The organism is Okeania sp. SIO2F5, assembly GCF_010692685.1.
Lineage (GTDB): Bacteria > Cyanobacteriota > Cyanobacteriia > Cyanobacteriales > Microcoleaceae > Okeania > Okeania hirsuta.
Window position 1 is genome coordinate 1 of sequence record NZ_JAAHGU010000016.1, and the last position, 88,176, is coordinate 88,176.

An 88,176-nucleotide genomic window follows, 5' to 3' on the forward strand; every position below is an offset into this window, starting at 1 on the left:
CTATAACACTGAGTTTACCGTGAAAATTAACTATCTTAAGCATTTGCGATCACCTCCGGTTAAGCGTACGCTATCGCTTCCTAAAAGATAGTTATAGTAAGTGTTCGACTATTTCCGGAGATGTCTAATATAGTTTCGCTCTCGTTGCTGACCCCTGATGTGCTTCTTTAAACTTTTTCTCCATAGTCCTACACCTCAAAAACTCTTGACAGAGCAAAGTATTTGCTGATCGCTGAGTGCTTTATTTAAAGAAAACAGGTTAAAATAGAGGTCTTAATTCTTTATTGTAGTTTGAGTTTCATGGGCAACACATTTGGACATCTATTTCGGGTAACAACATTTGGTGAATCCCACGGAGGAGGAGTAGGAGTTATAATTGATGGTTGCCCTCCTCAACTAGAAATAGATGTTGCAGAAATTCAATATGAGTTAGACCGTAGGCGTCCAGGACAAAGCAAAATTACTACACCTCGCAAAGAAACAGATATTTGTGAAATACTGTCTGGAGTATTTGAAGGTCAAACTTTGGGTACGCCAATGATGATTTTGGTGAGAAATAAGGATGCTCGTCCACAAGATTATCAGGAGATGGCTAGTAAATACCGTCCATCTCATGCTGATGCAACTTATGATGCTAAGTATGGTATTAGAAACTGGCAAGGTGGGGGACGGTCTTCAGCTAGAGAAACTATTGGACGCGTTGCTGCTGGGGCGATCGCTAAAAAAATTCTCAAACAATATTCTGGTGTGGAAATTGTTGGCTATGTGAAGCGCATCAAAAATTTAGAGGCCATTGTCGATCTAGAAACGGTGACTATAGAACAAGTGGAAAGTAATATTGTCCGTTGTCCAGATACTGAATGTGCAGACAGGATGATTGAATTAGTAGAACAAATACGGGATGTGGGAGATTCTCTGGGAGGTGTGGTTGAATGTGTGGCCAGGAATGTCCCGAAAGGTCTTGGTTCTCCTGTATTTGATAAATTAGAAGCAGATTTAGCTAAGGGTGTAATGTCCTTGCCAGCGAGCAAAGGATTTGAAATTGGTTCTGGTTTTGCAGGTACTACTCTCACAGGTAGCGAGCATAATGATGAATTTTATACAGATGAGCAAGGGGAAATTCGGACTGTGACTAATCGTTCTGGAGGGGTACAGGGAGGAATTTCTAATGGAGAAAATATTGTGTTGCGGGCAGCATTTAAACCAACTGCTACAATTCGTAAAGAGCAGCGTACTGTTAGTCGTGTAGGTGAAGAGACATTGTTAGCAGCGAAAGGAAGACATGACCCTTGCGTTTTACCTAGAGCTGTACCTATGGTAGAAGCAATGGTAGCCATTGTGCTATGTGATCATTTATTGCGCCATTATGGACAATGTGAGAGTTTGAAATATATGGCGCTACGCGCTAGGGAATAGGGAATAGGGAATAGCTAACTGTAAAAGGGTTTTTCCCTGTGGAATCCATCAGGAAACAGGATTGAAAAATGTCTTAACCAATTCGGTGTTGCTGATTTGAGGTATGAAATTCAACTTTGGGTAAATTTTAAGCTAAAACAATATTGCAAATTATACCTATTTAGTCACCGAACAACTCTTTTCTACCTACTGACTCCTGACTCCTAGCTCCTAACTCCTGTGAAATCATACATTTATTCAGCAACGCCACCAATTCTTGTAATGCTATAAATAGTGCTTTGCAGATTGGTTAATTATTAAAATTGGACAATTTTTTGAATTGGCAATAATTAACAACTTATAGAAAAGCAAGCTGCTATATTTTCTCTCTCTAGTTCAATTTCCTAAAAATCCAGAAATCTTTAAATTCATAAAGTGGAAACTGCTAAAAGAAAATTCATATGGAAACTAAACTTTCTTCTGAAGTGCTAACTCAAGATAATGTTGATTTCTCCAAGATGTCTGAACAAATGGGAGATTTTTTAGTGAAGTTTTGGGGTGTACGAGGTAGTGTTCCTACCCCAGGAAAAGATACTATTAGATATGGTGGAAATACTTCTTGCATAGAAATGCAAATAGCTGGTAAGCGCCTGATTTTTGATGGTGGAACTGGTCTACGAGAATTAGGCGAGGAAATGATGCAGGAAATGCCAGTAGAAGCTTATATGTTTTTTACTCATTATCACTGGGATCATATTCAAGGTTTCCCTTTATTTACTCCTGCTTTTACCCCAGGAAATAGTTTTCATATCTACGGAGCTATACCTCCAGAAGGGGAGTCCATGAGAAAGCATTTTATACAAAGGGTTCTACATTATAATTCTCCTATTCCTTTAAATGGTATCCAGGCTGACTTACGTTTTTATGAGCTTCAGCATGGGGAAAAAATGATGCTGGATGATATTGAGATTGAGACTGGTTCTCTGAATCATCCTAATACAGCAATGGGATATAGAGTGACATGGAATGGACGGACGGTAGTTTATTGTTCTGATACGGAACATTTTCCCGATCGCTTGGATGAAAGTGTGGTAGATTTAGCCCGCAATGCTGATGTATTAATCTATGATGCTATGTACACTGATGATGAGTATCATAATCCTAAGTCTTCTAAGGTGGGTTGGGGACATTCGACTTGGCAGGAAGCAATCAAAGTAGCTAAAGCAGCAGGAGTAAAGCGGGTGGTAATTTTTCACCATGAACCTACTCACAGTGATGATTTTCTCGATGAAATAGCAAAAAAAGTCAAAGCAGCTTTTCCCCAGGCAGTTATGGCCCGCGAAGGTTTAGTCCTGCCAATGGGAGTTTAAAAAGCGTTTTCTGGCGGAATGCTGCGCAAACAGCAATTCAGCAGTTCAGCGGTCAGCTCTGCAAACAGATACCTAATTAGGGTTTGCTGAAAAAGTCTTTTAGTAGGAGACAGGAGACAGGAGACAGGAAACAGGAGACAACCCACCCCTCGCCCCTCCCAGGAGGGGAGAAATGGGAATGAGCGAGGAGGTAGGAGTAAGAATTGTAAGAGTGATTTTTCTACCATAGTCAGCCCAAAATACTAGCTTTTTGCAGCTGTTGGCACCGAAAAGCTGGCACTTTTTTGAACCCCAAAAAGGCTAATACCTTTATTTATCAATACTTTGAGAATTAATCAGCAGAGCAATAATTAGGGTTTGCTGAAAAAAGCAGAGTGTGGGGACCCACCCCTCGCCCCTCCCCCTCCCAGGAGGGGAATGTGGGGAGGGTGGGGAGAGCTGAGAAAGTAGGAGGAATAATTGTACCTGTATCTTTCTGTGCTTATCTGCCTTTTATCCTGACTTTTTGGTCACTCAAGCTGAAAAGTTGGCACTTTTTTTCGCTCCAAAAAGGCACTTACTTTTATATGTCAGTGTTTTTAGATTTAATCAGCAAACCCTAATTATATGCACAAATTTTTAGGCTAATAGCTGAAGCGCTAATAGCTGATAGCTAGTTAAAATAACTACTTTTAGTACAGGTTTAATAATAGTTGCTTTCGATATTCTTTACTGGTAGAGTTATCATCTCCTAAGATATTAAATATTGCCAGCATTGCTTTGCGTGCGCCGTCATTTTTATATTTACGATTTCTGGTGACTATATCTAAAAATAATTTTAGTGCTTCTTCATAGTTAGCTGATAGTGTTAAGCTACAAGCTTGAGCATACATTTTATCTAGTTCACTATCACCAGGATTTTCTGCTTCTTGTTTAAAGTGAATTAGTCCTTTTACTGCTTGTATTTGGGGATAAAACTCTCGGTTATTTTCTCCAATAGTTTCTATTAGTTTTTGAGCTTCTTCTAATCGATTTAAGCTGACTAAAAATTTTGCAGCTTCTATGATTAAGCTAATATTACGAGGATATTTTTGAAAAAGCTGGTCTAAAAGATTTTTTGCTTGTTTTAATTCACCAGATTTTGTCAAGTTCCGCAGTGTTTCTAATTCTGTTTCTAGTTCTGATTTAAGATTAAGTTCGCCTAGAAAATTTCGTAGTTTTGGCTCTGATAGAACTCCTACAAAACCTGGTTTAACTTCTCCTTGAGTTACAATTTTAACATCTGGTACTCCCTCTACACCATAAGTTTGAGCTAATTCGGGATTATGATCGACATCCACTTTAGCTAAGATAAAGTCATATTCTTGAACCAACTTTTCTAAGATTGGTTTAAGCATTTTACACGGACCACACCAAGTAGCGTAAAAGTCTACTAGAACAGGTTTTTTGTGGGAATTTTTTAAGACTTCGGTGGCAAAGGTTGTGTTGTCAACTTCTATAGATATACCCATTGAATTCCTAGAATATTTTGTGTTATTAACTATTATGTCATTATGTCGGAATTGAGCAAATTTTTGACTATATAATATGAAATAGGTGAATGTTTGCTACAGGCAATTGATCGGGAGATAGAGAGATGTGGAAATGGGGGAATGGTAAAATAGCATAATTACTTGTATTTCAGATAAAATTTATCTTTTATTCTCTCGCTCAACTTGCTCAACTTATTTATTGAGGTTTGGTGAAATAATTGTATTATTATTTTTTGTATTTCATATAAGGTTAAAATTTTCAATTATTTTAACCTTGCTACCCTAGAATTTGTATCAAGTTTGAATAAGTGCGTTATCAATAAAAAAAATCTTGTTTATAGTTATGAGAAAGAGAGATTATACAAAGTCTGGTTTATCAAAAAGATTGATGATTTTTCCCTATTTCCTGTTCTCTCCTTTAAAAAATATCATATTCGTATAATCAGTTATGATTTAGATTGCTTTAGTCAGGGTTTTGTTGGAATATATGTAGAAAGTTACCATTTCTTAAATTACTGTAAATTGCAAGTATATGAAGTACAAATATTTAAGACCTCGCCCTTAAGGACGGAGTTTGAATTTTTGTGGTGTGGGCATTTTGTCCACGACTTATGTACCTCACATATATCATCTGCGCTTGAATACTTATAAATTAAGAGAGTAGGGAGTAGGGATAATAGGGATATTTGCCCTGTGTAAAAAGATAGGTTTTTTTCATCACTAATTATCCGGACTTGATATTAGATGAAATCTGCTGTAGGTATTAGGTAAGGCGGTAAACTTTTCTCATCTAGAATATTACCTATAATCTACAAACCTTGTTTGATATAGCAGAAGGAAGAAGGCGTTTAGTTATCTAGGAGAGAAGGAAAAATATTGCGTTGTCTGAGTTTTAAGCTTTTGATATGTCTTATACCAAGGGTGTTAACGAAGTCAGAAGTCAGAAGTCAACCCACCCCAAACCCCTCCCAGGAGGGGAAGTCAGAAGTTATTTTTGTAACGGGGATGCGTGAGCAACCCTCCAAAAATATTTCGCCTTAAAAGGCGGGGTTTTAGACCCATATTATTTTGATAAATATTTGCTACAAGTAACTAGGTTATTTCTTAGGCAGTAAGTGGTAGAGGCAAACCGCCGTTTGCCCGTACAGGTAGGGGAGCTGTCGGATTGGCGACGTACAGAATGAATAGCTTTAATACCATTTATGAGGTCATAATTTATCTTTTTCATCCAATGGACATTTCCTATAAAGTCTTTATAATTGCCCTTATTATTAGTAACATTATTTTTCCAAATTGGTATTAACCTTCCTTCGACTGCTATAGCACTACGCAAATAGGTTAGGACATTCCTCTATTTCCTATTCTTTACTGCCTACTCCCTACTCCCTTTTCACTCAAATTTATTGTCCTAACCAAAGAACTGGAGTTTAGACTAAATTTTGGAATCTTCAAATAATCTACCCAGAAGCAATGAAGACTTGGAACTCACTACCCTTGGGTAATATCAGGGATGTGAATTTTCTCGATGCTTTTTATGATTTGTATTTTTGAGGGAGTTTGGGTGAGGAGTAGGTTATTCAAACTCTTCAAAAAGTCTTGCCATGGGACAATTAACCCATAGCAAAAGCTCTGGATAATTAACTTAAAAGTTGTTGCAATGCTGATAAAGAATCCGTTATCCTGTGGTGAAAAAACGAAAAAGTCCCACAAAAAAAGCTCAAAATCTGAAAATTTAGACTCAATTTCTGGTTAATTTGCCTTCTTTTTTCACCCAAAACAATCTTGGGAAATTTTGTCGTAGTCTAAACTCCAGTAGGTTCAACTATCTCACTATTCTCCCTCGGCAAGTGTTCGGCCCGCTGTAATTAGTCTAAACTCCAGAAAGAAGGTACTGCTATATAAATGTGCCAATTACCTATTACCAACTTTTATGTCATCAAGCACTAATTTAAATCCGAATATACCTGAAGAGTATGCCAAACTTGCGACTATATATGCTAAACAGAAAAAATGGGAGTTAGCAATTGAAAACTACCGTCAAGCTATTGCACTAAAGCCTAATTTTTCTTGGTATTACTATCATTTAGCACAGGTTTTACATCAACAAGAAAACTGGGATGAAGCTATAAAACTTTACTATAGCGCTATAGAATTAAACCATAATTTTTCTTGGTATCATTATAATTTGGGAGATGCTTTAAGCAAATTAAAAAGATGGGAAGATGCTGTTAATGCTTACAAAAATGCAATTAAAATAGATCGAATTTTTCCTTGGTCTTACTATAATTTAGGCAATGCTTTAGTAGAGTTAAAAAAATGGGATGAAGCGATATATAACTATATTTATGTGGTTAAGTTACAGCCAGGAGCGCCAGGAATTTACAGGAAATTAGGAGATGCTCTAGAACAAAAATATAATTCAGATATAGATGCAGCAATTCAGGATTATCATCAAGCTATTCAGCATCAAGGGCAACATCTTATTTACGATAAATTACTGGAATTTTTACAGGATAATCCAAATTTATTTGTCGAAATAGCAAATAATTTAGCTAAAGCAGATAAGAATAATGGGGCGATTATTTTTTATAAAATAGCTTTAGAGATTAATCAAGATGACTTAGAAATTTGCCACAAACTACAGCAAGTTTTAGATAAAAAATACCAGTTATCCCAAGAAATTTTAGAACTCCGAAGAAAAATAGAATTAAATCCAAATAGTAAGTCTTATTATAATTTAGGTATTGCCTTAACTCGACAACAAAAATGGGAGGAAGCAGTTGTAGCTTATCGTCAAGCTATTGAAATTAATCCAGACCTATCTTGGTGGTTTTTTTACAATATATGGGAAGCTTTTGCGAGAGAGGATCAACTATCAGAAATACTAACTTTTTTCCAGAAATTTCACAAGTCTAATCCTGATTCTTATTGGTCTTACTTAAATATAGGAGAGGCTTTAACTCGTTTGAATAAAATTGAAGAAGCTATACCTTATTATCAAACTACTTGTTATCAGCAAACTCAGAAGTTATACCCTGAATTAGTATCTCAACCATGGAATTTAGAAGAAGTACAAGGACCGAATTTTATCATTATTGGAGTTCACAAAGGAGGTACTACTTCCCTTTATAGTTATCTGACTCAACATCCACAAATTGTTCCTCCGATTAAAAAAGAAATGGATTTTTGGTCTTGGAAATTTAATGAGTCTATAAATTGGTATTTAGCTCATTTTCCAGCAATTTCAGAAAAGAAAAATTTTCTCACAGGGGAAGCTAGTCCTAGTTATTTTGATTATCCGAATGCTGCGAGAAGAATTTTTCAAGTGTTTCCTAAAGTTAAGCTAATTATACTTTTAAGAAATCCTGTGGATAGAGCCATATCTCAATATTATCAGTGGCTACGATTAAATTGGGAAAATCGCTCTTTTGAGGAGGCTATTCAATTAGATTTAGAGAAGCTAACGAAAGCTCCTGAAAAAGTTAATTACTGGATGAAGGAATTAAATTATTTAGCACGAGGAGTATATGTTGAGTTTTTTAAGGAATGGATGAGTTTATTTCCACGGGAACAATTCCTAATCTTGAAAAGTGAAGATTTTTATGTTTACCCAGAAGTTACTATGGGGAAGGTTTTGAATTTTTTAGATTTGCCAGAATATAAACTCTCAGAGTACAAAAATTATAATATGGGAAATTATTCTCCTATTGATGAATCAATCCGTAGAAGTTTAAATGATTATTTCCAAATTCATAACCAAAGATTAGAAGAGTATTTAGGAATGAAATTTCACTGGGATTAGGGGTAAATTCAGTGATCAGTTAACAGTTATCAGTACTTCCTGGAATAGGCAGGCAAGAAAATACTGAAAATTCTTTGTTATACCCTGAAAAAGGAAGGCTTGAGACCCGATATTTTTGTCAAAAAAAGAGAGATTGAAATTTGAGTGAGTGACAATCAGGTTATGAGATTATTTCAAATATTTATTGATTAATTGGTAGTCCTGCATAGTAATTGTATACAAGGAACAAGAGATGTTTGGCACAGGAGCAAGATGCTTCCACTGCCGTACTTCGTAACAAAAATAATGCAATGCACGACCATTACAATGCACCACCACGGATTAATTAATCCTTAGAAGTTTAAATGATTATTTCCAAATTCATAACCAAAGATTAGAAGAGTATTTAGGAATGAAATTTCACTGGGATTAGGGGTAAATTCAGTGATCAGTTAACAGTTATCAGTACTTCCTGGAATAGGCAGGCAAGAAAATACTGAAAATTCTTTGTTATACCCTGAAAAAGGAAGGCTTGAGACACGAAATTTTTGTCAAAAAAAGAGAGATTGAAATTTGGGTGAGCTACAATCAGGTTATGAGATTATTTCAAACATTTATTTATTCATAAATCTGTAGGAGTTTCAATGATTATTTTCAAATTCATAACCAAAGACTAGAAGAGTATTTAAGAATGAAGTTTAACTGGAATTAGGAGTCAATTCAGTTATCAGTTACAACCTATTCCATGTAAGTGTGGTACAGTAATTCTAGTAGATTGTCTCAAAAAGAATGAAAACTTAATTCCATACTTCAACAACTATTTAAAAAACTAATCCTACTGTACCTCATCAACCTGGAATACCCTTGATCGGTACTTCCTGCAATAGGGATACGAGAAGATTCATAACTTGATTTATTATACCCTGAAAAAGGAAGGATTGAGACCCGATATTTTTGTTAAAAAAAGAGAGATTGAAATTTGGGTGAGCTACAATCAGGTTATGAGATTATTTCAAACATTTATTTATTCATAAATCTGTAGGAGTTTCAATGATTATTTCCAAATTCATAACCAAAGACTAGAAGAGTATTTAGGAATGAAGTTTAACTGGAATTAGGAGTCAATTCAGTTAGCCTCCTACCGGATAAACTGCAGACTTCAGTTAGCCTCTTTACAAAAGAGTTACCCTATCAGTACTTCCTGGAATAGGCAGGCAAAAAAATACTGAATTTTATTTTTTATATCTTGAAAAATGAAGGCTTGAGACCCGATATTTTTGTCAAAAAAAGAAAGATTGAAATCTGGGTAGCCTACAATCAAGTTATGATATTATTTTCAAAAGTTTAAAATATCAATATGTATTCAAATTTAACTCCAGAAATGTCAGCTTTTAGTTTATATCAAGAAGCAGAATCTTATTTAGAAGCTGGAAAACTAGATGAGGCTTATTTATACTGTGAAAAATCTCTAGAAATATTACCAGTTTATCCTTTGACTTGTAAAACATTAGGAAATGTATTACAGGCAATGGGAAACTTAGAAGAAGCGATAATTTGGTATACAAAAGCTATAATGCAGCAGCCAAATTGGGCGGAAATTTACATAAATATTGGGAGTTTATATGCTAAACAAAATGAATGGCAGCCAGCTATAGCTTGCTATGAAACAGCTATTGAAATACAACCAAATTTGCCTGGTGCTTATCGAAATTTATCTAGGGTTTGCCAAAAATTAGGTAACTTAAGTTTGGCAGAAAAATATTGGGATAAAGCTCAAAAAATAGAATTAGAAAAGACGGCTTTAGAAAAAGTGAATCATGGGGAGATTTTATTAAATGAAGGTAAAACGGAAGAGGCAATAACTGATTATCGTGAGGCGATAGAATTAAATCCTAATTTATCGGAAGCTTACTCTAAATTAGGAGAAATTTTTGTAGAGCGAGGAGAATTAGATGCAGCTATCAATTGTTATCAACATTTGATTAAAATTTTACCTGAAAACTGGATATTCTCTTACAAACTAGGCACAATTTTTCAAGATATAGGCAAGTTAAATGATGCAGTTGAGGCATTTCAACGAGCTATAGAACTTAATCCAAATTTTCCTTTGTATCACAAACATTTAGCAGATATTTTGTATGAACAGGGTAAATTAAATCAAGCTATTACTTGTTATCATCAAGTAATTAAAATTAACCCGAAAAATTGGGATGCTTACTGTAAAGTAGGGGAAATATTGCTCAAGCAAGGAAAAATAAATCAAGCACTTGTCATTTATCAAAATGGTCTCAAGCTTAATCCTAATTTAGCTAGACTTCACTATAAAATGGGCGAAGCGCTAAGTAAACAAAAAAAATTGCAGTTAGCAATTCCAGCTTATCGTCGAGCTATAGAATTAAAAGTAGATAACTATTTATTTTATCGCAAGTTAGCAGATGCTTTACAACAACTAGGACAACTAGATGAGGCAATTATTAATTATCAAACAGCTATTGAACTTAATCCTAATTCTTGCTGGTTATATACATCATTAGGAAAAACATATATCCAACAAGAAAATTGGTCTGATGCTATTGAATGTTTGAAAAAAGCAATACAAATTAAACCAGACTACCATAAAGCTTACGAAAAAATAGCCTATATTTTTGAACAGTTAGGCGATCGCTCTGCAGCAGAAAAATGTAGATATCAATATCAATTACCATCTGAAGTAGGGTAGTAGGGGAGTATTCAACAATTAATAATTAATTATTAATTATTAATTATTAACAATTACCTCTCCTTTCCTTGAAAAGAAGAGGATTGACTTAAAGGAAAATTTTTGCTTCTCTTGGTCGATTGGATATGGCGAGGTCTCCTCACCATCCCACCCTTCGGAAAGCTGCGCTAACAACCGCTTGTTTCTCCTTTAAAGGAGAGGCTTTAAACCTTAATTATTCGGTAAATATAATAATAATTAGGGTTTGCTGAAAAAGTCTTATGGGTGAGGGACCGAGTCAGGAGGACTGAGTCAGGAGGACCGAGTCAGGAGAAATAGGAATTACAGAGGATGTAGTTGGAAGAATTGTCCCTTAATTTTTCTGTCCTTGTCTGCACAAAATGCTAACTTTTTGAGCTTTCTTGGCCGAAAAGCTGGCACTTTTTTCAACCTAAAAAGGCTGAAACTTTTATATGTCAATGCTTTGATAGTTAATCAGCAAGCCCTAATTAATGCTAACCAGCGTGCTAATAATTAAAAAAGTGATTTGGTTCACGTTAATTATTTAATAATTGAAGTGGTATCTAAGTGAAGCATTAATACATAGTAATTGGTATTATTGAAAAGGGAGTAGGGAGTAAGCGGTAGGGAATGGTGGGAAATTTCAGACATTCTCAAAACAATCAAGAAAAGTATTTTTATTATGTCTAATTTAATGAGACCTGATATAACTTATTGAAATACAGCAAATTTTAGGAAGTGTGAGGTACAGTTTGAGACTAATCTATAATTTTTATTCATTCCCTGTTGCCTGTTGCCTGTTGCCTGTTGCCTATTCCCTATTCCCTATTCCCTATTCCCTATTCCCTATTCCCTATTCCCTAAAGCATAAAACTTTGTACCTTATCAACTGGAAAACTGCTGTATGTCTAATAATGAAAAGACAAAAAAACTAATAATTAATTTTAATCAAATAGCAGCATCTCATTTGGCCGAAGGAAAGTTAAATGAGGCTTATGCAGCTTGTGTTAAAGCATTAAATAGCCAACCAGAATTTGCACCAGCTTGTAAAACTATGGGAGATATTTTTCAAGCACAAGGTGAGATAGAAGCAGCCAAAAATTACTACAATAAGGCTATTCAAATACTACCTAATTTTGCTGAAGCTCATGCAAACCTGGGTAGTATGTATGCCAAACAACAGCAATGGGAACCAGCAATTTCAGCTTACGAAAAAGCCCTCAAAATTCAACCAAATTTAGCAGGAGTTTATCGAAATTTAGCTAAAGTCTGGCATAGCATTGGTCAAGAAAAATTAGTCACAGAATGTAATTATCAAGCAGTTATTCTAGAACCAGAATCATTGACAGCCACAGAACATATAAATTTAGGAAATAAACTTTTAGAGTTAGACAAAATAGAGGCAGCAATTAACTGTTACCGTCATGCTATTAAAATCAACCCCAATTTATCCGCAGCATATCAAAATTTAGGAGAAATTCTGAGTCAAAAGGGCGAGTTAGAAGATGCCTTAATAACTTTAAACCAAGGAATAAAATTAGCTCCTAAAAATCCTAGACTTTACTACTTACTAGGGAAAGTTTTCCAAGAAAAAAAAGAATATGATTTAGCTCACTCTGCCTATATTAGTGCGATAAAACTCAAACCAGAAAATCATTTATTCCACAAAAAATTAGGAGATGTATTTCAAGAAAAAGGAGAGCTAGAGCAAGCGATCGCCTGTTACCAAAAATCTCTAGAAATCAACCCTAATTTTTTTTTGCTTACTACAGTTTAGGTAATATATATATTAAGCAACAACGATGGGATGAAGCAATTTTTGCTTACCGTAAATCAACTATTATCAACCCAAAATTTTCTGGTGCATACTATAACTTAGCTGATGCTTTTCTGCACAATTATCAAAAAAAAGAAGCTATTAACGCTCACTTAGAAGCTGTGAGACTTAGACCAGAACATTCTTGGTTTTCTCATCATTCAGTCTTATGGAATAATTTATTAGAAAATAGGCTTGAGGAAGTATTAAATTTATATCAAAATGCCACCAAAATTGAGCCAAATAGTTTTTTTTGTCATCTCAATTTAGGGGAAATTTTCACAAAAATCGGAAATATTGAAGCAGCCATTAGAAGTTATAAAAAAGCCTGTTACAACCAAACAAAAAAAATCCATCCTACTTTTGTAGAAAAACATTGGAATTTTCATAACGCATCAAGTCCTAATTTCATTATTATCGGTTCTCAAAAAAGTGGTACAACCTCTTTAGCAAATTACATTAATCAACATCCTCAAGTTTTACCAGCTATTAAGAAAGAAACACATTTTTGGTCAGGAGAATTTCATCGAGGAATTGATTGGTATTTGGCTCATTTTCCTTCCATTCCTAAGTCACAAAATTTTATTACTGGAGAAGCTACTCCTAACTATTTAGTCAATTATAAAGTGGCAGAAAGAATCTATAGTTTACTACCCGGTCTTCAACTATTAGTCATTTTAAGAAATCCTGTAGATAGAGCCTTTTCTCAATACCATCATTGGCAAAGATTAAACTGGGAAGACCGCTCCTTTGAAGTAGCTATTAATCAAGAATTAGAAATACTCAAAACTACTCCGAAAAAACCTCAAGGAGATAAAAAATATTGGCAACTTCCGGGAAATTATATAGGGAGAGGTGTTTATATAGAATTTATGCAGAAATGGATAGAAGTATTTCCCAGAGAACAATTTTTAATTTTGAGAGGAGAAGACCTTTATCAAGGGACAAATGATACCATGAAGCAAGTTTTTGATTTTTTAGGTTTGCCAGAACATAAACTGCAAAAATATAAAAAGTTGAATTCTGGTTCTTATGCACCAATTTCCGATTTGCTCCGTCAACAATTATCTGAATATTTCCAACCTCATAATCAGAGATTAGAGGAATATTTAGGGATGAAGTTTAATTGGTAATTATTGAAGAAGGAAGAAGGAAAGAGCGAAGTTGGAAAAAGGAAAAAGTGGATGAGGACTCACAGCCCAACCAATTTTCATTAATTGATAATGGATAATGAATAATGAATAATGGATAATTACCTCTGGTTAAAACTGTTACGGAATTGAATATCAGAAAATCTGATTTCTTTTGTCTCCTTAAAAGGAGAGATTTTAAACCTTTGGGGATTAATTATCAATTATCAATTATCAATTATCAATTATCCATTGGTAAATATCCTATAGAAGCCATTTGGTATCTTTGCCTGGGTAAAAATTGATGTAGTCAAAAAATATATCCAAAGTTGATAAAACTACGTTCCGCTACGCGAACGCACTTCCACTCACTAATTCTCTTTTTCATCTTAATAAGCACCTACGCAGAGCGAATTACTTACCTCAAAAATACACGAAAATTTCTTCACAAGCAACCACCCTATATTTCTTACATATCAACACTTTTAACAAATGGCCAAGCAAAGCGCGTTCGCACTCAAATTATCCCCATTTTTCCCCCTAAATAGCTCATTTGAACTTTTTTGGGGAAATTTAGTTTAAATTCCAAATATATTTGACAATATTTTATAAGCTTAATTTATACAAATGTTTTTTTAACCAATTATTAAACCTTAAAAAGCTTACAGATAAGGCTTTTCAGAAGATAAAACAGGAATTCTATTTTCTATAGAACCCCTGAGTGGTATATATGTGATCGTCAACCTCTTCAGCATCAGTCGAATAAAGCACAAATTAATCTTAGCTGTAGCATTGTTAAGAGTCCTTTTCCTGCGGAATGCTGCGCAAACAAAGTTTTTGGTCAAGCTTTTACATCTTTCCATCCATGAGTTGGTTCTTTCTATGACCCCGGAATGCTTTAACTGGCACAAATCCTTTTTTTCCAAGATTCTCTTTCTCTAACTTTGATGGCTTTGGTGATAGCTTAAGCCGAATCTTGGTCATACATAATTGCCGGATAAATTTTCTTTAACTCCTCTATTATCTTTTCGGGGTGGTATCCATTATCAAGTAATATAGTAGTTTTAGGAATGTTGACTGGTTTGGATTTAAAGTAGTCGATGTTGTCTGATCACATTTCTATTCATCCCACATCATCAGAAACTGATGATGCATGTACAATGGGTAAAAAAGGGAAAGTCCAGACTATCAACCGCTAAATGGCTCTTATTTCCGTTAGTGCCCTTGTCAAAACAGAATCCTTTGAACTCTACACTAGCATTGCAAGTATTTTTCACCGCTTGTGAATCAATGATGATTAAAGTTGTCCATTTGGCTTTTTTTTTACTTGTTGACGTACTTGAGGCTGTAAAACATCTCTAATCTTCTCAATTACTCCTTGAGAGCGCCACTGAATGTAGCTGCCAAAAAACTATGGAATAAAGAGGTAAATCTTTGAGTAAATCAGACCAATTACAACCATTTTTAAGTTGATAGAATACACCATCCAATATTTGTCTTTTGCTCCCCGATCATGGGACAAGTTTTCTTTTTTTTTTGGCAACAATGGTTCAATAAGAACCCATTCTTGATCTGTGAAACTACTTGAAGACTGGCATTTACTCAGCTGTTGGTTATGATAATTGGCCATCGCTACTCATGATCACCAATTCCTAAAAAGATACCACTCAGGGGTTCTATAGAACCCATTTATCTTTGATTCTCACCACTGCAAGTAAAGCCAAAATACTGTTGAATAAGGGGGTCATTTCAGGCACGCCTCCTCCGGAGGAACTGCGTTAACAGTTATCAGGCACGTCTCCTCCGGAGGAGCTACTCTAAGAGTATCTCTGCAATAAGGAGGCTTGACATCAGGAATATTCTCTTTTCTCTTGGTCGATGGTCGGCCAGCGAGCAGACCCGTTCTTGCAGACCCGCTCCGAAGATCGCCATCCCACCCTACGGGAAGCTCCGCTTTTTCCTACGGAATGCTGCGCAAACATGTCGGCGACAGCCGTTAACGAAGTTGTGCGCCAGCAAAACGACCGCTTTTTATCCCCTTAAAAGGGGAGGTTTTAGACCACAATTTTTCGGTAAGGACTGAAGCTCGGAAAAAGTCAAAAGTGGATGGGAACTCACACCCCAAGCAATTGTAAATATCCTATAGAAGGCAGATATTCAACCCAAAATCAAAAGATAATTGCTGGTTTGTTATTAGTCATTAACTATTTGTTTTTAGGAGTTATTGAAGATATGTTGGATGTAAATAATCAAAAAATATCCGTATTTCATTTAAAGCAAAAAGCTGAAATATATTTATCTCAAGGAAAGTTAGATCGAGCTTATGATACTTGTTCCCAAGCTTTAGAAATTTTGCCAAATTGTGGGGAAGTTTATAAAACTCAGGGCAATATATTGCAAAGAATGGGGAAGTTGGAATTAGCTAAAAATTTTTACAGAAAAGCGATTAAATATAATCCAAATTTAGCAGAAGCTCATGCAAATATGGGTAGTATCTTTGCTAGGGAACAGCAATGGGAAAAAGCGATTATGATAAAGCTATTAGTCTTCAACCACATTTTGCCGGATTTTATCGAAATTTAGCTAAAATATGGCAAAGCTTAGGTAAGCATGAATTAACAAAAGAATGCACTCATAAAGCACTTGATTTAGAAGCTAAATATGAGCAGAAGATAAGTAAGATAGAAATATTTTCAGCTACTGAAGTAAATATGCTAGCTTCTCAAACAATTGAAAAACAAACTCATCACATTTTTAGAAGTAGAAAAGTATATTCACAATCAGCATTTGTCACAGTAGTACCTGGAGGAAAAGGTTATATTAACACGGGAGTTACCGCAGTAATAACCTCTGAAAATAAGCTAGTATCAGAAGTTTCTACAAGAAATGCTGAATTAATTATCTATTCATCAGAACTACCATCTATCTATAATATAGAAGGAACAGTTGCTTTATTATCAATAAAATGGGGTAAAAATAATTATTTTCATTGGATGTTTGATATAGTAACTCGAATTCATTTACTACTTCTTAGTAGCTTGAAAATAGATAAATTCGTAGTTAATCAATGCCAGAAAAAATTTCAAAGAGAAACTATAGAATCTTTGGGTATATCCCAAGACAAAATTATAGAAAGCGAAATTTATCCCTATATACAAGCTGAAAGATTATTAGTTCCTTCTTTCTCTTATTCCGATGGAAAATATCTGAGAATCCCTAAGTGGGGATGTGATTTTTTAAGAAATTCATTTTTGTCAGAGGAAGCTAAAAAAACAAGATATTATCAAACAGAAAGGATATATATTAGTCGGAAAGAATCATCACGACGACGAGTAGTTAATGAGGAAGAAGTAATCAGTTTTTTAGATAAATTTGGTTTTGAAAGTATTACTTTAGAATCAATGTCTGTTGCAGAGCAGGCAGCACTGTTGGCTAGTGTTAAAGTTGTAGTAGCACCTCATGGTGCAGGATTAACTAACCTTGTATTTTGTAGTTCTGGCACTAAAGTTATAGAATTTTTTGCTCCTGAATATATAGTTAAATACTATTGGATAGTTAGCAATGTATGTGGCTTGGAATATTACTACTTATTAGGTGATGAATTTGATAAATACTTTTCTGGTCAACCATTCCATAAAGATATTCTTGTTAATTTGCAGAAACTATTAGACTTAATGAAACTTGCAAAAATTATTTAACTCACTGCGCTCTAAGGTTAATAATACTAATAGAGATTTCCAATAATAAAAAATAAAATCAATTATCGCACTCTTATTTATCAATTATTTACCCCTACTCCCTACTCCCTACTCTTTCTTTTCTGAAGATGTCTAATGATATAATCATTAATGAAGTAAGTATGGCTAACATTAACTGAATGGAAAACCCAGAAGCAGCAGCATTAAAATTTAACGAAGAAGCAGAACATTATCTAACTCAAGGAAATTTTGAAAAAGCTTATGCTACTTGCTTAAAAGCTTTAGAATTAGTTCCATATTTTGCACCTGCTAGTAATACAATAGGGCAAATAATGGAAAAAATAGATGCCTTAGATTCAGCTATTGATTGGTATGACAAAGCTTTGGAAAAACAACCAAACCTAGCTGAACTTCATGCAAATTTAGGTAAAATTTATGTCAAACAACAACAGTTTCATAAAGCTATTACTTGCTACGAAATAGCCACTAAACTACAACCAAATTTTGCCGATGCTTATCGTGCCCTAGCACAAATATGGCATCAAATAGATAAGCCAGAATTAGCTGCCTCTTGTTGGTATAAAGCACTGAATTTAAAACCAGAATGGGCAACAGATTTAGAATATCTGAAATTGGCAAAAACTCTATTAAAATACCAGCTAAAGAAAGAAGCGATCGCTTGTTATGAACAAGCACTTAAATTAAATCCAAATCTATCCCAAGCACATCATAATTTAGGAGAAATTTATAGTGGTGAAGAAAATTGGCAAGAAGCTATATTAAACTACCAAAAAGCTATTCAAGTTAATCCCAAATTTTCCTGGTCTCATCACAGCTTAGGCAAAGCTTTCGCCAATATTCAGCAGTGGGAAAAAGCAATTTCCTCTTATGAACAAGCACTTCAACTAAACCCTGAAACTGCTGTTACTTATCATTGTCTTGGAGATGCTTTAGTCAATCAAAAAAATTTAGATGCAGCAATTACTGCTTATCAAAAAGCCATAGAATTACAGCCTGAAATTTGGGTGGTTCATCATAAATTAGCAAATATTTTTCAAGAAAAAGAAGAATTAGAGCCAGCCATCCTTGCTTACCATCAAGCTATTCAATTAAATCCAGATTTTCTCTGGTCTTACTACAGTTTAGGAGAAACATTAATCAAGTTACAAAGGTGGAATGAAGCAGTAGTAGCTTTTCTTTATGCCTTTAAAATTAATCAAGATTTATCAAATATCCATGAAAAATTAGGATATGCCCTCGAACAACAATCTCAATCAAATTTACCAGAAACTATTAACTATTATTCCCAGATTATTCAAAACCCTCAACCACAAAAATCTAGCACCATTAAAGAATTATCAATTCAGCCAGAAGCACCAAAATTTTACTTAAAATTAGGAAATGTACTAAGACAGAAAAATTTATTTAATGCAGCAATAATAATTTATAACCTGGGTTTGCAAGTCCAGCAAAATCATCCAGAAATTACTAACAAACTGGCTCAACTAGAAAACAAAAAAAATCAACTAGACCAGGAACTTACTAACTGCCAAAATACCGTCAACAAAAATCCCAAAAATTTCCGTCATCACTATCAACTAGGCAACATATTCTTCAAACTTCAGAGATTCGACAAAGCCATAACAACTTACATAAATGCCATTCAACTAAAACCTGAATATCCCTGGTTTTTCTTCTACTCAAACTTATTAAATTTTATAATTAAACAAGGAAAGCTCCAACAAGTATTAGAATTATTTCAAAACATTACTCAAGAAAATCAAGACAGTATTTGGTCTTACATTAACCTCGGAGAAATTCTCACAGCAACAGGAAACTTAGATGCAGCAATCAAAAATTATCAAACCGCCTCCTACAACAAAACCCGTCAACTTAATCCTTCCTTTGTTAAAAATCATTGGAATTTACAAAATGCCAGAGGTCCTAACTTTATTATTATTGGTGCTCAAAAAAGTGGTACAACTTCACTAGAAAATTACATAGCTCAAAACCCCCATGTTATACCAGCAATAAAAAAAGAAACTCATTTTTGGTATCGAGACTTCAACAAAGGAATTAATTGGTATCTTGCCCACTTTCCTCCAATTCCTAAATCAGAAAATTTTATCACCGGAGAAGCAACCCCTAACTATTTAGAAAATCATCAAGCTGCCGAGCGAATATACAATGTATTTCCAGAAGTAAAACTATTAGTAATATTGAGAAATCCTATAGATAGAGCCTTCTCTCAATACCATCATTGGATTAGACTAAATTGGGAAGACCGCTCCTTTGAAACAGCGATAAATTCCGAGTTAGAAATACTCAGAAAAAATCCCGAAAAACCAGAGGGAGGCAAAAATTATTGGCAGCAACCAGGTAACTATATAGGGCGTGGTATTTATATAGAATTTATCAATAAATGGTTAGCAATATTTCCCAGAGAACAACTACTGATTTTAAAAGGAGAAGACCTTTATGAGAAACCTGTAGAAACAATGAAACAAGTTTTTGAATTTTTAGGGTTGCCAGAACATCAACTGTCAGAATATAGAAAGTTAAACCCTGGTTCTTATTCATCAATAAGTAATGAGATGCGCCAGAGGTTGAGTGAATATTTTCAACCTCATAATCAGAGGTTAGAGGAATATTTAGAAACGCAGTTTAACTGGGAATAAAATTTAACTTGCTTCAGTTTTGTACAATAGTTAAAATCAAAATAAATTACATTGAACAGTATCGTCATTTTTAATATAAGGAGTAGTTTATGGCAAGAAAAATCTTAAAAGGTAAAGATGCAAAAATGCTCGAAAAGCCTCTAAAAAAAGATATTAAATGGACTCCAAAAAAATTAACTCTTGCCGGAATAGGTTTATTAATCCCTTATACTGCAATTGTCGTCTATGTCATATCTTTTGGAGTACCTTTAGGTTTAGTGATTGTGATGATAGCAATTCCTGTAATATTTTTCGGGGGATTTTCTCTACTATATTATTTAACAAGAAATTTATGAAATAGCTTTGTTGCACGAATATATCTAACCCTCTATGAATCAGTGTTATAGATCGACGATTTATTATATCCTTAGCAATACCATCTTCCAAACCACCCCGATGTATCCATAGTTTATCCCCAATAATTTCTATATGAACTAAACATCCATGAACTTGTATATCGTCCTCCCATTCTTGAGTAATTAATCAAAAATTATTCAATCAACCCTCCATCATTCCCTTTGTAGAATCAAATTATTTTGGCAAGAAAATTTGAAAAATATGCTCAATCAACCTAGTTTTAATCCTGCTTACTTAATTGAAACTCTCGAACCAGATACGGTATTTTTCATATCTGAAAGAGAATCTGTCTGTTTACAAGACCCACTTTATTATCGTTTAGTTCAGTTAATTGATGGTAAACGTAATGTTGATGAAATTATTGATATTCTGCAATTAGAAATTCTACAATACCAAGAATTAACACCAGAAAATCCTAATTTTTTCCAAGATATTCTGAATCTCAGTATTAAAATTCAACAAGCTTTGTTTCAATTAAACAAACAAGGGTATCTATTAGAAAATCATGAATTATTACCGTCTAATTTAGCTATTTTTTGTCATCATCTTCAGATTTCTCAGTCTCAAGCTTATAATCAATTACAATCGACTAAAGTTACTGTCAAAACATTAGGCTCAGTAACAGATAAAGATTTTATTTCCCTGTTAAAATCTTTTCAGATTCAAGTGGCTGATTCAGGAGATTTAACTATTATTTTGACTGACGATTATCTCCATCCTAACTTAGATGAATTTAACAAACAGACTTTAGCTTCTCAAACTCCTTGGATGTTAATCAAACCATTAGGAACTATTGCTTGGATCGGACCTTTATTTCAACCCTATCAAACAGGATGTTGGGATTGTTTTGCACAGCGTTGGCGAGATAATCGACCGATTGAAGACTTTATTAATAGAAAGAAAGAGGGAGCAAAACTTTTAACTTCCCCCCTGGGTTTTTCTCAGGCAACAATCCAAACAACTTTAACCATAGCTGCAACAGAAATTTTTAAATGGATTATCCAAAAAGGCAATCCTAGATTAGCAGGAAATCTGATTACTTATGACCATCTAACTCTACAAACTCAAAACCACATTTTAGTTAAACGCCCTCAATGTTTTAGTTGCGGAAAAGTTTTTAATAAACAACCTTTACCTGTAGTTTTAGGGCATCGAAAAAAAAGCTTCACTGCCGATGGAGGACATCGTTTTTGTTCTCCTGAAGAAACTTTGAGAAAGTATCAATATCATATTAGTCCCATCACGGGTGTGGTGCGAGAATTAGCTAAAATTCCCACTCAAGGATTACTTCATACTTATGTTGCTAGACATCATTTTCGTAATGTTTTTGACGATTTAGATGGCTTGCGTAAAAATATGGGAGGAAAAAGTTCGGGGAAAGGAAGAACTGATATTCAAGCAAGAGCAAGTGGCTTTTGTGAGGCGATAGAACGTTATTCTGGGGTATTTCAAGGAGATGAAATTAGGGAGCAAGGGAGTTATGAAAAGTTGGTAGAAAAAGCTATTCATCCAAATCAGTGCATGATTTTTAGTGAGGAACAATACCAAAATCGAAAAGAGTGGAATTTTGAGTGTAAAGGGTGGTTTCAAAAAGTACCAGAACCCTTTGATGAAACTAGAGTAATTGATTGGACTCCTGTATGGTCTTTAACTGCTCAAGAGTTTAAATATTTACCTACTTCTTACTGTTACTATGGATATCCTGAATCTGATTCTTCTGATTTCTTAGATTGTTGGGCTGATTCTAATGGTTGTGCGGCGGGAAATACGATAGAGGAAGCAATTTTACAAGGGTTTATGGAGTTAGTAGAACGGGATTGTGTGGCTTTATGGTGGTACAATCGTTTATCCAAACCTCAAGTAGATTTAGACAGTTTTAAACAACCTTATTTTCAGCAGTTAAAACAATATTATCAAAGTCTGAATCGGGATTTATGGGTGTTAGATATTACGAGCGATTTGAATATTCCTTGTTTTGCTGCTATTAGTTCTAGAAATGATAGAGAAGTAGAAGATATTGTATTAGGATATGGGGCGCATTTTGACCCAGAAATAGCTATTAGTCGGGCGTTAACTGAGGCGAATCAAATATTACCTAATGTACTATCTTTTAGGGATGATGGAACAACGAATTATCCCCCTTCTGCTGATATATTAGCACTTAAATGGTGGCAAACTGCAACTTTAATCAATCAACCTTATCTAGTTCCTAATAATCAAATTATTTCGAAAAAAAGTAACGATTATTTTCAATTAGCTAGTGACGATCTATTAGAAGATGTTAAATTGTGTCAGCAAATTGTTGAGAAAAATGACATGGAACTGTTAGTATTAGACCAGACTCGTAGTGATATTGGGTTGAGGGTAGCTAAGGTAATTGTTCCAGGGATGCGTCATATGTGGAAGCGATTAGGGTTAGGAAGATTGTATGATGTTCCTGTAAAAATGGGATGTTTGAAAGAGTCTTTAACGGAAGAACAATTAAATCCTTTTCCCATGTGGATGTAAATTTTTAGTAATATCATGTCCCATTGAATACTTATCAATAATCAGGGAAGAGTCAGGAGTTATATCATGTCCAGTTGAATACTTATCAATAACGACGGAGGAATCAAGAGTTAGGAATTAGGAGTCACGAGAGAAGAATAAGAAGAAGGAAGTTTTTTATCACTAATTGAACGGACATGATATAAGTTACTCTCATTAAGTTTTAGTAGAGTTAATGATCAAGAAAAATAATTAACAATTCTCTCTTTTTAAGGGAATGAAAATTAAAATATTCCTGATTTAAAGCTACTGATTTCACGGGATAGTCACTGATAACTGAAGTCTGCAGTTCTTCCGGAGGAAGCTAACTGATACCGTAGCTCCTCTATAAAGAGGCTAACTGATAACTGAATTGACTGCTGGGCTTAAAGATGGCCATAGGGGAACTGAACTGAACTCTATTCTATCACCTATTCATGCAACAAATCCCTAGAAGCTTTAGAAAATAGACAAACTAAAATGACCGAAAACCTTAATATAATAAATATGTTAAAAACTATTCTGATAATACCTATAATGATAAGTTACATAATAGTATTTAAAATACCTGGAATAGGATTAATAATAATAAAGAATCTAATAAATTAGACTGAGTTTCTCAAGTTAATGAATCCAGGTAAGAACCAGGAATCAAACTGAAAATTTTCACCTAAAGATTTAGCCAAATCAATTTCACCAGATTTTTTTATATTTTCCTTTCCATTCAACCCAATCATTTTCAATATTCAATAATCTTGGCAACTTTTTCACAAAATTCAAAAAAGTTGCTGGGAAATTACTCAAATTTTTCCAGTAAAATTTAAACCTGTTATAGCAAATTGATAAATGTTTGCTACAAATAGCTAGGGTATTTTTTAGGAGTCAACCCACCCCTAACCCAACACACCCCCGCCCCTCCCAGGAGGGGACCCAGCAGGGTAACTCAGTCGGACTGAGTCAGAATGAATTGCTTCAATACCAATTTTTAGGTCATAAATTATCTTTTTCTCTTGGTGCACTACCAGGTGCGACTGGTGTCGTCGCGGGGTCGCACCGCTCTCTTGGTCGATTGGATATGGCGCAGGTTTCCTGGCCATCCCACCCTACGGGAAGCTGCGCTAACGACCGCTTTGTCAAAGAGACATTTCCTGTACTTGTATTTTAGTCACACTTATATTACTTATTACTGTGCATGACTACCATTCCACTCTATGATTATCTATAAGAAATTACTTGGTAAAAAGGAATCAAAATGACAGAAAAAATCCCAGAAGTTACTATCTATACTGATGGTGCTTGTAGTGGCAATCCTGGTCCTGGTGGGTATGGTATAGTTATTATTACTGATAAACAGCGCCAAGAACTATCTGGTGGTTATAAGTTAACTACTAATAACCGCATGGAATTAATGGCAGCAATACTAGGACTTCAAACCCTAGAATCTGCCTGTGATGTTACTCTTTATACTGACTCTAAATATATAGTTGATGCCATTACTAAAGGTTGGGCAAAACGCTGGCGAGCTAATGATTGGAAACGGAATAAAAAAGATAAAGCAATGAATCCCGATCTATGGGAAAAATTATTAGATTTATGTAACCAACATCAAGTGGAATTTTTTTGGGTGCGCGGTCATTCTGGCAATATAGAAAATGAGCGATGTGATAAGTTAGCAGTGCAAGCATCACAACAACCGAATTTACCGCAAGACTCCGGTTATTAAAATATGACTGATGTAAGAGTGTGGGGACTGCTTGCCCCAAACTCATCTTTCAACCTGCACCTTCTGCACCTTATATCAAATCCGGAAGCATTGGTGTAATTAGATTCATAGTGTGGAGAGATGTGAAGATAAAAAAAGATTTGGCAATGGCGCTGTTATGAAACATTTTTTTAGACCAAACCCGAGCGGATTTGATATTAGACATAAATTCTGGTACTCCCTGAATACCAAGATTTAACTGAAAGACAACACCAGCACCAGACTTCTCTGTTGTCAGGCGATCACCAAGTATTTAGTATTTTTTTCTTCTTTAAAAAACCGACTTTAAACCTTCATTATATAGAATCCGGTTATACAGTATATATTTATAGTTCTATCCATACTTCAACCTCCCCACCTCCCCACACTCTTTATCTCTGCCAACTATATAATAAGTATTCAACCGGATTTGATATTATTCGGCAAGATCAAATCTCATCAATCGGAAATTATTTGAAGTCTTGAGTAAGAAAATATCTCTGAGGTGAGAGATATTATTTTTCTGATTATCTATTTACATAATATTAACCTTTACGAGGAACATAAACTAGCCTATTATCTGAGTATTGGTACTGATTTTTTTCAAACAATAACTATTCAAAAAATGTCTGAAAGCTGATGAGAAAAACTCTTATTATCTAGTTTTTTATTGAGAAACTAAGCCATGGACTACCAACTGCTAATTTCTGACATATTATAGATGAGCGATTGTTAAAGTTTTCAATTATAATTATTAATTTTATAGCTGATAAATAACAGTTATTTATCCATTGTGATTTTTTCGATATATTGATAATAATATTAATTGTTGATTAATAGCGATTAAACTTGATATTACTTGTTTATTCTTCCACCTTCGTGATTATTTATAAATAACTTGACATTTATTACTTTCCTTGTATAGTTATTGAATATCTCATAATCTGTGATCAAACTGTACAATATTTAGATCGAGAAAGATATTAATGATTTTAATGTGAGGTAAAATATGAATAACAAACTAATTATTATCATATTTAGTATTATATTTTCTTTAATTAATCCTGGGGTTGCTCAGTCGCAAGAAGTATTACAAGAAATTAAACAAACTGGTGTACTGAAAGTCGGAATGAGAAAAGATGCGGCTCCTTTTGGTTATGTTTATGGTAGTAACTGGGAAGGAATTTGCATAGAATTAATGAATGGGTTTAAAGAAAATTTAGAAGAAAAATTAAACATAAATATTAGTATAGAAAAATTAGAAACTCTTCTTGATGAAGAGTCATAAAAAGGCCGTCACCGCAGGGTAGCTAATAAGCGAGTTCATCTAGAATCTGGTTCTAATACTATTAGAAAAAATCCACCAACAGGAGTCATTTATTCCAAACGTTTCTTCACCACTGGTAAATATTTAATGATGAAGCCAGACAGAATACTAACAGTTAATCCTGATGGATTTATGGAAGGAATTTTAATTGGAGTTCTCAATGATTCTCTGACAAAATAATTCATTGATAGTCGATACCAACTAGCAGACCAAAAGGTTGATCAAGGAGCGTCGGGAAGAGAAACTGCTGTGAAAGATGCTGTTGCAGGTACTATTGATGCTTTTGCTAGTGATGGTATTTTATTAGTAGGAGAAGCTTTCCGGAAAGGATTAAAGGAAACTCAATATTCAATAGAACCAAATCGACCACTTACCTGTATTTCATACAGCATGATTTTACCCGCCAATGATTCAGAGTGGGAAAAAACAGTCAATGAATATATTCGCGTTAAACTTTCCATTAGTCAAATTACAGATATTTTAACCAAATTAGCAGGAGCAACATCTCCATTTATAGGCGTGACTATTTCTACTGCTGATAAATGTAGTGGGTTATAGAACCCATTTGATCGCTATCTATTTATATAGTTATAGTTAAAGATAGGGAGTAGGGGAGTAGGGGAGATGGGAGAATTTTTCGGTAGTTGTGCATTTTCATGGGTCGTGCATTGTCATTATTTTTGTTACCAGAACAGTGGGAGCATCTTGCCCCCATGCCAGGCATTCCTTGTTCTTGTATACCATTACGCGACCAGGACTACCAATTTTTCTACCTTTTTCCCCTCTTCTCTAACTGAATCTCCTAACTTCTGACTCGGTCTTCCTAACTCCAGTAGCTAAAATCACATACCGCGTGCATAGATACCAAATGGGTTCTATAAAAAAACAGGAAGAAGAAATTAAGCCATCTTGCCTCTTGCTTCTTGCTTCTTCCTTACCTTTGCTATACAATACCGATGCTACCGGACATAATATGATTACCTGGTAACGAGCAAAAAGTTCATTTAGCCTCTAAACTAGATTCAGCAATCTATATATTAGGAGGGTTAGCTTTGACTGAAGATAATAACTATTCATCCCCTTCCATAGCTACTATTTCTCGTCAAGAATTACGGGAGTTAGTTCGATCACAACTTCAAGCTCTGTTAGAACAAGATAACTTATCTGGAGCTAAAGCGATGTTAGTTCCTGTACAACCAGCTGATATTGCCGAAGCGATCGAAGGTTTACCAGAAACAATGCAAGTCATCGCATTTCGCTTGCTTTCTAAACGTGAAGCGATCGAAGTTTATGAACAACTAGACTCCAGCGTACAACAGTCTCTGTGCGAAAAGTTCAAACGCCAAGAAGTTATAGATATCGTTGATAAAATGTCACCTGATGACCGTGCTAAACTATTTGAAGAATTGCCCGCAACCGTTGTCAGGCGTTTATTAGGTCAACTTAGCCCTGCCGAACGCCAAGCTACAGCGCAACTTCTGGGTTACAACTCCGGAACCGCAGGACGGATAATGACTCCGGAATACATCTCCCTAAAAGAAGAATATACAGTTTCTCAAAGTTTAGAACGTATTCGCTCATTAGCTCACGTTACTGAAACAGTTTATTCTCTATATGTGACTGACACTAACCGTCATCTCACAGGTATTCTGTCATTGCGAGATTTAGTCACTTCTCAACTCAACCAAACCATCAGCGAAATTATGAGCCGTGATTTTGTCTGCGTGCAAACTGGTACTGACCAAGAAGAAGTTGCTCGTATTATTCAGCGTTACGACTTTTTGGCAATACCAGTAGTAGATAGCGAACAACGACTCGTGGGTATCATTACCATTGATGATGTTCTCGATATTTTGGAACAGGAAACTACCGAAGATATTTATGCTCTAGGTGGCGTACAGTCTGAAGGTGATAACTATTTCCAGGTAAATCTATTTACTGCTGCTCGCAGAAGAGTGGTCTGGTTATTTGTGTTACTGCTGACAAATAGTGTGACGGGTGGAATTATTACAGGGCAAGAAGATATTCTGAAAAAAGTAGTTGCCTTAGCAGCATTTATTCCATTGTTGACTGGTACTGGAGGGAATGTGGGAGCGCAATCTTCCACTGTTGTGATTAGAGGTATGAATACCGATGAAATTTGGAAAATAGGGCCATTTAAAGTGATTCTGCGTGAAGCTGCTGCTGGCGCAATACTTGGGAGTGTTCTCGGTTTGTTAGCAACAGTTTGGGCTTTCCTGTTTATTGTCAATGGTAATTTAGAAGTGTCAGTGACAGTGGGTGTAAGTTTGCTGGCAATCTCAATTTTGGCTTCTGTTGCTGGTTCGTCTTTGCCATTCCTGTTTCGTTCATTTGGGTTAGACCCCGCCTTAATGTCAGCACCGTTTATTACTACTGCTGTAGATGTTCTCGGTGTTTTGATTTATTTCAACTTGGCACGAGTAATTCTACAAATATGAAAAAGTGTCGGGGCGGGTTTCAAGGTTGGGCAAAAATTGTTATACCTAGCTATTTATACTTAATATCATGTCCGGTAGCATCAGTATTGTATAGCGAAGGTAAGGAAGAAGGAAGAGGGAAGAGAAAAGAGGGAGGAAGACTATTGAGCAAGAAAAAAACCTAAATTTCCTGTAGATATTCACTCTTGGGTTTACACAAACAATACCAATGGACATGATATAAAACCCGCCATGACAAATTTTAAATATATTATGCTGCCACGGTTCATATATCAGAACTTACGCAAGTACGCTATATATAGTTTTTAATAACTATGATATGTTTGTATTTAGTTAGTAAATTTGACCAGTGCCGTAAAACTATGTTATACTGTGGCCAGATAACTTTTGTTGGGCTATGCGATCACGTCATCAACAAAACATTTAAGACTGAAGAATCCCGCGTTGTCGCGTAAGCGCAACGTCGGGAGTATATCAAAACTAACTACGGTCAATTTCTGCCAAAATTTTATCTAAGATTTCTTGGGCACCTTGTTTTCTCAATTTTTGAGCTAATTCAATACCTATTTGTTCTGCATCAGAGGCAGCACCAGTAACAATATCCTTAACTAATTTCTGACCATCTAAACTAGCAACAATGCCAGTTAAAGTCAGTTGTTCCTCTTCTATTTTAGTATTGACACCAATCGGAACTTGACACCCACCTTCCAACTCTCTCAAAAAAGCACGTTCGGCATAACATCTTTGAGCCGTGGAAGTATGTTCCAGACTCTTCAATAGATCAAGAATATCATTATCTCCGTCACGACATTCTATTCCTAAAGCACCTTGCCCAACTGCATGAAGAGAAACTTCTGGCGGTATAACCTGATGAATGCGATCGCCCATACCCAATCTATGCAAACCAGCAAAAGCTAAAACTAGGGCATCATACTCTCCAGCATCTAATTTTGCTAATCTAGTATTGAGATTACCACGAACATCCTTAAATTCAAAATGGGGGTAATGGTGGCGGAGTTGTGCCAAACGTCTCAAGGAAGATGTACCAATAACAGCACCTTCTGGCAAAGCTTCAAGTTGTTTATCTTTAAACTTTTCATGGACGACTAGAGCATCTGCTGGGTTTTCCCGTTCGGTAACACAACCTAAAACTAGACCTTCTGGAAGATTTGTAGGTAAGTCTTTGAGAGAATGAACTGCTAAGTCAGTTTCGTTTTGCAGCATTCCCAACTCTAGTTCCTTGGTAAAAAGTCCTTTGTCCCCAATTTTTGCTAAGGCCACATCCAGAATTTTGTCCCCCTGAGTAGACATGGTGTGGACTTCAAATGTAATATTTGGGAAATTTTTCTGGAGTTCTTCTTGTACCCAATAAGTTTGAACTAAAGCGAGTTGACTTTTGCGGGAACCGATCCGAACGGTACGAGTAGGGGCAGATACTGTCATATCTTAATAATTTCGAGTAAATAATTGTGGTCATTCTTTCTATAATACCGTAAAAAGGGGCCTAATATAGCGCTACGCGCAAGTCAGAAGTCAAAAGTTAAAAGTTAAAGCAGTTAATTCTGGCTCAAAAAATTTATTGCTGGCTCAGTTGCAGTTAATTCTGGCTCAAGTATAAATCTAGTTGCAATTAATCCTGGCTGAAAAAGTTCCTTATTGCTGGCAACTACAACTAATTATCCAAAGCTTCGCTAACGTTGAACTGGGCTTATGCCATACCAGGAGAAGGTTTTAGCCTTTTCATTTTGGTAAATTTTTCCTACTTGACTTTTTAATCAAAGGTGGTGCGTATATTTGGGGGTCTGAAAGCATTGTTCTGTCGTGGTTCTAAAACGTAGCTCCCCACCGCTCGGGTTAATGCGGATTAGTTGGAAACAAACGCCCCAGGTAGTTTAATCTATCTGGGTTTTTTATTTTTTGAAATTTTCCGAGTTGCGATCGCAAAGTAGAATGGACTTTAGTTGTCCTGCTCCCGTAATATCAAGTTGCACTGATTAACCACAATATAAAAAGATGAAAAAGATGGCATACTCGTCAAGAGTAATCTTAAGATGACTTAAACTATTAGCCAAGGATTGAAATCCTTGGCGAGCTTGGCGATCCATGTCACCCGCTTCCCTAAATTCCCCTCCTAGGAGGAGTTAGGGGTGAGTCCCACACTCCCTATCTACCAAAGACTACCACGGACTACCAATCATCATAAACCCTGCCCAATAATAGGGATGAGATAAATTTTGATTTTCAAACTTTCCTAACTCTGATGGTAATACCACTGCACCACGAGCTGCTGTTCCCCTTAATTGACCCTCTGCAATAACTACTTCTCCTCGTAACATTGCTAACTGTGCTTGTTGTAAAGCTTCTGCTTTGATCTTGGCATTATTTAGTTGGGTGTAAAATTCTGTCATCAATCCTAATGTGCCTTCATCACTCACATACCAGACACTAGCTAAGGCAGACTTTGCTCCTGCTGCTACTGCTAACCCCGCAAAACCTAACTCAGCATTTTTGTCACCAACGGCAGTGCGACAAGCTGACAATACTAATAATTCTACTGGTGGATCGTTCCAACCTAACTGTCGCATTTGACCTAGATGTAGTTGTTCGTCACCCCACAGTTGAATATAGGAATTACTGGCAGCACCTGGTCGGAATTCTGCATGAGTTGCTAGGTGAATGATCGGATAGGGATAATTTTGTCGTTGGGTTAGTAGGTTATTGCGGGTGAAGTCTTGATTGAGGAACTGAGTACCTTTCCACAACTGTTGGGAAATAGTTTTTAATTCTACTGGCACTGCTGGTAAGGAACTTTGAGCAGTGAATTCACTTGCTCCCATTGCTAATACTCGGGTATCTTGAATTGGGCGGTAGTTGGTATCCATTAAACTGATACTGGGAATTAAACTGAGGCTATATTTTTCGACGAGGAATTGTTGACCATCGTGTAATGCTGCTACAGGTAAAGTCCGTAGACCTTCATCCATGCTAAATAACAGGGTATCGATATTAGCAGCTTCTAATTCTGCTGATATGGGTGCAATGAGCCAATTGTACAATTCTTGTGCTGGTGGCAAGTAGCTTTGAGTATTACGACGGGAAGGAGTTGTGATTTGAACTCGTAATTGTAGGACAACTTCCATGAGTTGTTGGCGATGAGCTGCTGGCACAGTTTTGAGGATGGGGTCGCTGTCTGGTGTGTATAATATAAGTTGCAGTTCTTCTGGGTAAGCTGTGACATAGATAATTGCTGATTTTTTGCCTGTTTCACGGGCGATATCTGTCAGCACTTCCCGGATATTTTTTATGGATGTATTTTGAGTTGATAGGTCTTCTCCAAAGTTGTCTGTCAGCGCTCCCCCGTTTTTTATGGATATATTTTGAGTTGATAGGTCTTCTCCAAAGTAGTTAGTGAATGAATTGTTCCGATTTTTCTCTAAGGCAGTCAAGGTTTGAAAGTTAGCAGCAACAGTTAGGGGAGTATTGTTAATAATATTGATGTTTTGTAAAGCTGTTGTAGTGTCGGTATTGATATTAATTTGTTGGCGATCGCTCTTTTTGTTTGGCAGATTAGGATTATTGGTTGTGCTGATGGTACTGTTACTCTGTATTGACTGGGTAATGTTAGTGGCGTTCAGATTTGAGATGGGGTTGTTAGATTGTAAAATGTTATTTGTGGGGATGGTTGGAGTTGTTGTTGGTTGCACAAGGTTTGATTCTGCTGGAATGCTTGGATTTTCTGATATTTGAGGTAATTGTTGTGGCAAAGTATTGTCTATTGGTGTTGATGGAGGTGGGCTAATTTGAATGATTTCACCAGTATTAAGTTCTCCTCCTGGTAGGTTAATAATACTTGTTGTATCACCTATTGCTATTTGGTCTCCAGTCGTAATATTACCTCCTGCTTGATTATTAATACTAGCATTACCTTGGTTGGTTACCGCCGTTTGGTCTTGGGTAGTAATATTACCTCCTGCTTGATTATTAATACTAGCATTACCTTGGTTGGTTACCGCCGTTTGGTCTTGGGTAGTAATATCACCTCCTGCTTGATTATTGATACTGGCATTACCTTCTTCAGTAGTAGCTATTTGGTCTTGGGTAGTAATATCACCTCCTGCTTGATTATTGATACTGGCATTACCTTCTTCAGTAGTAGCTATTTGGTCTTGGGTAATAATATTACCTCCTGCTTGATTATTGATACTGGCATTACCTTCTTCAGTAGTAGCTATTTGGTCTTGGGTAGTAATATCCCCTCCTGCTTGGTTATTGATACTGGCATTACCTTCTTCAGTAGTAGCTGTTTGGTCTTGGGTAGTAATATCCCCTCCTGCTTGGTTATTGATACTGGCATTACCTTCTTCAGTAGTAGCTGTTTGGTCTTGGGTAGTAATATCCCCTCCTGCTTGGTTATTAATATTACTATCACCAGTAGCACTATCAACAGTTTGGTCTCCAGTCTCAATATCCTCCCCTGCCTGAACATCAATACCTCCAGCATTTCCAGACTCAGAAATAGATTGCAAATCTTCAGTAGTAACCGAGCCATCAGGAGCAATAATTTCAACTGTTCCAGCCGCTTCTCCACCTTCAGTACTAACATTTGCAGTTCTAATATCGCCTTGAGTGCTAAAAGTATTCAGAGTAATATTACCACTGGTGCCATTGGGGGCGCGGGTCTGAATAGTCCCTGTATTAATACTACCGCTATTACTTGCAATACTTACATCTCCACTACCTGCATTACCAAAAGATGCTACGTTATTAATATTGACAACACCACTAGCATTCAATTTGATATCGCCCCCAGTACCATCCTCAGCAGTAGAATAAGTAGCAATATGATTAATATTTAAGTCGCCGTTATTCAGAGTTTCGATAGATATTCGATCACCTGTACCGTTAATGGCAGTGGAAAAAATTACACCCGTGTTAATATTGCCGTCATTGTTGCTGATATTAACAGCTCCACTACTTTCCCCGCCAAAAGAACTAATATTGCTAGTAGTAATCTCTCCTTGACCCCGCTGAATAATCACAATATTTCCTCCAGTACCCTCTGGAGCGTAAGAACTCAGGTTGGCAACTTCCTGCTCGAAAATAGTCGCCACATCTTCTGAAGAAACATCAGCATCAGTGGGAATATTTGCCTCTTCACCTAAAAACCCAACAGTAGTATCAATATTTCCATTAATTGTTTCCAAAGTAATATTACCACCTCTTGCTCCTGCACCGCTAAAGCTTTCGATAAAACCCGTACTAATATCTCCTGTAGCACTGAGAGTAATATTTCCACCTTCCCCTGTTTGGGAACTAGAGACTAATTCACCAATACTAGCATCTATTGCACCATCTGCAGTAATAGATATATTTCCACCTGTACCACTACCTCCAGCAAATGATTCAATAGTTCCTATTTGGATATTGCCGTTAACTGTAATAGTCACATCTCCACCATTACCATCACCTTCTGACTCGGAAAAAATTGTTTCTATTATAATATCATCTGTACTGGTAATCTCTACATTACCGCCATCACCTGTTCTGGAGGAAGAAGCTAACTCACCACCGGTAGTTTCAATGCTACCTGTTTGATTTTGGATCGAAATAGTACCACCACGACCCCTGTTATCAGAGCGGGAGTCAATACCAGCAGTATTAACATCGCCGTTACTGATAATACTAACATTACCTCCATCTCCTTTACTACTATAGGAAATGAGTTCTCCTTGAGTTGTTACGTTACCCTCAATACTCCGGATGCTAATATTGCCCCCAGGACTACCTGTTTCTGACTCAATCTGAGACTGAGTAGTGTTGGCATCTTCTGTATTTTCCCTTTTAGGTCGAATATTTTCTGGGTCTCCTGCGGAGGAAATGATTTCACTTGTGGTAATATTACCTTTAGCTTCCAGACTAATATCGCCTCCTTTACCTCGACGAGAAAATGACTCTATGACTCCTGCTGTGGTATTTATCTCACCTTCAGCTATTAGAGTAATACTACCTCCACTACCTCCGCTACCTCCACTACCTCCGCTACCTCCACTACCTCCACTACCTCCACTACCTCCGCTATTTTGTCCAGGGTTAGAATTATCTGTTTGTTGTGGGTTTTCTTCTGATACAGATGCATCTTCTGACGGGTTATTCTCGTTGTTTGAACCTTGCGGGTCGCCACTTGAGGAAAATATGTCACCTGTTATCAGATCGCCACTACTGGTAATAGTTACATCTCCTGCATCTCCTGAACGTGAAAAAGAAGATAATTCACCACCTGTTGTATTAACATTTCCGGTGATACTTTCGAGAGTAATATTGCCACCTCGACCACTACCTTTTGAACTAGAGTTAGTCTCACCTATTGTTAAATTGCCATTACTGGTAATAGTTACATCTCCTGCATCTCCTGAACGTGAAAAAGAAGATAATTCACCACTTGTTGTCTCAATATTTCCCCCAGTACTTTCGAGAGTAATATTGCCACCCTGACCACTACCTTTTGAAGTAGAGTTAATGTTACCTGTGGTCAAATTGCCACTACTTGTAAGAGTCACATCTCCAGCATCTCCTAATTCGGAAAAAGAAGATAATTCACCACTTGTTGTCTCAATATTTCCGCTTGTACTTTCGAGAGTAATATTGCCACCCTGACCACGAGCTTTGGAACGAGAGTCAATATCACTTGTTATCAAATTGCCATTACTGGTAATAGTCACATCTCCAGCATTTCCGAATTCTGAAAAAGAAAATAATCTACCCTGACTGGAATCAATATTTCCTGTGATACTTTCAAGGGTAATATTGCCACCTTTACCCATACCGTCTGAACGAGAGTCAATATCACCTGTAGTCAAATTGCCACTACTGGTAATAGTCACATCTCCAGCGTCTCCTGAACGAGAAAAAGAACTTAATTCACTAATGATAATAGCGACATCTCCTACTTCTGAAAAAGAAGATACATTACTTCCTGTTGTATCAACATTTCCGGTAATACTTTCAAGAGTAATATTGCCACCTTGACCCATACCGTCTGAACGAGAGTCAATATCACCTGTCGTCAGATCGCCATGACTTTTAATAGTCACATCTCCTGCATCTCCTGAACGAGAAAAAGAAGATAATTCACGAACAGAAAATAATTCATCACCTTTTGTATCAATATTTCCATCTGTACTTTCGAGGGTAATATTACCACCCCGACCATTAACATCCGAACGGGAATTAATATCACTTGTTGTTAAATTGCCACGACTCTTAATAGTTACACTACCACCATTACCAGAAGTGGCAAAGCTATTTATTTCTTCTGTAGTGGTTACTGCTCCTTCCGTACTTTCAATGCTGATATTACCACTGCTCCGGTTATCTATTTCTGTTTGTGTTAGGGGTGTGATATTAGCATCATCTTCGGGGTTACTTGCTTCGGGATCGCCTGCGGTGGAAAGAATTTGTGCTGTTGTAATGTCACCTTTAGCTTCCAGACTAATATTACCACCCAAACCTTCTCGAGAAAATGACTCTAACTTAGATCTATCATTAGTTCCTGCGGTAGTATCAATAGTTCCTCCTGCTTTGAGAATAATATCTCCCCCATTACTGCTACCACTCTCATTTTGAGGTAAATTTTCTGAGTCTTCCACTTCATCTGTTCCTCGACCTGCGAAAGAAAGGATACGTCCTGTTTTGATATTGCCCTGACTAGTAATACTCACAGTTCCCGCATCACCTCTACGGGAAGAAGATCTGACTTCAGCAGCACTAGTATCAATATTTCCGGCAAGACTTTCGAGGGTAATATTCCCACCTTGACCATTAGTTGAGCGAGAGTCAATATTACCTGTAATCAAATTTCCATTACTTGTGATAGTAACATTTCCTGCATTTCCCTCCTCAGAAGCAGCGAATATTCCTGCTACATCTTGGTCTGTTCCCAAGGTTTCAATACTACCACCTGTACTTTCAATGGTAATATCTCCACCCTGACCTGCTTGTGTCTGAGAATCAATATTACCTGTATTAATATCGCCCAGACTTTTGATAGTTACACTTCCAGCATTTCCTGCTTGTGACCTAGAAACTATTTCACCAACCGTTGTCTCAACACTTCCATTTGTACTTTCGAGGGTAATATTACCACCCCGACCACTACCTTTGGAACGAGAGTCAATATTACCTGTATTTAAATCACCATTACTGGTGATAGTGACATCTCCAGCATCTCCTAATTCTGAAAAAGAAGATAATTTACTACCTGTATCGTCGTTACTTGTCTCAACATCTTCATCATTTCCAACTGGTGGCAAAGAAGCTATGTCACCACCCGTTGTCTCAACACTTCCATTTGTACTTTCGAGGGTAATATTCCCACCTTGACCACTACCGTTGGAACGGGAGTCAATATTACCTGTATTTAAATCACCATTACTGGTGATAGTGACATCTCCAGCATCTCCTAATTCTGAAAAAGAAGATAATTTACTACCCGTTGTATCAACACTTCCATTTGTACTTTCAAGGGTAATATTCCCACCTTGACCACTACCGTTGGAACGGGAATCAATATTACCTGTATTAATATCGCCCTGACTTTCGATAGTTACACTTCCAGCATTTCCTGCTTGTGACAAAGAAGCTATGTGACCACCCGTTGTATCAACACTTCCATTTGTACTTTCGAGGGTAATATTACCACCCTGACCATTCATTGAATTGGAGTCAATATTACCTGTTATTAAATCTTCATTACTGGTGATGGTTACACTTCCAGCATTTCCTGCTTGTGATAAAGAAGCTATTTCACCACCCGTTGTATCAACACTTCCACTGATACTTTCGAGGGTAATATTACCACCCTGACCATTTTTTGAATTGGAGTCAATATTACCTGTAGTCAAGTTCCCATTACTGGTGATGGTAATGTTTCCTGCATTTCCTTCCTCAGAAGTAGAAAATATTCCAGCATCTGCTTCTACCTCAGCTCCCATAGTATCAACAGTACTGACTGTAGTATCAACAGTACCACTTCTACTTTCAATAGTTATATCTCCACCTTCACCACCATCTGTCCTTGATTTAATACTTTCAGTATTAATATCTCCAAAAGCTTTGATAGTAATATCTCCAGCATTTCCTGCCTCGCCAACAGTATCTATTTCTGCTGTGATAGTTACTGCCCCTTCTGTGCTTTCAATACTGATATTACCACTATTGCCACTATTTATTTCTGTCTGTGTTGTTTCGGTAGGGTTATTATCTACAGAGTTGCCTACATCAGGGTCGCCAGCAGTGGAAAAAACTTCCCCTGTAGTAATATTACCTTTGCTGGTGATGCTGATATTACCTCCATCGCCTAGACGAGAAAATGATTCGATAGTTCCTGCGCTAGTATCAATAATACCTTCTGCTGTCAGGGTAATATCTCCCCCACTACCGTTTCTACTCTGAGTTTGATTTGAGTCAGTGTTATTTGTCTCGAATGGTGATGAATTTGTTAAGTCTCCCTCTGCATCTAATGGATCGCCTGCGGAAGAAAAGATATCTGCTGTTTTGATGTCGCCATTACTGGTAATGCTGACATTTCCCCCATTTCCCCTAACGGAAAAAGATGCTAATTCTTCACTACTGGTATCAACATTACCACCTGTAGTTTTTAGAGTAATATTCCCACCATTACCACTACCATCTGAACGAGAGTCAATATAACCAGTTTTGATATTGCCCTGACTGGTGATGGAAACATTCCCACCATCTCCTTGAGAAGATGCCGAAAATATATTGCCCGCAGTCGTATCAGTTTCACCATCACTATTTATAGTGATATTCCCTCCTCTACCACTACCATTTGAACGAGAGTCAATATGACCAGTTTTGAGGTCGCGCTGACTGGTGATGGAAATATTCCCACCATCTCCTTGAGAAGATGCCGAAAATATATTGCCCACAGTTGTATCAGTTTCACCACCACTATTTATAGTGACATTCCCTCCTCTATCATTACCCATGGTAGAAGCATTAATATCTCCTATTTGAATATTGCCATCAGCAGTGAGCGAAATATCGCCACCTGTAATTGATTCAGAATTTGACTTAAGTGTGGTTTGAGTAGTATCAATATTCCCAGTACTAGAAATAGTAATTGTTCCTGGTTGCCTGTCAGGAACTGATGTAACTACCTCTTCAATTGCAGTAAAATTCCCATCAATATTTAGTTCAATATTACCGCCACCTCTAGTAGAAATTCCTGTTAATTCTTCGCTAACTCCACCAATAGTTAAATCGTTTACTGAGCTAATAAATAGTCCTTGTTCCCCTGTTAATACTTCTAAGTTATTTACATCTATTCGCAAAGGTGTTTCAGCTAAACCTATGCCACCATAATTTTGAGTTCTAAATATTGCTCTATCGGCAGTAATTAAAGAGTTAGGAGAAACTTGTCTAATATTCCCCTGGTTAGCATTAATTGATAGTTGACCAGTAGTAGTTAAATTAGCTAAATTTATATCGCCATTTGTACCTGAATTTCCTAGTCTAATTGTAATATCGCCATTACCAGAATTTAATGTTGTACCTTCTCTTTGATTAATCGAACCTGCTCCTTGGTCGCGATTATTAATATCTGCACTATTGTCGTTACCAAATAGAGAAATATTGTTATTACCTTGAGATGTATCTATATCTGCATTGATATTTATATTTCGCCCAGCTTTTAATTCTACTGATTCTGAAGTTTCTATTCTTTCATTAACAGTTATATCATTATCAGCTTGAAGAGTTATTTTACCTTCTAATTCTTCTAAAGAAAGTGTGACGTTATCAGCTTCATTTTGTTCCGGTGACTCGTTGCTATTTTCTGACTCTCCTATAATTATATTTTTAGGGTCAAATAATATTGTTCCTGCTTCTCCAAATGCTGCCGTAACATTAACACTTCCATCAAATATTAATTCTTCTTTTCCAGAGATTTCAACAAATCCTCCATCCCCCAAAAAATCTCCGCCTTTAGCACTAATACTACCGGAAAAATTAGTCGTATTATCCGACCAAATTATGACTTTACCGCCTTCTCCATTATTAATAGCATCGGCAGAAATAATTGAGTTATTGTTAACAAAAGTTTGCTGAGAATTGGGAACAATTCCATTACCTTGAAAGTCACCTCCGATTAATATTGTGCCCCCTCCATTTAAACCATTGGCATTAATGTTGGCATCGATAACTGCTACGCGATCGCCCAACACATTCACCTGTCCCCCAACACTTCCATTCGTCGAGGTATCTGATACATCAATATTTCCAGAGGCGATCGCTACTCCTGCTGTATCGGTCAATTCCAAATTACCCTGAGCATTTATAACCACAGATGAGGCATGATGTATGTCACCACCTGTCAATAATTCTGGTAATAATATCGGTGTAATTGACTGTCCTGATAAATTATTAGAAGTAGGTGATACATCTAAACTCAACAAATGGCCTAGTTGAGATATTCTCAATGTATCTCCACCATTAACTGCAGCGATGGTGATATTACCACCTGCGGTAGATAGTTCACCTGTGTTAATAACTGTGCCACCTGCTAAAGTTAAGTCTTTTCCAGGATTTAAACTTAAATTTCCTTCGTTAACTATTGCGCCTGGGTTTGAGACATTAAAATTGTAGCCACTGGGGTCGCCTACTAAGTTCGAGTAATCATTTGTTCCTATTGCCTGAAACCAGAAATTATTACTGTTGAAACCTATACCTGTGGCAGTAGTAACGCTGAAGGAAGCAGGAATATTGAGACTGGCATTTTGGCCGAACATGATTCCGGCAGGGTTCACTAAGAAAAGGTTGGAATTACCGCCTATAACTTGAATTAAGCCATTAATTCTAGAAGGGTCTCCACCTGTAATTCTGCCAAGAATATTACGGGTGTTTGGGGTGGAGATGAAGTTTGCTGTTTGACCGGAGTTGAGGTTAAATTTACCAAAGCTGTGAAAGAGGTTAGTGCCGTTATGAGTACCGCCTTGAATATTAAATTGGTTGCCATTTTGATTTACGGTAGTTCCTGTACCGTCATTTGCCGGAGTAATAGGTTGACTATAAGCAGGAAGAGCTACTGTTCCCAATAGAGACACGAAGCTCATCAGAGGACAAAGATGTAATGTGATTAGTTTCATGTTGTGGACTGAGAGTTAATGGTAAAACTCACAAATGTAATGATGATTAACTCCAGTATATCTTTTCTCAAATTGGTACACCTCACTAATAATGCGGAAGGGAGATTGGGAGAGTAGGACCCACCCCTCGCCCCTCCCAGGAGGGGAATGTGGGGAGATAGGGAGTGTGGGGAGAGGTTTATAGTCGCAACGCCAGAAAAATCGAATGGCGCACTCATTCGTTATTCACTTTTAGCCACCTCTGTGATTATTTAGGGCTTGCTGATTAACTATCAAAGCTTAGAAATGTAAAGGTTTCAGTATTATTGGGTTGAAAAAAAATGCCAGCTTTTCGGTTAAGAAAGCTCATGCGTATTAGCATTTTGTGCAAGAGTTGGGCAGAAAAATTAAGGGACAATTCTTCCAACTACATCCTTTGCAATTCCCATTTATCCTGACTCCTGACTCCTACCCTCACCCATAAGACTTTTTCAGCAAACCCTATTTACAGCACTTTTAAAATTGATGAACCACATCTTCACAAGCAAAACGTTGTAGGAACCTTCCATGGAACGTCCCTACAGTGGTGGTAGTGGTGGATTGTAATGGTACAGAGCATCTTGCTCCCGTTCTAATTTTCCTCCTCTCCCTTCTTCCCTCCTGACTCTTGACTCCTGAGGACTCCTACTGGAATGACACACCTAATTTTGTGCGGGGCGATTATTGGGGTAGGGGCGGGTTTATCTAATTGGTTAAGACTCATTAATTTAACGTGGAACCCGCCACTACTATTGCAACATTTTAGGTGTGTCACACCACTACTTACTAACTAAATTCCAGAAATAACCATCAGGGGCGGCAAAAGAAAAACTTTGTTCGCCAAATTCGTTATCAACAATATCTGTAACTTCAGTTGCTGCTGAATTTTTAACTCGGTCAAAATAATATTTTATATTATTAACTCGATAAGTATACAAAGACATTCCCAAGCAACCAGGTCGCGAATATTCAAAACAGCTTTTCAACTTCATTGCTTCAGGAAATCGAATAATATACATTCTGCCAGAGCGTGCCTCCTGCCAGTTTATTGAGGAGCGTGGATCGTCAAAAGTTGTAACTCTAAACTTTTCCCCCGGTTGCAAATCAAAAATTTGCCTACCTGCTTCCGAGCTTTCATAAGTAGTTTCATCATCATCCCGCGACCGCAACAAACCTAACACATCCTCGTAAAACATCAATGTTTCTTTGCTATCATCTTGCACCACCATACCTGCATGGGTAAATTGGCTAGTGTTCAAAGTAGAGTTATGATTAATTTTGCCATATTCGGGCACTGTATAATTGAAACGTTGAAACAATACCTGACGTGTTAATGGTTGCAGCAACATCATTTCCCGCACTCCCACTACCGGATCGATAAACGGGCGACCTTTATCCATTTTGTAAATCATTTCCCACTGAGGAAAAGTATATTTAATTGGCAAACCTGCTAACTGAGCATCTTCAGCATGGTTAAGAATATTCAAAACATCTGCTGTTAAGGTTGTCCCCCAACGGTTGCCCAAAACTTTCATTGATGTCATTTCTAAACCTTCATTAGTGGGGTTTTCCCAAGTCATCAGGCGAATCAAACCATGGTCGGCATTTTGATGTTCGAGTCGAATTGAGCGCAGATGAGAATTGACTCCATATAAATTTTTCACTGTGGGAGCAGTTAATTCTCCTGTTTGCCCCATGCGATAGCCAAATTGTTGCCAATATTGAATCATTGATAAGGTTTCGGTGATACCTATACAGACTTCGTAGATGCCTTCGATAGTGGGATTTTTATTCATATTTTTTATACACTAGCTCCTATGTTCGGGTAATTATTTATAATAAAGCCTTTGTTTGTAGTTGGGCTTTAGTCCCTTCCCACTATAGCCTGGATTAAGCCCAACTACGAGCCCTAAGAGCAGCTCAATAGGATATAATTAGGACTTACGCAGTAAAACGTTTTTTCGTCATTGCGACCGACAGGGTTTGCGGAGCAGTCCGGAACGGAAAGCAATTTCTCATTTAGTTTTTCCTACCTCATGCGTAAGTCCTAATCATATAATAAATTATTCGATTTGTCATTGGGAGGCGGTAACAGAGTAAGTTAACCTTCTAACTTTGGGTCGATAGGCGATCGCCAAGCTCAAAGAAGTCGGGTTTATAAATTCCCTTCCCTCCTGACTCCTGACTCCTCACTAATAATTCATTTGTCCGCTCACAACAAATAGTTCTTGTTGTCTACCATTTCTCAGAATTTTGAACTGCAATTTTTGACCTACACCACTATCTTCAACTTTCCTCTGTAATTGTTCAGCACTAATTATTGATTGATTATCAATTTCTACAATTACATCTCCTTTCCGTATCCCCGATTTTTCTGCTGGAGTACCAGACAAAACTTTTGTTACTAAAACTCCCGTTACCTCCGGCAAAATTAAAACAGAATTAGGATCGCGATTATTTTCTTTAGCAACTTCTGGAGTTAAAGTAATCATTTGAATACCAACAAAAGGATGAGGAACTTGTTCTCCACGAGCTAATAAATCTTTAATTTCCTTTGCTTTATTAATAGGAATAGCAAAACCAATACCCATAGCATCAGCCCTAATTGCAGTATTAATTCCTATTACTTCACCCCGATCGTTCAACAACGGACCCCCAGAATTTCCTGGATTAATTGCTGCATCAGTTTGAATAAAGTCTAATCTCTTATCAGGAATTCCTACTGCTGAACTAGGACGTTTCAAGGTACTAATAATTCCTAAAGTAACAGTGTTATTAAATCCTAGGGGATTTCCTACTGCTATTGCCCAATCTCCTACCTGTACTAAATCTGAATTACCTAAAGTTGCTATTGGTAAATTTTCACCTTTTGTATCAACTTCAACTACTGCTAAATCTGTGACTTCATCTGTTCCTTTTACCTCCCCAGTAAACTGTCTTCCATCATTTAAACTTACAGTAACTTTGTCAGCTTTATCTACTACATGAGCATTAGTTAAAATGATGCCTTTAGAGTCAATAATGAAACCAGAACCTTGACCTTTTAATAACTCTTTTGAAGATGGTGGCATTCGTAACTCTCCACCAAAGAAACGGTCAAAAAAAGGGTCTTCAAGAAGTGGATTAGTGGGACGGGTAATTAGTCGCTCTGTGTCAATTCTCACTACGGCTAAACCTACTTTATTGACTGCCTCTGTAACAAAACTATTACTACTTCTAGTATTTAGATTTTCTGGTGCAGTTTGCAATGCTAATAACTGAGGATTTGATAGTCCTTGGAATAGTCTTGAAGCTGCCATTGCTTGTGGGGTCGGTACACAAGTAACTATGAAAGTAAAAACAATAAAAATGGCCAATAATTGAGAAGTTATTTTGGTAATTGTTTGAGAAAATTTGCGCAATCTCATAGCATTAAAGTTTCATTGACTAACTGAGTGGTATTAGTGTTATAATACTCCTAATCTTAACTATATTATACTCAAAATCTATGGTGGTATCTCAGCAACAACAAAAAGAACAGCTACCTCATGATCAAGCCAAGACAGAGTCAAATTCGGAACATAACCATCACTCTTCTGCTCATCCTCATGTTCATAGTGAAGAATCCCTACAACGTCTCGTGAATAGATTATCAAGAATTGAAGGGCACGTTAGAGGAATTAAAACTATGATCAAAGATAGTCGTCCTTGCCCTGATGTATTAGTACAAATAGCTGCAGTTCGTGGTGCTTTAGACCGAGTAGCTCGTATGGTTTTAGATAACCATTTATCTGATTGTATTGCCCGGGCAACTCAAGATGGAGATATTGATGTTGAGGTTGAAGCTTTAAAGTCAGCTTTAGACAGATTTTTACCTTAATTAATGAATCTTTTAATGAGTCTTTTGAGGATGAATTATAACCTCTAGCATCTAAAAAGAAATCAATATTTTTACTAGACAATTAAGTTATAAGTTAGAAGTAAGCTGCAAAATCAGCAGGCAGTTATTTCAGTTATCAGTTAACAGTTAGCTTCCTACGGAGGAGCCATGCTAACTGTACTTCCTGCAATAGGGAGGCTTGACATTAGGAATATTCTCTTTTTTTATCCGGAGACTTTAGACCACAATTTTTCGGTAATAATATTTCATCAAATAATTTGACATTTCAACAAAGCAAGAAAAAAATTTTATTACTAAACAACTACCAAACAACTTATGTTAAAAAAAATAGCTTTGTGGTTACTTTGGATTGGGTTTAGCACTTACGCATTTCTGCTAGCACCTCCTGACCAACCAGATACTTTAGAATTAATCCAAAAATTGTCAACAGGTCAATGGGAAAATATCAATCCATTAATTGTATCTCTATTCAATATTATGGGCATATGGCCGTTGATTTACAGTTGTTTAATGTTCTTTGACGGCAGAGGAAAAAAAATACCAGCATGGTTATTCTCGACATTATCATTTGGAGTCGGAGCATTTGCTATTTTACCCTATCTAGGATGGCGTCAACCTAATCCAAATTTTTCAGGAAAAAAGAACTTATTTTTAAAGATTTTAGATTCTCGAATTTTAGGAATTGCTTTAACAGTAGGTACAATTTTATTACTAATATACGGTTTAAAAAATGGTGACTGGGAAGATTTTATTCAACAGTGGCAAAGTAGTAGATTTATTCATGTAATGAGTTTAGATTTTTGTCTGTTGTGTCTATTATTTCCCACTTTATTAGGAGATGATATGAGCAGGCGAGGAATGAAAAAATCTCCGTGGTATTGGATAGCATTAGTTCCTCTTTTAGGTCCATTAATTTATTTATCTGTACGTTCGCCTCTATTAGCAGCAGATACATCTACAATATCAAATAAACAAGAAGCTACAGCAAATTGATAGTAGGAAACCTGAAAATAAATCCATTACTTTAACTTTGTTGGCATTCCCGTTTTGTAATATCATGTCTATACCGAAACATGTCCTCTAGTCGAGAATCTACCCACCAACCTAAAACAGATTCCGCTAACCAATCTCCAGGCAAAGAAAATGCGATCGCATCAGTTAACCTAGTCTTACCATCTTCTTCACTAAATTGATGACGATGAGTCCAACTATCCATTGGCCCTTCTTTTTGTTCATCAGTAAACAGACGATATTTTTCATATTCCGTATGTAGGGCCACCCACCTCACAGGAATTGGACCGAGCCAAATTTGAAATTCTGATATAGCCCCTACTTCTAGTCCACCTTGACGACGAATGACTTGTACCGGTTGCCAAGGTGGGGTAAGTATTTGCAGAATATCGGAACGTTCGTGAAATTCCCAAACAACTTCAACTGGTGCATCGATTAAGGTTGAATACCGAAAGTGCAACATTTTAAGTCCTCAAAACTTATCACAATTATTATTTTCTAAATTATTTTTATCATTTTCTTTGTGGGTTTAATACCCCACCGTCAACGGGGGTGTTCACGCATTACTTGGGGGAGCGTAGACGCGGAGCGGCAGGTCGTTGACTATCCCCATGTAATTTTCCTCCTGTCTCCTGTCTCCTGTCTCCTGTCTCCTTCTTCAATTCAAATTTTAACTGAATCTGGAAAATTTAAGTATATTTTACCATAAAGTTGCAGTTCTACTTGGCTTTTTGGTCGTTAGTGCTTTAGTCTGAGACTGGAAGTAAAAGCTAAGGTCAAAAACTAATCAAAAATACTTGGCTTGCTGATTAAATCTAAAAGCATTGATATATAAAGATATTAGCCAATGGATGTATAAAAAAGCATAAGGTTTTTGATCCTTTAAGCTGAAAATGTGGGGATTTTAAGTAGACAACGGCAGAAAAATTGAGGGAAAATTGTTCCAAATACATCCTCTGTAATTCTTAATTTCTCCTGAATTCTGACTCCTCCCCCCACTCATAAGACTTATTCAGTAAACCCTACTTAATCTGACATAACCCCTCTAAACTTAGAGGGTTTTTTTATTTCAATAAACTTTACTTTTTCCCAATTAGTCTATTACTTAAGCATAAATTGTTTCTTTTTACACCAGTATTTTTTCGTACTAACTTAAATTTAATTTTGTTGATTTTTAATCATGTATAAAGACTAATCAATTTATGGATTTATGGGAAAATTTTGTATAAACAAATATTGCACAGATCACTAAATAACATACTTACTAAGGTGCAAACTTGAGTGAAATTGAACACTGCCAGTAAAAATTTAGAGATATTGCGTACTTGAAATTGAAATATAAATGATATACTTTTGAGAAAATTCTATTATAATATAAAGATTTGGTAAAGCAAATTCAAAATAATTGCTACTTTTATGAAGAATCAGTAAAGATATGTCGTAAGTATAGATATAAAAATCTTATTAATTTATGATGTTATTCAAGTTGATTGATTGAACTTTAAAGCGAACAATATTCATGGGAGCAAAGAAAATATATAAAAAAAAGACTAATAGACATCCCCGAAAATAGTCAAACACTTACTATAGCTATCTTTTGATGAGCGATCGCTATCTACTGTTGATAGTTAATTTTTACGGTAAAATCAGTATTTCAGATACTTACTATTACAAACTCTCAAAAGAAGTAGCCATAGTAGTTAACTGATTTATATCTAGAGCAAGGAGGATTTACTACTACAAAATCAATGTACCTATTCGTAGTCGAACAATACCACAAATAATTATGACTATTTGCTCGTATTTTTCTGGTTTTAACCTAAATCTTTCTTGGACTACTCTGAAAATTTTTATCAATCTAAATTATATGTTAAACAAAAATAATTTTTGAAGATATTTCTTTGTTTTTCAATTTTTCTGATTCAGTTAAATCTCTATTTTTTGGCTTTTTTTTGAGAGTTTTAATTCTTGATTCGCCAACCTAGGCTTTATGTCCACTAAATTTTTGTTCTTGAGCGGATTTTTGTTGGACTTCATGAAAATAGTTTAAGTCACTTTTTTTTCCTGGTTCACCTGCTGATACTTCTACAATATCTTTACCTAACTGGTCATAATTGGCTGTCAAAATTACATTTTTTATTATTATCTCATAACTTAGATGCCTAATATAAATGGCTGATTGATTATGAAATTGAACGTAATTACTTATTTTATTCTTGGTTAGTAATTAGTAAAGCGAAAATTTTAGATAACCCCTAAATAAATTACAAATGACTATGATTTTATCTCAATCTATGGCTCATAAAATCCATACTTTCCCAGTCTCATCAAAATTACGGATGCCCAGTGTAACACAATCAAATGTTACTACTGCTGCCTCTTGTTATGAGCTGACTGACTTAGGTACATTTAGAGACTATGTAAGTGTAGCCAAAGATATTAACGACTCTGCTCAAATAGTTGGTTATTCAATTAACGATATAGGGCAAAAACAAGCCTTTGTATGGGACTCTGACGAAGGTATGCAAGATATTGGTACTATTGGTAATCATTCTAGCTGTCCCTATAGTATTAATGATTATGGCCAAGTAGTTGGCTATTCTGTATATGATTGTGGTCAACGGAAAGCTTTTATTTGGGATAAGACAAAAGGAATACATCACCTTGATTCCAAAAGTAATAATTTGAGTGAGGCTTATTGTATTAATAATTCTGGTCAAGTAGTAGGTTTTTCTGTCACTAATAATGGTCAAAGAAAAGCTTTTATTTGGGATGAGACAAAAGGCATACAAAATCTTAGTATTTCTGATGATATAGAAAGTAGTGCCTACGCAATTAACTATTCTGGTCAAGTAGTAGGCTATTCTGTTTCTTCAGATTTAATCGTAAAGGCTTTTATATGGAATGGTGACAAAGATATCCAAGAATTACCAGGTTTTTTAGGTTCAGATATTAATAGGTCTGGCCAGGTGATTGGTTTTTATTCTATGCCTCAACACAATAACCGAGCTTTTTTGTGGAATGGCAGTGAGGAATATCAAGACCTTGGTACTATTTCTAATAATGTCAACTTACAATTTTTTGACAGTGAAGCTAATAGTATTAATGATTTTGGTCTAATAGTTGGTTCTTCTGACAAGCTAATAAATACAGAGCAAGAAGGATGGGCTAAAAGAGCTTTTATTTGGGATAGTTTTAATAAGATGCAAGACCTAAATGATTTGATCGATCCTTCCTCTGGTTGGGTTCTTAAGGAAGCACGATCTATTAATAATCATGGGCAAATTGTTGGATGGGGAATGAAAGATAAAAGTAGTTGTTCTTTTCTGTTAACACCTATTTCCTAGGGTGCATCTCAATTTTGAATAAAGCCAAAAAATTATTGCTTTTAGGGAACAGGGAACAGGGAACAGGGAATAGGGAATAGGGAATAGGAAAAAAGTATTTTTGCAAATAGCAAATATGAGATGCACCCATTTCCTAACAGAGATAATAGATAATACAATTAGATATTTATAGGTAGTGGTTTTCCTAGATAATTCATACTCAAACTGTAATAAATATCGCTTTGCCTCTATTTCTAGAAGCAAAGCTACAAATTCAACAATTAATAATTAATAATTACCTTTCCTTTAAAAGTAAGCATTCAGCCATCAGCCATCAGCTATTGCTTTTAGTTTACGATAAAAGCTTGATTAATTATCTTACTAGAAAAGTTGGCTCTCTTGCCCTTAAAATCTATATTTAATTTAAAAACTGTCCTTAAGGAGAGAGTCTTGTTACGCTCAAGCTGACGGCTAATAGCTGAATTATTACAACTCAGTCAGGGATTACTTCTAACTTCTAACTTCTAACTTCTGACTTCTGACTTCCCCTATTGCCTCTGCTAAATGTTTCTTTAAAGTTGTTATTGGTAGAGGACCTTGAATATGATTCCAAGGCAAAATTTGCTCTAACTTCCAATCATCAAAAACATAAAAATCCAACTCTGGTAACTCCCCACGCAACTCCTTAAAAGCTCTCTTATAACTACCCAAAGAATCCCCATAATTCCTTACCAATTCTAATAAATTAGATAACCTTCTATCTCCCCTAGAAATTAATCCTTGTATCACCGACCATTTATAACTTTCTGGGCGAAAATCTATCCCTTTTGACCGTAGTTGTTTCTCCAAAAACTTCAGCCTTTTTTCTGATTGAGAGTTGACTCCAAACCATTGAAAAGGTGTGTGAGATTTCGGTACAAAAGTGCTACATCCCAAACTTAATCTTAAACCAGGAGCAGCTTTTTTCAAAGCCAACATCATTTCTATCGTAGCATCTAAATCTTCTACTTCCTCTCCAGGTAAACCCACCATTCCATAAAACTTAATAGCTTTTAAACCACCAGCTTTAGCATTAACAGCAGCTTCAATAATTTCCTCATTTTCCAACTTCTTATTTATAATTTTTCGCAGGCGATCGCTCCCACTTTCTACAGCAATAGTAATTGATTTTGTATCTCTATTACTTAAAATTTTTGCTAATTTTTCCGTCACTGTATTTGTTCTAACCGATGCAATACTCAACCGCACATCATCATATTTTGGCTGATTCAAATAATTCAATAAACTATCAAATTCAGGATGTTGAGTTACCGAAGCTCCCAATAAACCCAAACGTTTTGTGACAGTTAATCCCTTTTCAATTGCCGGAATAAGAGACCCTTCTAAACTAGCACTTCTAAATGGCAAAGTCAGATAACTTGCCAAACAAAAACGACACATTTCCGGGCAACTTCTCACCACTTCTACCATAAAAATATTTTCCCAAGCTGCCTTTTCAGTCACCACAGTAGAAGCAGATAAAGTATTACCCCGATAGGTTTGTTTTTGCACTACAACAGGAATATCCTTATCTATAGGTTCAATAGATTTAATAGCACCATCAACACTTTCATAAGTTACTTCATAAAGACTCGGAATATAAATTCCTGGAACTTGTGCTAAATGTCTTAATATTACTTGTTTATCCTCTCCTCTAACTTCTTTATAAACATCAATAAAATCCCCCAATAAATTTTCCCCATCTCCCAATAAAATTACATCAAAAAAATCAGCAAAAGGTTCAGGGTTTGCCGTTAAAACAGGTCCGCCACCAAATATTATTGGATAATTTTTTCCCAAACGATTTTTAGCTCTAATAGGAATTTCTAAAGATTCCATAATCTGGAAAATATTGACATAATCAAGTTCCCAAGAAACAGAAAAACCAAATAATTCTGTTTGCTGTGGAAGAGGTTCATTAATATCAGTAAATAAACGACTAACTTGTAGATCGGAACGCATTGCTAAAGTTGCCCAAACAATCTGATAACCAAGGCTAGTTATTCCTACAGTATATTCATTAGGAAAAGCAAAAATAATTGGTATGGCACTAGATTCAGGTATTGCTGGAGTGAAGAGTAAACGTTCAGTATTAAATATATTAGTATTAGTAGACATATTTTAGATTATAAATAAGTAGGTAGGCGATAAAAATTACCGTTATGGTTCAACAATCAATAATTAACAATTAATAATTAATAATTACCTCTTTTTATAAAGAAGAGAATTGCCTCAAAGGATTTTTTTCTTTTTTATCCATGAATGGAGAGGCTTTATACTTTAATTTTTCGGTAAGGAGAAAGCAGAAGGAAAAAGGTTATTGATTTATATATTTTTGTGGGCACAACTCTGATATACCTGTGAAACAAGCAATGCCTGCTAAAGGGAGTTTTTCCAAAAATAGCAGATCGAGTATTGTAAAGTTTAAACATACATAAATATATAGCCATCCTAGTATAGATATGAACATTAGCTTTAGGGTTAGTGTTTACTGATGCTGGAATTAATATGGTTTCTAACGTGTTAGACTTTGGACAAAAACGGAGTAGTTAGCGTAATATTTATTTACGCTAACTACTGGGATTAGGGTTTAGAAACAGAATCAAATCTGGAATTATCTTCGTTTCTCACATTATTGATCATCCTGAAGAGCATAGGATGGGTCTGGTTCAATTTCTCCACCGAAACAAATATCTAAATAACTTTCTGGAAGAGAATAAATAACCCTCTCCAACTCATCAATAATATCCCTTCGAGTCATTTTTTCAACTGCATCAATATCAGCTTCACTTCCTGGTTTTCCTAAATATTTATATTGAGTTTTTTTCTGACTATCAGTAGCCATAGGAAAAATCGGTGAAGCAGATTGTAATCTATAATAATAGTACAGTTTCTGATTTCTATCTCGTCATCAAGTTATCACAAAAGGGAACAAAAATTCTCGAAAATAACTAAAAGTTGGCATAAGTAATCATAGAATATAGTATTTATCAAAAAGTGTAAGATAGATTTACACTGATATATTTTATGTTATCTGTTACCTAAAAACTCCAATTTTGTATCTCATTGAAGCTAAAATTACTATATTGAGTTATTTATACTTTAATTTAAACCATAAAATCGGGGAGGCTAAAGTCAGTGTAGCAACGTTAGTAAAAATAACTGGTACATCTTTAACCAGAATGCCATAAATTATCCAGATCAATACACCAGAGCAGAAAATAGCAAACATTTCTAGGGAGATATCTTTTGTAGAGCGAGTGCGCCAAGTTTTGATAACTTGAGGTAAAAATGAAATAGTTGTTAAACTACCTGCTAGTAATCCTAAAACTGTTACTAAGTTCATAATAGATGCTGATAATTTTAATACTTGTGCTTGAAACTTATCGGTTTTTTTGTTAACTACAAGACTTATGTCGCACTGCTATATATAGCGTATAATTTCCCGATTATTTTGGTATTGTAACTATAATTATTGCTGTTACCTAATTCCTGAATTAATATAGTATTAATCACTTAAATTCAACTAAATTTCTCTTGATATCTTCAACATAAATATCTCGTATTTGAAATTTGTGGTATCGATCGATATGTAGCCTTCGTTCAATTTATCTAATTTTTTAATCCTGAAAATATTGTCAACTTATTAAATATTATACCAACCAACAAAGTTATTAATAATCAGACAATTTAACTTAAAATTCAACTATAGTAACTGCCAAGGCGGTTAGAACTTATGCGGATAACGAACCTCAGACAGGAAAATGTTTTTCCTTCTGTTCCCTGTTCCTTGTTCCCTACTATACATCAATTTCTAATAATCTCAGCCTCCGCAATAACTTCCCCATTTAGAAAAGCAACTAAATAATCATTATTATTGAGAGGCCCAACATTAGGTGGAGTCCCAGTTAAAATAATATCCCCCAAACGTAGCGGTATATTCTGACTAATGAAACAGAGCAGGTCTTGAATGGAAAATAACATTTGTTTGGTAGACCCTTGTTGGCGAACTTCACCGTTGATTTCAAGTCTGATTTCAAGTTCTTCTATTTCTGTAACATCATTCAACTTCCTAAACTGTGACAACGGACAAGCATTGACAAAACTTTTGGCTAGATCCCAAGGATACTTTTTGGCCCTCAACTCATTTTGTCGATCGCGAAGAGTCAAATCTAGAGCAATACCAACACTACTAATTGCCTGTAAAACCTGATTTAGATCCGCCTGATACAAATCAGTGCCAAGTTGGATAGCAATCTCTGTTTCATAATCGCATCGTCCTAAATTAAGGGGTAAAAATATCTTTCCTTCAAATGGTACAATACAGGCAGGGGATTTTGTGAAAATTATCGGTTCTTTCGGAACTGGGTTGTTTAGCTCTTTTGCATGATCGGCATAATTACGACCTACACAATAAATTGAACCAATTGTTTGAGGTATAGTAAAAGAGTTCATTGTTAAAAATTTAGGACGTGCTACCAAATCATATCATACAGGAATAGCAAAAGTATTATCCAATGCTAAACATTTCGATGTTCTTTCTGAGCTGTGACAGGAACTTGTTCGAGGTAATTCTCACTAGAATTGAAGCAACCGTGTCTCGATGTACTGTTTTCTCTTTAGCATAGAGCATCGTCTTACATCTTTTATGCTCATGCTTGAGGTAAGTCAGGCAGTCAGAGTAGACACCCTTGTTAACCAGTATCTCTAGAATTTCGCGATAGGAATTCTCATCAATCGTATTAAACCTTAACTCTTCAAGTCGCTCTCGCTCTTGCTCGTTGGATCTTTGGGTCATCAAATACACTGCCAACGTTAGTTTTCCATTAATGAAGTCCGAAAATTGATCCTGATAAGGTTTCTCCAGCTTTGATAGACGCTGGACAGGCAGTGCAAAATCACCGAAATCATTAGCTGCCTGAGTAGCTGCACCATAGATAGCGCCCATCTCATACAGCAATTCGTCAGGTTGCTCTGCAATGATCGATCCTGCAAAGAAACAACTTCCGTAGAACACACCTGAAAGCAATCTACATCGCTGCTGATACGCTGGTAGGAACTGGTCGTAGTCTGGATAGTCACTCACTCTAGAAACCTGTAGATCGTGAATGTCCATTCTCTGACCAAGATAGACTTGGTGGTTGATTTTGCTGAGGAGTTTTAAGAGCGAAGTCATGCCATAATCCTCTAAGATTTGTTGAGCAATTTCTCTCAGTTGAAAGCCTGCAATGACTAGCTTTCGCTTACTATTGGTGCTATCATACCCATTTTTCTCATCAAGAAACCAGTTGATAACATAAGTCGAGCAGTTCAGGATCTCAAAACTTGCACAGACGGGAATAATCTCCTTCCAGTTTTGACCTCCGTTAATCTCATAACCTGTTCGGATCTGGAGGTCTCGTAATCGAGGATGACCATGACGCTTCATAGGAAGCTGCTGCACTTCTGGGCTTAACTTCTCTGTATAGTCAGCGATCAGCACATCCGTTGCTTGGGATGTCTCTTTCATCAGATTGAAGTACTCACTCATTCGGAAACCTCTTTTTGATAGATATGATACTGGTTATCTCGAACGGAGACCAAACGCAAATTTGCCGAATCGAACTCGAGTAATCGCATTCGCAGCTTTTGCTGTCCGATAAGACTCCCTTGCTGATGACAAGCGTAATCAAGACTAAGATATTGCTCTCCATCAATCCAATTCTTGGTAACGGTTCTCTGGAATGAGACTTCCTCATCCAAATTCTCACATTTGCTATGATTAGAATTCGATGAGATGATAATCAGTCGCCCTCTGTCTCGTAAGTGTGTGGCAACCCGTTCAAAGCTCATCTGAATCGCATCAAACTCAAGGATGTGGCTGGCAAGTAAAATGGTATGGCCATCATTCACAAAAGCCCATGCACCACCACGAGAATAGGCCAGGTCGAACATCTTGTTGAGCTGCATATCGACGACATCTTGGCAGTAGAGATCGACTCGAGTCCCTAAGCATTCTTGAGCTTGAGCAAGTAGAGACGCACTCGTGTCCACCCCGGATATCTGGAGTTCAGGTCGCAACAGAAGAATTTGCTCTACAAGCAAACCAGTCCCAATTCCTACATCCAAGATGTCCTTCTGATCGCCGAAAATTTCGATCAGCTCCGTGGCAATTGCTTTGTAATCCCGATTCTTTTGCACAAAGCTATTATAGAAATCGGACATACCTTTATACAAATCCATAGGTATCATTGATGTTTCTCAATTTTTAAATAATTAGGGTTTGCGCTCAAAAGTCTTATGGGTAAGGGTAGGAGACAGGAGACAGGAGACAGGAGACAGGAGGAACGGGGAATTGTAGAGGAGGTAGGAGGAAGAATAATCCCTTGATTATTCTGCGCAACTCTCGCCTAAAATGCTAATTTTTTGAACCATTACGATCATTAAGCTTGGACTTTTTTTAACTAAAAAATGCGCTCAACCTTTATATGTCAATGCTTTTAGATTTAATCAGCAAGCCCTAATTAATTGCCTAAATATAGCGCTGTGCGCAGGCAACAGCTCCTCTGGCAACAGCTCCGTAAGAGGGAATAAAAAACCGATAATATAAGACTTTTAGCTATTGGACAGTAAAAGTGGGTAATTTGTCACTAATGATTGTGAAATTTAACTTTTCTATAACCTCAAAAAAAATAATCCCACTTTCAAACATAGTGAGATTATTTAACAAAATCAAACTTCAAATCTTTCTTATAAAGAAGAACCTACACCAACATAGGCACCATAAAAGAAAAGACCCACAACTACAAGTACGCCAGTTCCGGCAACAGTAGCAACCAACCATAAAGGAATTCTACCTGGTTCGGACATCATAATATTTCACCTCATTATTTCAAAACTACTTCGTACTAAAAAATTTTTACCTACAAGGTAATTGCTCAACAATATACTTGTTAACTTTCTACTAAATCTTACTAACAATAGGTCACCCCAATAGGGTGACTTAATATTAGTAATTTCTCTGTTTTATTTCTCAAATTAGTTAAAGAAATAACTAGAAAACAGAATACCAAGAACAAACACTAATAACAAACCAAGGTAGAGTGAAGTACGATTTAACTCTACTGGTTGTTTATTAGTATTGTCACTACGATCTAAAGGCATAATATACTCCTATCTTTGAATAAACTGCATAGCTGCGATCGCACCTAAAAAGAAAACTGTAGGTACACCAAGGGTATGAACTGCTAACCATCTAACTGTAAAAATTGGATAGCTAATTGGTTGATTTGGATTTCCGCTAGTCATAATAAAAATCTCCTAAAATTTTCAATTATTCACCAATAAATTCATCAATTTGTTTTTTAGCTTCAAAACGGTCTGATATAACTGGTAATTCTTGTCTTTGCTCAGTATAATACTCGTTAGGTCTAGGTGTACCAAAGACATCGTAAGCCAGGCCTGTACTTACAAATAGCCAACCTGCAACAAACAGAGCTGGAATAGTGATACTGTGTATTACCCAATAACGAATACTTGTGATGATATCTCCAAAAGGACGCTCACCTGTACTGCCACCAGCCATCTAATTTTATCCTCCAAATTTATCTCTAACCATCATCTTGAGATGATAGTTTTAAAACCTTTCTAAATACCTCATCCCATCACTAATTAATGGTTTGAGTTTTTTGTCTTTGTTAACAACTAAAGATAGACTAACTTTTTGCCTTCTTTAACATCTGTTATTTTTATCTGTTAGTTAGACGGGATCAATTCTAACACATTCAGTCTAAATTTTCAGTAACTCAAACAACATCAAGAAATTACCTTTTCCCATCTGAGTAATACTACCCAATTAAAATTATGAGGAAGAATTTTTCTCTGAATATTGTATTGAGTTTCAAGCTGCTTCTGAAACTGCTGAACTATTGTATTTCAACACAGTTCCTCTTTGACCAAGAATAAAACCTTTTTCTTGGTTAATAAAAACAATTTTGTAGAAATTTTCTGGAACATTCTCTACATCACGGTCTTTTTCCCAAGTCTGACCGCCATCAACACTGCGAAGTAAATTACCACTACCACCAGAAATCCAAATTTCATCAGGAGTACGATAAGCCAAATCTAATAAACCCCAACTTGTGGCATATTCTGGAGTAATAGCTTCTCCCCACTCTTCAGGATTTTCTGGATCGCTAAACCGCAGTTGGCCTCCTCGTGCTAATAGCCATAAACGACCATCATCAGTGAACCCCATATTTTCCAAACGGCGAGAGTCTTGACGATTATGAGGAGTCCAAGCTCTTTGGCCTGGTTCCCAACTAGAGTAAAAATTACCCTTAGCCGAAACAGCAATATACTTACCATCAGGAGAACGGGAAATATTTCTCACTACTCCCACAGCATCCTCTACCTGAGCGCGCCAATGTTGGCCACCATCTTCTGTGCGATAGATAGCTCCCACATCAGTAGTCATCTCGGCAGAATTTTGCCCAAGAGCAATAATAGAATTAGGAGCACCTGGTAATTTAGAGCTTAGAGGAATTTGAGTCCAAGACTCTCCTTGATCATCCGTGTGTAGAAGTAAAGAAGGCTGTCCTAAAATCCACCCTTCACTACCATTAAAACTCACTGAGGTCAAGCGAGTTCTTTCTTCTATATCAATATCAATACTTTTAGGTTGCCAAGTGTTACCACCATCAGTAGTTTCTAACAGAGTAGCATTACCACCGACAATCCAACCATGGTCAAGATTGCCTGTAAATCCGATATCAAACAACTTAGCCTCAGTTGGTAGTTGAATTATCTCCCAGGGATTGTAACCTATTCCAGGTAAAAAGGCATTTTTGCAGCCACTACAAAGTATAACTGCTGCTAGTATTATGAAAATTTGTTTCCAGGACTTTACTATTGAGTGCATCACATTAAATCATTAATAAGCCTTTAGGCCATCTTATCGTAAACCATATAAGCTCAAGAAAAACAAAAATCCTGCGGCTAAAGCGCCGAAAATTAGAATATTTTTCTGGCTTGGTGTGAGTGTATTAACACCAAAACCATATCCAAGGTTTTCTTTGAATCCGGAAGGACCTTCAGCTGGTCCAACATTCACAAATTGAACCTTAGTTGCTGCACAAACAGGACAGCGCCAACCAGGGGCTAAATCTGAAAAAGCAGTTCCGGGCGGAATATTACCAGTAGAACTTCCCTTCTTCGGTTCATATACATATCCACAGGCTCGACATTCATACCGATCCTGTTCCTCTGTGGCCTCAGTGACTTGCTCGCTCATAGTTCCAAAAGATTGAATAGCAATTATGAGAACATCTTTAATTATTATTACAGAATTGGTGTAATTCGAGGAGATGAGTATTGACAAATGATTAATATCCAACTTGATACAGCTACTTTTAGCCTTTTTGTTGTGACTTTTGAGTGAAAAATTAGAGTGGCAAAAGCTTGTGGCTCTGGTCTGATGAGGGTTAAACAGCACAATCGTAACAATCGCTAAAAAAATAATCTCTCGTTATAATCTTTAACTTAACTAGAAAGTGTCAAAATGTTCACAGATCAAAGTCCTAGTTACTTAGGAAATGTAGGTTAATTGTGTTTACTCTTAGTGGTTACGAATATTTTCTAGGCTTCCTACTAATTAGCAGCCTAGTTCCAATTATTGCCTTAACTGCATCTAAACTACTGCGGCCTAAAACTCGTGGCCCAGAGCGACGAACTACTTATGAATCGGGTGTAGAACCAATTGGTGGAGCTTGGATACAATTCAATATCCGTTATTATATGTTCGCCCTGGTCTTTGTCATCTTTGATGTAGAAACAGTATTTTTATATCCTTGGGCAGTGGCCTTTCATCAATTGGGACTTCTAGCATTTATAGAAGCCCTAATTTTCATCACAATATTAGTTGTTGCTTTAGTCTACGCATGGCGTAAAGGAGCTTTGGAATGGTCTTAAGTCCTAATCAAAACCAAAACATTATAAATCCTATTGAGCAATCTCCCCAGGTTACTCAAGAACTTTCAGAGAATGTTGTGTTAACTACAGTTGATGACCTTTACAACTGGGCACGACTTTCTAGCTTGTGGCCTCTACTGTATGGTACAGCCTGCTGCTTCATTGAATTTGCAGCTCTGATCGGCTCTAGATTTGACTTTGACCGCTTTGGCTTAGTGCCACGGTCTAGCCCTCGGCAAGCAGACTTACTAATTACTGCAGGTACAATTACCATGAAGTATGCCCCAGTCTTGGTGCGTCTTTATGAGCAGATGCCAGAACCTAAATATGTAATTGCTATGGGTGCTTGTACAATTACTGGCGGGATGTTTAGTATGGACTCACCTACAGCAGTTCGTGGGGTAGATAAATTAATCCCAGTAGATGTTTACATTCCTGGTTGTCCACCACGTCCAGAAGCAATTATTGATGCTGTCATTAAGCTGAGAAAAAAAGTTGCTAATGAATCTTTGCAAGAACGTGCTCAACTGCAGCAGGTACATCGCTACTACACTGTTAAACACAATATGAAAGTGGTTGAACCAATTCTGAATGGTAAGTATCTCAAGACATCAGACCGTGAAACACCACCAAAAGAATTGACAGAAGCAATAGGTATGCCTATACCACCTGCACTGCAAGCTGCACAAAAAGAGGAGGTAAATCGTGGCTGAATCAGAAGCTCCAATAGTTGAAGCAGGTCAAACTTCAAAATGGCTGACAGAAAATGGCTTTGAGCATGAGTTTCTAGAACCAGATCATCTGGGAGTAGAAATGATCAAAGTTGACAGAGAATTTTTAATTCCCTTAGCTACAGCTTTATACGCTTATGGGTTTAACTATCTACAATGTCAATGTGCTTATGATGCAGGTCCCGGACAAGACTTGGTAAGTGTTTATCACTTAGTTAAGGTCAAGGACGATGTAGACCAACCAGAAGAATTACGTTTAAAGGTATTTGTGCCCAGAGACGATCCTAGACTTCCTTCCGTTTATTGGATCTGGAAATCGGCTGATTTTCAAGAGCGGGAATCCTATGATATGTATGGCATTATCTATGAAGGACATCCTAATCTCAAACGCATTTTGATGTCTGAAGATTGGGTGGGCTGGCCATTGCGTAAAGATTATATTTCTCCAGAATTCTATGAATTACAAGATGCCTACTAAATTTTAGGTTGAAACTTTGACCTTTTGACCTAAGTAGTATTAGTAATAATAGCCTTTAGACAATTGGTAAAAAAACATTAAACAGAGAAAATTAGCTTGATTTGATATTTACATTCAAGTCAATTTCTATCTATTTTCTTAAGGTTTCAGGAAATAGGAGAAAATTTTTCTGGAATTGGAACTTGTCATAGATTAATAACGTCCCGACACCATAGCACCCCCCTATTTTTTGATTAGGTGGGTGCTTAATATTACTAAAAGATTCAATAATGAAATTTTGTTTATGGGCTCAAAAATAAAGTATTCTAGTCTATTTTCTAATCTAATTGTCACATTCTTGTCAACCTGATATAATCCTCAGCGTCCGCGCTTTAGCTTTACTCGTTATTGGGTGATAAGCATTATATTGATTTAAGGTATATCTGTATTATTGGTGTAGTGGTTTTTAGCCATTAGTTAAATACAAATCGCTATCAAAAAATCTTGAAAGATTACTCCTGCTATAATCGCGAGATTTAGCGATGAGATGAATTTCAAAGTTGTAAATTAATTGAGTGGTAGCGAATTAGTAAAGGGTTAATAGCGGTGGGGGACACCGTTCAATAAAAAGCTTGTGGAGACGGTCTGGCGGGGATACAGCTCAACTTGTTTGATTTGTTATCTAGTTAAGAGTTTGTGAAGCAAGAATCCCCCGTTATAATCAAGCGATTTAACGCTGGGAGTGTCAATAGCATAAATTTACGGTGGAGGAGTTAGAACGTGAGTGATGAAACAAGAATAGGCTCCCAACTTGGAGGGAGCGGTAATATAGTAGGTGTCACATTTAATGATACAGATAATGATGGTATTTTTGATACATCAGAACCAACAATACCTAATGTTACAGTCTATCTTGACCAGAATAATAACGGTATTCAAGACCCCAATGAATTATCTAACATTAGTCGTTCAGATGGTGTCTACAACTTCTTGGGATTAGTAGATGGTGAATATTTTGTCAGACAGGTTCCACCCAGTGGCACTGTTTCAACTACGCCACTGCCAGTTCCGGTGAGCATAGTCGGTGGGAGTATGGTCAGAGAGAGCAGGATAGCTCTTGGTAGTGGCATTGCCCCACCACCACCACCAGTTCCCACTCCAGAACCCACTCCAATTCCCACTCCAATTCCCACTCCAATTCCCACTCCACCTCCAGTAGGACCAGGTAGAGGTAATATTAGTGGTGTATTATTTGAAGACCTAAATATAAATGGTGTTCGTGATTCTGGAGAACCAGGAATTTCTAACAGCCAAGTATTCCTTGATGCCAACCGAAATGGCATTTTAGACGAAGGGGAAGCAAGTACTTTAACAGATGAATTTGGTTTTTATTCGTATGTAGACGTATTCCCTGGCCAATACAACATTGATGTTATCAGGGAACTAAACGAAGCAAGAACAACTCCTAATTCAGTAATTATAATTACTGGTCTAGAAGAAGAACAACCAAATATAGCTCTAGATATTGGTATAGTTACTCCTAGCGGGACTGGTAATGTTGAAGGAGCTAAGTATCTCGATCTTAATGCTAATGGTATTTTAGACCCTGACGAGCCTGGAATACCAAACTTTACTATCTATGCAGATCTCAATAGTAATCACATTCTAGATGTGGGTGAACCATTTGATATCACTGATACTAATGGTGTTTACTTCTTACCTAATCTTCCAGCAACTCGCCTGACTATTCGGGAGGCAGAGCAACAAATAGGATTCAATCTGACAACTGATTCTCAGACTGTTGATGTACCTGATGGAGAAACTTTATTGGGCATCAACTTTGGTAATGCTGAAAGAAATGTAATTGCCGGTGTCAATTTTGTAGATAACAATAGCAATGGTGCTATTGACCCAGGAGATGTAGGTTTATCAAACTCTACTGTATATCTAGACCTCAACGAAAATGGGATCTTTGATCCAGAAGAACCATTCAGAATTACTAACAATGAAGGTGAGTACAGCTTTAATACTTTACCACCAGATACTTATGTTGTCAGAGTAGTACCTCAACCAGGATTTACTCAAACAACACCAGATCCAGTTATTATTGTCACTAGTGGGGACGATTCTAACTTCGTAAATATTGGTACTGCTCCTGACACCCCTTTACTTCAGGGTGACTTAATTGGGAATAAGTTCAACGATTTTAATTCCAATGGAGTTCTAGATCCAGGAGAACCTGGTTTAGCTAACTTCACCCTGTACTTAGACCAAAACGACAACAATATACTAGATCCTACAGAACCTGCTGCAATATCAAATGCTAATGGTGACTTTAGCTTTAATAATCCTCCTGTGGGAACTTACTTTCTGCGAGAAATACCCCAACCAGGTTTTGTGCAAACTACTCCAGATCAAGAAATTACTCTGAATGCACCTATTAACGTTTTGCAAGGTGATGCTCCCATTATCTTGAATGTTGGTAATGCTGTAATTGTAGATCCAGTTCCAGTTCCAGAACCAGTTTCAGAACCAGTTCCAGAACCAGCACCAGAGGAAACTACTGATGCTGACACTGCTACAACAGAAGTAACCACTGATGCTGGCACTGATGCAGAAGTGACCACTGATACTGATACTGCTACAACAGAAGTAACCACTGATGCTGGCACTGTTGCAGAGGAAACTACTGATGCTGACACTGCTACAACAGAAGTAACCACTGATGCTGGCACTGCCACAGCAGAAGTGACCACTGATACTGATACTGCTACAACAGAAGCTACCAGAATTAGTAGTCAAGTTACATTAACAGGCAGAATCGCTGGTACTAAATTTAGTGACAATAATGGCAACAATATAGTAGATCCAGATGAATTTGGTCTTGGTGGATTCACTATTTACCTAGATACCAATAATAACCAAGTTCTAGATCCTGATGAACCTACATCTATTACAAATGTAGATGGTAGTTATAGCTTTGAAGGTTTACCACCGAATACTTATGTAGTCAGGGAAGTTCAACAACCAGGCTTTACCCAAATTACTCCCGATCCAGTAATTACCATAGTTGGGGGTGACAATATTGACTTCGTGAACATTGGTAACCAACCTGATGTACCAATAGTTCCCCCTCCTCCAACTCCTACCCCAGTTCCTCCTCCAGTTCTTCCCCCAATTGTAAATACTGATAGCACGGGTACAATTACTGGTGTTAAATTTGACGACCGCAATGGTGATGGTTTAGCAGGCCCAGATGAACCAAGACTTATAGGTGTCGAAATCTTTGTAGACCTCAATAATAATGGTTTAGCGGAAGCCAATGAACCATTTACGCTTACAGATGCTCACGGGGAATATCGGTTTACCTTGCTACCAGGTAACTACAGAGTACGAGAAACACCACCTGCTGGTTTTGTTAACACTACTCCCACTCCTATTGTTCCTGTTGTTCCAGGTGAGACTGTCGTTTATAACTTCGGTGATAGTAGTATTTTTGACCCCAACACCAGCATTAGTGGTGTAATCTTCACTGATAGTAACAACAGTGGTTTTCAAGATCCTGGGGAAGCAGGTATTCCAACTGCTCAAGTTTTCCTAGATCTAGACGGTGACGGAAACCTAGATAGCAGTGAAGACCTCAACCTTAACGGTGTACTGGATGATGGCGAAGACCTAGACGGTGACGGAAACCTTGATATAAGTGAACCTGAAACTTTCACCGATCCTGATGGTCGTTATGTCTTTAATGGTTTAACCCCAGGGAATTACACAGTTGATGTTGTTCTGCAAGAAAACTTATTCCTAACTAGCAGTAATCCCATTATTAGTGTTACTGTTGGTCAGGTACTACCAGATCCCAATATCTCACCCACTCCAATTAATCTTCCTCTCGGTCAGAGTCTAAATGATGTTGACGTTGGTGTTAACGTCACATCACCAGATGAAGATACTGTTAGTGGTATTGTATTTGCTGACAACAATGGTAACGGACTATTTGAACCTCTAAAAGGGGAAGTAGGTTTGCCTGGTGTTGAGGTGTTCCTAGATGTGCACACAGATGGACAGATACAAGGCTTTGAACCAAATCAAATTAGTGGTCCAGGTGGTACTTATGGTCTAGATACATCTGATGTATCAGGCTCATTTCCGCTTCTACAAATTCTTGATCGCACAGGGTTCATTCAAACTACTCCACCAGCATTTGTATCAGCTGACGGTAGTGTTGTTTACAACTTTGGAAACCAACCAGAAACCTTAATTACTGGAATTGTTTTTGAAGACTTTAACAGTAACGGTATCCAAGACTTTAACGATACTAACGGTAATGGCATCCTTGACCCTGACGAATTTGTAGAAAGGGGTGTTCCTGGTTTCCGTATCTATGTCGATATCAATGAAAATGGCATTCTTGATAATGACGATATTGAACCTAATACCTTTACAAACACAGATGGAGAATATGCAATTGTTGGTTTGTTACCAGGTACTTACACACTACGTCTGATTCCAAATCCGGACAACTTTACTTCTACTACTCTAACAGACCTCACAATTACTGTTGATGAGTTTGAAAATTCCAATCTGGAAATTGACTTTGGCCAGTCTCCGATAATTCCTCCTCCTGGTCTTGCTAATATTTCAGGTATTGCATTCATAGATGAAAACGGAGATGGTTTAGCAGATGCAGGTGAACCTCAACTACCTGATGCTGTTATCTATATAGATGCCAACGATAATGGGGAACGAGATGATGGCGAACGATTTGCACTTACCAATCAATTTGGTCTCTATGATATCCCCAATGTATCTCCAGGAACTTTTGTAATTCGTCAGGAACCATTTCCTGGTTTTACCGACTCTACTACTCCAGAACCAGTGATAATCACTTTGATAGAAGGGGATAACGCTGACTTTGTTAATTTTGCCAACGACCCAACAGGGTTACCAAAAGCTGTTCTTCCTGTTGTTAGTATTGGTGGTATTGTTTTCAATGATATCAACGGTGATGGTCTGTTAGATCCAGGAGAGAATGGTATTCCTGGTACTACAGTATTCCTCGATCGCAACGATAACTCAATTCTAGACAATGAGGAACGTACTGCGATTACTGATTCACTGGGTGTATACGACTTCGATGGTTTACCTCCTGGTACCTATACAGTCCTGCAAATTCCTCCACCAGGTCTATTCCAGACTACCCAAGACCCAACTCTAACTCTGTTTGCAGGGGATGATGCTAATTTTGTCAATTTTGGCAACAGTGCTAACCCACCAGTTATACCACCTCAACCACCCATACCACCTATTGGTACTGGTAGCATTAGTGGGATAACTTTTGAAGACCTGAATGGTAATGGTTTCCTAGATGCTGGCGAACCTGGTATTGGCGGTGTTGTTATTTACTTCGACCAAAACAACAACTCTGTTCGAGATGCTGATGAAATATTCGTTGCTACTGATGCCAACGGTAATTACGGTTTCTCAAACTTAGCAGATGCTAGTTATACAGTTCGGCAAGACCTAAACCCAGATCAGGCAGCAATCTTTACTCAAACTGTTCCTGGTCCTAATGAACCAGTATTTATCAGCACTTTTGGTGGTGCTAATGTACCTGGTGTTAATATTGGTAATATCCGTCTATAAATATCGAGATAAATCTAGATATTTAGATAGCAACAAAACTCAGGGTGGAAACTGAGATAGAACTATAAAATTAAATTTTTAGCGTAGTCAATCATTTTGGGAAATTTGACTACGCTTTTGTTTTTTTGACCTGTTATATCATGTCCGGATAATTAGGGTTTGCGCTTCACTAGTCTTTTAGTAGGGGTAGGAGACAACCCACCCCTCGCCCCTCCCCCTCCCAGGAGGGGAAGACAGGAGAAATGGGAATGAGCCAGGAGGTAGGAGTAAGAATTTTCCTAAGATTGTTCTGCCCAACTATGCGCCTAAAATACGCTCCTTTTTGAGCGTTTTATATCATGTTCCCCTCCGGGGGAGCTACGAATTGCGGATAATCAGTTATAATAAATCTTCTGCCTTCTAACCTTGCTCTTTCCCTTCTGCCCTCTGCCCTCTGCCTTCTGCCTTTGGTCCACAGATATTATAAGTATTCAACCGAACATGATATTAGACGTGATACCAGGCACTTTTTTCGACCCCAAAAAGTACGCCTGTTTCAATTCACTTACCCTTTAAAAGTGAGAATTTTGGGGTGAGGGGGGCATAAAAATCAAAGAACCATTATTCCTCCTACTTTCCCTGTCTTCCCACCCTCCCCGCACTTTACTTTTTTCAGCTACGCGATCGCACTCCCACTCACTAATCCTCTTTTCATTTTAATAAGCACCTACGCAGAGCGAATCACTTACCTCAAAAATACACGAAAATTTCTTGACAAGCAACTACCCTGTATTTCTTACGTATCAATACTTTGAAAAAATGGCCAACGAGAAGCGATAACTACGTTTAGCTGTGCTATCGCAGCCCAAATTCCCCCATTTTTTCCCCTAAATAGCTCATTTCAACTTTTTTGGCAAAAATCAGTTTAAATTCCAAATATATTTGAGACTATTTCATAAATTTAATTAATATAAATATATTTTACCGAATAATTAAGTCCAGTAGGGTGCATTAATGAAATGTAACGCACCATAATCAAAGAAAGAAGAAACAGGGCGATCGCTCTGTGCTCCTAAGAGAAAACCAAAACCAACCAATCAAGTACTCCAGTAGTGAACTGACACACCTAATTTTCTGCAAAATTTGTAGGGTGCATACTACTTACGGTTAAAATTCAATTGTATTAAATATTACAAATCATCTTATACAAAAGTTATATAATTTTAAAATTCAATGCAAATAAAATTTCAGCCCAAATTTAATTATTAAAAGAATTGTCTGTAGTAATTTCTACTCCTAATTTTCCAGCTAACGTTTTCAAGCTGGATAATGGTCTAACAATTATTCATCAATATATTTCAGTCACTCCAGCAGTGGTGATAGATGTGTGGGTAAGAGCAGGTGCTAGGGAGGAACCCGATAAATGGTCAGGTATGGCTCACTTCCTAGAACACATGATTTTTAAGGGAACAGAAAAATTAGGTCCTGGAATCTTTGATCAAATAATTGAAAATCGTGGCGGAATAGCAAATGCTGCTACAAGTCACGACTATGCTCATTTTTTTATTACAACTGCTGCCCAATATGTAGAAGAAGTAGTATATCCATTAGCAGAATTATTGTTGCGTGCCTCCATACCAGAATCAGAATTTGCTAGAGAGCGGGAAGTGGTATTAGAAGAAATTCGTCAATCAGAAGACTGTGTTGATTCGGTAGGTTTTCAAGCATTGATGGAGAATGTTTACAGACATCATCCCTACCGACGTTCAGTTATGGGGACAGCAGAACTTCTCAAAGAACGAGAGGTTGATGAAATGCGTTGTTTTCACAATCATCACTATCAACCAGAGAATATGGCAGTGGTAGTTATTGGGAGAGTAGAGGAAACCCAGGTAATAGAATTAGTCAATGCAGCTTTTGCCAATTTTTCCGAAAAATCTTCTCATTGTCCGCGAGTCGAGATAGCAGCAGAGCCGTTAATAACTGAAGTTCGTCGCCAGGAAATATATTTGCCCAGATTAGAACAAGGTCGTCTAACAATGGCTTGGCTCGGACCTGGAGTCGAACAACTAGATGATGCTTATGGATTAGATTTACTGTCAATATTATTAGCCGATGGTAGAAATTCTAGATTGGTTCGAGAATTGCGCGAAGATTTAGGTTTAGTGCAAGGAATTGTTAGCAGTTTCTCTTTGCAGCAAGACTCAAGTTTATTTACAATTAGCGCCATGCTAGAACCGAAAGATATTCCAGAAGTAGAAGCACGAATTGGCGATCAGCTTTATGAGTTATTAAATCAAGAGATTTCAGAGGTAGAATTAGCTAGGTGTCAGCGTTTATTATGTAATGATTATGTGTTTTCCATTGAAAGTCCAGGACAGTTAGCAGGTCTTTATGGTTATTATTTTACTATAGCAAACCCAGAGTTAGCAATCAGTTATCCAGAAAAAATAGCAGCATTTCAACCACAAGAATTACTCAATTTAGCTAAAAAATATTTATCTCCAAATCGCTATGCAGTCACAGCATTAATACCTATTTAGGGTTTGCATAAGCAGTTAGGAGTCAGGAGTCAGGAGGAAATAAAGAAGAAGAAAGAAGAAGAAAGAAGAATAGTTTTTTGATCACGCTATTATCCGGACATGATATAATTTCATATTAATTTAATGGACATACACTTATTTGAGTTGTTACTATTTTGATTATAAGTGCAAAAAGCTATATTGCTCCCAACTAAAATTCTAGGTCAAAGTTTATGTCTGATAATCTTTCATTACTAAAAAATCGAGACTACACATTTATTTTTGCTCGAAGTTTTGAAAGCTGGTCTGCTTCTAATTTGTATTATGAAGATTGGATTGCAGCACAAATAAAAATCATTGATTTAGCCAAGCATTGTCAATCATTAGATGATGATGGAATTACTGTTTACCTTGCTTCTAGTCCTTTTATCAAGCATACAAACACAGAAGTAGTAAAATTAGCTCAACTATTTCAGCTAAAAAATCCTCCAGAAATAATAGATGTAGTAAGTAGTCTAGAAGATGCTCTGGATGACTATTTTCAACGCCGAGATGCAAAGAAAACTAAAAATGGGGATATTATTCTAGTATTAGTAGATAAAATTTCTGATGAACAAGAAGCTTTGGTAAATTTAATTATTAATGCTACTGAAAAAATCGACCTAATTCCAGGTACAGAAAATAGTTATGAACTAGGAATTAGTTTTTTACAAATTGGTGAAGATCCAGAGACAAAAGAATGTTTGACTTTCCTAGACGATCATCTCGTTAAAGCTGGTGCAAAATGTGATATTGTTGACACGAAGTTTTGGTATGAAATTAAGCAAAAATCTCTCACAGATATTTTGATTCATGCTTTAGTTGATTAGCAAAGTACTAGCATTATAAATATAGGAAAAAGTGATAAGAAGTTGACTTAATTAAAAAATTAGAGAATGGCTGTAAAAAACGACAAAAAAGCTTACTATTTGGGGTGCTTAACTGTTGAGTTTAAGCGGAGCAAAACCCAACTTACTGTGTGAATGATTAGCGATCGCTCCACATTAGTAATATGGACTACTATTTAACTGCAAATTCAGTATAAGGACGAATATGTTCCGGTTTAAATGCCAGAACAATTTGCTCTTTAGGAATGCCAGCTTCCATTAAGTCCGTAGCAATACCATCCTCTATTCCATCTCTTTGTATCCAGATTTTATGATCTATAATTTGCAAATGAACTAAACAACCATGTACTCTTTCTCTATTTTCCCATCCCTCTAAAAGAATGAGATAATTATCAGAATCTTGATCAACAATTAGTAACCTGTTCACTTCACCTGTTGCATAACATAAATTAGCATAATAACCCAGAGATTCAATAATAACTGTTCTCAAATTGTCTAAGTTATCCATTTTAATATTACTTCCTGAAGTTAATCGAAAACTAATAATTTAAGTCGTTGATTTTCTAATAAAACTTGACCAATGGGGTCTTCAAAAACGTCAACATAAGTTTCTTGATGAATAGCTAAATATAAAGTTATTTCTGGTTGTGTTCTTACTAATAAATCATAGTAAAGAATATATTGACCTAACGCTTTCTCTAAATCAGATATAGCAGATTTACCAACAAAACTTTTAACTTCAACGGCAATTTTTTGACTATCTTTTTCAGCAGCAATTAATTTTTATGCACCTAAATCAACATATAAATCTCTTTTTCCCCAGCGAATAACTAGGGGGTCATTGGTAACAATCCAGTCATCTTTCTCTAGGGCAGTTTTCACAGTATTATGATAAATATCTTTAGCTGGCATTTCTAATAATTTTTAATAATTATTATATTGTGTTTTGTGGAATGGGCATCTTACCCGTTCCTAATATTTTCACCGCAGGCAGGATACCCACCCCACTTATATTCATCTCGCCCCTCAGCAATGCCCAAGATACTTAAATGAAAAGCGCTGTCAGAAATGCTATATGCTTTAATAAAATAGTAGTTAAATTTAGCAATAGCAAAGAACAACGGGGTGCTACTTATAAACCCAAGGGAGAAGAAATAGACCTGGTTAATGCTGCTCTTTACCTGCGACGTCCTCTATTAGTTACAGGTAAACCAGGTACTGGTAAAACTTCCTTAGCTTATGCTGTGGCCAAAGAATTGCAACTAGGAGAAGTATTACGTTGGAATATTACTACTCGTTCTACTCTCCAGGAAGGATTATACCGATATGATGCTATTGGTAGATTACAAGATGCTAAGGGAAAAGATAATTTATCTGAGATTGGCAAATATATACAATTAGGACTTTTGGGCACAGCTTTCATTTCTAGCGAGCATCCTCGGGTACTAATAATTGACGAAATAGATAAAAGTGACATTGACCTACCCAATGACTTGTTAAATATATTTGAGGAAGGATGGTTTGAAATTCCCGAATTGGCACGCATCGCCGATCGCCTACCTCCAGAAGTTACTGTGAGAACCAGTGACCAAAAGTATGCTAAAATCACTTTAGGAAATGTAAAATTTGGGGCTTTTCCTTTCGTAATTTTGACCAGTAATGGAGAACGGGAATTTCCCCCTGCTTTTCTGCGACGATGTTTGTGTTTAGAGTTGAAAGAACCCGATAAAGATGAGTTAACAGCGATCGCTATAGCTCATTTAGGAGAAGATATTGTTGAGAAGGCAGAAGATATAATTGAAATATTTCTCAAACGGCGGAATAAAGGACAGTTAGCGACAGACCAATTATTAAATGCCATCTATCTATTGAGCGGTGAAAAATCTCCATCTGATTCTAAACGAGAAGAGTTGGTAGAAAAAATACTCCAATATTTGACCTACTCTGAAGAGGGGGGTGCATATAGGTGGGATGAATATGATGAATTTTAGGTTTGGAGAAAAAAGAAGTATGAAGTATTAAAAATGAGATTTACCTGTTCCAAAAAGATTCATCCCTTGATTCAGCAACGCCTAAAGAACTATGACACAAAACAATGATTCTCGTTCTGATATATCTCTAGAGGAAAAACTACAACGTCTGCTAAATATCCTTGAAAAAGTCAAGTCTAACTTAACTGGTAGAGAGTTGGCAGAAATTCTGTGGTTTGCTGTGCAAATAGAGGGTGGGAAACCACTACAAACATCTACATCTGCTCAATTTCCAAAACAACTATTTCCTGAACACCAAATAGAAGCGCCATCTTCTCCAAGCAAAGACATCCCAGAAACTTCTGCTTCTCAGACAAAAACAGAAAAAGCTGCTGAAGTATATTCTCCCAAAACCAGCACTAAAAGATGACGGAGGAGTCAGGAGTCAGGAGTCAGAAGTCAGGAGGGAAGAAAGAAGGAAGAAGCAAGAAAAAAGAAGAGGAAAAAGAGAAAGTTTTTTTATCACTAATTATATTGAGCCAGAATTTATACTTACTGTCAAAGCTGTCTGAAACAGTTTATATTCATTAAAACCCCTTCATGAAAGCTGAAAGCTCACAGCTAATAGCTGAATGCTTACCTTATGTCTTTTCACCCTACTCCCTACTCCCTACTCCCTCTTTTCCAAAGATTAAAGTCTAATTGCTGCTCCCGGTCCAATGGGAATTCCGAAAATAAACCAGAAGATAAATAAAGCTGACCAAGATATTAGGAAAGCTAAAGAATAAGGTAGCATTGTAGCAATTAAAGTTCCCATTCCTGTATTTTTATCGTATCTCTGAGCGAAGGCAACAATAATTGGAAAATAAGGCATTAGAGGCGTAATAATATTAGTTGTAGAATCTCCAATTCGATAAACCATTTGTGTCAACTCTGGTGTATAACCAACTAACATTAACATTGGCACAAATACTGGAGCCATAATATTCCATTTAGCTGATGCAGAGCCAATAAATAAATTAATAAAACCACTAACAATGATAAAACTTATGAGCAAAGGCAACCCAGTAAAGCCAGTAGCTTTGAGAAAATTTGCACCATTAATAGCTAAGATAATGCCTAAATTACTCCAACCAAAATAAGCGACAAATTGAGCAGCAAAAAATGATAAAGCAATATAATAACCCATTAAACTCATAGCCTGAGTCATACCTTGAGCAATATCTTTATCGCTCTGAATTGTACCTGCTCCTTTTCCATAGACAATACCAGGCAGAATAAATCCTACCATTATTATTGGTACAATTCCCTGGAAAAAAGGAGAAGGAATAATAGTTAAAGTTTCCGGGTCGCGCAAAATTCCTTCAGGAGGTAAAATTAATATTAATAAAAGTGCTACAAAAGCCAATAAAGAATATCCAGCCCAACGCAAACCTTTTCGTTCAGCAGTAGTCAATTCTGGAATTTCTTCTTGATTAATTTCTCCATGATATTTACCAAGACGAGGCTCAACAATTTTATCCGTAATATACCAACCAACTAAAGTAATAACAAATGTAGAAACTACCATGAAATAATAATTAACTGCTGGATTAACTGTATATTCAGAATTAATTAATTTAGCCGAATTTTCAGTAATTCCTGCTAATAAAGGGTCGATAGTTCCAATTAATAAATTAGCACTATAACCTCCAGCAACTCCAGCAAAAGCAGCAGCTAAACCTGCTATTGGATGACGTTTATATGCTAAAAATACTAAAGCAGCAAGAGGAGTTAAAACCACATATCCAGCATCAGAAGCAAGATTAGACATTACACCACAAAAAATAATCGCTGGAGTAATAAACTTTGCCGGAGCAACTAACACTACCTGACGCAGTAGAGCAGAAATTAATCCTGTAGACTCTGCAACTCCTACCCCTAACATTGCTACAAGTACAGTACCCAGGGGAGGGAAATTAACAAAGTTACTCACCGCTTCAGTAATTATTCTACGGATACCTTCAGGAGTAAATAGAGAGACTGCTTGAATAGTTTCTTTAGTTGCAGGATGTACAACAGATAGATTTGTCAAATTAGCGATCGCGCTAATCAAAATTACAGCTATAGAAAGATAGAAAAATAATGTAATGGGGTCTGGCAGTTTATTGCCAACTTTTTCAATAAAAATAAGTGCTTGATTAACTATGCCCAACTTTTCAGACTTTTCTGGGGGCGGTGTTTCTGCCATCTTGACTGTTTCCTTTTGAGATGAAAAATACAATTTCTCATCATCATACTATCGGAAGGAGGAAGGAAGAAGCAAGAAGGAAGAAGGAATAAAATTAGCATAAAACTCTATTGCGCGATCGCTTCCAACTCCTCATAAAAATATTTTTGTCCCATTGGGGAATTTGTATATTATCATTTTCTTTGTGGGTTTAATACCCCACCGTCAACGGGGGTGTTCACGCATTACTTGGGGGAGCGAATCCCCATGTAATTTTCCTCCTGTCTCCAGTATAGCTGTCTCCTGTCTCCTTCTTCAAATTACTAATCAAGTGTACTACATAATTATGTTTTGGCCTAGTCAAGAGTAATTGCCTCAAACTCAAATCAGTTAAAAATTTTTTTTTCCTTCCAACCCTTGAAATTTTTGTCTTATATTATTTATGTAGTATAAAAATATAGATCAAAGCAAACCAAGTCATCTGTACCTTAAAAACAAAATAGATACTACATAGTTATTCATAGCCTTGTGGACAACTAAATAAGTCACTCTGATTCTCAGTCAGAGACAAGAGCATGGAAACTAAAATGTCTTGAGATAGGGTTGCTATGAAAATCAGCAAAAATGATGATGTAATTTTTATGATATGATGTCAACAAAATTAAATATCTAAAATAACATTAAATTCAGTAATTTATTAAGAAGTAAAATATGAAATTTTTATACCCATTAACAGCGACATTATTAACAGTATCCTGGTTAACTATTCCAGTATTTGCTCAATCTAAATCTAATTCAATGGAACGCATCAAAACTATTCAGCGTTTATTAAGTACTTATGAGTGTCAAGGTTGTGATTTGGGCGAAGCGGACTTAAGCGAAGCGGATTTAAGTGAAGCCAATTTATTAGGAGCTAACTTACAAAAAGCAAACTTGAAAGGAGCTAATTTAAGAGGTGCTATTCTCAGCGGTGCTAATTTGATTGAAGCAAATTTAGCAGGGGCTAATTTATCAGGTGCAATTATGCATGGTACAACTATGCAAAAGGCAGATTTGACAGATACTAATTTATCTTGGGCTGATTTGTACCAGGCATATATGGAGGAAGCTAAGTTAAACAGAGCTAATTTATCTAATGCAAATCTTAATCAAGCAAAATTAGAGCAAACAGATTTTTGTGGAGCTACTCTACCTAGTGGTAAAAAAGGAGATTGCTCTAATGACAAAAAATAGAGATTGCTCTAATGGCAAAAATATAGAGGTTATCGATTGGAGTTTTTATGCAAAGGTTTTGATACAGTTGAATTTACTATTTTGTTAAGTATAATTTAATACTACAGCAGATATTTCATCAACTACTTTAATTCGTCCTCTATAAATTGAACGAATTAGTCGGTCTATTGAGCGTTTTTCATATTCTTGTAAAGATTCATCAAATATAGCAGCCATTAATCCATAGCGGTCAGCTAGGGTAATGTAGCCGTTTTCATTGGCTTGAGCAAAAAGGTCTCCTAACGCACATGGAAGAAGATAGACAGGAGGATCTACAGACATAAGAATCACCTTTAAATTCTAGAGTTATAGTATTAATAATTTTCCATCGTTACATACTTATGCAACATTAATATAGTAAGTGTGATCACTTACTACATTTAGTGATTTTAATCACTATTAGTATGTGACAACTAACAATGGGCTTAGTGACTTATGTTGCAAATCACTAAATTTAAAATTTTCCGGAAAACTGTACTAAGTATTAGGAATATATTAGGTGTACCTTAACCTTGTGGGAGCAACAGTATAACCAAAGTTCAATACTTTACTAACCATATTCTCAAATTTCAGGCTGAAAATTTTGATACAATTTTAAAAAAAAATCTGTAAAAAAGTGTTGACAAAGCTGATAGAAAAAAGTTAATATAATATCAAAAGCAAAAGACAGTCAGCCTAATCCGGCAAGTAAAGACACAGTAAGAGTGTAGCTGGAGCGGAGGAACCAAATACAGGGGGCTTATCTCTGATTAGAAGTCTTTGAATGTAGAAAAACAAAGATACAGAGAAGGGAATCTCTCAGCCCTAGCCCGTCAGCTAACTTCGTAGGCATTGAGAGGAGAATGAAGAGCCAACTTTCTATGAAAATTTAGACAGATTGTCAATTCAGTATCCTTGGTTTGTATAGGTCTGATTTGTTGCGCCCGATCAACCTGACTCTGACGATCTAAAATAATGTTAGAAAAACTGAATATTCCCTTTTTTGCGACGCTTGCCGTAGTTATTGTAATACCTCAACAAGCTGTATGGAAGCGCATCTGTCGCTTCGTCACGCCTGAATTAGTTTTATTACCGGCATTAGGATTTTTTTGGACTATAGTGTTGTGTTCTATGGTTAATACCTTTTTAACAACCTTCATACCCAGTCCTTGTTTACCAGCAGTTATCAGCACAGCTATAAATGTTTCTAAAGTTTCCAGAGGATACTTAGGAGTAGCTCAAGCTTTCTGGCAGTGTTCTGGTAAAACTCAGAATGTAAATGCTCTGTCTATTCCGCAAGTTGGTTCTCAACTAGAACAAGCTTACGCATCTGTTTAACACATATTATTGCAACATTATATTTAATAGGTACTACCTTACATGATAAAATCATTGCAAGGTAGTACTTGTCATTTGAAAAATCGGTGTTGGTAAATTATAGCGCTGTGCGTAGGCAACAGGCAACAGGCAACAGCTATTCTGGAGGAATAAATTGCTGATAATATAGATTTTTAGCTATTTAGCCCCTCCTGCAATTTGTAAATATACCAGCGCTCATTGCTATACAAGATGAAAATTGTAGGGGCAATCCCCCAATGATTAACCGGGATAGGTTATATCATGTTCCCCCTCCGGGGGAGCTACGCTAACGGTTGAATACTTATAAATGACTGTTGTGAGTCCTCAGGAGTCAGGAGGAAATATTGGAGAAAAAGAACAAATATTGGTATTGGGGGTATTGATAATTTAAGTATTTGTTTGGTACTGTCAATACCCGGTTAGAGGAAATATTATTTATATTACTCTAGGAGAGGGAACAGTTTATGTTGAATATGATGGTATAGAACAGGGTATTACTCAAGATTTAATCGACCAAGGCATTCCTCAGAATAATATAATTTTAGGACATTTATGGGAAATGAATGCTGAAAATTTCAGGGAAGTTGAGTCAAATTATTAGCAGCAGCAACGGAACGAGTTAAGGAGATATTGGCAAATTTGACAAATCACTAATTATAACTTTAATATTACAATAGCAGGGCTATTCTAAAAAAAATTATGACACAATTAATCAAGAATTCTCGGCCTAAAAAAAATAACATATTTTCTACAAATTCTCTTTCTGCTGAAGAATTAGAACGACGAGCAATTGAAAGAAAAAAGCGTGGAGAAAGCTGCTTTAAAATATTTGAAAAAATCCGACCGCGACTGATTAAAAATTATTACAATTGGTTCATTGCTATTGAACCAGAAAGTGGTTATTATTTACTTGACAATGACTTGAAAAATTTGATGAAAAGATTAACGATATATTGTCCTACAAGTCAGTTAGTAACTTATCGGATTAATGAAACAGGAGCTTGTGGGAAAATCTAAATGATTTCTGGGAGATTTGGAGAGGAAGGAGAGCTAATATTTGAGATTGAACTAATTGCTAAAAATGGTGAAATTATTCCTGTTGATACTATTTTAGACACTGGATTTACGACAGGTTATTTGGCAATCCCGACTCAAGATATAGAAGTTTTGGGGTGGGAAAAAATTCGTTCAAATATAATGTTAAGTACAGCCCAAGGGATGGCATATTTTGATATTTATGAAGGTCGGATGATAATGGACGAACAAGAATTTACAATTCCAGTTCATGCAGGGGATAATTTACCAGAAATATTGATAGGTGTTCTTTGGTTAGATGCAGTACGAATAGTTATAGATAAAGGGGCGGGAATTTTAACTCTGGAAATCAAATAGTTAGGTGATTTGAAAGATTGCCACGGGGGGTTTAACGTTGAGCAGACAAAAATAATTGCTTTTCCCGTCCCCCTCGCAATGACGTAATTAAGTAACTGATAACTGAAATAACCTGCATATCTTCCTTGAAACTAGAAATATAATAGTATTGAAAATTTCTAGTTGTGAGGCAAGGGTTAAATCTATGGTTTCTCCCAAGAGGTGGTTGTCTATTCTCAGTGTTAATAGTCTGATGTTATTTAATGTCAGTTTTCCTCTATTAATATTGCCTAGTATTGTCAATGGGGCAGAAGTTATTGCTCAGACAGACAAGAGTGCTGAAGCGGAAAGATTATTGAGGCAGGGATATGAACTACTTAAACAAGGAACAGCAGAATCTAAAAAACAGGCAATAGAAATATCGGAAAAAGCACTGCAACTTTATCGGGAAGCTGGTAACAAAACCTGGGAAGCTTTGACGCTTCTAGGTATTGGCCGTGTCTACAGTGATTTAGGAGAAAAACAAAAGGCACTGGATTACTTCAATCAATCCCTGACTCTATGGCAAGAAGTGAAAGATCAAACAGGGGAAGCTAGGACTCTCACTGATATTGGCGGTATCTACGATGATTTAGGAGAAAAACAAACAGCACTCAACTACTACAATCAATCCCTACCACTATTGCAACAAGTAAGAGATCAAACAGGGGAAGCTAGGACTCTTACTGATATTGGCCGTGTCTACAATGATTTAGGAGAAAAACAAACAGCACTCAATTACTTCAATCAATCCCTACCACTATGGCGACAAGTGGGAAATAAATCAAGGGAAGCTGCCACTCTCTATAATATTGGCGGTATCTACGATGATTTAGGAGAAAAACAAAAGGCACTCGATTACTTCAATCAATCCCTACCACTATGGCAAGAAGTGAGATATCAAACAGGGGAAGCTAGGACTCTCACTGATATTGGCGGTATCTACAATGATTTAGGAGAAAAACAAAAGGCACTCGATTACTTCAATCAATCCCTACCACTATGGCGACAATTGGGAAATAAATCAAGGGAAGCTAGGACTCTCACTGATATTGGTCGTGTCTACAATGATTTAGGAGAAAAACAAACAGCACTCAATTACTACAATCAATCCCTACCACTATGGCGACAATTGGGAAATAAATCAAGGGAAGCTGCAACTCTCAATAATATTGGCCGTGTCTACAATGATTTAGGAGAAAAACAAACAGCACTCAATTACTACAATCAATCCCTACCACTATCACGACAAGTGGGAAATAAATCTGGTGTTGCTATAACTCTCTATAATATTGGCGCTGTCTACAATGATTTAGGAGAAAAACAAAAGGCACTTGATTACTACAATCAATCCCTACCACTATCACGACAAGTGGGAAATAAAACAAGAGAAGCTGGCGTTCTCAATAATATTGGCACTGTCTACAATGATTTAGGAGAAAAACAAAAGGCACTCGATTACTTCAATCAATCCCTACCACTATGGCAAGAAGTGGGGGATAAATCTGGTGTTGCTACAACTATCAATAATATTGGCGGTATCTACAATGATTTAGGAGAAAAACAAAAGGCACTTAATTACTACAATCAATCCCTACCACTATTACAACAAGTGGGGGATAAATCAGTGGAAGCTGCCACTCTCAATAATATTGGCCGTGTCTACAATGATTTAGGAGAAAAACAAAAGGCACTTGATTACTACAATCAATCCCTGACTCTATCGCAACAATTGGGAAATAAAGCAGGGGAGGCTATTATTCTCTATAATTTCGCACTCCTAAAGCGCAGTCAAGGCAACCTCACCGCAGCATTAACAGACATGGAATTATCCATCAACATCATCGAACAACTCCGGAGCAAAATAGTCGCTCAAGACCTCCGCACATCGTACTTTGCCACAGTTCAAGATTACTATCAATTCTACATCGACCTCTTAATGCAACTCCACAAACAAAACCCCAACAAAGGTTATGACCGCAAAGCATTAACCGCCAGCGAACGCAGTCGTGCCAGAAGTTTACTAGATATCCTAGCAGAATCAGGAGCTGACATCAAAACCGGAGTAGACCCCCAACTCCTCGCTCAAGAAAAACAACTACTGCAAAAACTCAACACCTTAGATCAAGCGCGACAACTCAATACCCCAGGATACAACCCCGACCAACTCAAACAACAAATTGAAACCCTCAGCAACCAACTCCAACAATTAGAAGTCAAAATCAAACAAAATAGTCCCCGTTACGCCAACCTCAAATATCCAGACCCCCTCACTGCCTCAGAAATTCAACAACAAGTCATCGACAAAGATACCATACTATTACAATATTCCCTCGGAGAAGACCGTAGTTATTTATGGTTAGTAACTCCCACAGAAATTAGCAGTTATGAACTACCTCCAAGAACGGAAATAGAAGAATTAGCTAAACAATTTAGAGAAGAAATAACCTCTCTTTCCCCAGTACCAGAAACTGGAAATAAACTAAGTAAAATATTATTGTCGCCTGTAGCAAATAAATTAGAAAATAAACGACTATTAATAGTAGGAGATGGAATATTACAGACAATTCCTTTTGCAGCTTTACCACTGCCACAAAATCTCAATCAAACTAACTATCAACCCTTAATTGTCAACCATGAAATAGTCTCCTTACCTTCAGCTTCAAGTATTTCTATTCTCAGAGAACAAGTCAAAGGCAGAACCCCTGCACCGAAAAAAGTAGCCGTTTTTGCCGACCCAGTATTTGCAGATAATGACCCCCGATTTCAAACAACTTCTCAAACAAAAAAAGAAACCGAAACTAAGGATTTAATTGCAATGGCATTAACCCGTTCTCTAGAAGATTTTCTTGGTTTATCATTCTCTCGCTTAGAAGGAACCCGTCAAGAAGCAGAAGCAATATTAGCATTAGTACCTGATAATTTAGAACAACTATCTTTAGACTTCGATGCCAATCGAGAAAGCGCAATAAATCCCAACTTATCCCAATATCAAATAGTACATTTAGCTACCCACGGATTATTAAATGAAACTCAACCAGAATTATCAGGATTAGTGCTTTCTTTGTATGATAAAACTGGCAAAGGAAAACCAGGATTTTTACAATTAAACGATATATTTAACTTAGAAATGCCAGCGGAATTAGTGGTATTAAGTGCTTGTGAAACGGGAGTTGGGGAAGAAATAAGAGGGGAAGGATTAGTAAGTTTAACCAGAGGATTTATGTATGCGGGAGCTAAAATAGTAGTAGTAAGTTTATGGAGTGTGGCAGATAATTCGACTGCTCAATTAATGGAAAATTATTATCAGAAAATATTAGAAACAGGTAAAAATCCTGTGGAGTCAATGAGAGAAACTCAATTAGAAATGTTGAATTCATCAAATTGGAAAGCACCCTATTATTGGGCAGCATTTGTTGTGCAGGGTGAGTGGAATGAGTAGAAGTCAGAAGTTTAATAGGGGAGCCGTCGGATTGGCGACGTACAGAAGTCAGAAGTTAAAAGATGTAGGTTGGGTTGACGGAGGAAACCCAAAAAATTGCTTGAATAAACAACAACACCTAACAAAAATAGGTATCTGTTGGGTTGCGCGATCGCTTAACCCAACCTACTTTTAAATTTTGATGTTAGAATATTTATAATAATCACTAAATAATTTAGCTAATGTCAATGAAAGCAATAGAAACTAACGGCAAAATTGATAAAAATGGCAATCTAATTTTAGAACATCCTCTAGAAATAAATACTCCTACAAATGTACGAATTATTATTCTTGTACCAGAAGATTCTGAAACTCAAGAAATAGAAACTAATCAAACTAATGAAGTTAATTTTGAAAAAGCTATGAATGCTTATCAAAAAATTAGTGAAAAATATAAAAATGCTTTGCGAGAGTTAGCCAAATGAAAGAACCTATTTGGATAGATGAAATTATTGCTAAAGCTATTCATGCAGACCAAATTATTCAACATGGAGGAAGTCCAGAAATTAGAGATGAAAATTTACTTTCTGCTAGTTTAGCTAGACCTCGACATTTATTTACTTATGGTCAACCGAATTTATTTGAACTTGCAGCAGCTTATGGTTATAGTCTAGCTAAAAATCATCCTTTTATTGATGGAAATAAAAGAACAGCTTTTGCAGTTATAGCAACTTTTTTACTGGTTAATAATTATTTGCTAGAAGTTCCCGAAACAGAAGTTGTAAAAATGATGGAACAATTAGCAAGTGGAGAAGAAAATCAAGCATCTCTAGGGAAGTGGTTAGCAGAAAATTCTGTATAAATTTAAGCATTGAAATAATATTTAGTTTAAATTAGTTTAAAATTTTAGCAAAACCGAGAAATAAGGAATAATTCAAAATGCCTCTCATCTCTCGCCGTCATTTTTTCCAATTTGCTAGTTCAATACTTGCCACCCTTGGTATAAGTCAATTAAAATTTCTCTCCCAAGTCGAAAATTATGGCAAAGTATTAGCTCAAAGTACCCCACGCAAACTTGCTCTATTAGTAGGAATTAATAAATATAAAAAAGCCCCTTTAAGAGGTTGTGTATATGATACAGAAATGCAACGTCATCTATTAATTCACCGCTTTGGTTTTAATCCAAAAGATATCTATATTGTTACTGATGAAAAAGCAACTCGCCAAGGTATTTTAGAAGCATTTGAAGAACACCTAATTAAACAAGCAAAACCAGGAGATGTAGCAGTTTTTCATTATTCCGGTCATGGTTCCCACGTCAAAGATCCTAATCCTATTGTCAAAACTTCTTTCATGGATGGTAGTGGTTTAAGTGGTACATTAGTTCCAGTAGATAGTTCTCTGCCTCAAGGATATCCTAATGTTGGTGGTACTGTTAATGATATTATGGGGCATACTTTGTTTCTACTTACTTCAGCTTTAAAGACAGATAATTTTACCGGAATTCTTGATAGTTGTTTTTCGGGAATGACGACTAGAGATTTTACTGTTCGTTCTCGTGCAGGAGGGGAAAAAATAGAAGTTGTATCCCAAGAAAAGGCTTATCAAGAAAAATGGTTATCTCGGCTCGATATGTCTGAAGATGAATTTGTGAAAGGTTATCAAAGTGGTGTAGCAAAAGGAGTAGTTTTTGCTTCTGCTAAACCTTTTCAAACTGCTAAAGATGTGAAAATTCTTGATTTTCATGCTGGAATTTTTAGTTATTTATTCACACAATATTTATGGCAAGAAACAGCTACACCAAAAGAGGCGATCGCTTATGTTAATCGACAAATTCCAGCTAGGTTAAAACAAAATCCACTTTATGAAGTTAAGAAAGATACTAAATTAGACAGTAAAGCTATATATTTGACTGAATATTCTAGTCCTGTTGCTAATGCAGTAGTTACAGAAATTAAGGGCGATCTAGCTCAAATTTGGTTAGGAGGATTAGATATAAAAAAAATTGCTGAATTAACAACAGGTGCTGTATTTAATGTTGTAAATTCAAAAGAAAAATCCGCTGCTAAATTAATTTTTGAATCTCGTGATGGTTTATTGGGAACTGCAACAGTTAAAGGTATTGTTAAGCCTGGTTCTCTATTACAAATTTAAAAGGAGTCAGTCCTCAGGAGTCAGGAGGCAAGAAAGAAGAAGAAAGAGAAAGTTTTTTTGATCACTAATAGACATCTCCAATCATAAAAAATCAAATCAATTATCGCACATAAATTATCAATTATCATTTTCTTTGTGGGTTTAATACCCCACCGTCAACGGGGGTGTTCACGCATTACTTGGGGGAGCGAATCCCCATGTAATTTTCCTCCTGTCTCCAGTATAGCTGTCTCCTGTCTCCTTCTTCAATTCCCCCTACTCCCTACTCCCTACTCCCTCTTTACTCCCTCTTTTCTGGAGATATCTAATTATCCAGACATGATATAACTTCTGACTGTCTTGAGTGTGTCTTATAGCAATGAGCGCTGGTATATTTACAAATTGCAGGATGGGCAAAATAGCTAAAAGTCTTATATTATCGGCAATTTATTCCCCCTTCCGGAGCTGTTGCCAGATGAGCTGTTGCCTGCGCACAACGCTATAAATTCTGGAGGCGATGTGTGCGGAAACATTTCCGCACCAGAAAAGCGCCGCAGGAGACCTCAGAATTACACACTCACTTCTAACTTCTGACTTCTGACTTCCCTACGCTCCACCCCGTAACTTATCCAATACACTCTTGTCCTGTAACGTTGAAGTATCCCCAGCAATTTCCTGACCTGCCGCCAGAGACCGTAACAACCTTCGCATAATCTTACCAGAACGAGTTTTAGGCAAATCCTCAGTAAAGCGAATCTCACCAGGACGAGCGATCGCTCCAATCTCCTGGACAACGTGCTGCTTCAATTCCTTCTCCAAAGTCTCACTTGCTTCGCGATCGCCTTCTAAAGTCACAAAAGCCACAATATCCTCACCCTTAACCTCATCAGGTTTACCAACAACTGCCGCCTCAGCAACAGCAGGGTGAGACACCAATGCCGACTCTACCTCCATAGTACCTAGACGATGACCGGCCACATTAATCACATCATCAACACGACCCATCACCCAAAAATAACCATCCTCGTCTTTGCGAGCACCATCACCAGCAAAATAAAGATACTCACCATTCTTCGGACTCAGATACTCCCAATAAGTACGACGGAAGCGATCGTCATCACCATACACAGTGCGCATCATGGAAGGCCAAGGATGTTTAATCACCAAATAACCACCACTGCTACCATCCACTGGATCTCCTTCCTGGTTAACAATATCAGCAATAATGCCAGGAAAAGGTAAAGTCGCCGAACCTGGTTTAGTCGGAGTTGCACCGGGTAGAGGAGTCAGCATAAATCCACCTGTTTCAGTTTGCCACCAAGTATCAACTATTGGACACCGCTCCCCACCAATAATGCGATGGTACCACATCCAAGCTTCTGGGTTAATTGGTTCTCCTACTGTTCCCAACAAACGTAGAGAAGTTAGATTTCTGGAGTTGGGATGTTCTTCTCCCATTTTCATTAATGCCCGGATAGCAGTAGGAGCAGTGTAGAAGATGGTAACACCATATTTTTCTACTACATCCCAGAGACAACCAGGATTAGACGCTCTAGGTGCGCCTTCATACATGAGGCTAGTGGCACCGTTGGAAAGGGGGCCATAGACAATATAACTGTGACCTGTAATCCAACCTACATCCGCAGTACACCAATATACATCCGTGTCTTGGAGGTCAAATGCCCATTTATTGGTAACGTGGGTATAAAGATTATAACCGCCTGTAGTGTGTACGACTCCTTTGGGTTTACCTGTTGTGCCACTTGTGTACAAAATAAATAGCATATCTTCACTATCCATCGGTTCCGCTGCACATTCGCCAGAAGAACCTTTTTGGAGTTCATGCCACCAATGGTCTCGCCCAGACTCCATGTGAATTTCTTGGGCAGTGCGTTTAACGACTAGAACATTTTCCACAGTGGGGGCACCTGCTGTTAGTGCTTTGTCTACTTGCTCTTTGAGAGGAACAATAGCATCTTTACGCCAACCTCCATCAGCAGTGACGACTAATTTAGCCTCAGCATCGACGAGGCGGTTTTTTAAGGCATCAGCACTGAATCCACCAAAAACAACAGTGTGGGGAGCGCCTATTCTTGCACAGGCCAACATAGCGATTGCTGCTTCAGGAATCATCGGCATATAAATACCCACGCGATCGCCTTTTTTCACTCCCAATTGTTTAAATACATTTGCCATCTGGCAAACTTCCCGATGGAGTTGGGCGTAGGTAAGGGTGCGAGAGTCTCCGGGTTCTCCTTCCCATATTAGGGCTGCTTTGTTTCGTCGCCAGGTGTTAAGATGACGGTCAAGGCAGTTATAGGAAATGTTAATTTTGCCATTAACAAACCATTTAGCAAAAGGTGGTTGCCAGTCGAGAACTTTGTCCCATTTTTGGAACCAGTCTAATTCTGTTTCGGCTAGTTCTGCCCAAAATCCTTCTGGGTCATTTCTAGCTTTTTCGTAGAGTTGTTTGTATTCCTCTATGCTTTTAATATGGGCTGCTTGGGCAAATTGTTCCGGTGGTTGGAAAAGACGTTTTTCTTCTAGGATTGATTCGATAGTTGATTCTGACATTTGTTTTTTGTATTTTATAGTTACTTCTAATAATTATTGTTAACCTAGAATGAACATCAGAATCTTTATTTTTTTTAAGCTAGCTTTAAGATTTGTAGAGGGTAATACCCATCTGTCTTGTGTTCAAGAATCAATACCATTTAGAAAGAAATTAGTCAATAGATGAAAGTATTTTAATCTCAATATTTGTAGAAATATTTTGAGTAGTTTTGAAGAAGGCAGCTATGCTGAAGGCAGCTATGCTGAAGGCAGCTATGCTGAAGGGAAAATTGCATGGGGACTCTAACCCCAAACAATTTTGAGCACCCCCGTTGACGGTGGGGTATTAAACCCATAAGGGAAATGATAATACAGGAGCCATAAGTCAGGAGAGAAATTGGGATGGGAGTGAGAATCTCAACCTATTGCTAGAAGATGGGGTATTTAACCCAAAATCAGCAAGGGCCTCATCAAGAAAATTCAAAAAACATTCTGATTAATTCTGGCTCCTGACTCCTGAGGACTGACTGCTTATCCCGAAGGGGCGATAATATCCTAATAGTTAACCCTTTATACTGTTAATCAAGCGCTACAATATTTATAGTGATATAAAAAAACTTTTTTACAGATTCTAAGATGGGTCTTAATGTAGGAGGATGATTGCAAGCAAGAGAAATCGAGCCTAAGCTAAAACAACTTAGCAATCTTGCCTGGTCAACTGAACCTGCCTTAGCCCAGAGGTTAGATGAAGTAACACGCTGGATTAAGGATATTAGGCCAGGGTTGCTAATGCAGAAAGGAGTCTTAGTAGGATTTTTGTTAGAATTAATCAAGGATGGAGAATTTTGGTTGAAATTGCAATCCTTAACAAATGAAGAAAGGCAACTATTTTTAAAACATCTTCCATCACCAGTATCTTACTGGTATGAAAATCTTTTTCCAAAATGGTTTAATGAAAATGATCATAAATTTTATATATGGAAACAAAAGTTAAGATCGGGGGAATTTAATCAAGAAGATGCTGAAATACTAAAATCTGTCTCTCGTCAGATTAAAAGTCGTGACGGGTGTGTTGTTCATCGTTATATAGCAGACTTGTCTATGGCAACAGATGTAATTGTGAGTAGTAGCACAGGTAAGCCTCTCTGTGTTCAACTTACTACTATGTCCGGAGAATTATGTAATCATAAGTATAAGGAATGGAAAGATACACTACAGCAATGGAAAATTAGAAGGGGTATTTTTGTTAGTTATAATCCCGGACAGGATCGCTCAGTTATTCAATTAGTAAATCTTGTTCTGCATAACAGCAAACATTTAACGGAGGCTAAATATATTAAATTTTGTTTTAGATAGGAATTTGCTCAATTCCTATTATATTTCAACTTGCACATCAAACTACACATTTTAACACTAGGCAGGATACATGGTAACAATTAGCAAAACTCTGTCAAATAAAGAACGTTTAGAAAAAGTTTGGCACGCTCTCCAAGAGGCTCAACAATTACAAGAAGACCGACTAACTTGGGGAATAAATCATGTCAATTTATACGTGGAAAATATTGATGGAGATTGGCTGGAAAAATGGGGTGAAAATGAAGAGGAATTAAGTGAAAAGTTACCAATCAATTCATAAGTTTCCAACAAGTCAAAGTTTAAAAGACAAAAGTCAAAAATAATTGGAGAAACAGTAACAATGACTGAACTAAAAGTTTAGGATGGTATGAGCGATCGCCTTGATATTTTGCGATGGAGATGAAGAGCGATCGCTAGGAAAACTCAAGAGATACTTGGCTAAAAAGCAGAAGTTATATTATGTCCGCTTGAACAGTTATAAATAAACGACGGAGGACTCAGAAGTCAGGACTCAGAAGTCAGGACTCAGAAGTCAGGACTCAGGAGGAAATAAAAAAGAAGAAAGAGGAGGAGGAGGAGAAGGAGAAAGTTTTTTTATCACCCTCTTATCCGAACATGATATTAAAATTATCCAACACTCTCAGTTTTAGGCTTTTTATATGTTCTATAGCAGAAGGAAGAAAGAAAAATTGGCGTTGCTTAAATGTAATGATAATTAGACATCTACTCCACCCATAGGCATTAGGGAGTAGGCAGCTTTGCTGTAGGGAACCCACCCCTCGCCCCTCCCCCTCCCTAGAGGGGAAAGAATTGATAATTTCTTTGGGATATAGATATTGATTTTTGATTCTTGGAGATGTCTATTAGCTAAAGGTAAAATTGAAAAACTGATGTTTTGCGCCCAAAGTTAATCTCAAAATCATTACCACTCAGCAACGCCGAAAAATTTGCTGTCGTTTGATTTTTAAGCTTTTAGTATGTCCTAACCATTCCTTAGACTATTCTAACAGCTATAGCTACTGCTGTATGTAAAAAATGTCACGCCTAAAATGGAGATTTTTATGAGCAATTTTACAGAATTACCTGCAAATCTTCCTATCCCAGTAGATGATGGAACTTGTAATCACCTACAAGGTTTGTTTTTGCCATCACTTACTTTACCTTCAACCCATAACAGATATGTAGATTTATCTAAAATTTCAGGTTACGTCGTTATTTACTGTGATCCCATGATATCATGTCCGGTAGCATCGTTTGTGTATAATTGAAGAGGAGAAAAATAATTCCCAGGAGCGATCGCCATTATGCCAAGACGCTTAAGTATCCAAGAACACCTAAGTATAGATGAACTAGAAAGAA

General features: G+C 36.8%; 64 protein-coding genes, 3 pseudogenes and 1 riboswitch. Of the genes and pseudogenes, 41 read left to right on the forward strand and 26 right to left on the reverse strand.

The window, feature by feature from the left end; all coding sequences use genetic code 11:
• The first annotated feature begins 300 nt into the window (after nt 1–300).
• The gene (gene aroC / locus F6K27_RS09000) at nt 301–1,416 is read left to right on the forward strand and encodes a chorismate synthase (RefSeq protein WP_287275770.1); all 1,116 of its coding nucleotides are present in this window, start codon (nt 301–303) and stop codon (nt 1,414–1,416) included.
• A gap of 440 nt (nt 1,417–1,856) precedes the next feature.
• Entirely contained in the window at nt 1,857–2,765 is a 909-nt protein-coding gene (locus F6K27_RS09005; protein WP_375339682.1) for an MBL fold metallo-hydrolase, read from the forward strand.
• Nucleotides 2,766–3,436: 671 nt separating this feature from the next.
• Here F6K27_RS09005 and F6K27_RS09010 read toward each other — a convergent pair.
• A complete protein-coding gene (locus F6K27_RS09010) occupies nt 3,437–4,333 on the reverse strand; it encodes a tetratricopeptide repeat protein (RefSeq protein WP_353735958.1) in 897 nt (298 codons plus the stop codon).
• 1,873 nt (nt 4,334–6,206) lie between these two features.
• Between F6K27_RS09010 and F6K27_RS09015 the strand changes: the two genes are divergently transcribed.
• From F6K27_RS09015 to F6K27_RS09030, 5 genes and pseudogenes are all read left to right on the forward strand, one after another.
• Nucleotides 6,207–8,078, forward strand: a complete 1,872-nt coding sequence (locus tag F6K27_RS09015; RefSeq protein ID WP_287275772.1) for a tetratricopeptide repeat-containing sulfotransferase family protein — start codon at nt 6,207–6,209, stop codon at nt 8,076–8,078.
• Nucleotides 8,079–9,414: 1,336 nt separating this feature from the next.
• Nucleotides 9,415–10,776 (forward strand): tetratricopeptide repeat protein, encoded by a 1,362-nt coding sequence (locus tag F6K27_RS09020; RefSeq protein ID WP_287275774.1) that lies wholly within the window; start codon nt 9,415–9,417, stop codon nt 10,774–10,776.
• A 904-nt stretch (nt 10,777–11,680) separates the two neighbouring features.
• Complete coding sequence (locus tag F6K27_RS09025) at nt 11,681–12,553, forward strand: lipopolysaccharide assembly protein LapB (RefSeq protein WP_287275776.1); 873 nt, start codon at nt 11,681–11,683, stop codon at nt 12,551–12,553.
• Between the two features lie 11 nt (nt 12,554–12,564).
• Nucleotides 12,565–12,657: pseudogene (locus tag F6K27_RS33590) on the forward strand (hypothetical protein); the annotation flags it as partial.
• Nucleotides 12,658–12,714: 57 nt separating this feature from the next.
• Complete coding sequence (locus F6K27_RS09030; RefSeq protein WP_287275777.1) at nt 12,715–13,725, forward strand: sulfotransferase; 1,011 nt, start codon at nt 12,715–12,717, stop codon at nt 13,723–13,725.
• A 1,408-nt stretch (nt 13,726–15,133) separates the two neighbouring features.
• Here the strand turns inward: F6K27_RS09030 and F6K27_RS09040 are convergent.
• Nucleotides 15,134–15,352 carry a hypothetical protein gene (locus F6K27_RS09040; protein ID WP_287275778.1) on the reverse strand — a complete coding sequence of 73 codons (219 nt, stop codon included), beginning with the start codon at nt 15,350–15,352 and terminating at the stop codon, nt 15,134–15,136.
• A gap of 476 nt (nt 15,353–15,828) precedes the next feature.
• On the opposite strand from F6K27_RS09040, the gene F6K27_RS09045 reads away from it, so the two are divergent.
• The 4 genes from F6K27_RS09045 to F6K27_RS09060 all read left to right on the forward strand — a co-directional run bounded on the left by F6K27_RS09045 (nt 15,829) and on the right by F6K27_RS09060 (nt 20,433).
• Nucleotides 15,829–16,305, forward strand: coding sequence for a tetratricopeptide repeat protein (locus F6K27_RS09045; protein WP_287275779.1), 477 nt, complete (start codon nt 15,829–15,831; stop codon nt 16,303–16,305).
• Nucleotides 16,236–17,420 carry a DUF563 domain-containing protein gene (locus F6K27_RS09050; RefSeq protein ID WP_287275781.1) on the forward strand — a complete coding sequence of 395 codons (1,185 nt, stop codon included), beginning with the start codon at nt 16,236–16,238 and terminating at the stop codon, nt 17,418–17,420. Before F6K27_RS09045 ends, F6K27_RS09050 begins: the two co-directional genes overlap by 70 nt.
• Nucleotides 17,421–17,599: 179 nt before the next feature.
• Nucleotides 17,600–20,098, forward strand: coding sequence for a tetratricopeptide repeat-containing sulfotransferase family protein (locus F6K27_RS09055; RefSeq protein ID WP_287275782.1), 2,499 nt, complete (start codon nt 17,600–17,602; stop codon nt 20,096–20,098).
• An 89-nt stretch (nt 20,099–20,187) separates the two neighbouring features.
• Nucleotides 20,188–20,433 carry a hypothetical protein gene (locus tag F6K27_RS09060; RefSeq protein ID WP_124146310.1) on the forward strand — a complete coding sequence of 82 codons (246 nt, stop codon included), beginning with the start codon at nt 20,188–20,190 and terminating at the stop codon, nt 20,431–20,433.
• On the opposite strand, the gene F6K27_RS09065 is transcribed toward F6K27_RS09060, so the two are convergent.
• Nucleotides 20,327–20,617 carry an element excision factor XisI family protein gene (locus F6K27_RS09065; protein ID WP_287275849.1) on the reverse strand — a complete coding sequence of 97 codons (291 nt, stop codon included), beginning with the start codon at nt 20,615–20,617 and terminating at the stop codon, nt 20,327–20,329. The genes F6K27_RS09060 and F6K27_RS09065 overlap by 107 nt on opposite strands.
• Before the next feature lie 78 nt (nt 20,618–20,695).
• Here F6K27_RS09065 and F6K27_RS09070 point away from each other — a divergent pair, with 78 nt between their 5' ends.
• From F6K27_RS09070 to F6K27_RS09100, 7 genes are all read left to right on the forward strand, one after another.
• A complete protein-coding gene (locus F6K27_RS09070) occupies nt 20,696–23,002 on the forward strand; it encodes a TOMM precursor leader peptide-binding protein (protein WP_287275783.1) in 2,307 nt (768 codons plus the stop codon).
• 985 nt (nt 23,003–23,987) lie between these two features.
• Nucleotides 23,988–24,185 carry a hypothetical protein gene (locus F6K27_RS09075; RefSeq protein WP_287284332.1) on the forward strand — a complete coding sequence of 66 codons (198 nt, stop codon included), beginning with the start codon at nt 23,988–23,990 and terminating at the stop codon, nt 24,183–24,185.
• A gap of 87 nt (nt 24,186–24,272) precedes the next feature.
• Nucleotides 24,273–24,743, forward strand: coding sequence for a ribonuclease HI (gene rnhA, locus F6K27_RS09080; protein WP_192901167.1), 471 nt, complete (start codon nt 24,273–24,275; stop codon nt 24,741–24,743).
• A 1,027-nt stretch (nt 24,744–25,770) separates the two neighbouring features.
• The gene (locus tag F6K27_RS09085) at nt 25,771–26,049 is read left to right on the forward strand and encodes a hypothetical protein (protein WP_287275785.1); all 279 of its coding nucleotides are present in this window, start codon (nt 25,771–25,773) and stop codon (nt 26,047–26,049) included.
• A 288-nt stretch (nt 26,050–26,337) separates the two neighbouring features.
• Complete coding sequence (locus F6K27_RS09090) at nt 26,338–26,646, forward strand: hypothetical protein (RefSeq protein WP_287275786.1); 309 nt, start codon at nt 26,338–26,340, stop codon at nt 26,644–26,646.
• A 494-nt stretch (nt 26,647–27,140) separates the two neighbouring features.
• Nucleotides 27,141–28,547: a magnesium transporter gene (gene mgtE, locus F6K27_RS09095; protein WP_287275787.1), complete on the forward strand. Its 1,407-nt coding sequence runs from the start codon at nt 27,141–27,143 to the stop codon at nt 28,545–28,547.
• Nucleotides 28,544–28,711, forward strand: a complete 168-nt coding sequence (locus F6K27_RS09100) for a hypothetical protein (RefSeq protein ID WP_287284335.1) — start codon at nt 28,544–28,546, stop codon at nt 28,709–28,711. The genes mgtE and F6K27_RS09100 overlap by 4 nt, the downstream gene beginning before the upstream one ends.
• 316 nt (nt 28,712–29,027) lie before the next feature.
• Here the strand turns inward: F6K27_RS09100 and hemC are convergent, their stop codons facing one another.
• From hemC to F6K27_RS09120, 4 genes are all read right to left on the reverse strand, one after another.
• Nucleotides 29,028–29,990 carry a hydroxymethylbilane synthase gene (gene hemC / locus F6K27_RS09105; protein ID WP_287275788.1) on the reverse strand — a complete coding sequence of 321 codons (963 nt, stop codon included), beginning with the start codon at nt 29,988–29,990 and terminating at the stop codon, nt 29,028–29,030.
• Between the two features lie 734 nt (nt 29,991–30,724).
• Complete coding sequence (locus F6K27_RS09110; RefSeq protein WP_287275789.1) at nt 30,725–40,711, reverse strand: CHAT domain-containing protein; 9,987 nt, start codon at nt 40,709–40,711, stop codon at nt 30,725–30,727.
• Between the two features lie 797 nt (nt 40,712–41,508).
• Entirely contained in the window at nt 41,509–42,525 is a 1,017-nt protein-coding gene (locus F6K27_RS09115) for a VOC family protein (RefSeq protein ID WP_287275790.1), read from the reverse strand.
• Between the two features lie 396 nt (nt 42,526–42,921).
• Nucleotides 42,922–44,136 (reverse strand): HhoA/HhoB/HtrA family serine endopeptidase, encoded by a 1,215-nt coding sequence (locus tag F6K27_RS09120; RefSeq protein WP_124147469.1) that lies wholly within the window; start codon nt 44,134–44,136, stop codon nt 42,922–42,924.
• An 80-nt stretch (nt 44,137–44,216) separates the two neighbouring features.
• Here F6K27_RS09120 and F6K27_RS09125 point away from each other — a divergent pair, with 80 nt between their 5' ends.
• A complete protein-coding gene (locus tag F6K27_RS09125; RefSeq protein ID WP_287275791.1) occupies nt 44,217–44,588 on the forward strand; it encodes a metal-sensitive transcriptional regulator in 372 nt (123 codons plus the stop codon).
• A gap of 336 nt (nt 44,589–44,924) precedes the next feature.
• Nucleotides 44,925–45,602, forward strand: a complete 678-nt coding sequence (locus F6K27_RS09130; protein ID WP_287275792.1) for a DUF2834 domain-containing protein — start codon at nt 44,925–44,927, stop codon at nt 45,600–45,602.
• A 31-nt stretch (nt 45,603–45,633) separates the two neighbouring features.
• Here F6K27_RS09130 and F6K27_RS09135 read toward each other — a convergent pair whose 3' ends face one another.
• Nucleotides 45,634–46,083: an SRPBCC family protein gene (locus tag F6K27_RS09135; RefSeq protein WP_124147472.1), complete on the reverse strand. Its 450-nt coding sequence runs from the start codon at nt 46,081–46,083 to the stop codon at nt 45,634–45,636.
• Between the two features lie 1,518 nt (nt 46,084–47,601).
• Nucleotides 47,602–47,745 carry a hypothetical protein gene (locus F6K27_RS09140; RefSeq protein ID WP_287275793.1) on the reverse strand — a complete coding sequence of 48 codons (144 nt, stop codon included), beginning with the start codon at nt 47,743–47,745 and terminating at the stop codon, nt 47,602–47,604.
• A gap of 145 nt (nt 47,746–47,890) precedes the next feature.
• On the opposite strand from F6K27_RS09140, the gene F6K27_RS09145 reads away from it, so the two are divergent.
• Entirely contained in the window at nt 47,891–48,967 is a 1,077-nt protein-coding gene (locus tag F6K27_RS09145; protein WP_287284340.1) for a DUF3466 family protein, read from the forward strand.
• A 489-nt stretch (nt 48,968–49,456) separates the two neighbouring features.
• On the opposite strand, the gene F6K27_RS09150 is transcribed toward F6K27_RS09145, so the two are convergent.
• The 12 genes from F6K27_RS09150 to F6K27_RS09205 all read right to left on the reverse strand — a co-directional run bounded on the left by F6K27_RS09150 (nt 49,457) and on the right by F6K27_RS09205 (nt 58,256).
• Entirely contained in the window at nt 49,457–51,103 is a 1,647-nt protein-coding gene (locus F6K27_RS09150) for a radical SAM protein (protein WP_287275795.1), read from the reverse strand.
• A 514-nt stretch (nt 51,104–51,617) separates the two neighbouring features.
• Nucleotides 51,618–51,830 (reverse strand): hypothetical protein, encoded by a 213-nt coding sequence (locus F6K27_RS09155; protein ID WP_205127290.1) that lies wholly within the window; start codon nt 51,828–51,830, stop codon nt 51,618–51,620.
• 246 nt (nt 51,831–52,076) lie between these two features.
• On the reverse strand, nt 52,077–52,331 hold the full coding sequence (locus F6K27_RS09160) for a SemiSWEET transporter (protein ID WP_287240006.1): 255 nt from the start codon (nt 52,329–52,331) through the stop codon (nt 52,077–52,079).
• A gap of 461 nt (nt 52,332–52,792) precedes the next feature.
• Nucleotides 52,793–53,440, reverse strand: a complete 648-nt coding sequence (locus tag F6K27_RS09165; RefSeq protein WP_287275796.1) for a fumarylacetoacetate hydrolase family protein — start codon at nt 53,438–53,440, stop codon at nt 52,793–52,795.
• 55 nt (nt 53,441–53,495) lie between these two features.
• Nucleotides 53,496–54,515 (reverse strand): polyprenyl synthetase family protein, encoded by a 1,020-nt coding sequence (locus tag F6K27_RS09170; RefSeq protein WP_287275798.1) that lies wholly within the window; start codon nt 54,513–54,515, stop codon nt 53,496–53,498.
• Nucleotides 54,512–55,216, reverse strand: coding sequence for a trans-aconitate 2-methyltransferase (locus tag F6K27_RS09175; RefSeq protein WP_287275799.1), 705 nt, complete (start codon nt 55,214–55,216; stop codon nt 54,512–54,514). The genes F6K27_RS09170 and F6K27_RS09175 overlap by 4 nt, the downstream gene beginning before the upstream one ends.
• Before the next feature lie 498 nt (nt 55,217–55,714).
• Nucleotides 55,715–55,837 carry a photosystem II reaction center protein J gene (locus F6K27_RS09180; RefSeq protein WP_124147169.1) on the reverse strand — a complete coding sequence of 41 codons (123 nt, stop codon included), beginning with the start codon at nt 55,835–55,837 and terminating at the stop codon, nt 55,715–55,717.
• 165 nt (nt 55,838–56,002) lie between these two features.
• Nucleotides 56,003–56,128 (reverse strand): photosystem II reaction center protein L, encoded by a 126-nt coding sequence (locus F6K27_RS09185; protein ID WP_287275802.1) that lies wholly within the window; start codon nt 56,126–56,128, stop codon nt 56,003–56,005.
• Nucleotides 56,129–56,137: 9 nt separating this feature from the next.
• Complete coding sequence (psbF, locus tag F6K27_RS09190; protein WP_202222379.1) at nt 56,138–56,272, reverse strand: cytochrome b559 subunit beta; 135 nt, start codon at nt 56,270–56,272, stop codon at nt 56,138–56,140.
• 25 nt (nt 56,273–56,297) lie between these two features.
• Nucleotides 56,298–56,549, reverse strand: a complete 252-nt coding sequence (gene psbE, locus F6K27_RS09195; RefSeq protein WP_287275806.1) for a cytochrome b559 subunit alpha — start codon at nt 56,547–56,549, stop codon at nt 56,298–56,300.
• Between the two features lie 315 nt (nt 56,550–56,864).
• Nucleotides 56,865–57,884 (reverse strand): photosynthesis system II assembly factor Ycf48, encoded by a 1,020-nt coding sequence (locus tag F6K27_RS09200; RefSeq protein WP_287275808.1) that lies wholly within the window; start codon nt 57,882–57,884, stop codon nt 56,865–56,867.
• Nucleotides 57,885–57,917: 33 nt separating this feature from the next.
• Nucleotides 57,918–58,256, reverse strand: a complete 339-nt coding sequence (locus F6K27_RS09205) for a rubredoxin (RefSeq protein WP_287275809.1) — start codon at nt 58,254–58,256, stop codon at nt 57,918–57,920.
• 314 nt (nt 58,257–58,570) lie between these two features.
• Here F6K27_RS09205 and ndhC point away from each other — a divergent pair, with 314 nt between their 5' ends.
• The 6 genes from ndhC to F6K27_RS09235 all read left to right on the forward strand — a co-directional run bounded on the left by ndhC (nt 58,571) and on the right by F6K27_RS09235 (nt 69,137).
• On the forward strand, nt 58,571–58,933 hold the full coding sequence (gene ndhC, locus F6K27_RS09210; RefSeq protein WP_287275811.1) for a photosynthetic/respiratory NAD(P)H-quinone oxidoreductase subunit C: 363 nt from the start codon (nt 58,571–58,573) through the stop codon (nt 58,931–58,933).
• On the forward strand, nt 58,924–59,646 hold the full coding sequence (ndhK, locus tag F6K27_RS09215) for a photosynthetic/respiratory NAD(P)H-quinone oxidoreductase subunit K (RefSeq protein WP_287243473.1): 723 nt from the start codon (nt 58,924–58,926) through the stop codon (nt 59,644–59,646). The genes ndhC and ndhK overlap by 10 nt, the downstream gene beginning before the upstream one ends.
• Complete coding sequence (locus F6K27_RS09220; RefSeq protein WP_124143450.1) at nt 59,639–60,142, forward strand: NAD(P)H-quinone oxidoreductase subunit J; 504 nt, start codon at nt 59,639–59,641, stop codon at nt 60,140–60,142. Before ndhK ends, F6K27_RS09220 begins: the two co-directional genes overlap by 8 nt.
• A 759-nt stretch (nt 60,143–60,901) precedes the next feature.
• Nucleotides 60,902–65,767 (forward strand): SdrD B-like domain-containing protein, encoded by a 4,866-nt coding sequence (locus tag F6K27_RS09225; protein WP_287275812.1) that lies wholly within the window; start codon nt 60,902–60,904, stop codon nt 65,765–65,767.
• Nucleotides 65,768–67,020: 1,253 nt separating this feature from the next.
• On the forward strand, nt 67,021–68,289 hold the full coding sequence (locus F6K27_RS09230) for a pitrilysin family protein (protein WP_287275814.1): 1,269 nt from the start codon (nt 67,021–67,023) through the stop codon (nt 68,287–68,289).
• 212 nt (nt 68,290–68,501) lie between these two features.
• Nucleotides 68,502–69,137 (forward strand): hypothetical protein, encoded by a 636-nt coding sequence (locus F6K27_RS09235; protein ID WP_287275816.1) that lies wholly within the window; start codon nt 68,502–68,504, stop codon nt 69,135–69,137.
• Nucleotides 69,138–69,327: 190 nt separating this feature from the next.
• On the opposite strand, the gene F6K27_RS09240 is transcribed toward F6K27_RS09235, so the two are convergent.
• Together F6K27_RS09240 and F6K27_RS09245 are read right to left on the reverse strand one after the other, a co-directional pair.
• Complete coding sequence (locus tag F6K27_RS09240; RefSeq protein ID WP_124143445.1) at nt 69,328–69,663, reverse strand: XisI protein; 336 nt, start codon at nt 69,661–69,663, stop codon at nt 69,328–69,330.
• Nucleotides 69,664–69,683: 20 nt separating this feature from the next.
• A pseudogene (locus tag F6K27_RS09245) lies at nt 69,684–70,067 on the reverse strand (XisH family protein).
• A gap of 137 nt (nt 70,068–70,204) precedes the next feature.
• On the opposite strand from F6K27_RS09245, the gene F6K27_RS09250 reads away from it, so the two are divergent.
• Together F6K27_RS09250 and F6K27_RS09255 are read left to right on the forward strand one after the other, a co-directional pair.
• Nucleotides 70,205–71,146 (forward strand): MoxR family ATPase, encoded by a 942-nt coding sequence (locus F6K27_RS09250; protein WP_287275818.1) that lies wholly within the window; start codon nt 70,205–70,207, stop codon nt 71,144–71,146.
• 91 nt (nt 71,147–71,237) lie between these two features.
• A complete protein-coding gene (locus F6K27_RS09255; protein WP_287275820.1) occupies nt 71,238–71,555 on the forward strand; it encodes a hypothetical protein in 318 nt (105 codons plus the stop codon).
• A 261-nt stretch (nt 71,556–71,816) separates the two neighbouring features.
• Here the strand turns inward: F6K27_RS09255 and F6K27_RS09260 are convergent, their stop codons facing one another.
• Nucleotides 71,817–73,355, reverse strand: coding sequence for an AbgT family transporter (locus F6K27_RS09260; protein ID WP_287275822.1), 1,539 nt, complete (start codon nt 73,353–73,355; stop codon nt 71,817–71,819).
• Between the two features lie 690 nt (nt 73,356–74,045).
• Here F6K27_RS09260 and F6K27_RS09265 point away from each other — a divergent pair.
• Complete coding sequence (locus F6K27_RS09265; RefSeq protein WP_124142868.1) at nt 74,046–74,567, forward strand: pentapeptide repeat-containing protein; 522 nt, start codon at nt 74,046–74,048, stop codon at nt 74,565–74,567.
• Between the two features lie 84 nt (nt 74,568–74,651).
• Here the strand turns inward: F6K27_RS09265 and F6K27_RS09270 are convergent, their stop codons facing one another.
• Nucleotides 74,652–74,888, reverse strand: coding sequence for a hypothetical protein (locus tag F6K27_RS09270; protein ID WP_287275824.1), 237 nt, complete (start codon nt 74,886–74,888; stop codon nt 74,652–74,654).
• A gap of 380 nt (nt 74,889–75,268) precedes the next feature.
• Nucleotides 75,269–75,452: riboswitch (cyclic di-AMP (ydaO/yuaA leader) on the forward strand.
• Between the two features lie 108 nt (nt 75,453–75,560).
• Between F6K27_RS09270 and F6K27_RS09275 the strand changes: the two genes are divergently transcribed.
• The 9 genes and pseudogenes from F6K27_RS09275 (at nt 75,561) to F6K27_RS09315 (ending at nt 82,929) form a co-directional block, all read left to right on the forward strand.
• Entirely contained in the window at nt 75,561–75,923 is a 363-nt protein-coding gene (locus F6K27_RS09275; protein WP_287275826.1) for a hypothetical protein, read from the forward strand.
• Nucleotides 75,924–76,356: 433 nt separating this feature from the next.
• Nucleotides 76,357–76,545: pseudogene (locus tag F6K27_RS09280) on the forward strand (element excision factor XisI family protein); the annotation flags it as partial.
• A 98-nt stretch (nt 76,546–76,643) separates the two neighbouring features.
• Nucleotides 76,644–76,961 carry a hypothetical protein gene (locus tag F6K27_RS09285; RefSeq protein WP_287275827.1) on the forward strand — a complete coding sequence of 106 codons (318 nt, stop codon included), beginning with the start codon at nt 76,644–76,646 and terminating at the stop codon, nt 76,959–76,961.
• Nucleotides 76,962–77,336 (forward strand): aspartyl protease, encoded by a 375-nt coding sequence (locus F6K27_RS09290; RefSeq protein WP_287275828.1) that lies wholly within the window; start codon nt 76,962–76,964, stop codon nt 77,334–77,336.
• Nucleotides 77,337–77,568: 232 nt separating this feature from the next.
• On the forward strand, nt 77,569–80,796 hold the full coding sequence (locus tag F6K27_RS09295; protein ID WP_375339704.1) for a tetratricopeptide repeat protein: 3,228 nt from the start codon (nt 77,569–77,571) through the stop codon (nt 80,794–80,796).
• The gene (locus F6K27_RS09300) at nt 80,789–80,971 is read left to right on the forward strand and encodes a hypothetical protein (RefSeq protein ID WP_124146870.1); all 183 of its coding nucleotides are present in this window, start codon (nt 80,789–80,791) and stop codon (nt 80,969–80,971) included. The genes F6K27_RS09295 and F6K27_RS09300 overlap by 8 nt, the downstream gene beginning before the upstream one ends.
• Before the next feature lie 46 nt (nt 80,972–81,017).
• The gene (locus F6K27_RS09305) at nt 81,018–81,260 is read left to right on the forward strand and encodes an AbrB/MazE/SpoVT family DNA-binding domain-containing protein (RefSeq protein WP_287284531.1); all 243 of its coding nucleotides are present in this window, start codon (nt 81,018–81,020) and stop codon (nt 81,258–81,260) included.
• Nucleotides 81,257–81,637 carry a type II toxin-antitoxin system death-on-curing family toxin gene (locus F6K27_RS09310; RefSeq protein WP_287275832.1) on the forward strand — a complete coding sequence of 127 codons (381 nt, stop codon included), beginning with the start codon at nt 81,257–81,259 and terminating at the stop codon, nt 81,635–81,637. The genes F6K27_RS09305 and F6K27_RS09310 overlap by 4 nt, the downstream gene beginning before the upstream one ends.
• 77 nt (nt 81,638–81,714) lie before the next feature.
• Nucleotides 81,715–82,929: a caspase family protein gene (locus F6K27_RS09315; protein ID WP_287275834.1), complete on the forward strand. Its 1,215-nt coding sequence runs from the start codon at nt 81,715–81,717 to the stop codon at nt 82,927–82,929.
• Nucleotides 82,930–83,514: 585 nt separating this feature from the next.
• On the opposite strand, the gene acs is transcribed toward F6K27_RS09315, so the two are convergent.
• The gene (acs, locus tag F6K27_RS09320; protein WP_287275836.1) at nt 83,515–85,482 is read right to left on the reverse strand and encodes an acetate--CoA ligase; all 1,968 of its coding nucleotides are present in this window, start codon (nt 85,480–85,482) and stop codon (nt 83,515–83,517) included.
• 639 nt (nt 85,483–86,121) lie between these two features.
• On the opposite strand from acs, the gene F6K27_RS09325 reads away from it, so the two are divergent.
• Nucleotides 86,122–86,817 carry a hypothetical protein gene (locus tag F6K27_RS09325; protein WP_287275838.1) on the forward strand — a complete coding sequence of 232 codons (696 nt, stop codon included), beginning with the start codon at nt 86,122–86,124 and terminating at the stop codon, nt 86,815–86,817.
• A 70-nt stretch (nt 86,818–86,887) separates the two neighbouring features.
• A complete protein-coding gene (locus tag F6K27_RS09330; RefSeq protein WP_287275840.1) occupies nt 86,888–87,097 on the forward strand; it encodes a hypothetical protein in 210 nt (69 codons plus the stop codon).
• The last annotated feature ends 1,079 nt before the right edge of the window (nt 87,098–88,176 follow it).

What these genes read in the sequence shown, in the direction of transcription:
- F6K27_RS09200 (WP_287275808.1), bottom strand. Translation starts at nt 57,884, where the DNA reads ATGCACTCAATAGTAAAGTCCTGGAAACAAATTTTCATAATACTAGCA.
- F6K27_RS09180 (WP_124147169.1), bottom strand. Translation starts at nt 55,837, where the DNA reads ATGATGTCCGAACCAGGTAGAATTCCTTTATGGTTGGTTGCTACTGTT.
- F6K27_RS09145 (WP_287284340.1), top strand. Translation starts at nt 47,891, where the DNA reads ATGACTATGATTTTATCTCAATCTATGGCTCATAAAATCCATACTTTC.
- F6K27_RS09185 (WP_287275802.1), bottom strand. Translation starts at nt 56,128, where the DNA reads ATGCCTTTAGATCGTAGTGACAATACTAATAAACAACCAGTAGAGTTA.
- F6K27_RS09025 (WP_287275776.1), top strand. Translation starts at nt 11,681, where the DNA reads ATGTCTAATAATGAAAAGACAAAAAAACTAATAATTAATTTTAATCAA.
- F6K27_RS09055 (WP_287275782.1), top strand. Translation starts at nt 17,600, where the DNA reads ATGGAAAACCCAGAAGCAGCAGCATTAAAATTTAACGAAGAAGCAGAA.
- psbE (WP_287275806.1), bottom strand. Translation starts at nt 56,549, where the DNA reads ATGGCTGGTGGCAGTACAGGTGAGCGTCCTTTTGGAGATATCATCACA.
- F6K27_RS09150 (WP_287275795.1), bottom strand. Translation starts at nt 51,103, where the DNA reads ATGTCTACTAATACTAATATATTTAATACTGAACGTTTACTCTTCACT.
- F6K27_RS09330 (WP_287275840.1), top strand. Translation starts at nt 86,888, where the DNA reads ATGGTAACAATTAGCAAAACTCTGTCAAATAAAGAACGTTTAGAAAAA.
- F6K27_RS09015 (WP_287275772.1), top strand. Translation starts at nt 6,207, where the DNA reads ATGTCATCAAGCACTAATTTAAATCCGAATATACCTGAAGAGTATGCC.
- F6K27_RS09165 (WP_287275796.1), bottom strand. Translation starts at nt 53,440, where the DNA reads ATGAACTCTTTTACTATACCTCAAACAATTGGTTCAATTTATTGTGTA.
- F6K27_RS09170 (WP_287275798.1), bottom strand. Translation starts at nt 54,515, where the DNA reads ATGAGTGAGTACTTCAATCTGATGAAAGAGACATCCCAAGCAACGGAT.
- F6K27_RS09040 (WP_287275778.1), bottom strand. Translation starts at nt 15,352, where the DNA reads ATGGCCAATTATCATAACCAACAGCTGAGTAAATGCCAGTCTTCAAGT.
- ndhK (WP_287243473.1), top strand. Translation starts at nt 58,924, where the DNA reads ATGGTCTTAAGTCCTAATCAAAACCAAAACATTATAAATCCTATTGAG.
- rnhA (WP_192901167.1), top strand. Translation starts at nt 24,273, where the DNA reads ATGACAGAAAAAATCCCAGAAGTTACTATCTATACTGATGGTGCTTGT.
- F6K27_RS09125 (WP_287275791.1), top strand. Translation starts at nt 44,217, where the DNA reads ATGGTGGTATCTCAGCAACAACAAAAAGAACAGCTACCTCATGATCAA.
- F6K27_RS09290 (WP_287275828.1), top strand. Translation starts at nt 76,962, where the DNA reads ATGATTTCTGGGAGATTTGGAGAGGAAGGAGAGCTAATATTTGAGATT.
- F6K27_RS09130 (WP_287275792.1), top strand. Translation starts at nt 44,925, where the DNA reads ATGTTAAAAAAAATAGCTTTGTGGTTACTTTGGATTGGGTTTAGCACT.
- F6K27_RS09160 (WP_287240006.1), bottom strand. Translation starts at nt 52,331, where the DNA reads ATGAACTTAGTAACAGTTTTAGGATTACTAGCAGGTAGTTTAACAACT.
- F6K27_RS09310 (WP_287275832.1), top strand. Translation starts at nt 81,257, where the DNA reads ATGAAAGAACCTATTTGGATAGATGAAATTATTGCTAAAGCTATTCAT.
- F6K27_RS09050 (WP_287275781.1), top strand. Translation starts at nt 16,236, where the DNA reads ATGGGAAAAAGCGATTATGATAAAGCTATTAGTCTTCAACCACATTTT.
- F6K27_RS09120 (WP_124147469.1), bottom strand. Translation starts at nt 44,136, where the DNA reads ATGAGATTGCGCAAATTTTCTCAAACAATTACCAAAATAACTTCTCAA.
- F6K27_RS09020 (WP_287275774.1), top strand. Translation starts at nt 9,415, where the DNA reads ATGTATTCAAATTTAACTCCAGAAATGTCAGCTTTTAGTTTATATCAA.
- F6K27_RS09110 (WP_287275789.1), bottom strand. Translation starts at nt 40,711, where the DNA reads ATGAAACTAATCACATTACATCTTTGTCCTCTGATGAGCTTCGTGTCT.
- F6K27_RS09240 (WP_124143445.1), bottom strand. Translation starts at nt 69,663, where the DNA reads ATGGATAACTTAGACAATTTGAGAACAGTTATTATTGAATCTCTGGGT.
- F6K27_RS09060 (WP_124146310.1), top strand. Translation starts at nt 20,188, where the DNA reads ATGGCAAGAAAAATCTTAAAAGGTAAAGATGCAAAAATGCTCGAAAAG.
- F6K27_RS09085 (WP_287275785.1), top strand. Translation starts at nt 25,771, where the DNA reads ATGAATAACAAACTAATTATTATCATATTTAGTATTATATTTTCTTTA.
- hemC (WP_287275788.1), bottom strand. Translation starts at nt 29,990, where the DNA reads ATGACAGTATCTGCCCCTACTCGTACCGTTCGGATCGGTTCCCGCAAA.
- F6K27_RS09045 (WP_287275779.1), top strand. Translation starts at nt 15,829, where the DNA reads ATGGGAACTCACACCCCAAGCAATTGTAAATATCCTATAGAAGGCAGA.
- F6K27_RS09005 (WP_375339682.1), top strand. Translation starts at nt 1,857, where the DNA reads ATGGAAACTAAACTTTCTTCTGAAGTGCTAACTCAAGATAATGTTGAT.
- F6K27_RS09315 (WP_287275834.1), top strand. Translation starts at nt 81,715, where the DNA reads ATGCCTCTCATCTCTCGCCGTCATTTTTTCCAATTTGCTAGTTCAATA.
- F6K27_RS09100 (WP_287284335.1), top strand. Translation starts at nt 28,544, where the DNA reads ATGAAAAAGTGTCGGGGCGGGTTTCAAGGTTGGGCAAAAATTGTTATA.
- F6K27_RS09295 (WP_375339704.1), top strand. Translation starts at nt 77,569, where the DNA reads ATGTTATTTAATGTCAGTTTTCCTCTATTAATATTGCCTAGTATTGTC.
- acs (WP_287275836.1), bottom strand. Translation starts at nt 85,482, where the DNA reads ATGTCAGAATCAACTATCGAATCAATCCTAGAAGAAAAACGTCTTTTC.
- F6K27_RS09135 (WP_124147472.1), bottom strand. Translation starts at nt 46,083, where the DNA reads ATGTTGCACTTTCGGTATTCAACCTTAATCGATGCACCAGTTGAAGTT.
- F6K27_RS09285 (WP_287275827.1), top strand. Translation starts at nt 76,644, where the DNA reads ATGACACAATTAATCAAGAATTCTCGGCCTAAAAAAAATAACATATTT.
- F6K27_RS09235 (WP_287275816.1), top strand. Translation starts at nt 68,502, where the DNA reads ATGTCTGATAATCTTTCATTACTAAAAAATCGAGACTACACATTTATT.
- F6K27_RS09070 (WP_287275783.1), top strand. Translation starts at nt 20,696, where the DNA reads ATGCTCAATCAACCTAGTTTTAATCCTGCTTACTTAATTGAAACTCTC.
- F6K27_RS09260 (WP_287275822.1), bottom strand. Translation starts at nt 73,355, where the DNA reads ATGGCAGAAACACCGCCCCCAGAAAAGTCTGAAAAGTTGGGCATAGTT.
- F6K27_RS09175 (WP_287275799.1), bottom strand. Translation starts at nt 55,216, where the DNA reads ATGATACCTATGGATTTGTATAAAGGTATGTCCGATTTCTATAATAGC.
- aroC (WP_287275770.1), top strand. Translation starts at nt 301, where the DNA reads ATGGGCAACACATTTGGACATCTATTTCGGGTAACAACATTTGGTGAA.
- F6K27_RS09255 (WP_287275820.1), top strand. Translation starts at nt 71,238, where the DNA reads ATGACACAAAACAATGATTCTCGTTCTGATATATCTCTAGAGGAAAAA.
- F6K27_RS09275 (WP_287275826.1), top strand. Translation starts at nt 75,561, where the DNA reads ATGTTAGAAAAACTGAATATTCCCTTTTTTGCGACGCTTGCCGTAGTT.
- F6K27_RS09305 (WP_287284531.1), top strand. Translation starts at nt 81,018, where the DNA reads ATGTCAATGAAAGCAATAGAAACTAACGGCAAAATTGATAAAAATGGC.
- F6K27_RS09265 (WP_124142868.1), top strand. Translation starts at nt 74,046, where the DNA reads ATGAAATTTTTATACCCATTAACAGCGACATTATTAACAGTATCCTGG.
- F6K27_RS09115 (WP_287275790.1), bottom strand. Translation starts at nt 42,525, where the DNA reads ATGAATAAAAATCCCACTATCGAAGGCATCTACGAAGTCTGTATAGGT.
- psbF (WP_202222379.1), bottom strand. Translation starts at nt 56,272, where the DNA reads ATGACTAGCGGAAATCCAAATCAACCAATTAGCTATCCAATTTTTACA.
- F6K27_RS09205 (WP_287275809.1), bottom strand. Translation starts at nt 58,256, where the DNA reads ATGAGCGAGCAAGTCACTGAGGCCACAGAGGAACAGGATCGGTATGAA.
- F6K27_RS09270 (WP_287275824.1), bottom strand. Translation starts at nt 74,888, where the DNA reads ATGTCTGTAGATCCTCCTGTCTATCTTCTTCCATGTGCGTTAGGAGAC.
- F6K27_RS09155 (WP_205127290.1), bottom strand. Translation starts at nt 51,830, where the DNA reads ATGGCTACTGATAGTCAGAAAAAAACTCAATATAAATATTTAGGAAAA.
- F6K27_RS09250 (WP_287275818.1), top strand. Translation starts at nt 70,205, where the DNA reads ATGAAAAGCGCTGTCAGAAATGCTATATGCTTTAATAAAATAGTAGTT.
- F6K27_RS09300 (WP_124146870.1), top strand. Translation starts at nt 80,789, where the DNA reads ATGAGTAGAAGTCAGAAGTTTAATAGGGGAGCCGTCGGATTGGCGACG.